Source organism: Streptomyces sp. RFCAC02 (assembly GCF_004193175.1).
GTDB lineage: Bacteria > Actinomycetota > Actinomycetes > Streptomycetales > Streptomycetaceae > Streptomyces.
The window spans coordinates 3,247,089-3,362,431 of the sequence record NZ_SAUH01000001.1 but is presented as its reverse complement, the minus strand read 5'-3'; the positions used below and the strand labels follow the sequence as shown (position 1 = coordinate 3,362,431).

Sequence of the window (115,343 nt, the reverse complement as noted above, 5' to 3'; positions counted from 1 at the left end):
GAGCGAGCCGTCGACTCCTCGTGGGGCGAGCGTCAGCGGTGCGTCCTCCCGCCACAGCACCACCTCGGTCTCCCGCGCGTCGAGAGGCACGAGAGCGCGGCCCGGGGTGAACTCCCCGAAGGCGTCGCGGAGCGGGACGGCCTCGTGGGTGAGGACCCCGTCGCGGTCCAGCCGGGCCAATGCGCCCTCGGGGCCGATGGCCAGGTGTCCGCCGTCGCCCAGCGACGTGAAGTGGACGTCCTGGACGCGCTCGCGCCCGATGAGGAGATCGGGCCGCCGGGTCGCGTCGGCGTGCACGTACACGGTCCGGCCGACGAGCAGAGTGCCCTGCCGGATTTCCTGCAGGTGGCCCCGGAACGTGCCGTCGGCGTAGTGGATGTCTGTTCGCGCACCGCCCTGCCGGGTGATCGTGAAGAGGTGGCCCATCCGTTCGACCGGGACGTCGAGGCGTGTGCCGCTCGCGGAGGAGTACAGCGCGTAGGGGTGGCCCTCGCGCACCGGTACGGCGACGAACTCGTCGCCGTCACGGCCGGGCAGGGGGATGACCTCATGGGTGATCGCCCCGGTGTGGTCCGTGATGACCGGCCTGGTGCCGGGCGTGCCGCCGACCAGGAACCCGCCGTCACCGAGAGCCCGCACGTCAGGGGAGCCCTGCGTGCTGCCCTGTCCGTCGACCAGGCGCGGACCGTCAGGCCCCGTCAGGTCCAGACGCCTGCCGTGCATCGGCCCGGCGAGGGTCCCCGGGAGGTCGGCGAGGTGGGCACCCCGGCGGTCCAACCGCATGACGCGGTCGCCGAACGCGGCGGTGAACACGACCGAGTCCCGCGTGCCGAGGACCTGGCCGGTCACCAGCCTGCCGCCCGGCCCGGACACCGCCGCGGTGCCGCCACGGGTCGTCGGGACGTGCAGTGTGACACCCAACGGCCTGCCGTCCGAGCCGATCAGGGGGAGCGGGTCGTGCGTGCGGACACCGGATCCGTCCACGATGACCGGCCGCCCGCCGTCCGACCCGATCAGGAAGCCGTTGCCGCCGATCCGGGTGACGGGGGTGGGCGCATCATCGCCGTGCAGGAGGACCGGCGGGTCGTCCCTCGAAATGACGAGGGTGGCGTTGTCGCCGTTGTCCAGCCGCACGGTCACCTGGCGGCCCCCGAACGCGCCCGTCGCGCTGTAGGTGTCCACGGTGGTTCCCCGCCACACCTCGATGGTGCCGCCGTCCGTCCGCACGTCCAGGTCCAGGATGCGCCCGGTTTCGTCGGACAGCGCCGGCCTGCCCGTGCCGGGGTGCGTGGTGAGGAACTCGCCGGTCGGGGCGCCGTCCATGCCGCGCAGCGGGACGGCCCCGTCGGGGCGCGGCGAGTCCTGCCGCACCGGCCAGCCGTCGATGTCGTACACGGCCTGCCGCCCTCCGGCGCGCCCGTCTCCTACGGCAGCGACCGTGATCAGGCCACGTTCGCTGTCGTAGGACACGGGCGCGCCGGAGGGCGCGGCGGCGGTGTCCGGGGTGTGGAGCATGACGTCCGACCGGCCGTCGACCGGGAGGAGCACGATGTCCCCGGTCGCCTCGCCGTCGGCGCCGCGCAGAAGAATCTCGTCGTGGGTGTGGACGCCCCGGTCGTCCAGCACGAGCGGGCGGTATCCCGGCAGGTCGACCACAGTGCCGACGCCGTCCAGCGGCCGGGTGGACGCCCCGGCGGGCGGTGGGCCGCCGGGGCTCAGCAGGCCGGGTGGACCGCCCGCGTCCGGCAGCACGAGGAAGGTTTCGTCCACGCGTGGCACGGCGTACGCCCGGCCCTGCCGCGCGCCGTCGGGACCGTGCAGCGTGCCGGCGCCGTCCCGCGTCAGGAAGAACGAGCCGTCCTGCTGGAAATGGACCCGGTCGCGCAGCAGGTGTCCGCCGTCCCGGAAGGCGACGCCCGTGGCGGAGCCGTCCAGCGGGCGGATGACGAACGTGCCGGTCGGCGCGCCGTCCTCGCCGGAGACGCGCGTGACGGTGTGGCTGTACAGGCCGTCGGCGCCGACGACGGCGGGCGGCCGGTCCGGCACGTGGACGAGGGTTCCGTGGCCGCCCTCCAGCACCGTCGCGGCGTCGGGCACCTCCTCGCCGTGCTCGTCGACGACGCGCGGCACGGCGCCCTCGTTCGGTCCGGTCAGACGGAACCTGCCGAGCGGGTCGGTGCCGTAGACGCTGGCCGCGCCGAGTTCCACGCCGCTGCGCACGTCGTAGAGGCTGACCGTGTCCCGCACCTGGACGGCGACGATGCCGCCGTCGAGGAACAGCACCTGCCGGGTGACGATCTCCCGGTCCCGGTACGCGAACGCGCCGTCCGGTGTCCGCACCACGGTGAGTTCGGGCTCACCGGGCTGTCCGCCCAGCGGGATGGGCCGCTGCCCGTCCACGATCTCGTGCACCGGGAACGCCAGCAGGGGCGGCGTCGCTGTGCCGTCCGACGCGGACGATCCGGGGCTCGGCGGCTCGTCCGCGAACCGGCCCGTCTCCCGGGGGGTGCTCGGCGCCTCCGGAGATCCGGGGGCGCCCGGCACCGAGTCCACGAACCGGCCGGTCCCCACGGTGTAGCGGACGACCGTGCCGTCCGGTTCGTGCACGGTGAGGTGCCCGTCGTCCCCCTGACGCACCTCGGTGCCCGGGGACGTGGGGTCGTGCGCGGTGCGGGGCAGCGGGTGGAGCCGGCCGGCCTCGTCGGAGAGGGCGAACAGGTCCGGGTGCCCGTCCCGGCCCCACAGGAGCGTGACCCGGAACTCCAGCGTGCCGTCCCCGTCGACGAGGAAGCGCCCGGAGCCGGTGGTGACGAGGAACCGGCCGTCGGCCAGCGGGGCAGCGGAGGAGCCGGGGACCGGCCGGCCGTCCGGGTCCGTGACGCGGAGCGGTCCCGAGGCGTCGCCCCGGATGCCGTGGCCGGCGAGCGGGCCTTCCTCGATGCGCACCGACGTGGTCAGCGCGGTGCCGTCGGGACGGAAGCGGAGGATGCCGCCGCCCCGTTCGAGCGTGAGGGCGCCGTCCGCGCCACGCACCCCGGTGCCGAGCAGCGCGTCGTCCCGGAAGGCGAGCACATCGCCCGCCCCGTCCGTCGGCACCGCGGCGAACATCCGCGACGGGCTGCCGGGACTCGCGGTGAGCGGGACGACGTTCCGGTAGGCGAGGGTGGACCAGCTCTCGTCGTCGACCAGGACCCGTCCCCCGGGCACCGTGACGAGGAAATGACCTCCGCCGACCGGCGTGACCGACGTGGCGGTCCGTTCGGTGTCGAGCCGCCGTATGCCGGGCGTCCCGCCGGGGGGCAGCCGCAGCTCGTACCCGGCGAGGGTGCCGCTGTTCGGGCGGATCATGGGCGTGCTCTCCCGGCCGCCCATGGTGAAGGTGTAGGTGCCGGCCTCGTCCTCGATCCGGAACACGTTGTCGCGTACGACGACCGACGGGACCGTCTCCGGCACCCCGTCACGGGCGGCGGGCAGCCTCCGCGGCGTACCGCCGCCCAGCGGCACGGCGATGAACTCGACGATGTTGCCGTTGGTGCTCACCAGCGGCATGACGTCGTGGGTGCGCTCACCGGAGGCGTCCACCACGGCCGGCCACCTGTCGGGGACGTGGACCTCGTAGTGGCCGCCCGGGAGGTTGCGCACCCAGTGGCCCGGGACATCGCCGCCGGTGGCGGTGGTGATCTCGGAGCGTCCCCCGTTCGAGACGGCCAGCCGGTGACCGTCCATGGCGTCGGCCGCCGACCCCCTGCCGGTGCCCACCAGCGTGCCTGTGCCGTCGTACACGAAGTAGCGGCCCGCGGTGAACTCCCCGCGGATACGGCTCCCGTCGAAGTCCGTCACGGCATAGCCGCTGCGCTGTCGGCCGGCGTCCGTGTAGATGCGGGTGGGGCCGCGGCCTCCGGCCGGCAGGGCGGCGAAGCTCCCGTTCGGAATTCCCTGGTTGTCGCGGAGCGTGAGCGGACGGTGCGTGGTGCCGTCGGGGCGGACCAGCAGCCGGTCCGCCCTTGTGCCGACGAGGAAGCCGTCGTCCTGGTGCAGGGCCACCACCCTGAGGCCGAGCCGGTCCCCCGTGGCCGTGACGGCGTACGGCCTGCCCCCCGCCGGGTCCACGATCCGGTGGCCGTCGAGCCCGCCGCCGTGCACGGTGACGAGATCGCCCAGGTGACGGTCGTCCGCGAAGAACGCGGCGCCGCCCCGGCCGTTGTCCACCCGGAGCGTCGCGCCGTCGAACCATGCCCGGTCCCCGAGCGCACGGTCGGCTTCCGCACCCACCGGGGTGGCGACGAGGTGGCCCTCGGTGGGGGCGCCGTCCGGCCGCACCGTGTGGGTGAGGACGCCGTCGCCGTCCACGATGCCCCGGCCCGCGGACGTCCGGACGAGGAACATGTCGGGGCCGAGCGGGCTCACCAGGTCGTCCGGCCGCGCCCCGCCCGGCCGGACGATGGCCGGTGTCGCGCCGGCCGGGATCTCCAGGCGGGCGCCGCCCAGCAGATCGTGCAGCGGGCCGCTCGCCGGTGCCCGGACGTCCGTGCGCAGGGCTCCACCGGGCTCGTACACGCTGTGGCCCGTGTCGTGCCGCACCTGGATGAGGCCGCCGTCGGTGGCCTCGACGGCGCCGGTCCTGATGCCGCCCGGTGTCACCAGGGCGCCGGGGCCGCTGCCCCGCACCGGGACCATGGCGATGGTGCCGTCGGCGGCGCCGTTCCGGGTGAGCGGCACCCCGAGGTGGGTGATCACGCCCCGGCCGTCCACCACGGCCCCCGCCGTACCGGAGATCCGGACCAGGAACGTTCCGTCGCCGATCGCCTCGGCGGTGCCGGTCTCCCTGCCCCTGCCGCGGGTGTACGTGACGGTGGGGGTCGGCCGTTCCTGCCCGTCGAAGGTGATGCGGACCCGCACCGGGGACTCGCCCAGGGTCTGGGTGTTCCCGTGGTGGATCTGCCGTCCGGCCATGTCGTACTTGACGAATCTCCCCCCTCCGGGGGTGACGCTGAGGGTGCCGTCGTCGTTGAAGCGGAACAGCCGGAGTGGCAGCGGGGTCCCGTCGGTGCGGACGAGGAGGAGGCCGGGATTGTCGCCGGACGGCATGACGGCGAGTGTGCCGGTGGCCCGCCCCGCGTCGTCGAGCAGCGGCAGGACGTCCCCGGCCGGGATGCCCTGCCCGTCGACGAGCACCGGCCGGAGGTCCGGGGCCTGGACCAGCAGGTGCCCGCCCGTCAGCTCGTGGACGGTCGAGCCGAGGACCGTGTGCCCGTCCCCGTCCACCAGATCGGGCACACGACGACCGCCGGAGGAGTCCAGGCGATGGCCGTGCATCGCACCCTCGACACGGCCAGGACCGGAATGGACCAGCCTGCCGTCCTGGTACACGTCGAGGACACCGTCGCGCTCCACAAGCACCCGGCGGCCCCCGAAGGACACCATGGGCCGATCGGGCAGGGCGTACAGCACATCGTCACCCTGGAACAGCCGCCACCCGTCGGGCGTCCGCACGAGGTTCCGGCCGTCCGGCGCGCCCGCGGCGTTCGCGAGCCGTACGACGTCGATCTTCCGCCCCGAGATGTCGTACGCCGTCCGCTGCACGCCTTCGACCAGGAAGCCGACATCTTCCAGTTCACGGACACGGAGATCCGCCCGTACCCGGCCCCGGTCGTCGACGACATGGAGCAGGGTGCCGTCCGCGGAGCGCTGGATGGTGGACGCCGACCCCCGGGGAGTGATGTCGGTCCGCAGCAGGGCGCCCTGACCGTCGTACACGCGAGTGGCACCCCAGGTCGCGTCGGGCATCACCTTGATGCCCCCGTCCCCGCGGACCGCATGCCCCGGCAGCGGCGTGCCGTCCGCCGCGACCAGCCGGCCCACACCGGCGTTCGTCTGCCAGACGGCGACCTCGCCGTTGGGGCGGCCCCAGGCGTCCGTCAGCGTGGTGACACGCGGGCCGTCCGCATGGGTCGCCGCTGTGTCGAGGCGCTGGAAGTCACGGGTGTACAGGGCCGGGGCGCTCCGCCCGTCGGCGGGGAGTGCGAGGCGGTGGCCGCTCTCGCCCGGCGCCGGGTGGACGGTGTGGGTGTGCGCCCCCTGGGGATCGACCAGTACCGCGCCCCGGCCCGGTGCCTCGACGGCGAAGCCGGTGTCGCCCAGGTCGTGGACCCTGCTCTCCCGCACCTCCAGGGCGTCCCGGGTGCCGATCACCAGGGGCCGGCGGCCGGGGACATGGACCGCGAGCGCGTCGTCGCCGAGCGGGGCGGTCGGCACTCGCCGCCCGTCGCCGTCGGTGACGAACGGACGCCCACCGGCCGGGGAGACGAGCGTGTGCCCGTCAAGACCCGGCACACCCCGCATGCGGGCGACAGGGGCGCTGCGGCTCGTGAACGCCTCACCGACCCCGTCACGCGAGACGACGAACGACCCGTCCGGCGCCCACGCCACCACCGGACCGTCACCCGACGCCGGAACGAACGCCTGCGCCCCACGGGGACCGTCCGTGAAGTGCCGCCCCAGGAACGTCCCCTCACGCCCCCACACCCACAACCGGCCGTCCAACAACACCGTGATCACCGACTCGGTGACCCGCACCTCCGCCGCCGCGTCATGCACACCGTTCCGGAAGAGGAACGCCCCCTGGTCCGTGACCGTCACACGGATCCCCGTCTCACCGCCCTGCGGACCCCGCAGCACGACCGACTCGCCCGGCACGATCCCCGTCACCGGAGCCACCATGAACGACTGCGACCCCGCCTCGGTGCCATCCGAGGGGGTCGTGGGCCGGCCCTCCGTCCCCGGCCGGGGCACGGTCAGGCCGCTGATCCCACCGTCCGCCGGATCGAGGACGGCCCCGTCCCATCCGTGGAGCACCGCGTCGTCGCCGGTGCCCACACGGATGAGACCGTTCTCCACCATCACAGGAGTGGGCAGCGGGACACCTTCCCGGGTCGTGAGGTACCCGGGTCCGTCGCCGTTCACCGGAACGAACGCCACGCTCCGGTCGGCCTGATCCACCGCGTCGAGGAGTCCGACGGCCGTGTGGGTCCGCAGGCCGTCGGTGTTCACGGCCAGGCCCCGCCCGTCGTGGAATATGACTCCGACGTGCCCGTCCGGGAGAACCGTGGGAACGAGGCCGTGCAAGTGGTCGCCCGGCGCGTTGATGAACAGTTCCCAGCCGTTGTGGAAGACGTACAGCGTGTCTCCCGTTTCCAGCGGCACAGCGTGGCCGACCGGAGTGCCCGACATCTCATGGACGCGCCGGGCATTTTCCGGTCCGACGGAGAACACGTCGTCGCCGTCACGCCATACCGCGCGGAGAGGCCGGCCGCCGTCGCCCGGGAAGAACAGGGCTCGCCCGTTCCCGTGCAGCGGGGCGATGACGAACCCGTCCGTATCACGCCCGTCGTCGTCCCGCAGCCGGATCACGTCGTGGGTGTGGTTCCTGTCGGCGTCGGCCACCATCGGCCGGTGTCCGGGCGCCGTGACCAGATAGCCGTGTTCGCCGAGCCGCCTCACCCGCGAACCGACCACCTCCGCGTCATCGTCGCCGACCAGGCGCGGATGATCCGGGTCACCGAGGTCGAGACGGTTCCCGACCATCGCACCGTCAAGACGCCCGGGACCCGACTCGAGGAGCCGGCCCGCGCCGTCGAACACCTCGAAACCATCCGCCCCCTGCACCAGAGCCCGCGTGTTCCCCAGCAGCCCGATGACCCGGTCCGGCAGAGCGGTCAGCCCGGTGGTCCCCTCGAAGACCGTCGGAGTACCCGGCTGACCGGGTCCTGGAAGGAAGAGGTAACGGTCGGTGGGCCGACCCGCGTCATCCAGAAGCCGGGTGAACACGTCGCCGGGACCATCGCCCCACGACCAGCGCCATGTGCCGGAGCGGTCGCGTGCGACGAAGCGGTCACCGAGGTCGACCGCGTCGCTTGCCCCGTCCCACTGGTCAGGCGCGCGTGAGAGATCGCTCGGCGAGGCGTCGACCTGCCCGATCGGGTTCGGGAGGCGTTCGAGGTCGCGGCCGAGCAGCACCGGCGCACCGCCGCCCACCGGCGTCAGACGCAGGAAACCAGGGCCATCGGTCACAACCGTCACGTCATAGGAATGGACACCTTCCGCGTTGATGACGACCGGCTCACGGCCCGGCGCATACACCACGGAACCCAGCGGACCCAGGCCCACGGCGAACGAGCCCTCGACCTGCTGCCACCGTCCGTTCTCCATCCGCACGACGTAGGCGAGATCCCCGTCACCGGAACGGAACAGCCACGTCTCACCGCCGGGCAGCGGATGCAGCGAACCCATCGACTCCAGATCCACGGTCAGCAGACCGTCGAACCGCTGCCACCGCCCGTCCACCACATGCACCGCATTCGCGGCCGCATCGCCACCGGGAACCAGAAGCCGCGCCTCATTCCCCGGCAACACGTCAAGAACACCCAACGCGCTGCCGGCCCTGTCCACCAGTACGTCCCGGCCGTCCACTGTCACGGTGTGCGATCCGTCCGACATCCGCCGGACGTCCGACGACACCAGCTCCCCGGTCGTCTCCCGCACCAGCAGCGCATCACCCCCACCCACCGGCGAGATGATCACCGTCCGCGACAAAGCCTCCGTGCCCTCGACAGCCTGCGCGGTATGCGTCACCCCACCCCGGCCATCCATCACCACACCACGGCCACTCGGCAGCGTGACCAACGTCCCGGCATCACCCTCCCACCGCCAGACGAACGTGCCCCCGCCCACCGGCGCCACCACCGACGGCACACCATCGGACGGGAACCGCACATCCGACACCCACGAGCCGGTACCGCCACGCCGCGCGAAGAACGACACGACATCCCCGTCCCGGACCGTCACCAGCGACTCGGAGACCCACACCTCATCCCCGAACGGCTCCCCATTCCGCGACGCCACCACGCCCTGATCCGTCGTCACCACAGTGATGCGCTCACCACTGCGACCCGACAGCAGAACACTCTCGCCCGGCGACACCCCCGTCACCGGAGCCACCGTGAGACTGTCCGAACCGGGGCCGGCGGGCGACAGGTCCCGCGGCGGTACCGCGTGAGCGGTGTCCAGGCCGTTCAGCAGGTCGAGCACCTGGTCACGGTGCTCATCGCTGAGGAGGCGGAACTCCTCGTTCCGCGGCCAGTTGGCACCGGGGAGGACGGGGAGGGCGGGGGTCGCGCTCTCGAAGGAGCCCGTCACCCCGTCGAACCGCTCGTACGCCCCATCGGGACCGTGCAGCACCAGGTCGCCGCCCGGCAGCCGCCGCACCGTGGTGCCGAACACGGGGACACCGTCGGTACCCACCGGCAGCGGGTACGGCCTGCCGTCGGTGGACATGATCACCAGTACGTGGGGGCGCCCTCCCTCACGTCCTGTCAGCTGCAGCAGGCGGTCGACCATCGTGGGGTCGAGACTGACGACCGTGGTGGCGTCGATGTCGACGAAGAAGTGCTGCCCGTCGATGGTGACGCGGGTCCAGCCGTGACCGAGACTCTGCGCCGAGGAGTTGGGGATCCCGATGCCCGCCCCGTCCGTCACCCGGGACGGCAGCCTCGGCCCGTCCACCCGCACGACAACAGCCGCCGGACCGAGGATGTCGTCGCTCACCGTCAAGGTGCTGCCCGCGAACTGGCCGCTGTCGGCACGGAAGCGGTGGCTTCCCGCGCCCCACGTCAGCGTCACGACATCGATGCCATCGCTGCCGCGCGCCCTGCTCACCTCGACGGGCACGTAGGCACCGTCCACGGCCAGCCACGGCCGGGCCGTGCCGCCCTCCAGGGGGAGGAAGGCGTACGTCCCCGTGGGCCGGCCGAACTGGCCCTGGAGAGGCACCGCGTCCCACAGGTACTCCCAGGTGCCTGTGTCCACGACAGCACGCCCATGGCGGGTCTTCACGAGGTGGAGGTCGTCCCACAGCGGTGTGCCGATGACGGTGTCGCCCCCGTCACGGGGCACGGCACGCGGCGGCCGGCCTGGCGTGAGCAGGAGATCGTATCCGCGCAGCGATCCTCCGGCCGGGCGCACCACACTGCCGAGCATCTCCCCGGACAGGGAGAAGGTGTCGGTCCGGTTGCCGCTGACGACCGTGAAGCCGTCGGGGGTCAGCTCGACGACGGTCGCAGCCCTCGCCGTCCTGCGTCCTGTGTCGAAGACCAGCGTCGGCCCGTCCCCGGACACGGGGACAGCGATCTCAAGGATGGGTTCGCCGTTCATATCGTCCAACAGCGCGAAGTCGTGCGTGACCTTACCCGTGGACGACATGCCGACGGGGCTGCGGCCGGACAACACGGCGAGGAAAAGATCGCCGCCCTTCCACTCGACATCCGAGCCGCGTACCTCACGCCCGGAAAGGAGGTGGGTGAGGAGGGGGCGCGGGCCGGACAGGTCGAGCGCGTACCCGTGACTCGCGTCGAGGAAGCCGTGGAAACCTTCGTGGTCCAGGGTCCGGCCCGCACCGTCGATGACGGTGACCTGGCCATCGATGTCCTGTGTGATCACATTGCCCTTGAAGCGGGCCATGCCTTCGCCCAGCAGTTCGCCCCCTTCCCCGTACAGCGGCGCGGGCCCCCGGCCGCTCAGCGGGACGGCGTAGAAGCCACCGGTGCGGACACCGTTTTCTTCGACCGTGTGGACGGGCCGGTGGGTGTGCGTGCCCCGGTTGCTGAGGATCACCTCGCCATCGGAAGTGCCGACGAGATAGCGGCCGTCCTCCAGCGTGAGCACAGGGACGGCGGTGATCCGCTCCCCGTCCGGGGTGGCCACATAGGGATGGTCCCGGCCGTCGAGCGGCACCACCAGGCGGTTGCCGTCGAACCGACTGCCGCTGATCGTGTGCACGGCGCCGACGAACGTCCCGCCATGGGTGAAGAACTTCGCGCTGCCGAAGCCATCCTCCATTCTGATGTCCGCGCCGTCGAGCCAGATCCGGTCGGCGGCGGTTCCGTCACCGCCCTCTCCATGAGGCGTCGCGATGAGCCGGTCCGTACCGGTGGCTCCGGGGCCGGTGTACGGCTGGACGTCATGGAGGTAGGTACCCGAGCTGCTGACGATGCCGCGCCCGGCGGAGGATTCGACGAGGACGAGGTCGTCGTCCAGCCCTGTCACGCGGCCGCCCGAGGCGCCCCCGACGACGGAGTGCGGGGTGTCGGCCCGGTGGGAGAAGTGCAGCGCATCGCCCTGGAGCAGTGCCGCCAGCGGGCCGTCCGTCGGCCGGAACTCCGAGTACTCGGGGACGTACCTGCCGTTGCCGTCGCGCCCGTAGAGCACAGCGCGCTCATCCGTGCCCACGCGGATGAGACCGTTCCCGGCCCGGACCGGGTCGGGCAGCGGCCCGGCGTCCCAGTGCACGAAGTGTCCTGGGCCTTCGCCACTCACGGGGCGGAACACCAGGTGCCCGTCGGTCCAACCGGGTCGGCTGACCCATCCGGTGGACATGTGGGTCTGCGCGCCCTGGCCGTTCACCACGCTGCCGTTGCCACTGACGTGGACGATGGCGAAGTGGCCGTCCGGCAGGTTCCACGCCCTGACTTCGCCCGGCGTGGTGCCCGGAGCATGCACGACCGGCTGCCGCCCGTCGTCGAAGACGTGCAGCCAGCGTCCCGGTCCGAGGGGCACACCACGACCCGCCCGCGTGCCCGTCGTGTCGAACACGATCCGCTGCCCGTCGCCCGCCTCGACGAAGAACGCGCCACGGCCGGCCGGCCCCACGGTCCGGGTGACGATCTCGCCGCCCGCGAAGAGGAAGTCGTCGCCGGGCAGCAGGGAGACGATGAAGAACTGTCCCGTGTCTCGCCCGTCCTCACCGCGCAGGGGGATCACGTCGTGCGTGTGGACGCCACTGCCGTTCACCACCACCGGCCGGTGATCGGGCGAGGTGACCAGGTAACGCTCCGCGCCGACCTGTGTCACCGGGGCGTCGAGCACCCGCTCGCCGCCGTCCGTCGTGACCAGATGCGGGTCGCTCGGGTCACTGAGTTCCAGACGGCGTCCGCGCATCACCTCGTCGAGAGCGCCTGGGCCGGAGTCGATGAGGCGGCCGGTGCCGTCGAAGACCTCGTAGCCGCCGTCCCGCGCCACGAGGAGGCGGGTGTTCCCCAGTGTCGCCGTGACGCGGTCCAGCTCGGCGGTGAAGCCGGTGGCTCCCCGGGTGTAGACCGTGGGGAAGTCCTCGCTGCCGAGCTCCGGGACCTGGAGGTACCGGTCGGTGAACGCGCCCGTACGGTCCTGGAGGCGCACGAACAGGTCGCTCCGCTGCTGCGCCGTCGTCGAGTCGTACACCGTGTAGGCGCCGTCGCCATGGTCCTGCACCCGGTGCTCGTCGTTGAGACGGTAGTGGCCCGGACGCGTCGCCGGGGGATCGGCGGGCAGGGTGCCCGGGACGGTCTCCCTCGACGCCGGAAGGATGTGCAGGTCCCGGTCGAGCAGCACCGGCGCGCCACCACCGACGGGGACCAAGCGCAGCCGGCCGGTGCCGTCGTCCAGTGCGGTCGCGTTGTGGGTGTGGACGCCGTCCGTGTCGATGACCACCGGGTCGCGGCCCGGCCCCCGCACCAGCGCACCCAGCGCACCCAGCGGTTGGACATCACCCCACGCGCTGCCGGCCCGGTCCACCAGCGTGGCGACCCCGTCCACCATCACCACATGCGAACCGTCCGCCAGCCGCGCGACATCCGAGGACACCAGCTCCCCGGACGCCTCCCGCACCAGCAGCGCATCACCCCCGCCCACCGGCCGGACGATCACCGTCCGCGACAGCGCCCCCGTACCCTCCACAGCCAGCGCGGTGTGCGTCACCACACCCGCGCCGCCCACCACCACGCCCCGGCCACTCGGCAACACCACCAACGTGCCGGCGTCACCGTCCCACCGCGAAACGAACGTGCCCCCGCCCACCGGCGCCACAACAGACGGCACACCATCGGACGACAACCGCACATCCGACACCCACGACCCAGTACCACCGTGCCGCCCGAAGAACGACACCACATCCCCGACCCGAACCGTCACCAACGGCTCGGAAACCCACACCTCATCCCCGAACGACTCACCCCCACGCTGCGCAACCACACCCCCGCCCGCCACCACCACAGTGATGTGCTCACCACCACGACCAACAAGCCCCACCGACTCACCCGGCACAATCCCCGTCACCGGAGCCGCCATGAACGACTGCGACCCCACAGGCGACGCGGACGACGGAACGGGTGCGGAAGTACCTTCCGGCTCGGCTCCCCGCGCGGCCACCAGGCCCCGGTCCGCCGGGCTCAGCGCACGGATCTCGTCCGGCCGCAACGCACCCATCGCCGGGACGTCCCCACCACCCGGCAGCAACTCACCCGTCGCCCCGTCGAACCGCTCCACCGAACCATCAGCACCCCGCAGCCCGATCGTCTCATCGGGCAGCCACCGCACCACGCTGTCCGTCACGACCGAGCCGTCCATACCGCGCGGCAGCGGATACACCCCACCGTCCAGCGACGGCACCACCAACAGATCCGGACGCTCCTCACGACCGGTCAGCACCACCACCGGCCGCGACACGACGCCATCCGCGTCAACCAGGAAACGCCGCCCACCAGCCGTCACCAGGAGCTGATCCGACCCCACCCACCGGAACGACCAATCAGCACCCTCCGCCCACCGCAGCGCCGCACCCGCCAGCGGCCCGGACGCCGGCACCACCTCCCACGACACCAGCGCACCCGACGACACATCGAACTCGAACGACGAACGACCCCACGAGAACGACACCACACCGCCGCCCACCACCACATCGCTCACCGGCGCGCCATCACCACGGAAGACCAGCGGCTCACCCCCACCGACCGGTGGTACGAGGTAGAAGCCGCTCTCCTCCCCATCCGCACCCCGCAGCACCGCCGAGCCGTGCACATGGACGCCCATGTCGTCCACGACACCGGCTCTGCCCCCGGCCCGTACCAGGAAGACGTCATCCGCCAGCTCCACGACCTCCGAGCCCGGAACCTCGGCACCGGCGCGGTCCACCACCCGCGGAAGAGCACCGTCGAGCGGCGCGAAGAACCGGAAGCCGTCGCCCAGCTCCGCCAGCCGACCCCCGTCGAAAGCGTGGGCGGTCCCGAGCAGGCGGTAACCGGCGCCGTAGAGGAGGCCTCCGGTGCCGAAGGCCGCGTCCACGGGCGAGGCGAGGAAGCCATGCCGCGGATCGCTCCCCGGGCCACCGGACAGCGTGACGTGGTGGGTGAAGGCACCCGCGGCGTCGACCATGCCGTGCCGGCCGTCCACCGACACCAGGAACCCGCGGCTCAGTATCCGCACCCGGTGGTCCCGCACCGTGTCGGCGAAATCGTCTACTTCCGGTCGGAGTCTGTGCGGAGAGAAGGTCAGTACGACGTCGGGGCCGAGCAGTTCGGCCAGCGGACCTCCGTCGGGGACGACCTGCGAGAACTGCCACTCGCCGTCCGACCGGAACACCTGCACCCCGAAGGGCTGCCGCAGGGTGAACACTCCGTCGTCCCGCGTCACCGGGACGTCACTGCGGATTCCGTTCTCATACAGCACCGGCGCGCCGTCGACGCCCTCCCTCGGCGTCGTGACGAACCTGACGGGCGGCGCGCCGAAGCCGCCGACGCGGTGATCGTTGCCCAGGCGGACGACGTCGCGGCTCGCCCGCCCCGAGGCGTCCAGGAAGAACTGGTAGTCCCCCCGTTCGAATACGTGGCCATCTCCCCCGAGTCGGTGCGTGGTCACCTCCCGCGCCGTTTCGAACTGTCCGTTCGCCCCGGCGCGCAGCGGTTCCGCCGTTCCTCGATGGCTGATCCTCACCGTGATGTCGTCGAACGGACCCGTGCCGCGGTGGAACCGGTCGAGCAGGTCGCCACGGACCGTGTAGACGGCCTGGGGCCGGCGGTCCGCGCTGTATATCGCCAGCGTGCGCCTGTCGGTCCCGGCGCTGACGGTCTCGCGGGTGACGCCCTGGCCGGGGCGGAAGACCTCCGGCGCTCCCTCCCCCGACATGTTCTGGATCAGCAGCGCGCCGGTGGGCCGCCCCGCCCGGTCCCGGAGCCGCACGATATCGACATTGGCCCAGTTCCCCGCCCCGTCCAGGACACCAGGAGCGGCACCCTCCTGCTCCACCAGATGACGACCCGGCCCCAGCCCCGTCACGGTGGACCCCGGAACCTCGACACCATCCCGGACCAGCACCGGAACCCCATCGACGAACCCGATCCCACCCTCCGGCCGAGGACCCGTGAGCAGACCGGAACGACTGCCGACCTGAAGACCGTTCGGGTCGTGGAACGACACCAGCGGGCCCGATCCCGTGGAGATCTCCACGGCGATCCGCCGTCCGCCGAAGAGGTGGGCCACCGCGCCGGGCAGACGTCGGCCGCCCTGGTAGACCGCCGGGCCGCCGTCACGCCCGGGCACGCCGATGACCAGGAGGTCCGTGTGCCTCATGGCACTGTCCCGGAGCGCCAGCATGGGCAGGGGCGCGCCCTCGCTGGTGACGGCGGTCCTGACGCGGTCACCCGCCAGCAGCACCCGTCCGTCGCCCAGGTCGGTCCGGGTCATGCCGGGCAGTGGGCCGCCGCCGTTCTCCAACTGGAGGGCGCCCTGCGGTGTCCGGACGACGTAGAGGGCGCCGTGTCCTGGAACGGCGCGTCCGGTGCCGATCCAGCCGCCCTGGGCGTCATGGACATGAACGGGAGCGCTGGGGCCGAAGTGCCCCTGCCGAACGAAGATCCGCTCGGCTCCAGTGATCACGGCCTGCGCGCTGACGACATCGGTCATGCGGTTGTTGAGCAGCACCGACAAGCCGGATCGCCCGTGCGCAGGCACCGCCACCCCTTGCCCCGGCTCGCCGTCCGCGCCGCGCAACCGCACGATGGTGTGAGTGTGGTTCCCCAGGTCCCTCACGACGAACTGCCCGTCCGGGTGGTCACCACGTTCCCCAACGTAGGGACGTAGTGAGTCGTCCCCACCTCGTTGCCGTCCGCGTCGACCACGTGCAACCTTGCGGCGCCATCGGACGGCACCCGCAGGAACCTGCCCGCCAGCGGCCCTTCCTCGATCGGCTGGTCCCGGTACCTGTGGCTGCCCTGCGTCGGACCGGCAGTGCCCTCCGGTACGGACTCGGGTCCCTCCTCTCGTGCCGGTGGTGCACCCGGCGAATCGGGCAGTCCGGACACCTCCGGCGACGCGGGTGCGGCGGGTGTCTCCGTCGCCGTCCTCGTCACCGGCGTACCGTCGGCGCGCACCGTGAACGGCTCCACGCCCGGCACAGCCACAAGGAACTCGTCAGGCGCCCCGAGTTCGCCGTCGAGCAGCCGCACCGCGTCGGGCAGGGCTATGCCCTGCGGGTCCGTCACGAAGGGGTGACCGTGCACCGGCAGCACAAGCACCGTGCCCTCGGGCGCACCGGCCACCGGCCGCATGCGTGCGAGGAGTTCGCCCTGGCTCGTGAACGCTTCGCCAAGTCCGTCACGCGAGACGACGAACGACCCGTCCGGCGCCCACGCCACCACCGGACCGTCACCCGGCGCCGGAACGAACGTCTGCGCCCCACCGGGACCACCCATCGTGTGCCGGCCGAGGAACGTCCCCTCACGCCCCCACACCCACAACCGGCCATCCAACAACACCGTGATCACCGACTCGGTGACCCGCACCACCGCGGCATCCACCCGGTCATTCCCACGGAAGAACGTGGCGCCCTCATCCGTGACCTCGACCCGCAACCCCAGGTCCCCACCGCCCGGACCACGCAACCCCACCGACTCGCCCGGCACGATCCCCGTCACCGGGTACCCCCAGAACGACTGCGACCCCACAGGCGACGCGGACGACGGAACGGGTGCGGAAGTATCTTCCGGCTCGGCTCCCCGCGCGGCCACCAGGCCCCGGTCCGCCGGGCTCAGCGCACGGATCTCGTCCGGCCGCAACGCACCCATCGCCGGGACGTCCCCACCACCCGGCAACAACTCACCCGTCGCCCCGTCGAACCGCTCCACCATGCCATCAGCACTACGCAGCAGGAACGTCCCGTCCGGCGACCACCGCACCACACTGTCCACCAGCACCGCGCCATCCATACCGCGCGGCAACGGATACACCCCACCCCCCGACCCCGGCGACACCACCACATCAGGACGACCCTCACCACGCCCCGACAACACCACCACCGGCCGCGACAACACACCATCGACATCGACCAGGAAACGCCGCCCACCAGCCGTCACCAGGAGCTGATCCGACCCCACCCACCGGAACGACCAATCAGCACCCTCCGCCCACCGCAACGGCGCACCCGCCAGCGGCCCGGACGCCGGCACCACCTCCCACGACACCAGCGCACCCGACGACACATCGAACTCGAACGACGAACGACCCCACGAGAACGACACCACACCGCCGCCCACCACCACATCGCTCACCGGCGCGCCATCACCACGGAAGACCAGCGGCTCACCCCCACCCACCGGAATCGCGAACCGGAACCCGCTCTCCTCCTTGTCCCCGCTGCCCGTCCTGTCCGCGCGCACCAGCGGTTTCCACTCGTGCGAGTGGACACCTATGTCGTCCACGACACCCGTCTTGCCCCCGGCCCGTACCAGGAAGACGTCATCCGCCAGCTCCACGACCTCCGAGCCCGGAACCTCGGCACCGAACCGGTCCACCACCCGCGGAAGAGCACCGTCGAGCGGCGCGAAGAACCGGAAGCCGTCGCCCAGCTCCGCCAGCCGACCCCCGTCGAAATCAGTGACGCCCCCGAGCAGGCGGCCATGGGGGCCGTAAAGGAGCTGCACGGCGTCGGCTGCCGTGTCCACGGGCGTGGCGAGGAAGCCGTGCGCCTCCGGATCGCTCCCCGGACCGCCGGACGGCCTCACGTGATGAGTAAGGACGCCGTCGCCGTCGACCATGCCGTGCCGGCCGTCCACCGACACCAGGAAGTGGCCACCGGCCAGGTCCCGCACCGTGGTGCCCGTCAGCTCTACGCCGTCGGAACCGGCGACATACGGCCTGGACTCCCCCGCGCGGAAGGTGAGAACGGCGTCGTCGCCCAGCAGATCGGCCAGCGGCCCACCATTCGGGACGATCGTCGACGACCGCCACACGCCGTTCGGCCCGAACGCCTGGTGCCCGAACGACTGCTGCAGCGTGAACCCTTCGTCGTCCCGCGTCACCGGGACGTCGCCGCGGATTCCGTCCTCGTACAGCACCGGCGCGCCGTCGACGCCCTCCCGCGGCACCGAGACGAACCTGACACCCGGCACCTCGGCACCGCCGACGGGTGTCCCGTCGATGTCGACGCGGTGGTCGTTGCCCAGGCGGACGACGTCGCGGCTCTCCCGCCCCGAGGTGTCCAGGAAGAACCGGTCGTCGCCCCGCTCGAAGACGAGACCGTCGTCACCGAGTGGGTGAACGTCGACGCGGCCCCGTCCGGCGGGCAGGCTCAGATCGAGAGAGGCGTCGAGCCGCACGACCGGACCCGAGTTCCGTGAGAACTCCACCATGACGTCATCGAACGGACCCGTACCGCGGTGAAGGTGCTCACGCCACCTGCCACCGAGCGTGTACAGCGTCTGGGACAGGCCGTCCTCGCTGATCACCGCCAGGAGACGCGGGTCGGTCACGCCGGTGACGGTCTCGCGGGTGACGCCCTGGCCGGGGCGGAAGACCTCCGGCGCTCCCTCCCCCGACATGTTCTGGATCAGCAGCGCGCCGGTGGGCTGCCCCGCCCGGTCCCGGAGCCGCACGATATCGACATTGGTCCAGTTCCCCGCCCCGTCCAGGACACCAGGAGCGGCACCCTCCTGCTCCACCAGATGACGACCCGGCCCCAGCCCCGTCACGGTGGACCCCGGAACCTCGACACCATCCCGGACCAGCACCGGAACCCCATCGACGAACCCGATCCCGCCCTCCGGCCGAGGACCCGTGAGCAGACCGGAACGACTGCCGACGGAGCGACCGCTGTGGTGGTCGTAGACGGACACCGCGGCGCTGTCCCGGAAGCGGATCTCGACGGCGATCCGCCGTCCGCCGAAGGTCTCGGCCACCGTGCTGGACAGGAGCCGGCCGTTCCGGTAGGCCGCCGCGCCGCCTTCGCTCTCCGGCGCCCTGACGATCATGAGGTCCGTGGGATTCCCGCTACTGCCGACGACGTTCAGCACAGGCAGGCGGGCGCCCTCGCTGTTGACCACCAGTTCGTTGCCGCGTCCCCGCAACAAGAACCGCTCGTCGCCCAGGTCGGTCGTGGTGATGCCGGGAAGCGGTCCGTCGCCGTTCTCGAGTCGGGGGATCCCCTGCGGTGGCCGGACGACATGGAAGTCGCCGACTCCGTACACCGAGTACCCGGTGCCGACCCAGCCGCCCTGGGCGTCATGGACATGAACGAGAGCGCCGGGGCCGTTCCCCTGCCGCACGAAGATCCGCTCCGTGTGTACGGCCACGGCCTGCGAGCTGATGACCGTGGTCATACGGCCGTCGAGCAGCAAGGAACTGCCGAACTGCCCCTGTGGAGGCACAGCCACCGCTTGGCCCGTCGGTCTGCCGTCAGGACCGCGCAGTTGCAGGATGTCGTGCGTGCGGTGGGCCTGGTAGCCACGGATGTGTGCTCCGTCGGGGCCGAGCACCACGGTCCCGTACACGTCGAGCTGCCAGGCGTCGACATCGTCCAGCTTGCTGCCGTGCGCGTCGACGACGCTCGGGCGTATGCCGCGATCGTGCGGGACGCGCAGGACGTTGCCCGCGAGCGGCCCTTGCTCGATCGGCCAGTCGTCGTGCCCGGGTCCGCCCTGCGTCGGGCCGGCGGTGTTCTCCGGTACGGACTCCGGGCCTCCCTCACGGGACAGCGGGGGTGCGGGCACCCCGAGCAGCCCGCTTTCCACCGTCACCGTCTGCGAACGGCCGCCGTGCGCGGAACGCAGCAGCCACCCACCGTCCGGCAACGGTTCGACGCCGCCCCGCACGCTGCCGGCCCGGTCCACCAGCGTGGCGACCCCGTCCACCATCACCACATGCGAACCGTCCGCGAGCCGCGCGACATCCGAGGACACCAGTTCCCCGGACGCCTCCCGCACCAGCAGCGCATCACCACCGCCCACCGGCCGGACGATCACCGTCCGCGACAGATCCCCCGTACCCTCCACAGCCAGCGCCGTGTGCGTCACCACACCCGCGCCGCCCACCACCACGCCCCGGCCACTCGGCAACACCACCAACGTGCCGGCGTCACCGTCCCACCGCGAGACGAACGTGCCCCCGCCCACCGGCGCCACCACCGACGGCACACCATCGGACGGGAACCGCACATCCGACACCCACGACCCAGTACCACCGTGCCGCCCGAAGAACGACACCACATCCCCGACCCGAACCGTCACCACCGACTCGGAAACCCACACCTCATCCCCGAACGACTCACCCCCACGCTGCGCAACCACACCCCCGCCCGTCGCCACCACAGTGATGTGCTCACCACCACGACCAGCAAGCCCCACCGACTCACCCGGCACGATCCCCGTCACCGGAGCCGCCATGAACGACTGCGACCCCACAGACGACGCGGAACCCGCCCGGACATCCAGCCCCGACATCCCTCGCGCCAGGTACAGATCACGATCCGCCGCGGTCAGCCCGTCGATCTCGCCCGGCCGCAACGCACCCATCGCCGGGACGTCCCCACCACCCGGCAGCAACTCACCCGTCGCCCCGTCGAACCGCTCCACCGAACCATCAGCACCCCGCAGCAGGAACGCCCCGTCCGGCGACCACCGCACCACACTGTCCACCAGCACCGCGCCATCCATACCGCGCGGCAACGGATACACCCCACCCCCCGACCCCGGCGACACCAGCAGACCAGGACGACCCTCACGACCGGTCAGCACCACCACCGGCCGCGACAACACACCATCGACACCTAGCAGAACGTGCCCGGACTCCACCGGAACCAACAGATCGTCCGAGCCCACCCACCGCAACGCCGAGCCGTCACCACTCCCCCACCGCAGCGCCGCACCCGCCAACGGCCCCAGCGCAGGCGACGCCGACCACGACACCAACTCGCCACTCAACGCCCGGAACTCGAACGACGAACGACCCCACGTGAACGACACCACGCCGTCGCCCACATACAGGTCCTCCACGACCGCGCCATCACCACGGAAGACCAGCGGCTCACCCCCTGCCACCGGAATCGCGAATCGGAACCCGCTCTCCTCCCCGCCCACACCGCGCAGCAGGTCCATCAGACCGTGCGAATGGACGCCCAGCCTGTTCACCACACCCGACACGTCCCCGACACGCACCAGGAAGACGCCGTCCGCCAGCTCCACGACCTCCGCGTCCGGAACCTCGGCACCGGCGCGGTCCACCACCTGCGGGCGAGCACCGTCGAACCGCGCCATGAACAGGGAACCGTCACCCAGCTCCGCCAGCGGACCTCCGGTGAACGGATAGGTGATCCCGAGGTGGCGGCGATGGGGGCCGAAGAGGAGGAACGGGAAGTCGGGTGCGGTGTCCACGGGCGTGGCGAGGAAGCCGTGCGCCTCCGGATCGCTCCCCGGGCCGCCGGACGGCCTCACGTGATGAGTGAGGACGCCGTCGCCGTTGACCATGCCGTGCCGGCCGTCCACCGACACCAGGAACCCGCGGCCCACGGGCCACACATCGGCATCGTCCAACGGATCGCCGTCGGGATCGGCGACATACGGCCTGGACTCCCCCCCGCGGAAGGTGAGAATGGCGTCCTCGCCCAGTAGATCGGCCAGCGGTCCCCCGTCGGGGACGACCGTCGACGACATCCACATGCCATCGTTCGGCCGGAAAGTCTGGCGCCAGGAGGACAGCTGCAGCGTGAACCCTTCGCTGCCCCGCGTCACCGGGACGTCGCTGCGGATTCCGTTCTCGTACAGCACCGGCGCGTCATCGACGCCTCCTCCCCTGGGCTCCGTGACGAACCTGACACCCGGTACCTCGGCGCCGCCGACGGGCCGCCCGTCGAGGTCGAAGCGGTGGTCGTTGCCCAGGCGGATGACGTCGCGGCTCTCCCGCCCCGAGGTGTCCAGGAAGAACCGGCGGTTGCCCCGCTCGAAGACGAAACCGTCGTCACCGAGTCGATGGATCAGGACGTCGCCTCGCGCAGGTCTTCCGCTGGGGAGGACCACACCGTCGGGCCGTACGGGCAGCACGGTCGGGTGCCCGTGAGGACCGAATTCCACCGTGATGTCGTCGAACGACCCGCTGCCACGCTGCTGCAGGCGAAGCCACCCGCCCTGCGGCGCGTAAAAGGCCAGGGACAGGCGGTCCTCGCTGGCGACCACGAGGACATTCGGGGTGTTCGCGCTGGTGACGGTCTCGCGGGTGACGCCCTGGCCGGGGCGGAAGACCTCCGGTTGCCCCTCCCCCGACATGGTGTGGATCAGCAGCGCGCCGGTGGGCTGCCCCGCCCGGTCCCGGAGCCGCACGATATCGACATTGGTCCAGTTCCCCGCCCCGTCCAGGACACCAGGAGCGGCACCCTCCTGCTCCACCAGATGGCGACCCGGCCCCAGCTCCGTCACGGTGGACCCCGGAACCTCGACACCATCCCGGACCAGCACCGGAACCCCATCGACGAACCCGATCCCGCCCTCCGGCCGAGGACCCGTGAGCAGACCGGAACGACTGCCGACGATGACGCCGCGGCGGTCGATGGAGATCGTGTGGACGTCCTCCGGGGTACCGCCTTGCAGGATGAACCGCCGTCCGCCGAACGTCTCGGCCACCGGACCGGACGCGCGCAGGCCGTCCACGTAGAGCGCCGGCCCTCCCAAGTCCCTCGGTGCCATGACGGCCGTGAAGACCCTGCTGTCCCCCTCCGGCATGGGAAGGCGCATCGATACGAGAGGGACGCCCCCGCCGGTGACGACCAACTCGATGTCGTCCCCCGCCAGCAGGAACCGTCCGTCGCCCAGGTCGGTCCTGCGGGTACCGGGCAGCGGTCCGTTGCCGTTCTCCAGCCGGGGCACGCCCTGCGGTGACCGGACGACGAGAAGGTTGCTGCGCCCGGGCACCGGGTACCCGGTGCCGACCCGGCCGCCCTGAGCGTCATGGACATGGAAGGGAGCACCGGTGCCGCTCTCCCGCCGTACGAGGATCCGCTGCGCCGAATGGAACACGCTGTCGGTCCTGACGATCCGGGTCATGCTGCCGTCGAGCAGATAAGCGGCGCGGTCATGCCCGGGCAGGGGAACGGCCACGGCCCGGTCGGTCGGTGTGCCGTCCGCGTCGCGCAGCCGCACGACGCTGTGGGTGTGTTCACCTTGCGGGCCGCGGATGAACCTTCCCTCGGGACCGTCCACCACGGTCTCGTCCCGACCCGACCTCAGCGGCCACTCCCGCGTCGGAGCGGCGGCATTCCCCGGTGCGGGTTCCGACCCCTCCCCGCGGGACAGCGGCGCCCCCGGCGTCTCGGGCGACGCGGGTGCCGACGTGCCGTCGGCGGCACCGTTCCGGGTGACAGGCACCCCGAGCTGAACGATCTGGCCCCGGCCGTCCACCACGGCCCCCGCCGTGCCGGGGACGCGGACGGCGAAGGCGTCGTCGCCGAACGGCTCGGCGTTGTGGCCGCGCCAGCCCTCCCGAGTCCTGAACTCGACGTAAGGCATGGTTCGTTCAGGATCGAAGGTGATGCGGACCCGCACCGGGGGCTCGCCCAGGGACAGGTCGGTTCCGTGGCGGATCGGGCGCCCGGCCATGTCGTACGTGGTGAACGCCCCTCCGTCCGATCGCACGGTGACGGAGCCGTCGTTGCCCAGGGCCGGCCGACCGCTCAGCGGGGTGCCGTCGGTGCTGACGAGCAAGGGACGACCACCGCCCGGCGCGACGAACAGTGTGCTGGTGGCCCGCCCCGCGTCGTCGAGCAGCGGCAGGACGTCCCCGGTCGGGATGCCCTGCCCGTCGACGAGCACCGGCCGGAGGTCCGGGGCCTGGACCAGCAGGTGCCCGCCCGTCAGCTCGTGGACGGTCGAGCCGAGGACCGTGTGCCCGTCCCCGTCCACCAGATCGGGCACACGACGACCGCCGGAGGAGTCCAGACGATGGCCGTGCATCGCACCCTCGACACGGCCAGGACCGGAATGGACCAGCCTGTCGACCTGGTACACGTCGAGGACACCGTCGCGCTCCACAAGCACCCGGCGGCCCCCGAAGGACACCATGGGCCGATCGGGCAGGGCGTACAGCACATCGTCACCCTGGAACAGCCGTGGCGGGGCGTCCTGGGCCAGGAGGAGGTACTGCCCGTCCGGAGCGCCCGTCGCGTCCCTGAACCGCCGGACCTCCGACGCCTCGCCCGACGCGTCGACAGCCCTCACGCTGTTCCGCCGCTCGACCAGGAAGCCGGCCCCCGCGAGTTCGCGGACGGTGTAGACGCTCTGCTCCCGGCCCGCGGAGTCGACGCGTGGCAGGGTGCCGTCCGTGAAGTGCTGGATGGCGTACTCCCACCCGCGAGGGCGGATGTCCGTCCGGTACAGCACTCCCTGGCTGTCGTACCGGCGGACGACGCCGTAATACCCCTCGGGCTGCACCGAGATGCCGTTGGCGTCGCGGACCGCGAACCCGGGCAGCGACGTCCCGTCCGCGGCGACCGGCCGGCCGTTCTGACTGCCGGCCGGCCAGACGATGAACTCCGCCGGCGGGCGACCGCGTTCGGCCGTCAGCCCGGTGACACGGACACCGTCCGCGCTGTTCGCCGGGACGTCCAGGCGCTGGAAGTCGGCGGTGTACCAGGCGGGGGCGCTCCGCCGGTCGACGGGGACGGCGTAGAAGTGCCCGGCGCCCTCGTCGACGGGCACGGCGATGTGGGTGTGCGTCCCCTGGGGACCGATCAGTACCGCGCCCCGGCCCGGTGCCTCGACGGCGAAGCCGGTGTCGCCCAGGTCGTGGACCCGCGGTGCCGGTATGCCCGGGGTGTCGTCAGTGACGAGGGCGACGGGACGGCCGCCCGTGACCGGAACCACCAGCACGTCGTCGCCGACCGGGACGGTCGGCACCCGCCGCCCCTCGCCGTCGGTGACGAACGGACGCCCACCGGCCGGGGAGACGAGCGTGTATCCGTCAAGACCCGGCACACCCCGCATGCGGGCGACGAGTTCGCCGCGGCTCGTGAACGCCTCGCCCAGTCCGTCACGCGAGACGACGAACGACCCGTCCGGCGCCCACGCCACCACCGGACCGTCACCCGGCGCCGGAACGAACGTCTGAGCCCCACCGGGACCACCCGTGACATGCCGGCCGAGGAACGTCCCCTCACGCCCCCACACCCACAACCGGCCGTCCAGCAGCACCGTGATCACCGACTCGGTGACCCGCACCTCCGCCGCCGCGTCATGCACACCGTTCCGGAATAGGAACGCCCCCTGGTCCGTGACCGTCACACGGATCCCCGTCTCACCGCCCTGCGGACCCCGCAGCACGACCGACTCACCCGGCACGATCCCCGTCACCGGAGCCGCCATGAACGACTGCGACCCCACAGGCGACGCGGAACCCGCCCGGACATCCAGCCCCGACATCCCTCGCGCCAGGTACAGATCACGATCCGCCGCGGTCAGCCCGTCGATCTCGCCCGGCCGCAACGCACCCATCGCCGGGACGTCCCCACCACCCGGCAGCAACTCACCCGTCGCCCCGTCGAACCGCTCCACCGAACCATCAGCACCCCGCAGCAGGAACGCCCCGTCCGGCGACCACCGCACCACACTGTCCACCAGCACCGCGCCATCCATACCGCGCGGCAACGGATACACCCCACCCCCCGACCCCGGCGACACCAGCAGACCAGGACGACCCTCACCACGCCCCGACAACACCACCACGGGGCGGGCCATGGCCGACTCCGCGTCGACGAGGAACCGCCGCCCGCCGGACCCCACCAACACCTGATCAGGACCCACCCAGTCGGCCGGCGACGACGCGCCGCTCCCCCAGCGCAGCTCCACCCCGGCGAGAGGACCGAACGGCGACACCGCCGACCACGACGTCAGCACACCAGTCGACGCATCGAACTCGAACGACGCCCGACCCCACCTGAACGACACGACACCGCCGTCCACCCCCGAGCCGTCCACCACCGCGCCATCACCACGGAAGACCAGCGGCTCGCCCCCTGCCACCGGAGACGCGAGATAGAAGCCGTTCTCCGTCCGGCCGTCCGGGCGCAGCAGCGGCGTCACCTCGTGCGAACGGATGTCGATGCCGTTCACGAGATTCATCTCGCCCCCGGACCGGTCCAGGAAGACATCGGGGGCCAGCTCGACGCGTTGGGGTTCCGGATCGGTGTCGTTGTCCCGGATCACGAACCGGTAGGTGGTGTCGTCCGGCGGGTCCGGGGTCGTGGGCCGGTCCTCCGCTTCCGGTCGGGGCGCGGTCAGGCCGCTGTTCCCGCCGTCCGCCGGATCGAGGACGGCCCCGTCCCGCCCGTAGAGCACCACGTCGTCGCCGTCGCCCACACGGACGAGGCCGTTCTCCGCCACGACAGGAGCGGGCAGCGGAGCACCTTCCCGGGTCCTCAGGTACCCGGGACCGTCACCGTTCACCGGAACGAACGCCACGCCCCGGTCGGCCTCATCCACCGCGTCGAGGAGGACGGCCGTGTGGGTCTGCACGCCGTCGGCGTTGACAGCAATGCCGCGCCCGCCGGGAAGGAGGACTCCGACGCTCCCGTCCGGAAGGATCCGGATGTGGATGTCGAACAAGATGCTGTTCGGCGTGTTGATGAACGGTGCCCGGCCGTTGTGGAAGACGTACAGCGTGTCTCCCGTTGCCAGCGGCACAGCGTGGCCGACCGGAGTGCCCGACGCGTCGTGGACACGCGGAACATCGCCCAGTTCGGCTGAGAACCCATCGGGACCGGCCGGCCGAACAGTGCGGAAAAGCCGACTGCCGTCGTCCGTGAAGAGGACCGCGTTCCCGTTTCCGCGCAGCGGTGCGATGACGAACCTGTCCGTCTCCCGCCCGTTCTCGTCCCGCAGCCGGATCAGGTCGTGGGTGTGGTTCCCGTCGGCGTCCGCCACCATCGGCCGGTGCCCGGGCGCCGTGACCAGATAGCCATGATCACCGAGCGGCCTCACCCGCGAACCGGCCACCTCCCCACCACCGTCACCGACCAGGCGCGGACGGACCGGGTCATCGAGATCGAGACGATTCCCGGACATCGCACCGTCGAGAGACCCCGGCCCGGACTCGATCAACCGGCCCGCGCCGTCGAACACCTCGAAACCATCCGCCCCCTGCACCAGACCCCGCGTATTCCCCAGCACCGCGATGACCCGGTCCGGTGCGGCGGTCAGCCCGGTCGTGGTGCCCTCGAAGACCGTGGGACCACCTGCCGAGTCGGACCCAGGGAAGAAGAGGTAGCGGTCGGTGGGCCGACCCGCGTCGTCCAGGAGACGGGTGAACACGTCGCCGAGAAGTTCTCCGCCGGGCTCCAGGCGCCATGTACCAGTGCTGTCGCGTTGGACGACAACATCGTCGCCGATTTCCGTATCCAGTTCGTCGAACTGCTCCGAAGGGACACGTGACGGTTCGCTCGGCAGGGCGTCGGCCTGCGGGATCGGGTTCGGGAGGCGTTCGAGGTCGCGGCCGAGCAGCACCGGCGCACCACCGTCCACCGGCGTCAGACGCAGGAACCCCGGACCATCGATCACCACGCTCACGTCATAGGAATGGACGCCCCCCGCGCTCAGGACGACCGGCTCACGGCCCGGCACATGCGCCACAGACCCCAGCGGACCCAGACCCGTGACGAACGAACCCTCGACCCGCTGCCACCGCCCGTCCTCCATCCGCACGACGTAGGCAAGATCCCCCTCACCGGAACGGAACAGCGACGCCTCACCCCCCGGCAGCGCATGCACAGTGCCCAGCGACTCCAGATCCACACTCAGCGGACCACCGAACCGCTCCCACCGCCCGTCCACCACATGCACCGCATACGCAGCCGCATCACCACCAGGAACCAGAAGCCACGCATCATTCCCCGGCAACGGCTGAAGAACACCCAACACACTGCCGTCCGAACCGACCAGCCTGTCGACCCCGCCAACGGTCACCACATGCGAACCGTCCGCCAGCCGCGCGACATCCGAGGACACCAGCTCCCCGGACGCCTCCCGCACCAGCAGCGCATCACCCCCGCCCACCGGCCGGACGATCACCGTCCGCGACAGCGCCCCCGTACCCTCCACAGCCAGCGCCGTGTGCGTCACCACACCCGCGCCGCCCACCACCACGCCCCGGCCACTCGGCAGCGTGACCAGCGTCCCGGCGTCCCCGTCCCACCGCGAAACGAACGTGCCCCCGCCCACCGGCGCCACCACCGACGGCACACCATCGGACGGGAACCGCACATCCGACACCCACGACCCAGTACCACCGTGCCGCCCGAAGAACGACACCACATCCCCGACCCGAACCGTCACCACCGACTCGGAAACCCACACCTCATCCCCGAACGAATCCCCCCCACGCTGCGCAACCACACCCCCATCCGCCACCACCACAGTGATGTGCTCACCACCACGACCAACAAGCCCCACCGACTCGCCCGGCACAATCCCCGTCACCGGAGCCGCCATGAGCGACTGCGACCCCACAGGCGACGCGGAACCCGCCCGGACATCCAGCCCCGACATCCCTCGCGCCAGGTACAGATCACGATCCGCCGCGGTCAGCCCGTCGATCTCGCCCGGCCGCAACGCACCCATCGCCGGGACGTCCCCACCACCCGGCAGCAACTCACCCGTCGCCCCGTCGAACCGCTCCACCGAACCATCAGCACCCCGCAGCAGGAACGCCCCGTCCGGCGACCACCGCACCACACTGTCCACCAGCACCGCGCCATCCATACCGCGCGGCAACGGATACACCCCACCGTCCCGCGAAGGCACCACCAACAGATCCGGACGCTCCTCACGACCGGTCAGCACCACCACCGGCCGCGACAACACACCATCGACATCGACCAGGAAACGCCGCCCACCAGCCGTCACCAGGAGCTGATCCGACCCCACCCACCGGAACGACCAATCAGCACCCTCCGCCCACCGCAGCGCCGCACCCGCCAGCGGCCCGGACGCCGGCACCACCGACCACGACACCAACGCACCCGACGACACATCGAACTCGAACGACGAACGACCCCACGAGAACGACACCACACCGCCGTCCACCACCACATCGCTCACCGGCGCGCCATCACCACGGAAGACCAGCGGCTCACCCCCACCCACCGGAGCCACGCGGAAGAAACCGCTCTCCTCCCCGTTCTCACCGCCCCGACGAGCATTGAGCAACGCCCCCGGGCGCTGCTCGGTGATCGTGCCCGTGGCATCGATCACGCCACGCCGACTGCCCACCGTCAGCAGGAAGTTGCCGTCGGGCAGTTCCAGCGTGCTGGAGTCGAGCACCGGGCTGCCGCCCGGTCGCATGACCTCCGGGGTGCTGTCTCCCGCGCGGAAGACCAGTACAGCGTTGTCGCCGAGCAGCTCGGCCAGCGGGCCGCCGTTCGGGACGAGCGTGGACGACTGCCAGGCACCGTCCGGCCGGAACGTCTGGTAGCCGGTGGCGAACGGTTCCCCGGCTGCGGCGCCGCGCTCCGGTGTCCGGCGCCCGAAGGTCGTCGGCACGGTGAAGAAGCCGTTGTCCAGCGTCACGGGCGCCTCGCTGCGGACACCGTCCTCGTAGAGCGTCAGCCCGCCCGGGGCACCCTCTCTCGGCCGCGTGACGAACCGGTCGCGCGCGATGACGGTGCCGCCATCGGCCCCCGGGCGGACGACAGCACGGTCGTCGCCGGCCAGGCGCACGATGCCGCGGCTCTCCCGGCCCGAGCGGTCCAGGAAGAACAGGTCGCCGTCCCACTCGAAGGCCCAGCCGTCGCCACCGAGCGGGTGGGCGGTGACCCCGGGCGAGGTGATGGCCTGCCCGGCGTTCGGCCCGTGCAGGGGGAAGGTCACGTTGATCCCGCCACGCATCGCGCTGCTCCAGAAGTGCTCGAGCAGGTCGCCCCGGATCGAGTGGACGTCTATCGTCCAGCCGTCCGCGCTGCGGACCATCAGATGGCTCGGGTCGGTGCCGCGGGCGACGGTCTCCCGGGTGATGCCCTGGCCCGGGCGGTAGACCTCCATCTGTCCCGAGCCCGAGAGGTCGTGGATCAGCATGGCGCCGGTGCGTCGGCCCGCCGTGTCGCGCAGCGGCACGATGTCGACGTTGCGCCACCCACCCTGGGCGTCCAGGATGCCGGGCGCGGCGCCGGGCTCCCGGATCAGGTCGCGGCCCGGCCCCAGCGCCGTCACCCTGGACTCCGGAACCGGTGCGCCGTCCCGGACCAGCACCCGGTTCCCATCGATGGTCATGATGGTGCCCACGGGCCGCGGACCGGTGGGCGCGGACTGCTGGACGCCCACGGTGCGGCCGTCCCCTTCGTGGAACGTGGTCCTCGGGCTGTCCGGCGAAAGGTTCTCCAGCCCCTCCGGCCGAGGGAGATCCGTGGGGCCGGCCGCTTGGGCCAATGGCTCCGGAGCTGTGTCGTCAAGGGAACGGCCCGTGAAGTCGTACTGCAGGAACGGACCCGTGCCGTGCGGTTCGAGACGGACGCCCCAGGGAACCACGGTCGTGGTGAACGGCAGACGCTGCCCGTCCGCCCCGAAAGCGGGGTACTCCCCGTTCCTGCTCAGGACGTAGGCGTCCGCGCCGTCCACATTCCCGAACCTGACCGCGTCGTCCACGATCTCCGCGTCGGCGTTCACCACGGCCGGGGGGGCGTCCTGCGCCCGCACGAGGTACTGGTCGCCCATGCCGTCCAGCTCCACCACCCGCGAGCCGAGCACTTCGTCGGTGGTCCCCGCCCGCACCAGCCGCGGGTTGCCCGGGACACTCAGGTCCAATGCGTTGCCGCGCAGCGCGGCGTCCGCCGGCCTGGGATCCGTGCTCAACAGGTCGCCGCGAGCGCCGTGGACCCGGACCCCGTCCGCGCCCGAGAGCACATACGCGGCACCGTCGAAGACCGGCCTGCCGGTCATCGACTGCGGGACGCCGTCGAGATCCCGGACCACTCCCGCCTCGAGGTCCAGGATGTGCCCCGTGAACCGGCCGGTGCTGTTCAGGAGGGGCACGAAAGCGTCGTCCAGGGGGTCGCCCCCCGCCGAGACGACCACCGGGCGCAGGCCCTCCGCCGTCAGCAGGTAGGTGTCCTCGGCGATGGCGACCGCCGACGGATCGACGAGCGGCCGCTCCGCCGTGCCCGTCAACCGGGGGACACCACCGTCGCCGGGGACGAACAGTTCGGCCCCCACGAAGTCATGATCGCCCCACACCTGGACGGGGACGGCCAACTCCTCGCCGGTGTACCGGTCGATGACCACCGGATCCGAGTCGCCGTTCGGCCACAGCACCAGGGCACGGTCGCCCAGGTCTGCATCCGTTGCAGCCCTGCCCACCGCACGCCCCGTGTCCGGATCGACAACGACGAAGACGTCACCGTCGCCGGCTCCCGCACCCAGATCGAGACGGAGCAGGACCATGCCGTCGGGCACACCGTCCGTCTCGGGGGTGGTGGGCACCACGTTCCCGGATTCCCGCTCGATGACCAGGTTCTCACCGTCGCTGTCCCTCGGGTGGACGACGAGGACGCCGCCGCCGAACTCGTCGACCGTGGCGTTCCGCACCCCACTGTTGTCGAGCAGCAGCCCCTCCCCCGGACCGTACTCCGGGACGAGCGCGAGCGTGCCGTTGCCGTGCTCGGCATGCACCCGCAGCCAGACCCGGTCCACGCCGTCACCGAGATCCGGCACGGGAGGCCGACCGGACACCCGAAGACCGTCCACGCCCACGAAATGAGGCGCCTCCCCACCACCGGGCGACACCACCCACCGATACCCGGTCAGGCCGGGCACGGGGTGGGTGCTGCCCTGCGTCGGGCCGGCGGTGTTCTCCGGTACGGACTCCGGGCCTCCCTCACGGGACAGCGGGGGTGCGGGCACCCCGAGCAGCCCGCTTTCCACCGTCACCGTCTGCGAACGGCCGCCGTGCGCGGAACGCAGCAGCCACCCACCGTCCGGCAACGGTTCGACATCACCCCGCACGCTGCCAGCCCGGTCCACCAGCGTGGCGACCCCGTCCACCATCACCACATGCGAACCATCCGCCAGCCGCGCGACATCCGACGACACCAGTTCCCCGGACGCCTCCCGCACCAGCAGCGCATCACCACCGCCCACCGGCCGGACGATCACCGTCCGCGACAGATCCCCCGTACCCTCCACAGCCAGCGCCGTATGCGTCACCACACCCCCACCGCCCACCACCACGCCCCGGCCACTCGGCAACACCACCAACGTGCCGGCGTCACCGTCCCACCGCGAGACGAACGTGCCCCCACCCACCGGCGCCACCACCGACGGCACACCATCGGACGGCAACCGCACATCCGACACCCACGACCCAGTACCACCGTGCCGCCCGAAGAACGACACCACATCCCCGACCCGAACCGTCACCACCGACTCGGAAACCCACACCTCATCCCCGAACGACTCACCCCCACGCTGCGCAACCACACCCCCATCCGCCACCACCACAGTGATGTGCTCACCACCACGACCAGCAAGCCCCACCGACTCACCCGGCACGATCCCCGTCACCGGAGCCGCCATGAACGACTGCGACCCCGATCCCCCGGTCGACCGGCGCAGCGGAGCGGCGAAGAGGTCGTCCTCGGAATCCGAGTCGGACGGCCGGTCGGCCGTCTGCCCGGATTCCTCGACGCGGACGGGGGTGCCGGACTCCGCGGCCTCGAAGGCGCCCGTCTCCCCGTCGAACCGCTCGATCGCCCCGTCGCCACCGCGCAGCCCCAGAGCGCCGTCCAGCAGCCGCTCCAGCGTCGTGCCGGTGACCGGGACGCCGTCCGTGCCCACCGGCACCGAGTTCAGCGTGCCGTCGCCGCGCGTCAGCGCCAGGACGTCGGGACGTCCGGGCGCACGCCCCGTCAGCAGCGTCGCACGCTCGACCGTCGTGCCGGCGACACCGTTGTCGGCGACGACGCTGACGAGGAAGCGCTGCTCGCCGATGATGACGAGGGTGCGGCCGGGGCCGAGGATCTGCGCCGAGGCGTTCGGAATCCCGTTGCCCGCCCCGTCCGTCACACGGGGCGGCAGCAGCGGCCCGTCCACCCGCACGACAACCGCCGCCGGACCGAGGAGGTCGTCGCTCACCGTCAGCGTGCTGCCCTGGAAACGGCCGCTGCCGGCGCGGAATTGATAGCTCCCCCCGTCCCACGTCAGCGTCACGACCTCGACACCGCCGGCGCCGCGCGTCGTGCTCGCCGTGACATCCACGATCGTGCCGTTCAGATACAGCGCGGCCCCGCTCCGACTTCCCTCGGCGGGGAGGAACGCGTACACACCCGTGGGTTCGGTGAACTGGCCCCGGAGCGGCGTCGCGTCCCACGGGTAGGAGCGCGCGAAGCTCTCCAGAACAGCGCGCCCACCAGGAGTCTCCACGAGGTACAACTCGCGCGTGCCCCCAAGCGGCGTGACGGGAAGCTCCTCGCCCCCGGCACCGTGCACCGGCACCACACGCGGCGCCTGGCCGCGGGTGAACCAGACGTCGTACCCGTGCAGCAGCCCCCCGCTCGGGCGCACGCCGGCACCGGTGCTGTTACCGATCAGGTCGTACGTGCTGATCCGGTCGCCATCGATGACCGTGATGCCGGCGGGCGACAGCTCGACGCTCTCGCCCGTCCGCCGCAGGTCCGTGGGACGGAAGGCCAGTATCGGGCCTTCACCGCCCACGGGCACGGCGATCAACCGCTCGATGGTGTCGTGCCGGATGAGCAGCACCATGTCGTGCGTGATCTCGCTCTCGGCGGTGGCGAGAACGGGCCTGAACCGGGGGGCGGTGACGAGATACAGACCGTCGCCCACCGGTTCGGCCTGCGACCCCCGCACCTCATCGCCGGTTTCGCGGACCACGAGTCTCGGGCGATCCGGGACGGTGGTGTCGATGACGCGATCCACCGTGACGGCGTTCGGGCCGACGCGAGGACCGTTGCCGGTCAGATACCGTCCCGTCCCATCGACGTAGGTGGTGCCGAAGCGGGTGTTCCGCGTGATGAGGTTGCCGTTGAACCGGACCATGGCGGTGCCGTCCACCAGCGCGCCAGTCGTCCTGTACTCCGGCGCGGATCCCCGGCCGCTCAGCGGGACGGCGTAGAAGTGGCCGGTCGGGGTGCCGTCGAAGACCTCGTGGACGGGCCGGTGGGTGTACGTGCCCGAGGCGTCGAGGACCATCCCGTCGTGACCGCGGGTGACGAGATAGCCGCCACCTTCCAGCCGGATCGGGGGAGTGCCGGTGATCGGCTCCCCGTCCGGCGTCATCAGGTACGGGTCGCCCCGGTCCAGTCCGGGATCCACCAGGCGGTTGCCGTCGAGCGGGCCGCCATTGATGGTGTGCACGACCCCGGCGGGACCGGTCCCGGGCTCGCCGGCGACGAGCCGGCCGGCGAAGTCGATCTCCAGAGTCGCACCGGTGAAGCGATGTTCGAGACGGAAGCCCTGGGGAAGCGCCGTCAGGTAGAACGGGAGAAGCTGCCCGTCCGCCCCGTAGGCGCGCGCCACGTCATCGAAGCCCCACGCGAGGTAGATCTCCCCGCCCGCGCCGTCGTCCGCCCTGAACGCGACGCCGGAGAGCACTCCCGTGTCGTCGACCACGATCGGCGACGCGTCCGGCGCCCGGACAAGGAACAGGCCTCCGCGCGTGCCCTCCAGTTCGCGCACCACGAAGTCGTCCACCGCTGTGTCCGACCGGATGAGCCGGGGATTGCCCGCGACAGGGAGTTCCAGGCCACCGACATCGTCCGTGAAGGGGACGGCCGGCCGGGGACCGTCACTCAGCAGAACCCCCCGGCCGTCGTGAACCCGGACGGCGTCGTCCCCCACGACCACGAACATGGACCCGTCGAAGGCCGCATAGCCGCCGATCGGCAGGGTCTCACCCTCGATGTCGTGCACCCGGTACTGGTCGATGTCCAGATACCGGCCCGTGAACCGGCCGGTCTCGTCAAGGAGCGGCAGGAATCCATCACTCACCCCGTGCCGGTCGACGATCACCGGAAGACGGTCCGCGGCCTCCAACAGGTAGTGCGTGCCCTCGATGGTGGTGACGGACGGGTTGACCAACGTGTCGTCGCCATGGGGCAGCAGCGTGGGGCGCCCGCCGTCGCCCGGGATGTGCAGCGTGAAGCCGGCGAAGTCGTGCCCGCCCCGGAGTGCGACAGAGGCGTCACCCACCGGACCGTCACCGGCAGCGCTTTCCTGCGACTCGTCGGCAGACCTCCACCCGGCATCATCCGCCTCGTCGAGGCCACGGATGAAGTCGGTGTCCACCTCACCGAAGAGGTTGCCCCCACCCTGCGGGGCGGCTGTACCACCCGGGAACATGCCCCTCAGGTCGACAGTGGTCCCGTCCGGCAGTGTGAAGCTCGGGCCGCTCACCTCCTCGGTGCCCGGCTCGGGACTCGGGGAACGGCTCTCCCCCACCGCGTGCGGCGTGGACGCACCACTGCCCGCACCCGCCGCCGGTCCGGCGGCAGACTGAACGTCCTCGGTCCGGACGACCGGCGCGGGCGCGGTGCCGTCGCCGGCCAGGGGACGACCGGCGAAGTCGAACTCCAGGGCCGTACCGGCACCACGCGGACTGAGACGGACCCCCTGGGGGAGCACCGACAGATCGAACGGCAGAAGCTGCCCGTCCGCCCCGTAGGCGCGCTCCACGTCGTCCACTCCCTGTACGAGGTAGATGTCCCCGCCCGCGCCGTCGTCCAGCCTGAACGCGACACCGGCGAAATCACCATCGCTGTCGACCACAGTCGGCCACGCGCCCCGAACCCGGACAAGGAACAGGTCCCCGCGCGTGCCCTCCAGCTCACGCACCACGGAGCCGTCCACCCCGGTGCCCGACCGGACGAGCCTCGGGTCGCCCGGGACACTGAGATCCAGACGCTCGACACCTCCGTCGAGGGAGACGGCCGGTCCGGGTCCGGCACTCAACGGCAGCCCCCGGCCATCGAGGACCTGGATGCCGTCGTCGCTCATGATCAGGAACCTGGACCGGTCGAAGGTGCCCATGCCGAACACCCCGCCCAGCGGCCCCCTGTCGACGTCCCACACCGTGTTGGTGGAGATGTGCAGATACCGGCCCGTGAACCGGCCGGTCTCATCCAGGAACGGCAGGTGTGCACCACCCACCCCCTCCGGGCCGACGATCACCGGAAGACGGTCCGCGGCCTCCAACAGGTAAGGACCGTCGGGCCGGAGAGCGGTGACCAGCGGATCGCGCAACGAACCGGAGCCCGATCCGCCGGTCAGCAGACTGGGCCGGCCGTCATCGCCCGGGATGTGCAGCGTGAAGCCGTCGAAACCAGGGGCGTCCCGCAGCTCGACATCGGTGTCACCCACCGGATCGTCACCGGCACGCCCCAGCTCCGGCTCGTCGTCCATCGCGCCGAGACCAGGGAAGAAGTCATCGTCCCCGCCGCCGGTGTAGTTGAGGTTCAGCCCGCCGAAGAGGTCCTCATCAGTCTGCGGGGAGGCTGTGCGCGGGAACATGCTCCCCAGATAGACAGGGGTACCGTCCGGCAGCGTGAAGCTCGGGCCGTCCACCTCCTCGGTGTCCGGCTCGGGGCTCGGGGAACGGCTCTCCGCCGCCGCGTGCGGCGTGGCCGTGCCACTGCCCGCACCGGCCACCGGGTCGAAGACGAGGCCGTCCTGGCCGTAGTACACCGCGTGTTCGGGGTCGCCCACACGAATGCCCGTTCCACCGTGGAAGACCAGGTCGTACGCGTCCGGGGCGACGACAACCCCGTCGCGGCCGACCGGCAGCACCTCGTCGGGAAGCCGACTGCCGTCGTCCGTGAAGAGGACCGCGTTCCCGTTCCCGCGCAGCGGTGCGATGACGAACCTGTCCGTCTCCCGCCCGTTCTCGTCCCGCAGCCGGATCAGGTCGTGGGTGTGGTTCCCGTCGGCGTCCGCCACCATCGGCCGGTGCCCGGGCGCCGTGACCAGATAGCCATGATCACCGAGCGGCCTCACCCGCGAACCGGCCACCTCCCCACCACCGTCACCGACCAGGCGCGGACGGACCGGGTCATCGAGATCGAGACGATTCCCGGACATCGCACCGTCGAGAGACCCCGGCCCGGACTCGATCAACCGGCCCGCGCCGTCGAACACCTCGAAACCATCCGCCCCCTGCACCAGACCCCGCGTATTCCGCAACGTCTGGGAGACCGCCACTGGTTCGGGAACCAGCATGTCGGTACCGGTGTAGATCGCCGAGGTGCTCGACCGCTCGGGTCCCGGCATCCAGAGGTAACGGTCGGTGCGCTGGCCCGTGTGGTTCCGGAGGGGGACGAACACGTCTCCCTCCTGCCTCCAGTCCGTCAGCATGTGCCACGTGCCGGAGTCGTCGCGTCCGAGGAAGCGGCCGTCGATCTGAAGCTCGCCCGACAGGCCGCGCGGTGTCGAGGTGGGCGGCGCGTCGGCCTGCGGGATCGGGTTCGGGAGGCGTTCGAGGTCGCGGCCGAGCAGCACCGGCGCACCACCGTCCACCGGCGTCAGACGCAGGAACCCCGGACCATCGATCACCACGCTCACGTCATAGGAATGGACGCCCCCCGCGCTCAGGACGACCGGCTCACGGCCCGGCACATGCGCCACAGACCCCAGCGGACCCAGACCCGTGACGAACGAACCCTCGACCCGCTGCCACCGCCCGTCCTCCATCCGCACGACGTAGGCAAGATCCCCCTCACCGGAACGGAACAGCGACGCCTCACCCCCCGGCAGCGCATGCACAGTGCCCAGCGACTCCAGATCCACCCTCAGCGGACCACCGAACCGCTCCCACCGCCCGTCCACCACATGCACCGCATACGCAGCCGCATCACCACCAGGAACCAGAAGCCACGCATCATTCCCCGGCAACGGCTGAAGAACACCCAACACACTGCCGTCCGAACCGACCAGCCTGTCGACCCCGCCAACGGTCACCACATGCGAACCATCCGCCAGCCGCGCGACATCCGACGACACCAGCTCCCCGGACACCTCCCGCACCAGCAGCGCATCACCACCACCCACCGGCCGGACGATCACCGTCCGCGACAGGTCACCGGTGTCGACCACGGCCAGCGCGGTATGCGTCACCACACCCCCGCCGCCCACCACCACGCCCCGGCCACTCGGCAGCGTGACCAGCGTCCCGGCGTCACCGTCCCACCGCGAAACGAACGTGCCCCCACCCACCGGCGCCACCACCGACGGCACACCATCGGACGGCAACCGCACATCCGACACCCACGACCCAGTACCACCACGCCGCCCGAAGAACGACACCACATCCCCGACCCGAACCGTCACCACCGACTCGGAAACCCACACCTCATCCCCGAACGACTCACCCCCACGCTGCGCAACCACACCCCCATCCGCCACCACCACAGTGATGTGCTCACCACCACGACCAACAAGCCCCACCGACTCACCCGGCTCCAGACCGGTGAACACCTGCACCGTGAACGACTGCGACCCCACAGACGACGCCGGGGCGGGTGTCTCGCGGCCCGCGTCGTCCACGTGCAGCTTCGTGCCGCCGGGCAGGTCGACGGTCACGCCGTCGTCCACCCTCGTCACGGGGATGTCGGTCCGCACGCCGTCGGCGTCCCATACCTGCGGGTCGCGGGCCACGGGCCGTACGAGGGTGAGGCCGCCCGGGACGGTCGCCAGCTCGGTCGAGGAGCCGAGCAGTCTGCCGTCCGCCTCGTGATAGGTGATCGTCGTGCCGTCGTGCACGACGACCTGACCGCGCGGAGAGATCCGCACGGTGTGGGGCACCCGGGCGCCGGTGGCCAGGTCGTACACCGCCGGGCTGCCCTGCCCGCTCCCCGGCACGGTCACGACGTGCCCGGTCCTGGCGCCGCTCGCGTCGAGCAGCGCGACCGCGGGGTGCGTGACCGCGCCGTCGTCGCTGAGCACCGCGCGCACGCCGGGGACGGTGACCAGCAGCCCGCCGCCCTCCAGCGGCACGACCGACGTGCCCGGCGCGGGACGGCCGCCCCGCCCGGGAACGGAGGGCGGCCAGCCGCCCTCGGGGACGATCACCCGGTGGCCCGCCAGCGGACCGTCGGACGGTGCGAACAGGCGGGTGACCAGCCTGCCGCCGTCCATGTAGGTGGACGCCACGGAGCCGTGCTGCACGACGAAGAGGCCGTCGCCGGCCATGACGGGGTCGTTTGTGAGCGCTCCGTTCCGGAACACGCCGACGGTCGTGCTGTCGGGCCGGACGAGGAACGCGTCGGTGGCCGTGCGGCCCCGGCCCAGGAGGGGGACGACGCCGTGCTCGACGATCTCGTCGCCGCGCACCAGCACGGGCGGCGTGCCGGGGGCGTTCTCGTCGAAGCGGAGGTGTGTGCCGTCGAACCCGGTGCCGCCGAGGGGGACATGGCGTTCGGCCGTGACCGGCAGATCGCCGCCGGCGGCCGGGGTGAACGTCAGGTGGCGGGTGACGCCTCCCTCCAGCGTCTCGGTGAGGCGGACGGAGTCCCCGTCGATGACGCCGGTGATCCCGTGGTCGGCCCCGGAGACGATCCGCACCCGCTCCGGGACGCCGCCGGCTCCGGTGCGGATCTCCAGCCGGACACCGTCGAGGCCCGGCACGTCGTAGGCGGTGACACCGGCCGGGAGGGGCGAGGGCCGTTCCCCCGGGGCGGGGACGTGCCCGCTGCCGGGCGTCGTCGGTGTCCCGGCCGTGTGCTGGGCAGCGGCCGGGGAGGGGGCCGGCGTTCCGCCCGTCTGCGGCGTGGCGAACGGGTCCACGTGCGACAGTCCGGCGGGGAAGGCACCGCGCTGCAGACCGGCGACGTCGAGGAAGTTCCAGAGGGCCAGGTCCGGGTTGATCCTCCACAGCGGGTGGTCGGCGCCGAGGACGGGGGGTGTGGTGTCGGGCGTGTCCGCGTGCTGGGTACCGCCCGTGGAAGCGGCCTGGGTCCCGCTGTGCTGCACGGCGGGGGGCGGGGGAGGGGCCATGCCCCCGGCCGGGGGCGGGGCACCGCGCGACACCCCGAGCGCGCCGAGGGCGTTCCAGGCGGCCAGGTCCGGGTTGAACGACCACAGCGGGTGGTCGGCTTCCAGTGCGGGGGGCGCCGGGGTGCGCAGGGCGTCCGCCTTGTGGGCCGGGGGCGTGCCCTCGCCCTCGGGCCGCAGGGGCGGGGGCGAGGTCTCGCCGGGCTGCACGGGTCCCAGCGGGTTCTTGGCCGGGGCGGTGACGGGGTTGAGTTCGTTGGCCCGCACGGCGTCCGTCAGGGACGTCTCGACCGCCGGGGGGCGCGGGAAGTTGCTGCCGATCGTGCCGATCTTCATCGGCTCGACTCCGGCGATGCGCAGGTTGATGTCGCCCCGGTAGCTGGTGGCGCCGGCCCAGTCGGGGACCGCGCCCGTGCCGCGACCGTGCTGGGCGACGTTGTTCCCCGACCCGACCGTCGACATGTCGACGCCGTGCGTGTAGCCCGGGCCGAGCGTGATGGCGAGGGCGGAGTCCCCGGTGTTGATCTCCATCCGGTTGGCGGACGTCGACGTGACGCTGAGGACGTCGCGGACACCGGTGTTCAGGTAGTCCCCGGTCCTGCTCGCGGGACTGACCGGCGGCGCGTGGTTGAGCAGCCCCTCCCGGACGGCCTCCCGGTACGTCGGCAGGTCCGCGGTCGACGCGCGGAACGCGCCGATGGCGTCGAGCGTGGCGGGCGCCTTGCCGAGGGCGACGCTGTTCTCGGAGAACAGCATCCGCAGCGTCGGCCCCTTCCCCAGATTGACGTCCAGGGCGACCGTGTCGGCGGCCACCTTGGCGGTCGGGATCTCGGGCAGCTTGGACAGGTGGACGGTCGAGATCTCGCCGAGGACCGGCATGCCGGCCACGGAGACGTCGAAGCTCCTGCCGCCCGACGTCACGATCTGGATCTCGTCGCCCGTCCTGACGACGGTGATCGGGGCGAACCCCTGCGCGTCGATCGTGGCGGTGACCTGCTGGCCGACGGCGGGCGACATGAATGAACCGCCGAGCTCCGCGTGGGAGCCCGAGGGCAGCACCGGCAACGCGACGGCGGTGGTCTGGCCGTTCCCGGCGGGCATGTGGGCGACGACCGTGGGCGACGGCACGGATTGCAGGGCGGCGTGGGCACCGAGGTTGCCGAGGTCGTCCGGGCTGAGGCGCGTCACGGCGGCGGCGAGGGAGGTGTCGGTGAAGCCGGCGCGGAACGGCAGGTCCGCGAACTGCACCTCGATGACCGGCACCTGGGACGGCGGCGTCGAGCCGAGGCCGGACGGCGTCAGCCCGTGTACCGCCGCCGAGGCGGCGCCGGTGCCGCCGTCCCCCGTCAGACCGGCCAGCACGAAAGCGGGGGGGCCGCCGACCATCTTCCGGAAGTGCGGCAGGAACAGGTGCCCGATGGAGCCGATCGCTTCCGGGGTCTTGTACGCGGCCGGCTGGTACCGGTTGAACCTGGACGCCTTCAGGCCCGATACGCCGTTGATCGTCTTGAAGGCGCGGATGTCGACCGGGACGCCTCGTTCGAAGATGGCGCCCGCGCGGAACTGGTTGAGCACGCCGCGGTTCCACACGCCCATCCGCAGGGCGCTCATCGCGCTCCTGAAGGAGGTGATGACGGCGATCTCCTGCACGTTCAGGGGCAGTACGAGGGCCAGCGGCCCCCAGCCCCTGAAGTGCTGACCCGCGTAGTGGGTCATCTGGCCGATGAAGCCCTTGGAGCCGCCCATGAGGTTCCAGGCACCTCTGAGTGCCCGGCCGATGGCCGCGGCCGGGACGTAGCCGAGCGTGAAGCCGGCGAGCCCCATGACGCCGCCGTCCGCCCATACCGCGCCGAGCGCACCCTTGCTGACGACTGCGGCGTTGACGCCCGTCTTCAAGACACCGGTGGCGAAGTTGACGGTGGAGACCCCTGCGCCGAGCGCGCCCCTGCCGATGTTCGTCATGAGCTGCGTGAAGGTGAGGGTCTTGAGGGCCTCCAGGCCGGACTTCGCACCCGCCGTGGCGGAGGCGATCGCGGACTTGATCGAGTTGGCGGCCCAGTTGCCGAGGCTCCTGATCGGGATGCCGCGGGTGGTCGGGATGAGCATGCCGAGGAGGGAGAGGATGAGCGTGCCGGCGTTGCCCCTGCCGTGGGCGAACTCGATGAGTTCGTGGACGAACATCACGGCGTTGGCCAGGAGACCGGCGATGGCGATCGGGCCGCCGAAGATGAGGCCGAGGCCCATGAGGGCGATCGACAGCCACATGAACGTCTTCCAGAACTCGGCGCACTCGTCGACCGGCGACGAGATGGCGAACGAGGCGTCCTCGAAAACCTTGGCCATCGTGTCGGCGGCGGCCCTCAGCGAGTCCGCGGCGGCCTCGGCCTTGGCCTTCTGCGTCTCGATCTCCGGGTCGTCCTCCTCGAGACCCTGGACGGCGGTGAGCGCCGCGTCGGCGTCGAGCTGCGCCTTCTCCACGGCGTCGACGTAGACCGAAAGTCCCTCGTGCACCGCCTCGTGGGCTTCGCGGAAAGTCTTGACGAAGTCGCGCAGCCGCTTGTCGATCGTCTCGCGCATCGCGTTGGCGGTCTCGCCCACGAACTGCGAACTGTCGTCGCTCAGCAGCTCGCCGAGGCGGTCGTCGATGTTCTGGGCGACGCGGAGGAGCTGCCACTGGGACGCCATGAGTTCCCGCAGCCGTTCGGGATCGCCGGGCGTGGGGTCACGGTCCAGGCCGAGAGGGTCCCAGTCCCCGTCACGCGACATCGCCGGGCACCTCCCTTCCTCGCTCCGGCATGATCCTCCGCCCATTCCACGCGCGGGAGGCACGGAAGGTTCAACCACCGCCGGATTGTTCGCGGAAGTTCCGGTGCGGCCGGTGAACCGTATCGGCCGGTGGCGCGTAGTAGAGGTGAGGGACCATGCGGAGGCAGCCGGACCGGGCGCGTCAGGGAGGCGTGGAGTGGCCGATAGCGAAGAGGCGATCACGACGGAGCGCTTCGCCGTCAACTACGATCTGCTGTTCGACCTCGCGAGCTTCATGCACGACTTGGCCGAGGACGCCAAGACGGGCGGCATGGACGGCGAGTGGGCGACCTTCGGCGACCTGGACGACGACGAGCACACCAGGATCTTCGGCGACGAGAATCTCGGCCACTGGTTCCGTTTCTTCTTCAACCGGTCCAAAGCCCGGGTCGAGGACGGCGTGAAGGGCCTGAACGACTTCGGGGATTCCTACGAGGGCCTGGCCCGGGTCATGTACGAGCAGGACGGCGCCATCGCCGCCACCATGCTGTCGACCCTGGCGAAGATGAAGATCGACCAGTGGGTCGGTGAGCAGCAGGCGTACGACGACTGGGTGACGAAGAACGACAACTGGAACGCCTACCTGGAGGACATCGGCGCCGCCGACTACATGGCGGCGCACCCCGACCAGGACATCGGCACGGTGTGCTCGGCGGAGGACGCGCCCGAGTGGTGCGGAGCGTACGAGCTGGATCTGCAGTCCGACATCGACAATCTCAACGGCATCAACGACCGGGTGCCGCCGCAGCCGGGTGAGGAACCCGAGAAGCCGGCCGACGCGCCACCGAACGAGCTGACGCTCACCGACGCCCTGGGCAATACGGTGACGACGACGGTCGAGTACGACGACGACTACAACATCATCGCGGAGCAGTCGGACTTCACGAGCCACACCGGCCAGACGTACACCACGACGACGGAGTACGACGGGCCGCCCTCGATCGTCGCGGAACAGGACGTCGCCGGCGAGAACAGCTCGAACGTCCCCGGCGCCGACAACACGTGGGACCAGCGCGACCACACTGTCACCAACACGTCGGCCGACGGCACCGTGACCGTCGACGAGTACGTGATCAACGACTCCGACTCCGAGAACCCCGGCGCGGGCACGTGGACCAGCACGGTCACGAGCACGAACGACGACGGCGAGGAGGAGGTCGAGGTCACCGAGTACACCCGGGACGGACCCGACGCGGAGTGGGTCGAGGTCGGCGACTCCGACGACGACGGCGAAGACGACGAGCCGCACAACTACAGCAACGACAAGCTCTGAACCCGGCATCACAACCACCACGCAAGGAGGCGCGTAGTTCATGCCCGAAGACGTAACCCAGCAGGTACTCGCGGACGACGGCCAGCAGGTGCTCCGGCCCGGCAGCGGATCGCGCGGCGTGAACATCGAGGTCATCGCCTCGGAGGTCGAAGACGCGGCACAGGTGATGAGGAACAGTGCCACGGACGTGCTCTCGCCCTGCGTCGACACGTGCAACATGAAGGTCCAGGGGACGCTGGGCACGGATCTGCAGCTGCCGGAGACCGAGGCCGTTCTGAGGGACACGTTCACCAAGTTCAGCGCCAGCCTGACGGAGCTCGTCGACGCGGTCCACGATTACGCGAACCAGTTCGTCATGATCAAGGACAACCTGTTGCAGCTCGACCACGAGTACGCGCAGGCGATGCTCAACCCGGGCCAGTAATACCCCGCCTCCCCCGCGACGGATCCACCAGGAGAGTTCATGCCGGACGAAACTCAAAAACTCACGCCCTGGAGCGGTGACGGCTCGTCGGGCAACATCCGCCTCAACTACGAGGGGATAGCCGACTGCTGCACCGTTCTGGTCTCGCAGTCCGAGATGATGATTCCCGAGATCTACCGGCTTGTGGCGAAGGTCGACATGCTGCTCGACAATGGCCTGTACCTCGAACAGGCCTCGCCCGCGCTGAAGACGGTGTATGAACAGTTCAGCATGTCGCTGCACTCGGCGGCCGCGAACCTGCAGAGCTACGCCAACACCTTCGAGAACGTCAAGCACGCCTTCGAGTTCAACGACCTGGCGTCGGCGCAGGCCGCTCTGGAGGGCCTCGACGGTGAGGGCGGCTACGATCTCGGGCCGGACCCGGAGTACCAGCCGGTCGAGGGGGAGACTCCGCTGTACTCACCGCCCGGCGGCACCATCGGCTCCGACGTGACGTGGAACGAGAACCACGACAGGGTGATCGACATCAAGTGACCCCAGTGCCCCCGACGGGGCATGGACGGCGCCCCTGCCCATGGCCGGCGGGGGCGCCGCCGTTCAGGGGCGCGGGCCGTCGCGGTCCAGTGCCCGTGCGACGGTCCGGGCGATGTGGAGCAGCGAACCGGCCCACGCGGCGAGCGCGCCCGCCGCGATGCCGAGGACCAGCAGGGCGGCCGTCACCGTCCGCCGTCCGGCACCACGTCACGGACGGCGGCGCGCAGCACGTCCACGGCGTCGGCGACGACGGCGCGGGCCGCGTCCCGTTGCAGATCACCGGCCGTGCGCCCGGCGGCGATCGCGACGGCCGGCCACATCCGCTCGACGACGGGCTGAAGGTCGGCCAGGTGGTCGTCACCCAGCTCGGCGAGCCGCCGCACGAGGCTGTCGGGGACGGCGTCCGGCCAGTAGCGCAGTTCTCCCGCGCCGCCGGATGGCTGGACGGTGAACGGCATGAGCCGCTGCCCGACCAGGCACGGACGGCAGGCGTGGAACCCGTGCCCGGGACCGGCCGCCGCCTCACGCACCGCGACGACGGTCAGCGGTCCCTCCGCCGTCTCGCAGTACATGCACCGCGTGGACAACCGGTAGCCGACGACCCGCAGTTCGTCCACGGCGGCGGTCACGGCGTGCGCCGCGCCGGCCCGTACGGCACGGAAGAGCCGTGTCACGACCGCACCGAGCGCGATGCCGGGCGCCACGTCCGCGAGCCGCTCGACCAGTTCGTCCGGCACGGCGCGCGGCCACTGGTGCGGCTCACCCCAGCTCGTCGCCGGGTGGTGGAGCACGGGAATGAGGCGCCCGCGGACCAGACAGCCACGACACGCGTACTGCGACCACGCGGCGGCGGACTCGGCCGGGATGAGGGAGATGGCGGTCATCCCGTCACCGGTGACACCGCACGAACAGCACCGACGCTGCGCGCTCACGCGTCCTCACCCGCACCATCAGGACACTCCTCACGCACCGCACTCCACCCGGCCCCGGGCACGAACGGCCCCTCCAACCCGGTGATGACGGTGATCCGAGGATTCTCCTCCCGCACCGGCGCGGGCTCGGGAGCGGGTAGCTGAAACGGCTCGAACATACGAAGTCTCCAAGTGAGTGCCGCAGACTACGGAGGAGCCATATCCGGACCCTCTCCGCTGGTCCTTCAGTGAGCAGATGCTGCCCCTCCGAAGACGGCGGAAGTGACCCACAGAGGGTCAGTCGCCTATCAGACGGCTGCGCACCACTCGGCATACTTGGAGAGGCTTTCAGCATTCGTTCTGCGCAGCCGTCGGAGCGTCCCGATGTCCTCACGGACCCAGCGGTGCTCCCGCGTGTGCTGTGGAGCGATTTGACGGGCCTCCTCAAGCGACCTGAAGGCACTGTCTGGTCGGCCTGCCCATAGCTGAGCGCGCGCCAACTCGATGTAGAACGAGGACCGGCGCTCCGCAGTCAACTCGCGGGAGGGTGCCCACTCGCGGCCGATGTCCAGCGCGCGCTTTAGGTGCACGCCGCCGAGGGCGACCGACAGGGACACCTCGTGGATCCGTACAGAGTCCGGCCCAAACGCAGTGCCGTCGTAAACGCTCTCGGGAACACGCGCGGCAAGTTTGAACGCTTGATCCATGTGCTGGGTCGCCGCATCACTGTCACCCGCCCGACCTGCGATGACTGCAGCGCGCATGTGCAACGCTCCACGGGCAGCGGCAGCTCTCGCATCGCCAGGTGACGGTGAGGCATCGATCGCTCGTTCCAATGAGCGAAGGCCAGCGGCATGCGCCCGACTCGCGAAGTACACCTCCGTCCGCACGTATGCCACCGTGCTGGCCGTGACCGGATCATGGGTCTGGGGAGCCACCCAGCGCATCAGGTCCACCAGCCGAGCGGACATATCCATGGCCCCGTACTTGTATGCAGCAGCATCGACCGCTCGACTCGCGCCCACAAGCAACTGAGCTACTTCCGCTCGGTCACGTGCGGGAACCACAGCAAGCGCCCTGAGCAGTTCCGCCAGCAGGTCGGGGCCGCTCCGCATGATCCGCACGTATTGCGCTGCGAGCCTCTGCTGAACTGCTTCCGCGACAGCATCCCGAAGAACGCACAGTTCACGTACCGGGCCATCATCGGGATCGTCGTAGGCAGCAAGGAGGCCCCGCAGGTGGGGCATCGCCTCCTGTATGCGCCCTGCCGCTCGGTCCCGGTCTCGGTGCAAACGCTCGACGTTGACGCCGAGCGCATCGGCAATGGCCTCCAGCACGGCATCGGAGGCTCCTCGGGCGCCTCGCTCGATCTTCTGCAATGTGCCGGCGCCGAGCCCAGCGGCTTCGGCTAGCTGCTTCTGCGTCAGACGTGAGATCCGCCGGTAGTAGGCGATGCGTCGGCCGACTTCCGACGCGGAGTGCGCGGGCATACTGTCTCCCGTTCGGTGCGAATACTCCGAACAGTACCGAGGCGATCACATGCTGGAGTTCCCTTTCGTTAGGCAGTCAGATCCTGTAGTTCGTGCAAGCTGCCGATGGACCAGTCGGCCGTGGAGCGTACTTCCGGATCGCCCGCCCACAGGTGTCCCCATGGCCCCCGCCGGATGTGTGCGGTCCGGAGCCCGGCGGCGTGAGCCGGGAAGACGTCGTTCGCCGGGTGATCGCCCACGTAGACGATCTCCTCGGGCCGCGCCATGGCCAGCTCGGTCACCCGGGTGAAGAACTCCGGCGACGGCTTGGCGACGCCCCACTCGTCCGACACCGCAAGGGCGTCCACCGGCAGAGCCAGGCCGCGAAGCAACGCACCAGCCCGTGCCGTCTGGTTGCCCGCCAGGACGACCCGCAATCCCCGCTCCCTCAGCGCGGTGAGGGCGGGGCGCACGTCCTCGTACAGGTCGGTCTCGTCCAGGAACTCACCACGACCGGCCGCTTCGCGCGCGGCGTACTCGGCCGCCGGATCGACCCCCGGCCGCAGCATGCGGATGGCGTCGGCGTTGTCCCGCCCCTGGGCCACCACCGCACCGACCAGGGCGGACAGGGTATGCCTCGGCACGCCGAACCAATCGGCCCACGAAGCCCAGTACCGGTCGTCCCGGGTCACCGTCTCGCCGATGTCCAGCGCGACGCACTTGATCACCATGCACCTCCCTGCTCCGGGTCATCCGCCCCCATAGTGACCCGCTGCCGCAGCACTGGCGGCATGCTCCCGTTCGTCCGACACGACGACAGAACCGCAAAAACGGGACGGGGTCCCCACCCGGCGCTACGGCATCGGAGATCTGGGCGGCCGGTGGGGGTGTCGGCAGGTACACCCCCCAGTCGGGGTGGCACGGCCAGTGTCCGGCGCCGCGGTGGACGCGATGCTTAAGACACCTGATCGAGAACATCCCCACCAGGAGCCCCACATGATGCGCCGTCGCCTCACCGCCGCCGTCCTCCTCGCCGCCGCCGTCGTCGGTGCCACCGTTCCGGCCGCCGCCGCGCACGGCGGGCGCGGGGACCACCGTACGGACGAGGTGCAGGAGGCGCTGGACGTCCTGGTCGACGAGGACGGCGTGCCGGGCGCGCTCGCGTACGACGGGTCGCGCACATGGACCGCCGGCACGTCGGAGCTGGGCAGCGACCGGCCGATGCCCGGGGCCGACGGCCAGGTGCGGATCGCGAGCAACAGCAAGTCGTTCACGTCGGTCGCCGTCATGCGGCTGGTCGTGGAGGGGAAGCTGAGCCTCGCCGACACCGCCGCCCGGTACGTGCCGCAGCTCGCCGGTTCCACCATCACCGTGCGGCAGCTCCTGATGCAGACCAGCGGCCTGCCGGAGTACGTGAACCTCATGGACTGGACCGCCACCGGCACCGCGCCGGAGGAGCACCTGGCGCTGGCCCTGTCGCAGGAGCCGCTGTTCGAGCCGGGCACGGACTGGGCGTACTCCAACACCAACTACCTCGTCCTCGGCATGATCATCGACCGGGTGACCGGTGAGGACTTCCGCACCTACATCGAGGACACCATCCTGAACCCGCTCGACCTGGACGACACCTACTGGCCCGAGGCCGGCGAACTGGAGCTGCGCGGCCCCCACGCGCGGAACTACGGCATCAGCCCCGCCGACCCCGAGGCGGGCGTCACCGACATCACCGAGCTGCCCGGCTACGAGTTCGGCGCGTCCGGCGGCCTGGTCTCCACCCCGGAGGACCTCAACACGTTCTGGGACGCGCTGTTCGAGGGTGAGCTGCTGCCGCGCGGCGCCGTCCTGCTGATGACGCACGACACGACCGCGGTCGGCGAGGCCGAGATGTACCCCGAGGGCACCCGCTACGGCTACGGCCTCACCGGCTACGAGCTGAGCTGCGGCGGCACGTACTGGGGGCACGGCGGTGACCTGCCGGGCGACTCCGTTGCCGGCGGCCGGGCGTCGTCCGGGCGCGGGACCGTCACCGTCTACACGACGACCCTGGCGGCCGACGCGACGACCCGCGGCGACCTGATGACCGCCGTGGACACAGCGCTGTGCTCCCGCGACAGGTGACCCTCCCCCGCGTGCGCCGCCGCCCCGGTACCCCTCGGTACCGGGGCCTCCGGCGTCCGGTCAGGCCAGGGCCGGGCGGCGGCGCGTCAGGGGCAGGAGCCCGGCCAGGATGAGGACCGCGCCGGCCGGCAGCAGGTCCAGGTTCGCCCCGATGGCCGTGAAGCCGGCGAACACCAGCACCGGCGTCCACCAGGGGACCAGCCCCTTCCGGGACAGCAGGATGAAGAGTACGAGCAGCCCGAACTGGAACAGCGGCGGGCAGAGCGCGTAGAGCGGATCCGGCAGCGCGGCGGCGTCGTCCAGCGCGGGGAACAGGTCCCCGAGCGTCACCCAGAGGAACCCGCAGAGGCCGACGAGCGTCGCGCCCATCGCCTCGGCGGCCAGCGTCGAGCGGGCCGGTCCCGACCGCAGCGCCGCCCGTGCCCGCACCGCGACCACCCCGAACAGGCAGAGCGCGACGAAGAACAGCGCGTGCCCGATGTTCCACGCGAGGCCGGGGCCGTGGTCCCCGTCCAGCCCGTCCACGTACCTGAGCCCGCCGTACGCCAGCAGCAGCGCCGACGCCACGACAGCCGGCACGGACATGCCCCGGTGGTGGAGCCTCTGTGTGATCCGCATGTGTCAAGACTCGCCGCGCGGACGGCGGGGATCATCGGGGACGGCCCCCGGCACGCCCCTGAACGACCCCCGGCCCGACCCCGACCGTCCACCCCGAGACCGCGCCCCCCATCGGTCAGGAATCGAGAAGCACGCCCGCCGGGCCGTCCCTAGCCTTGTCGTCATGGACCTCACGATTCACACGACCGTTCTCCCGCACGACGACCCGGACGAGTCCCTCGCCTTCTACCGCGACGTGCTCGGCTTCGAGGTCAGGAACGACGTCGGCCAGGGCCGGATGCGCTGGATCACGGTCGGCCCCGCCGGGCAGCCCGGCACGTCGATCCTCCTCGCGCCGCCCGCCGTGGACCCGGGCATCACCGAGGACGAGCGCCGCACCATCGCCGAGATGATGGCCAAGGGCACCTACGGGTGGATCCTCCTCGCCACCGCCGACCTCGACGCCGTGTTCGAGAGGATCCAGGCGGGCGACACCGAGGTCGTCCAGGAGCCGACCCAGCAGCCGTACGGCGTCCGGGACTGCGCGTTCCGCGACCCGGCGGGCAACCTCGTCCGCATCCAGGAAGTCCGCTGAACCGCCCGCCGGTACGCATGACTGGAGGAGTCCCGCCATGTGCCTTCCCGGCTGGGGACGCGCACGCGCCGAGGCGCGGCGCCTGAGCGACTTCGCGCGGCTGCGCCGCGTCCGCGACCGGATCGACCGCGAGTACGCCCGGCCGCTGGACGTCGAGGCGCTGGCCCGCGGCGCGGACCTGCCGGCCCGGCACCTCGGTCACGCGTTCCGCGCCGCCTACGGGTCGTCGCCGTACGCGTACCTGATGGCCCGCCGCGTCGAGCGCGCGACCGTCCTGCTCGACCGCTGCGGCCTCGGGGTCGCCGAGGTCCGCTCCGCCGTCGGGTGCCCGGCGCCCGGCGTCTTCGATCCCCGTTTCACCGACCTGGTGGGCGTGCCGCCCGCCGCCTACCGGCCTGCCGCGGCCGGTCAGGAATAGAGAAGCCCCGCCACGGGACCCCCGCGTACGTCGGGGGAACGGCGTCCCGGCCACCGCACCACAGGAGGAAGCACCATGAGCAGCACCGAGTCGTCCGCCGAGAAGTACGACGGTTTCACCGCCGAGGAGCGGGAGGCGATGAAGGACCGCGCGAAGGAGCTGAAGAGCACCCGCGGCCGTTCCCGCAAGGCGAAGGCCGACACGGAGAGCGAGGTGCTGGCGAAGATCGCCGAGATGCCGGACGGGGACCGCGCCCTCGCCGAGCGCGTCCACGCGATCATCAGGGCCGCCGCCCCCGGGCTGACGCCGAAGCTCTGGTACGGGATGCCGGCGTACGCCAGGGACGGCAAGGTCGTCTGCCACTTCCAGAACGCGGGGAAGTTCAAGACGCGGTACGCCACCCTCGGCTTCAGCGACCAGGCGGCGCTGGACGACGGCGCCATGTGGCCGGTCGCGTTCGCGCTGAAGGAGGAGCTGACCGCCGCCGACGAGGACCGCATCTCCGCCCTCGTCAAGCAGGCCGTGAGCTGACGCCGGGTACCCCGGCGCGTCGCACGGACGGGTGTATTCCCGCCACGGCGGGACCCCTTCCCGCACCGCCCCGCTAGCGTGACCCCCAGCCATCCCGAGGAGGAACCCGATGAGTGCCGAGCCCCTGCGTACCATCACCGGGGACGGGCGTGAGATCACGCTTCCCGCCACGATCCGGGGCATCCGGGAGGCGCTTCCCCCGGAGCGGCGGGACGAGTTCACCGAGGCCGTCGAAACCGCCGGGGTCCACGACATCCACGCCGTGATGCGTTCCTGGATCATGGAGCTCCTGGAGGCGGAGGACCCCGGCCTGCGACAGGACCTCGATGCTCTCGCCCGTCAGGAGCACGACCGACAGGCCGGGGCCGCATGACCTACCGCATCGCGTACGACCCTGTCGCGGAGAAGCAACTCGCGGCGGTTCCCCAGCGGCGTCGCTCCGCGTTCGAGAGGACACTCGGCCGCACGGTCGCCCGGGATCCGTACGGCCATGGCTCATCCCAGGTCCACGGTGACCGCGATCGCCGGGACGCCACTGTCGAGGGCATCATCATCCGCTACTACGTCAGCGGATCCGTCCTCACGATCACCATCGTCCGCCTCCTCGCGGTCTGAGGAGCCGTGGTGCCGACCCGGCCGGGTCGGCACCACGGCTTTCTACTGCAGGACCGCCAGCGGGACCTGGACGGCCAGGGCGCGGCCCGTGCCGTCGCCGGTCCAGCCGCGGCCCGGGATCGTCAGCGGGCGCAGGTGCTGGGCGCCGATGCGCGCGCCGATCAGTTCGCCCTCGACGATGCTGCGGGGACCGAGCAGCACACCGCTGCGGCCCCGCCGCATCAGACCGTGCCAGCCCATCGTCGACAGGCCCTCGGCCGGCCCGGCCGCGAGGACTGCCTGGTTCCGCTCCTGTCCCGAGGTGATGACCCGCCGCAGCGCGCGGTCGGCCCCGCCGGACGCGAGCAGGTCGCAGTCGTCCACGACCACGACGACCGGCTTGCCCGCCATGTCCTCCAGCGCCTTCTCGATCTGGTCGGCCGTCGGGTCGCCGCCGAAGACCCGCGCCAGGCCGTGCTGGGCGAGCTGCCGCAGGGGCGAGTCGCGCGGCGTGAGGACGAGCAGCGACGTGCCGCCCATCAGCAGCGACACGCACATCCCGGCCAGTGCCGTGGAGCGTCCCGAGCGCGGCGGTCCGACGACCAGGTAGGTCGGCGACGCGTGCGCGAAGTCGTGGAACATCGGGGCGATGTCGTCGCCGCCGAGGCCGACCAGCGCGCGCAGGGGACGCTTCTCCCCGTCGGGCAGGCCGTCCATGACGTCCTGGAAGGCGACGGCGCCGGGGAGGACGCCGACGGGGAACGGCCGCCGCGCGTCGTCGATCGCGGCGTCCCTGGCCCTGGCCTCCCGCCCGATGGCCCGCAGCGCGTCGGCCTGGTCGCCGTTCTTCGACGACTCCGGCACCGGGAGCTGCAGGATCTGCGTCTCGATGCCGCCCGGCGCGAACCAGCCGCGGCCGGCGGGGAGGTTGTCCGGCACGTTCTTGCGGTCGACGCCGACGACGGCGAAGTCCATGCGGTCGGACTGGCGCAGGAGGAGCCGCTGGTCGTTGTGCTGGCCGGCGCGGGTGCCCAGCAGCATGCGCTCCGAGGTGGCGACGACGTGGACACCGGCGGTGGCGCCCTCGCGCAGCAGGCGGAACAGTTCCTCGTTGAGGCGGCCGCCGTCGTACTTCTCGATCGTGTCGTACAGCGCGTCCCAGCCGTCGATCAGGACGAGCAGGTGCGCGGGGCGTTCGCCGCGCGGCAGCTTCAGACGCAGCTCGGTCAGGGAGTTGACGTCGTGCTCGGCGATCAGCGCCTGCCTGCGGTTCAGGTCGGCGATGAGGCGGCGGATGAGCCGGTCGATGCGCTCCGGGTCGTGCCGGGAGACGACGGCGCCGCAGTGCGGCAGCTCCTCGACGACGGACAGGCCGCCGCCCGCGGCGTCCAGGCCGTAGATGTGGACCTGCTCGGTCGTGAGGTACATGCCGACGGAGCCGGCGAGCGTCCGCAGCGTCTGCGTACGGCCCGACCGGGGCGCGCCGATGATGTAGAGGTGGCCGAAGTTGTTCAGGTTCACGTTGCCCGGGATCTGGGCCTGCCTGCTGGGCAGGTCGTAGTAGGCGAACGGGATCTCCCGCAGCCGCGCGCCGCCCGGCTTGGAGCCCTCGGGGGCGGGGGCATCGTCAGGTGCGACGGCATCGGCGGCAGCCAGGGCCGGGGCTGCGGCGTGAAGTCCGGCAGGGCGTCCGCCGCCGCGCGCAGGGCCTCCACGAGGACGCTGAGGTCGGTCGGCGGGTCCTGGGCGACCGTGGGCTCCGCGTCGTCGTCGGCCTCCGCTCCGTCGTCGTGGACGGGCAGGTTCGCGGGCCGGCCGAGGGTCTGCCACTCCAGTTCCGCGCGGCGTATGACGCGCGGCGCCAGGGTCTTCACGGCTTCCGTGTCGTCGCTCTCGGGGAGGGCCCGCTCGGCGCCGACGTAGGCGGTCTGGAACGGTATGGGCGGCCCGTCGCCGCGCCGGATGAGGGCGCGGCCCGGTGTGGCGGGCGAGATGCCGGCGGCGGCCGGCGTGTTGATGACGTCCTGGCTCTCGGTGGAGTCGGTGACGCGCAGCGCGATGCGCAGGTTGGTGTTGGCGCGGATGTCGTTGCTGACCGATCCGGCGGGGCGCTGCGTGGCCAGGATGAGGTGCAGGCCGAGTGAACGTCCGCGCTGGGCGAGGCTGATGAGGCCCGGGACGAACGCGGGGAGTTCCCGCACGAGGGTGGCGAACTCGTCGATGACGAGGATCAGGCGCGGCAGCGGCGGGAGTTCGGGGTCGCGGGAGCGTTTGGCGCGGTACTCGCGGTGGTCCTTGACGCCGACCTCGGCGAGCACCTCCTCGCGGCGGCGCAGTTCGGCGTTGAGTGACGCCAGGGCGCGCTGCACGAGGTGGCCGTCGAGGTCGGTGATCATGCCGAGCGTGTGCGGGAGTTCCTGGCACTCGCTGAACGCGCTGCCGCCCTTGTAGTCGACGAGGACGAACGTCAGCTCGTCCGGCCGGTTCATGACGGCGAGGGACGCGATCAGGGTCTGGAGGAGCTCCGACTTGCCGGAGCCCGTGGTGCCGGCGATGAGGCCGTGCGGGCCGTGCTGGGTGAGGTCGAGGACGGTGTTGCCCTCGAAGCCCGAGCCGATGATGAACGCGGTGGAGGCCGGATGCTTCTGCCAGCGGGCGATCAGCGCCCGCGGGTCCGGCGGCTCCTGGCCGAGCAGCGGGAGCAGCCTGACCTCGGACGGCATGCCGGCGTCGCCCTCGACGGTGACGTCGCGGATCGGCGTGAGCGCGCGGGCGACCTCCTCGCACCAGGCCGGGTCCACCAGGTCGGTGCGGATGTCCGTGACGGTGCGGACGTGGGAGCTGCGCAGCGACAGCCGGTTGCCGTCGGCGGTGAGGACGGCGGTGCACTCCTCGGGCAGCGAGTGCTCGCGCTCGTCGAGGCACAGGCTGAAGATGCGGACGGAAGGACCCTGTGTGAGGACGGGCACGACGCCCGGCACTTCCCGCAGGCGCCAGGCGCCGTCGAGGACGACGAGGATGTCGGCCATGCCGCCCATCGCGGCGCGGCCGTCCCGGGACTGTGCCGCCTCGGTCCGCGCCTGGATCTCGGCGTACAGCTCGCTGACGCGCTGGGCGGTGGTCTCGGAGTCGTTGCCGATGGCGACGACCGACGCGCCGGGGCGGCCGGACCGCAGGTGCGGCAGCCAGCGGACCCACGCCCAGTCGTCGGCGTGCTTCTCGTCGGTGAGGACGACGATCCGCAGGTCGCGGGGGCTCTGGAGGACGGCGGACTGGATGACGTGCCAGCGGGCCAGGGCGCGGGCCGAGCCGGGCGTGCCGGTGATGCCGACGACGCCCATCTGCGGCATGTCCACGCTGAGGGGCACGTCGGCGAGCCGCCAGTGGACGGAGCGGTGGTTGCTGTCCCGCACACCGTCGTTGATGCTCTTCAGGGACGCGCGGGCGATGGTGCCGACGCGGAGGGTCAGGTAGTCCGCGTGGTGGCGGCGGCGTTCCCACAGCTGGTGGCCGGGGCCGAGGGCGGTGAGGCGGACGGCGGCGGGGTCGGGCGACGCCTCGTTGCGCTGGAGGCGCTCCTCGACGGTGGCGCGGCGCATCTCCAGTTCGAGCGCGGAGCGGCGCAGCCGGAAACGGCGGACCGCTTCCTCGTGCTGCTTGCGGTTGGCGCGGCGGCCGGTGAGCCAGTTGCCGACCGCCATGATCGGGGTGAAGAAGATCAGGACGAAGAAGTAGAGCGACCGGATCAGCACCATCATGGTGAGGCCCATGATCAGGGGCGACATCATGAGCATGAACGGGAACGGCCTGCGGCTCGGCGGGTTGGGCGGCCCGGGCAGGTTGATGTTCTCGGCGTCGAGGTGCGGGGTGATCCGGGGCGGCCGGCTGTACTCGACGGTGAGGCCGTCGGCGGACAGCTTGACGGCGGCGTCGGGCACGTACGGCGGGCACAGGCGCAGGAGGTGGTCGCCGAGCGCCAGGTCGGCGTACAGCGGCCAGTCCTCCGACCCGTCGGTGGGCGGCAGCAGTTCGCCGGGCCGCGGCAGCGGCGGGAGGGCGGGCGCGCCGTCGGGTCCCGGCGGGGCGGGCTCTGCGCTGTGGCCGCCGGGGCCGCCGTCCTCCTTCCCGGCCGGCTCCTCGTCGGTCAGGGGGGTGCCGGTCTCCGGGTCGACGGGCGGCGGCGGGGTGAGGCTGCGCAGGCCGCACCGTTCGGGGTCGGCGCCCCGGGGGAGGCGGAGGCTCGCGCTGCCGTCGGCGTGCACGGTGACCCAGGTGCCGCTGGTGGGCACGCCCTCGTCGTCCCACTCGGCGGCGGGGTCCGTGCCCGTGTCGGGCAGGCGTATGACGCAGCCGCGGTCGGTGCCCACCTCGTAGGTGCCGGGGCCGAGGCGCCACAACCCGCCGGCGCCGGGTCCTGACACATGGCGCAGCTCCAGCAGGACGGGGTCGTGCGGGGACGGGCGCCAGCCGTCGACGCCGGGCGCGTCGTGCACGGGCGCGTCGAGGCCGAGCAGCGCGCCGTCGCGGACGCCGCCGGTGCCGAGCGGTTCGTCGGACTCCAGCAGGCGGTCGCCGAGGTAGAGCCGCGTGCCGTCGAGTGCCGCGGCGAGTTCGCCCGCCGTGGTGTCTCCTGGCAGGTCGAGCAGGTGGTCCGCGCGGCGGCCCTGCGCGTCCGCGGTGGTGATCGTGAGCTTCACAGGCGGTCCAACCGGGGGTCGGTGGGGTCAGGGACGGGGGGTGGGGGAGGTGCGGGGGGACGGCGCGGCGGGGGTTCCGGCGGGCTTGCGGGTACGCCGGCGGCGGGCGGCGGACCCGGCCTTCCGTTCCTCCTCGCGGGCTTCTTCGCCGTACTCCTCGGGCGCGGCCTCGCGTGCGGGCGCTTCCTCGCGCTCCTCCTCGTACGCGTCGTCGCGCTCGGCGGCCGGGGGGCGGGTGCCGGCGCCGGCCGGGGCGGCCCAGGTCTCCTCGGCGTCCTCACCGGCGAGGGCGACGGCCTCCTCGTCCTCGTCCAGCTCGGCGAACGCGCGCTCCGGGCGCACCGTCACGCCGCCGGTGGGCGGGGCGGGCGGCAGGACGGGCGGCAGGTCCGGCAGGACGCGGGCGATGGCGCGGGCCAGCGCGTTGCCGCCGAGGACGAGCGGGGTGCCGAGGAGGGTGATCGTGCCGTGCCGGTCGGTCAGGAGGCTGCGGCGGTGGCCGCGTCCGGTGCCGCGCAGGAGGATCCGGGGTCCCGGCGACACGTCGGGGGATTCGGCCAGTTCCGGCGGCAGCGGGTCCGGCAGCTCGGTCGTGACGAGGACGGGCGCGATGCCGAGGACGTGCGGCAGGTCGCGGGCGGTGCGGTAGGCGGTGCGGATGGGCGTCCCGGCGTACGCCCGGTGGACGTTCTCGGCGACGACGACCTGGCCGTCCGGCAGGCGGGCGTCGAGCTGCGCGGCGACGGCCTGGTGCAGCGCGGCGGCGGCGCGGCGCTCGCCCTCGACGGTGAGGAGGGCCGGGCCGGTCGCGACGTCGAGGAACGCGCAGCACCCGCCGCTCTCGCCGACCGCGACGAGGACGGGGTACGGCAGGTCGGGGACGGGCACGACGGGCGGCAGGTCCTGACGGGCGATGGTCCAGTGGTCGGGGCCGTCGTCGGGGTCGTGCCACCACGGGCCGTCGGCGGGCTCGGGCACGTCGCGGCCGGCGAGCAGCACGGTGGCGGTCTCGTCGTCGACGAGGACGGCGTACGGCGTGGCGCCGACGGAGGCGGCGGCGTGCCGGGCGGCGGCGACGGCCCGTTCGGCGTCACGCCAGGTGGCGGGCGTGCGCAGGCCCCGGACCAGCAGCGTCAGCGCCTTGCGGTGGCGCGACCAGGCGCGGAACGGGGCGGCGAACGCGGCGCCGGTGACGGCGAACTCCCGCTTCACGCGCCGCGTCGCCGCGGCCCAGCCGCCCTGGCGCATGGCGAGCCAGCGGATGATCAGGAACACGATCAGCAGGGCGGCCAGCACACCGGCCACCCGGAAGATGGTGTCCCGGTGCTGCGATATGAACTCGAAGGGGTCCGTGTTCCTCATGCCGCTCGGATCTCCCGCCGCAGGGCTGACAGGGCATAGTGCACGCGCGACTTGACCGTACCTTGCGGTATGCCGAGGTCGCGCGCGGCCTCCGCGCCGGAACGGCCGTGGAGGTGGATGTGGACGAGTACGGCGCGGTGTTCGGGGGTGAGGCGGGCCAACGCGGCGGTGACCAGCATGCGGTCGGCGACACGGTCGGCCATCTCGGTGCCGTCGGCGGGCTGTTTGAGCAGCGGGGACGGCACCATGCCGGCGGGCAGGGCGCGGTCGCGGCGGTGGGCGTCGATGGCGAGGTTGCGGGCCACGGTGTGGAGCCACGCGGCGAGGCGCTCGTCGTCCCCGTCGCCCGCCCGTCGTGAGTCGGCGAGCCACGCCCTGAGCATCGTCTCCTGCACGATGTCCTCCGCGCGGTGGGAGTCACCCGCCGTCAGGCGGAGGACGTAGCGGAGGAGACGGTCGCGATACCGCTCGGCCGCCGGGAGTCCGGCGGGGCGGCGTATCGGGATGTCGGGGGAAGTCGCTTGGGTGGCGGTGGTCATTGATGTGCTCCAACGAACCCTCTGTGCGCATACGCGGGACTGCGGAGAGCGGCGACCTGACGGTGTTCCACGTACGGGTACGGATTTCCGACTATCCGGGCGCGCGGAACGGAAGAAGCTCAAGGAAAGCTCTGAAACCTGTGGTGCCCGGCCGGTCTGCGGGCCGCCGGCGGAGGCGGCTGTGCGGACGGACGGACGAAGGCAGGCGACATGGACGTGGCTCCGACGTGGTGCGAGGGGACGCGCACCAGGCTAGGGCCGTTGGTCCTGGTTGAAAGTCTCACTTTCATTGCGGACGCGATCGAGAAGCGACGGAACGGTCGTTTCCGGAATTGACACCTCCGGCAACGAGTGTGACGTTGACCACAACGAACCCGATCGGTCCCGCGCCGTATTCCGACCGTTCACCGTTCGCACGCGCTGTGTACCGTGACCCGGTGCCCCTGATACCCCGCGCACTGGCGGCCTGGCGGCGCCGTACCGCGCACCGCGCCGTCCACGCGGCGCTGCGCTTCGCACGCGACGCGGGCGCGGTGACGGCCGAGCACACGGCCGGACTGCGGTTCGGGGCGATCGGCCCCGGCACGCGGCTGGCGTTCCCCCAGGGCACGGTCTTCGGCGAGCCGTGGATCCGCCTGGGCGCGCACTGCGTCATCGGCGAGCACGTCACGCTCACCGCGGGCCTGGTGCCCGGCCTCGACCTCGGCCCCGACCCGGTCCTGCGGATCGGCGACGGCGTCGTGATCGGGCGCGGCGGCCACGTGGTCGCGGACCGGGCCGTCACGATCGGCGACGACTGCTGGATCGGGCCGTACGTCTACATCACGTCCACGAACCACAGTTACGACGACCCGCACCGGCCCGTCGGCGTGCAGTGGCCGCGCATGGCTCCGGTGACGATCGGCGCGGGGAGCTGGATCGGGACGGGCGCGGTGATCCTGCCCGGCAGCGCGGTCGGCCGGAACGCGGTGGTCGCGGCCGGCGCGGTGGTGCGGGGCGAGGTGCCGGACCACGCGGTCGCCGCGGGCGTACCGGCACGCGTCGTGCGCCGCTGGACCCCGGACGGCGGCTGGGAACCGCCCCTGCGCACACCGCCCCCGACCCCTCCGGCGTCCGACGGCGCCCGTCATCTCCGGGGCGGGTGACTCCCGTCGTCCGGGTACAGGCGGGCGATCAGCTCCTCGGCGCTCGCCGCGATCCCGGCCCAGCCCGCCGGCCCCAGGTACAGCACACGCGGCGTCTCCGCGGACCCGCGGTAGTCCAGCACGACGGGCCTGTCAGGACCCAGGTCGCCGATCACGACCGACCGCGCCGGGTCGAACCCGGGGTCGCCGTGCTGCGGGCCGCCGAACTCCCCGGCGGCGGACAGCCGCTGCCAGGACGCGTTCTCGGCGAGCAGCTTCGCCTCGTCGTAGAAGAGCGGCGATTCCGCGTCGTCGTGGAAGACGGCCCGGTACACCGGGTCGTCCGCGCGCGGCGCGACCCACGACCCGGCACGGACACGGGCCACCAGAGCAGGGGGGAGCGGCAGCCCGCCGACGACGATTCCGGGACTCCGCTCCGGCATGGTCACTCCCGTATCACCGGGAGGCCCGTGATGGCCTCCAGCGTCTCGATGATCGCCTCACGGTGTTCCACCGGCGCGGCCGGGTCCCCGAAGTGCCGCCAGTTGACGCTCACGGAGTGCCAGCCCACTCTCAGTCCTCCCTCGGCGCGGATGGCGGTGAAGGCCACCGTCTCCACCGACCATTCGAACACCCTCGCGTTGACCTGCCCGTGCCCGCCGTTCCGTCTGACGAGAGCGCCGGGCTCACTGCTGAGCCAGGCTTCCAACTGGCGTGTGACCGGGTGGTACAGACCGTTGAAGCCGTCACCGAACGCGCGGGCGGTGATGGAGGCGAGGTTCTGCTCGACCGTCTGCGACGTCGAGATGATGCCGTTGCCGCACGGGGTGAGACCCAGCGGATCGCACCACACCTGCGGATTGTGCGGATACGTGTAGGGGTTCGGCTGCGGGGCCAGGCCGAGCGGATCGGGCGTCACGTAGCGGCCCGTGGCCGGGTCGTAATGCCGCTGGTGGTTGTAGTACCACCCGGTCTCCTCGTCGGCGTACTGGCCCGGGAAGCGCAGGGGCGTGCCGCCCCCCGCCGCGGCGGCGCCCCACAGGGACGTGCCGCCCCGCCACGCCGTCGAGCCGTCCTCCGCGATCAGTTCGGTGGGCATGCCCACCAGGTCGGTGACGATGGCGTAGAACCGGCGATCGATGCCGTCGTCCGCGCGTTCGGTCTGGGCGACCGGGTGCAGCCCGTCGTGGTCCCAGGTGACGGTGGTCCCGTCGTCCTCGCCGCCCGATGCGGTCTGTTCGACGAGAACGGCGTCGAGCCAGGTGAAGTCGGTCCGGGCGACGGGGGTCCCGTCCGCGCCGAGGCGCTCCTTCGCGACGCGCCGGCCGAACGGGTCGTACAGGTAGCGCCACGCGGTTCCGTCCGGTGTGACGACCCCGGTGAGGCGGTCCTCCTCGTCCCAGGTGTAGTGCCACACGTCCGGCTCGCGCGACAGCCGCTTCACCGCGCGCATGACGGTGCGCCCCGCGGCGTCGTACGTGTATTGGACGCCGCCGGCACGTGTCAGGAGCGTCCCCCGGTACTCCCGTACGCCGGTGGCGGGCGTCTCGGCGGCACCGGCGGACCAGTGCGCGGCGGTCTGGTTCCCCGCCGCGTCGTAGTCGTACCGCTCGTCGCCCCGCGCCCCCGCCACCGTCAGGACACGGCCGGCGGGGTCGAGGCGGAAGCTCGTCGTGCCCGCGGGGTCGGTGACCGCGGTGGGGTGGCCGTCCGCACGGTAGGCCCAGCGGTGGTGCGCGGCGTCCCCCGGCATCCCGGCGCGGGACAGCCGCCGGCCCACGAGCCGGCCGGCGGCGTCCCACTCCTGCTCGCCCCGCAGGAAGCCGCCGACGTCGCGGGTCACCTCGCGGCCCAGCGCGTCCCGCCCGAACGTCAGCTCCCGCCCGTCCGAGCTGAGCCGGACCGGGTTGCCGGCACCGTCGTAGTCCCATGTGCTGGTGTGTCCGCGGGGAGTCGTCCGGGAGACGGGCTGTCCCGCCGGGTCGTACGTCACGCTGACCGTCCGGCCGTTGACCGTCTCGCCGATGAGCCGGCCCAGCGCGTCGTAGGAGCGGCGCAGGTCCACACCGGGCGCCACGGCGTGGACGGTCCGTCCGGCCGCGTCGCGGGCGTAGGTGGTGGTACGGCCGTCGGGCAGGACACGGGCTGTCAGGCCGCCGACGGCGTCGTAGCGGTAGCGGACGGTCTGCCCGGCGGCGTTCGTGCGGGCGACGACCTGCCCGGCCGCGTCGTGTTCGAAGCGGGTGACCCTGCCGTCGAAGTCCGATTCGGCGATGACGCGTCCCGCCGCGTCGTGCCGGTAGTCCCACGTACGGCCCGCCGGGTCGGTGATGCGCGTGATGCGCAGCTCGGTGTCACGCTCCACCGTGCAGCGGGCGCCGTCCGGCCCCTCGTGGGCGACGGGGAGGTCGAAGGCGCCGTACAGCGAGCGCGTGACGCCGCCCGCCGCGTCGGTGTGGGAGAGGCAGTTGCCCTCGCCGTCCCACTCCCAGCGGCGCTCGCCGCCCGACGGGTCCACCTCCCGCAGCGGCTTGCCCTCGACCGTCCAGGAGAGGATCCGCGTCCCGCCCAGCGGGTCGTGGTGCTCGGTGACCCGGCCGAAGGCGTCCCGCACGAAGCGCGTGGCCGCGCCGAGCGGATCCGTGACGGCCACCGGGAGTCCGGCGGCGTCACAGGTGACGAGCAGCGTGCGGCCCAGCGGGTCGGTGACGGACGCGGGGCCGCCTCCGGGGTGGTGGGTGAACCGCGTGCGGTTGCCGGCCGGGTCCACGAGAGCCGTGCGGTTGCCCGCGGCGTCGTACTCCTGCGACCAGGTCGTCCCGTCGGCCTCGACGGTCTCGGTGGGGAGGTCGAGCGCGTTGTGGCGGAAACGTATCTCCGCACCGTCGGGGCGGGTCAGGACGGTGACGTTGCCCCGCTCGTCGTACGCATGGCGTGTCGTGCGGCCGAGCGGGTCGGTGACGGTCTGGAGGCGGTCGTAGCGGTCCCACTCGCGGGTGGTGGTGTTGCCGAGGGGATCGGTCTCGGCGATGAGCTGGTAGGAGTCGTTGAACTGGTAGACCGTGTCGTGGCCCAGGGAGTCCGTGACGACGGTCCGGTGGTTCTCCGTGTCGTACGCGTACCGGTACTCCAGGACGCGGTCGGTGCCGGTGTTGAACACGCAGCGGCCCTCGGCGTCGTACTCGTACGCGTACCAGTAGCCGTTCCGGTCCTCCCACCGCACGAGCCGGGACCGGTCGTCGTAGGTGAGTCGCAGCGGGAGACCGGAGGAGTTGCGGACGGCGGACAGGGATCCGGCGTCGTCGAACTCGTACGCGGTGATCAGGGGTTCGTCCGGGGCGCTGAGGAGACGCAGCGCGGTGACACTCCCCCGCGTGGTCACCACGCCGACGCGGTACCCGCCGGAGTGTTCGATGGCGGAGGGGCAGCCGGCCTCGTCGTAGCGGAACCGCAGGTGGTTGCCGTTCCGGTCGGTGACGACGGTGAGCGGAAGCTCCGCGCCCGGACGGCCGGGAGTGGGGGCGAACTGCAGTGTGCGCCCCGAGGCGCCGCACCGGACCGTCAGGGGTGATCCCGGTCCGCCGTCCCAGGACAGGCCCCACCGCGGCCCCTCGACGGGCATGACGGGTTCTCCGTCCGGCGTCGGGCGCGGGTACACCAGGACCATGCCGTCCGCCGTGAACAGCCGGGCGCCGTGCTCGTCCAGGACGAGACGCTGGTCGAGCGTGGATGCCCAGGAGGTGCCGAACGAGCGGCCGTACCGGTAGCCGGATATGTGGTGGCGTTCGACGACCAGGGGCAGGACACCCGGAAGGTCCAGGTCGACGGCGGACATGAGCAGCTCGCCGGTGGCCGCGTCGACCGGGTCGCCGCAGACGGTGCGGCCGTTCATGGGGATGCCGCGGCCCCGGGTGCGGCGGCCGAGGCCGAGGGCGCCCTGGCGGAGGCCGCGCATGCCGGTGCGGGCGGCGGCGAGGCCGCCCTTCAGGCCCCGGGCGAGGCCGCCGAGGGTGGTGAGGCCCTTCATCCCGGGGATGCAGTCCAGGCCGGCGAACGCCACATCGAGGAGACCCGCCCTGCCCTGGCCGTATTTGATCAATGTGTCGGCGAGGACGACGAGGGCGGCGGCGAGGACCACCCAGGTGAGCGGGCCGCCGATGATCATCACGACGATCCCCAGGACCGCGACGACCACCTTGCAGACGTCGACGATGGTGTCCCAGTTCTCCGTCACCCAGTGGATCGCGTCTTCCCACCACTTGCGGTTCTGGATACCGGCGTCGGACGCCTCGTCGATGTCACGGGCCGCGTTCCGTGCCGCCTCCTCCCGCATCTCCCGCGCCTGCTCCGCCAACTGGCGGGCGGCATCGAGACGGCCCTGCGCGTCGTCCACCCGCCCCTGAGCAGACTCCTGCGCCTGCTGCGCCGCCTGCCGATCACGCGTCGCAGCACGCACCTCGGCATCGTCCGGCGGCTCCGCACCCTCCCCCTCACGCTCCAAACGGTCCGCCTCATCCCCCGCACGCGACACCCAATCCTGCGCATCACCCAAAGCGCTCTGCGCCGCCGTCAGATCGGCCTGCGCGGCGATCGCACGCTCCAGCGCACGATCCGCATCCCCCTGCGCCGTCTCCAGCTTCGGCCAATACGTCTGCAACGCCTGCGCACACAGGTCGTACGAGTCCTGCAGCTTGGTCAGATTCTCCGGAACACCGTCGAACTCGTCCCGGAACGCATCAGCCGACAACCCCGACCAGTCCTGCACCGCACGATCCCCGGCAAGCCCCCGGATCTTCCCCAGCGCCTCACCGACACCGTCGGCAAACGTCTGCAAATCATCCGCAAGCGTCCGGACCTCGTCCGGATTCCCGGGGGTCGGATCCGACTCCATCCCGACCGGACTCCAGTCAGAAGCACGCCCCACGAGGAAACTCCCTGTCCGTCCATGGCCGGGACTCCGCGCCGGATCCGGAGACTTGACCGCGTCCGCGCGGTGGGGATCGCCGTGCCGGGCCGAAGGAGTGGGCGGCCATCGGTGTGACGCATGAGATTACAGGCACAACGGTCCGCCCACGCACGCGGCTGTTTGCTTGCGGAACCGGCCGTGTCAGGCGCGGTTCTCCCGGTAGTCCGCGAGCCAGGCGGTGAAGTCGTCCCGGGAGTGCAGCGGACCGCCCCGCTCGTCCCGCAGACCGGCCCCGGCCAGCCGGTCCAGCGCCGTCCACACGGAGCCGTCGTGCAGCTCGGGCGCGTCCCCCGCCATCCGCCGCAGCGCCCAGTCCTCCACGGCACTCGGATCGACGCTCCCGGCGACGAGGCCGGCCAGCCGTTCCCCGATCTCCTCCCGCAGCCCCGGCGTGTCCGGCAGCCGGTACGCACCGTCCATGACCCGCCGAGCGGTAGGGAACGCCTCCAGCGCACTCTCCACGGCACGCCCGGCGGAGTCCTCTTCCCTCACCGCATCACCTCAGCCTGTACGGCGTACCGGAAGACCTCACCACGGCGCGTGCGGTTCCCGTCCTCGCGGGGGGTCGGCCGTGCGGCTGCGGCAGGATGGACGGGTGGGACACAGGGATGAGCACGCCATGCCCGCCGACGACACGGCGACCGACAGCACCGGGACGACCGGTGCCGTGCCGCCCGCGCCCGGCACCGTACGGCCCGGGGGGCGTACGGCGCGCGTCCGTGACGCCGTGCTGCGGGCCGCCGGCGACCTCCTGTCCGAGGCGGGGTTCGCCGGCCTCGACCTCGCCGAGGTCGCGCGGCGCGCGGGCGTCGGCAAGACCACCGTGTACCGCCGCTGGGGAACCCCGGAGGGCCTGGTCGCCGACCTGCTCGTGGACATGGCCGAGCAGTCCCAGCCGCGCGCCGACACCGGCTCGGTCGCGGACGACCTGCGCGCCAACGCGCGCCTCGTCGTGGAGACCCTGACCGACGACCGGCAGGGACGGCTGTTCCGCGCGCTGGTGGCGGCCGCCCTGTGCGACGCGCAGGCGGAACGGGCGCTGCGCCGGTTCTACGCCGTGCGGATCGACGTGTGGGCCGGCTGCGTGACCGACGCGGTGGCCAGGGGCGAACTCCCCGCCGGCACCGACCCGCGCCGCGTCATCACCGCCGTCTCCGCTCCCCTGTACTACGCCTTCCTCGTCTCGGGCGACCCGCTGGACACGGCTGCGGCCGACCGCGCGGCGGCCGCGGCCCTGGCCGCCGCACACGCCGGCACCCTGACGGCCGGCCCGGCCTGAGGCGAGGTCGGCACCGCGCTCCCGGTACTCCGCGAGCCGGTCACGCGGTCAGTCTGCGGACCACGGCGACGACGGCGGTCCGGCGCGCGTCCGGACCGGCGTCCGCCACGTCGGGGGCGAGCAGGCGGCCGAGCTGCGGCATCGTGTGCCACGCGGCCACGAGCGCGATGACCGCGTGCAGGAGCGGCCCGGGCTCCACGGCCGCCGGAAGCGTACCGGTGCGCTGCGCCCCGGCCAGGGCCGCGACCTTGTCGGCGTAGTGCGCCGTCCTGGCGTCCTCGGCGGCCATCCGGTCCCGGTCGCGGTACTGGAGTCCCTCCCAGGCGAGGAGGCGGGCGAAGTGCGGGTGGGCCTCGTGGTAGTCGAAGACGCGGCCCGCGTACGCGCCGAGGTCGGCCGCCTCCCGCTCGGTCAGCGGCACGGCGGCGGCGATCTTCCGCAGCTCGGAGTCGAGAACGGCGTCGAACAGCCCCTCCTTGCTGCCGAAGTACTGGTAGATCCGCTCCTTGTTGATCCCGGCGGCCGACGCGATCCGGGCGACACGGGCGCCCTCGAAACCGTGCGCCGAGAACTCGCCGACCGCGGCGTCGAGCAGGAGGCGCCGTGTCCGTGCCGTGTCCCAGACCATGCCGCGACCCTACCCGGCACCCCGTCGGCACCTGGCGATCCCAACCGCACGGTTGGAGTTTCGGGCGCGACGTGGCAGACTCCAACCATCCAGTTGGAAACGCGGTACGCCGCGCCGCCACCCAAGGGAGAGCCATGTCCACGCCCGCCGCCGCACCGTCCGCGCACCGCCGCGCCCTGATCACCTGGCTGGCCGTCTACCCGACGATCACCCTCACCCTCGGCGCGCTCGGCCCGTCGACCGCCGGCCTGCCCCTGCCGGTCCGGACGCTGATCCTGACCGCGATCGTCGTCCCGCTCGCCGCGTACGTCCTGATACCGGCACTGATGCGCGCGAACGCCGCACTGGCGGGGCGAGCGCCGTCCGCACGACGCGCCCGCCCATGACGACCGACTATCGGCACAGCAGTTCCATTAACTCGGGAGACACGCTACAGTCCCCACGTAACGGAACCACAGAACCGTTAACCCGAGAGGATGCTGTGCCATGTCCACGCTCGAAGCACCCCGCGCGCACACCGCGCCCCCGACCGCCGCCCCGGCACCGCAACGGCTGACCGGCCGTCTCAAGGCGGTGCTCGCCGTCCTGCTGGTCGCCCAGTTCACGCTGGCCGTCGACTTCTCCATCCTGAACGTCGCCCTCCCCGCGATCGGCGACGGCCTCGGCTTCTCCCTCGCGAACCTCCAGTGGATCGCCACCGCGTTCGCGCTCCCGGCGGCCGGCTTCACCCTGTTCCTCGGCCGCATCGGCGACATGATCGGCCGCAAGCGCGTCTTCCTCGGCAGCATCGCCCTGCTCGGCGCGGCCTCCCTCGCCGGCGGCCTGGCCACCGGCCCCGGCGTCCTCATCGCCGCCCGCGTCGCGCAGGGCCTCGCCACCGCCGCCGCGACCCCCGCCGGCCTGTCGCTGCTGACCACCTCCTTCCCCGAGGGGCCGCTGCGGCAGAAGGCGCTCGGCCTCAACGGCGCGCTGATGTCCGCCGGGTTCACGGCGGGCGCGGTGTTCGGCGGCGTCATCACGGACCTGCTCTCCTGGCGCTGGGCGTTCCTCGTGAACGTGCCCGTCGCCCTCGCCGTCCTCGTCGTCGCCCCGGCCGTCATCCAGGAGTCACGGCCGGCGGTCCGCCCGAAGCTCGACCTGCCGGGCGCCCTGACCGTGACGCTCGGCCTCCTCGGACTCGTGTACGGCCTCACCCGGGCCGGCGAGCACGGCTGGACCGACGCCCACGCCCTGGCCGGCCTGGCCGCCGGTGCCGCGCTGCTCGCCGCGTTCCTCGTGGTCGAACGGCGGGCCGGCGAGCCGCTGGTCCCGCCGCGCGTCCTGCGCAGGCGGACCGTGGCCTGGGGGAACGTCCTCGGTCTGATCGCCTTCGTGACCGAGACGTCCCTCGTCTACCTGCTCACGCTCCACCTGCAGAAGACCCTCGGCTTCACACCGCTCGAAGCGGGTGTCTCCTTCGGCGTCCTCGGACTCGGCACCGTCGCCGGCGGCCTGCTCGCGCCCCGCCTGATCGCCCGCACGTCCACCACGACCGCGCTGGTGGCGGGCGGGGTCGTCCAGACGGTGTTCACCGCCGCGCTGCTCATGCTCGGCACGGCCACCGGCCCGTCACTGGCCCTGATGCTCCCCGCCACGTTCTTCGGCGGCGTGGGCAACATGCTGGTCATCGTCGGTTTCATGATCACCGCGACCTCCGGGCTGCCCGACGCCGAACAGGGCCTGGCCACCGGCCTGGCCACGATGTCCCAGCAGGTCGGCATCACCCTGGGCACGCCCGTCATGTCGGCGGTCGTCACCGCCACCACCGGCGGGGCCGTCACCGCCGGCGCCGTCCTGGACGGGGTCACCGTCGCGATCGCCGTGAACGCGGCGCTCGTCCTCCTCGGTGTCGTCATCGCCGCCACGGCCCTCCGCACCCGCCGCCGGACCGCCGCCTGACGTCACCGTCCTGGCCGTCGGCGCGGGCATCCCGCGCCGACGGCCGCCGTCACAGCCAGCGCCAGCAGACGGTGTACCCGAGGTCGGGGAAGTCCGAGTTCTGCCAGGTGGTCCACCCGTCGTTGCCGCAGAAGCCCGGGTCGTCGTAGGTGCTGGTGCGGCCGGTGATGATGACGTTGGCGCTGCTGCAGTCGCTGTAGTGGAACGTGGCCGACTCCGCCGGGCCGCTCATGGACATGCAGTTGTCCACGGCGGCGGTGCCCGCGTCGTCGGGGTAGTTCATGGCGAGGCAGAGCCGGACGTCCAGTTCGGGCCAGGAGTCCACCGAGAAGTGACGGCCGTGGTGCCACGTCCAGTCGTCGCAGTCGTCCCAGTCGCTCTCGCCGTCGAATCGGGCGACGACGGTGAAGTTCCCGTCCTGGCAGTCCTGCACGTCCCAGACGGTCCCGTCGTCCTGCAGGCCGTAGACGCAGTCGCCCGGCTCGGCGTGGTACGCGGAGCCGTTGGCGTGCAGGTAGCTGAGGCACAGGGTGACGGCCTGGGCCGGGTAGTTCACGTACCAGTCGGCGTCCTCGGTGCCCTCGCAGTCGTCGTGGTCGGTGCTCCCCTCGATGACCGAGACCGCCTCGAACGCGCCGTCCTCGCAGTAGGAGGACTGCAGGTCGAAGTCGTCCATGGTGCCGTAGTTGACGAAGCAGTCGCCCTCGACCGCGTCCGCGATCGGGTCGGGCGTGGTCACCGTGTCGTCCGGCGCGGTCTCCTCGATCGGATCGACGCCCGGGTCGGTGTCGGTGCCGGCGGTCCCGCCGGCCGACGCCTCCGGGTCGAACGTCACCGAGGGGGTGGGGTCGGCGGTGTCCTCCGGGTCGTCGTCGCCGCCGGACGACAGCGTGATGCCGACCGCGATCAGCACGACGACCACGGCGACCGCGAGGACGGCGATCAGCCCCTGCTGCTTCGACGTGTTCCCCGCCGGCGGGGGCGGCGGCATGGGCGAGGGGTACGGCGGGGCGGGATACCCGTAGCCACCGGGTCCGGCCGGGGGCGGCACCGGGCCGCCGTACGGCGGGGGCACCGAACCCCCGGGCGGGGGCGGCGGCATCGACGGCGTGTCGACGGTCGTCGGGGTCGGGGCCGAGGGGGCGGGCGGCGCGGTGACGGTCCGCGCGTCCCCCCCGGGTATGCGCCGGCCGATCTCCGCCCGGTCCGCCTCCGTGAGCCGGTGCACGGCCGGCGGCCACGGCCGCGTCACCCCCGGCAGCGGGCCGACCAGCTCCAGGATGCGCGCCGGGGCCGGCCGCCGCGCCGGGTCCTTGGCCAGGCACGGCTCGATGACGGCGCGCAGCCGGGGCGGGAGCGCGCTCAGGTCGGGCTCGACATGCACCACGTTGTAGAGGGTCTGGGGTATGCCGGGGCCGTCGAACGGGTTCCGCCCGGTGAACGCCGCCAGCAGCGTGGTGCCGACGGAGAAGACGTCGCTCGCCGCGGTCAGCTGCTGCCCCGCCGCCTGCTCGGGCGACATGTACGCGGGTGCGCCGATGACCGACCCGGAGCGGGTCACGGCCGTCTCCATCGTGTACGCGCGGGTCCCCGACGCGTCCTCGACCGCGCGGACGATGCCGAAGTCGATCACCTTCGGACCGTCGTCGGCCAGCAGGACGTTCGACGGCGACAGGTCGCGGTGCACGAGCCCGGCACCGTGGATGTCGCGCAGCGCCGCGGCGAGGCCGGCGGCCAGCCGCAGCACGGCGTCCTCCGGCAGCGTCCCGGCCTCGTCCAGGGCGCGCCGCAGCGAGGGGCCGTACACGAAGGCGGAGGCCAGCCACGGAACGGCGGCCCCGGCGTCGTCGTCGACGACCGGCGCGGTGTGCGGGCTGACGACGCGCCGGGACGCGGCGACCTCGCGCCGGAACCGGCGCCTGAACTCCTCGTCGCCCGCGAGGTGTTCGTGCACCCGCTTGATGGCGACGAGATTCCCGTGCTGGCCCGCGGCCAGCAGGACGCGGCCCATGCCGCCCTCGCCCAGCACGGCGATCGGCCGATAGGGGCCGAGACTGCGCGGATCGGTGGTACCGAGTTCATCCATGTAAGGGAGCCCTCCCCCGGGGGCACGGCGAAACGACGACTTCTGGAGACGTCCTCTAGAAGTATCCTCTGGAATACCCTTGCGTACGTCAACGAAGGCTGTCAGCCCCCTGTCGGGATCCGGTGATGACCTGTGACGGAACAGTCGACGACGCCGGCGAAACAGCGGCGCGGACGGGACACCGTCGAACGCCTGCTGCGCGCGGCGTTCGAGGTCTACCGCGACGCGGGCCCCGGCGGCTTCACGATGACCGCCGTCACCGAGGTGTCGGGGGTGAGCGTCGGCAGCCTGTACCACCACTTCGGCAGCTTCGACGGCCTCGCGGCCACGCTCTACATCCGCTGCAAGGACGACCTCATGCGCGCCCTCGTGGACGCCGCGCGCCCCACCCGTTCCGCGCGCGACGCCGTGCGGGCGGTCGTCGGCGGCTATCTGCGCTGGTCGGCGTCCCACCCGACCGAGGCGCTCGTCATCCACGCCTCGCCGTACGCGGGTTACCTGCGGCCGCACGCCGAACGGGTCGAGGCCGGCCGGACGCCCCTCGTCGCGGAACTGCTCGACCTGTTCGCCCCGCACATCGCCGCGGGCCGGCTCCGCCCGCTGCCGCCGGCGGTCGCCGAGATGCTGATCATGGGTCCGGTCGTGTTCGCCGTGACGCGCTGGCTGGCCGGCACCCCCGGCTTCGACCTGGACGAGGCCGCCAGGGAACTCCCCGACAGCGTCTGGCTGTCCCTGCGCGGCACCGGCTAGGGTCCGCCCTCACCCCGGCGCCACGGTGAAGCAGCTCCGCTCGCCGTCCCGCACCAGGCACGCCTCCACCCGGTCGAGCAGGTCGGCGGACACGGCCGCCATCGGCGTCGAGACGGACGCCATCGCGTCGAACTCGTCCGCCACCACGGCCCGTTGCGCCTCGGCGTCCGGCACGGCGATCTCCACACGGTCGCCGGCCGCGCCCCGGTCGACGCGCGCCCACACCGTCCCGCACAGCTCGGAGTGCCGCACTTTCACGACCGTTCCGTGGAGGCGCTGTTCGCCGAGGGTGACGGGGGGTTGCGCCGCCGTGGAGCACTCCAGTTCCTCGGGGTCCCGGCCCGTGCAGGCGTCACCCCGGCAGCCCGCCGGCACGACGACCGCCCCGGCGTGTTCCGGCCCGTCGTCCCCGCCGGTCCGGGTCAGGACGAGCAGCGTCCCGGCGGCGATGAGCGACAGGCAGGCGAGGCCCACGGCGTACGCGCGCGGGACGCGCGGCCGGGCGGGCGGCGCCGCGTCCCGCGCCACGGCGGGCCGCGCCTGCCGCGCGTCCCGGCCGCTCCACGCGGACTCGGCCAGTTCCCACAGCGCGAGGGGCCGCTGTGGCGGCGCCCCGGCGAGCGCGCACAGCTCCTCCACCGCCTGCCGGGGCGGCACCGTGCGCCCGTTCAGGTACCGCTCCCACGACGACTTGCTGTACGGGGTCCTGGCCGCGAGCGCGGCCATGCTCAGCCCGGTGGCCGCGCGCAGTTCGCGCAGGGTCGCCGCGAGCCGTACGCACTCGGCCGGCGGCCCCCCGGCGCCCCGGTCGTTCACGTGCGCAGGGCCTTCCACGTGTCGGGGCCGATCATGCCGTCGACCGCGATGCCCGCCTCGTCCTGGAGCCGCCGCACGGCGCGCTCGGTGTTGCTGCCGAAGGAGCCGTCCACGACACCGGGCGAGACGCCGTGGTGTTCCAGCAGGCACTGGGCCTCGACCACGGACCAGCGCGACGCGTCCCGCTGGAGGAACTCGGTGTGGGTGCCGCTGTAGCCCGCGTACAGCAGTCCGTCCTCGTCGTCCCGTTCGACGTCGCACTCGTACGTGGTGCCCGCCGCGTAGGCGAACATGCCGAGTTCGGGGTGGACGGGTCCCGTGTACGGCTTCTCGTCGGCGACCTGCGCGGCGCCGTGCTCCCAGGGCGCGACGAGCATCAGGACGGCCAGGGTCACGAGGGCCGTGGCGACGTTGGAGAGCAGGATGGCGGTCCACGGCACGGCGGGACGCGGCGGCGCGGGGGCCTCGTCCGCCGGCTCCTCCACCGGCTCGTGCCCGGCGGCGAGTTCCCGCAGCACGAGGAGGGGGGCGGCGTCCGCGTCGCAGACGCGCGCGAGCGCCTCGACGGCACCGTCGGGCGGCAGTGCCCTGCCGTTGAGATAGCGGTCCCACGACGATCTGCCGTATCCCGTCCTCGCCGCGAGGGCCGCGATGCTCAGTCCGCTGCGGTCCTTGTGCTCGCGCAGGCGCACGACGAGCCGCGCGAGTGCCGGGTCGAGCGTCGCCGGCAGGTCCTTCCACCTGGACATGTCCCCCCTTGCGTCCGGTCGACGCCAGCATGCCAGAGCGGCGCCGGAAGGAGCGAGCCTCGCGCGGCCGTCCCGGCGTCCCGCCGAACGCCCTTCGGGGAAGGTATCGCCGCAGGTCGGGGCCGTCCCGTCCCGTGATCGCCCCACATCGCCCGGGTCCCTGGCGCAGCGGGCGCCGGTGGCCGCACGCTCATCGGGTCAGCACGACGAACGGAGACCGCATGTCCCTGTCCACCACCGTCCGCGCCCGTGCCGCCGGCCTCACGGGCGCCGCCGTCATCGCCGCCGCCCTTCTCGGCGTCGCCGCGCCGCAGGCGTACGCGGCCAAGTCGGACTGCCCGGCCGGCGCGCTGTGCGCCTACCAGCAGACGAACTTCGGCGGGACGCCCGGCCGGGTGTACGAGAACAACACGGACCTCACGTCGTCCCCCTCGTTCTCCGCGCCCAAGTCGGTCTACAACCACGGCAACTCGTGCGACGTCACGATTTACACCGGCAGGAACTACTCCGGCTACTCGATGACGATCGACCGCGGGGACGCCTACACGCTCAGCACCGACTCCGTCTTCCGCACCTACGGCATCGCCTCGAACAGGTGGGTGAACTGCGTATGACCGGGACCGCCTGACGCAGGAGGGGAGCCGGGGAGCGGCGGCGACGGGGGCCGCCGCTCCCCGGCCGTCGTTTGCCGTATCGGCAATCCCATTCGCCATTCCCGCACCTCGTACCGCACGGTGGCTGCATGACTGACACGAAGAGTTCCGCCCCATCGGACGTCCTGGTGATCGGCGGCGGCCCGGCCGGGCTGTCGGCGGCGCTGACCCTCGTGCGCGCCCGGCGCTCCGTCACCGTGCTCGACTCCGGCGAGCCGCGCAACGCGCCCGCCGACGCGGCGCACGGACTGCTGTCGCGCGACGGCGTCCCGCCGCTGGAACTGCTGCGCGCCGGCCGCGACGAGGTCACCGGCTACGGCGGGCGCGTCGTGGACGGCCGCGCCGTGTCGGCACGCCGCGCCGACGGCGGGTTCGCCGTCACGACCGACGCCGGCCGCGTCCTCCGCGCCCGGCGCCTGCTGGTGACGACGGGCCTGACCGACGAGCTGCCGGACGTGCCGGGGCTGCGGGAACGGTGGGGGCGCGACGTGCTGCACTGCCCGTACTGCCACGGCTGGGAGGTGCGCGACACGGCGATCGGCGTCCTCGGCGGCACGCCGCGGTCCGTGCACCAGGCGCTGCTGTTCCGGCAGTGGTCGCCGCGGGTGACCCTGTTCCTGCACACCGGGGACGATCCGGCGCCGGAGCAGTGGGAACGCCTGGCGGCGCGCGGCGTCCAGGTCGTGGACGGCAAGGTCACGGGCCTCGATGTGACGGACGACCGGCTGACGGCCGTCCGGCTGGCATCGGGCCACCGCGTCCCGGTGACGGCCCTGGCGGTCGCGCCGCGGTCCGTGGCACGCGGCGACCTCCTCACCGGCCTCGGCGTGACCCCGGCCGAACACCCCATGGGCACCTCGGTGCCGGCGGACGCCGACGGCCGGACCGCCGCCCCCGGGGTGTGGGCGGCGGGCAACGTCACGGACCCGCGCGCCACCCTCCCCGTGGCCCAGGCGGCCGGCGTGCGCGCGGCGATGTCGGTCAACGCCGACCTGGTCGAGGCGGACACCGACGCCGCGGTGGCGCGTGCCGGGACGGACGTCTTCGGCGCCGCGAACGAGGCCGAGGTGTCCGCGCGCGTCCTCGGCGCACGCCGCCACGGCCTCACGGCACCGCGGTGACCGGCGGCGCGGCACCCGGCAGGCGGATCGTGAACTCCGACCCGCGCCCCGGCGTGCTGCTCGCCGCGACCCGGCCGCCGTGCGCCTCCACCAGGTGCCTGGTGATGGCGAGACCGAGGCCGCTGCCACCGGTGGCGCGGCTGCGGGACGGGTCCGCCCGGTAGAAGCGGTCGAAGACGTGCGGCAGGTGCTCCGGCGCGATGCCGCACCCGGTGTCGGTCACGGTGAGGACCACCTCGTCGCCGTCGGGGCGCAGCGCGACCTCCACGAGTCCGCCGTCGGCGGTGTGGGTGACGGCGTTGGCCACGAGGTTCCCGAGCGCCTGCCGGAGCCGGGCCGGGTCGGCGTACACCGTCACCGGCTCGTCGGGCGCGGTCACCCGGATCCGTACGCCGGACGCCTCGGCGCGCGCCCGGTGCGCGGCCGCCGCCTGCCCGGCCAGGTCGGCCGCGTCGCGTTCCTCGGGGTGCACGCGCAGCATCCCCGCGTCGGCCAGGGCGAGGTCCTGCAGGTCGCCGACGAGCCGTTCCAGCAGGACGGACTCCTCCATCAGGGACGCGATCAGCTCGCCGTCCAGCGGCAGCACGCCGTCCTCGACGGCCTCCAGGAGGCTGCGGACGTTGGTCAGCGGGGTGCGCAGCTCGTGCGCGATGTCGCTGACCAGGGCCTTGCGCTGCCGGTCGCCGGTCTCGATCGACGCGGCCATGGCGTTGAACGCGTCGGCCAGCCGGGTCACCTCGTCGTTGCCGCGCACCGGCACGCGGGCCGAGCGGTCGCCGGCCCCCATCCGCTGCGCCGCGCCGGTCAGCGCGAGGATCGGCCGCACCACGCGCCGTACGGCGAGCACGGTGACGAGGGTCGCGGCCAGCAGGACGCCGGCGGCGGTGACGGCCGTGCGCCACCAGCCCTCGGCCGAGAACGGCGCGAACCGGTCGCTGGTGCCGAGGTACAGCTCCGCCGGCGGCGCGACGTACGGCCGGGTCGCCTCCGTCAGCGCGGCGTCCTCGCACACCATGAAGGCGGCGGAGCGGTCGGCGCCGTCCGCCGGCCGGACCAGGCGCAGACCGGAGTCGGACGTGCCGACCTCGTAGGCGAGGCCCCGCTCGTCGAGGCACGCGGTGGCCAGCTCCATGGCCCGCGCGTTCACCTCCTCCGCGACGACGCCCGGCTCGTACAGACCGTCCGGCAGGCACGCGTCGGCCGCCGACTCGGACGATTCGACGTCACCGGGGGCCGAGAACCGCTGGCTGCGGGCACCGTGCGGCCAGACCCCGGCCGTCGCGGTGTCGACGACGACGGCGTCGAGCCCGAGGTCCGCCAGGCAGGAGACCGCCCGGTCGGCCAGCGCCTGCCGGTCCTGCCGTTCCGTGTCGGTCAGCCGCCAGCCGTTGTAGGCGATCATCACCTGTCCCGATCCCGCCCCGGCCGGCACCCGGGTGCCGCCGGTGTCCCCGGCGCCGGTGAGCAGGTCGGGCGGGTCGGCGGCGTCGATGCGGGCCGAGGGCGTGGACGGCCGCCCGGAGCCGCTCTGTCCGAGGAGTTCGGCGGAGTCGGCGATGGTCGTGCCGTCGGACGCGGTCAGCTCGATCCGCCGTCCGGTGCGCAGCCCGAGGTCGGCGACGAGCGCCTCGACGCCGTCCCAGTCGCGGTGCTCCTCGGCGTAGTCGAGCAGGGCGTCGTGGATGATGCTGTCGGTCTCCAGCAGCGAGGCGCTGCTCTCGATCTCCTCGCGCAGCCGGGCGCCCGTGCCGTAGGTGGCGAGCAGCGCGGTGGCGACGACCGACAGGCAGGCCACGGCGAGCGACACGCCGAGCAGCCGCAGGCGCAGGCTACGACGCATCCGCCCGCCCCTCGTCGGCCAGTTTGTAGCCGACGCCGTAGACCGTCAGCAGGTAGCGGGGCCGGGTCGGGACCGGTTCGATCTTGCGCCGCAGGTTCATCACGTGGACGTCGATGGTGCGGCCGGTCGGGTCCCGGCCGAAGCCGGAGACGTGCTCAAGCAGCAGTTGCCGGGTGAACGCACGGCCCGGCGAGGCCGCCATGCACGCCAGGATGTTGAACTCGCCCGGCGTGGTCACGATCGCGGTGCCCGCCACCCGCACCTCGTGGCGCGCCGTGTCGATGACGAGGTCACCGGCCCGGTACACCTCGGGCGCGGCGGCCGGGCGGCTCGCGCGGCGCAGCACCGTACGCACGCGGGCGACGAGCTCCCGCGGGCTGTACGGCTTGGTCAGGTAGTCGTCGGCGCCCACGGCCAGCCCCACCAGCAGGTCGTCCTCACTGGCGCGGGCGGTGAGCATGATGATCGGGATCTCGGTCCCGCCGGACGGCCCCGACCGCAGCACGCGGCACACGTCGAGACCGTCGACGCGCGGCAGCATGAGGTCGAGCACGAGCAGGTCGGGACGGCAGCGTTCGGCCTCCTCGATGGCGGCGCGGCCGTCGTGCACGACGGCGGTCACGTGTCCCTCGCGCTCCAGGAAACGGCGGACGAGATCCGCGTTCTTGCGGTCGTCCTCGGCGATGAGGATGCGTGCGGGCATGGCAGAAGTCTCGGCCCGTCCGCATAAGAACCGCCTAAGAAATGGGCCTCTGACCGGGATCTAACAGGTTCCTGACAGACCATCGGCATCGTCCACGGCGTCAGTTGATCCATCCACGGCTCAGGGAGAACGACCGTGCGACACCTGCGACTGGCCCTGCCGGCACTCGTGCTGGCACTGGGGCTGACCGCCTGCGGGGGCGGCGACGACGACGGGGGCGACGACTCCGCCGCCGCCGCCGGCGAGGGGAACACTCAGCAACAGGCGATCCTCGACTGGTACGCCTGCATGCGGGACAACGGCGTCGATATGCCCGACCCCGATCCGGGGGAGATGATGATCCAGCTCCCGGAGGGCAGCCGGGGGGATCCCGAGGTGCAGGCCGCCGTCCAGGCGTGCCAGGACACCCTGCCGAACGGCGGCCCCGGTGGCGGCGGCGGCCGGACCCTGACCGAGGAGCAGATCGCCTCGCTGCAGGCGTTCACGGAGTGCATGCGGGAGAACGGCATCGACATGCCCGACCCCGACTCCACCGGTCGCCTCGGCATACCGGAGGGCGCCGACCCGCAGGGGACGGAGTTCCAGACGGCGATGGCGGAGTGCCAGCCGCTGGCGGCCGGCGCGCCCATGCTGTTCGGCGGCGGCCCCGGGAGCGGCCAGTGAGCACCACGTCCCCGGCGGACGCCCGGAGCCTGCCCGAGGGCGCCTCCGAAACCGACACCACCGACGACGCGCAGCCCGTACGGCGCCGCCGCCTCCGTACGGCCGGACTGGCCCTCGGCGTCCTGGTGCTGACCGCGGCCGGCACGGGCGCCGGCTACTGGCTCTCCGGTGACGACGCGGGCGCCGCGCCGAACGACACCGCGGGACCCGCCGCCACCGCCGAGGTGACCCGCGAGACCCTGGCCGCCACCGAGAGCTTCGACGGCGTCCTCGGCCACGGCGCGCCCCACACCGTGGCCGCTGCGGCGGCGGGCACCCTGACCGGGATCGCCGGCGCCGACACCGCGGTGGAGCGCGGGACCGAGCTGTTCCGCGTCGACGAGCAGCCGGTCACCGCGCTGCTGGGCGCGCTGCCCATGTTCCGGGACCTGCGGGTCGGCGACATCGGCACGGACGTCGAGCAGTTGGAGGACAACCTGTCCCGCCTCGGCTACGACGGCTTCACCGTGGACGACGAGTTCACCACGACGACGGAGGACGCCGTCCGCGCCTGGCAGGAGGACATCGGCGCCGAGGAAACGGGCTTCGTGTCCGCGTCGTCGGTCGTCTTCCTGCCGTCCGACACCCGTGTCGACTCCCTCCACGCGGACGTCGGCGACCGCCTCACCCCGGGGGCGTCCGTGCTGGACGTGACGGGCTCCGGGCAGACCGTCTCCCTCGACGTCGCCCTGGCGGACCGTGAACTCCTCGCGGTCGACACCGAGGTCGCCGTCGAACTGCCGGACGGCACGACCGTCCCCGGCACCGTGACCGCGTCCGACATCGTGACGTCCGCGGCCGGGCCGGACGGAAGCGGCGGCGAGACCGTCGCCGAGACGGAGGTCGAGCTGTCCGAGGCCGTCGACGAGGCGCTGCTCGGCATGCCCCTTGACGTCATCGTCCGGACGGACGAGCGCACGGACGTGCTGGCCGTCCCGGTCGGCGCGCTGCTCGCCCTGTCGGACGGCGGCTACGGCCTCGAAGTGGTCGCGGCCGACGGCACGTCCGAGGTGGTCGAGGTCGAGACCGGGCTGTTCGCCGACGGCAAGGTCGAGGTCTCCGGCGGCGGCGTCGCCGAGGGCACGGTCGTGGGGATGGCGGGCCGGTGAGCGACCCGCACGAGACCCCGGCCGCCGAAGCCGGCCACGGGCGGCCCGTCGTCGACATCCGCGACGTCCGGCGCGTCTACCCCGGCCACCCGCCGGTGCGCGCGCTGGACGGCGTGGACCTGCGCATCGACTCCGGCGAGATGGTCGGCATCGTCGGCCCCTCGGGATCGGGCAAGTCCACCATGCTGAACGTGCTGGGCACGCTCGACCGGGCGGACTCCGGGACCGTCAGGATCGACGGCCACGACGTCGGCGAGCTGTCCGACCGGCAGCTCTCCGCGCTGCGGGCACGCCGCATCGGGTTCGTCTTCCAGCAGTTCTTCCTCACGCCGGGCCTGACGGCGGTGGACAACGTGGCCGACGGCCTGCTGTACACCGGCGCGTCGAAGGCGCTCCGCCGCCGCCTGGCGGGCGAGAGCCTGGCGCGCGTCGGCCTCGCCGAGCGGACGCACCACCGGCCGCACGAACTGTCCGGCGGCCAGCGGCAGCGCGTCGCGGTGGCCAGGGCACTGGTCGGCAAACCGTCGCTGCTGCTGGCGGACGAGCCGACCGGCGCGCTGGACTCGGCCTCGGGCATGGCCGTCCTGGAGCTGCTGCACGAGCTGCACCGCGCGGGCACCACCATCGTGGTCATCACCCACGACCACGGCGTCGCGGCCCAGTTGCCCCGGCAGATCCACATCAGGGACGGGCGGATCGAGTCCGACGAACGCACCGGGGGCGCGCGCCCCGTCGAGGCGGTGCCGTCATGAGCGCCGCGCTGCCCGACCCCTCGCGGCTGCGGCCCCGCGACACGGTGCGGGTCGCCGCCTCAGGTCTGCGGACCCGTCCGCTGCGGGTCGTGCTGTCCGCGCTCGGGATCGCGGTGGGCATCGCCGCCATGGTCGCCGTCGTCGGCATCTCGGCCAGCAGCCGGGCCGAGGTGGACGAGCGGCTCCGGGCGCTCGGCACCAACCTGCTGACCGTCACCCCCGGCTCGTCCATGACCGGCGGCAACGCGGAACTCCCGGGCGAGAGCGTCGACATGGTGGACCGCCTCGACCAGGTGACGTCGGTGTCCGCCGTCGGGACCCTCGCGGACACCGCCGTCTACCGCAACGACGGCATCGACGAGGCCGAGACCAACTCCCTCGCGGTCAGCGCCGCCCGCACCGACCTGCTCGACACGGTCGGCGGTACGGTCGCGGCCGGCCGCTGGCTCGACGACGCGGTGGGCTCGTACCCGGCCGTGGTGCTGGGCGCGGACGCGGCCGACCTGCTCGGCATCTCGCCGGAGCGGGCCGACGGCAGCGTGAGCGTCTGGCTCGGCGGCGAGTGGTTCACGGTCGTCGGCATCCTCGACCCGGTGGCGCTCGCGCCCGAGCTGGACTCCGCCGCGCTGATCGGCTGGCAGGCCGCCGAGGACCTGGCGGGCGACTCCGTCCCGCCGTCCGTCCTGTACGAGCGGTCCGACGAGTCCGCCGTCGAGGAGGTCTCCGAGCTGCTGCCGGCCACGGTCAACCCGGAGGTGCCCTCCGAGGTCCTCGTCTCGCGCCCCTCGGACGCGCTGGCGGCCCAGGAGGCGGCCGACGAGACCCTCACCACGCTGCTGCTCGCGCTCGGCGGGGTGTCCCTGCTGGTCGGCGGCATCGGCGTGGCCAACACGATGGTCATCGCGGTGCTCGAACGCCGCTCCGAGATCGGTCTGCGCCGCGCCCTGGGCGCCACCCGCGCGCACATCCGCCGCCAGTTCCTCGGCGAGTCGGTGCTGCTGGCGGGCCTCGGCGGAATCGGCGGCGCGGTCATCGGCGGCGGCGTGACGATGGCCTTCGCGACGAGCCGCGACTGGCCCTTCGCACTCCCCCTGTGGGTGCTGCTGGGCGCGGCGGGAGCGACGGTGTTCGTCGGCGCACTGGCCGGCGCCTACCCGGCGGCCCGGGCAGCCCGCATGCCACCGACCGCGGCACTGTCCACGGCGTGACGAACCCCACCCCTGCCGCCCGCCCGGCCACCACCGGGCGGGCGGCAGGGACCTCTCACACCGAAACCAGCCCTGCGCCGGCCCCCCGACTGATGTTCCCCCTGCACTCTCCTCCCGCATCCCCGACGTGCTCGCGCGAAGGACTGGGATGATGACGTGGAGAACCACGTGGGCAAAGCATCCAAGGAACGGAGGGGACGGATGGCGTACTCGACCCGTATGGCCGCGGCCCTCTCAGGGGCGACAGTCGGGCAGCTCCGCACGTGGCGCCGGGACCGTGGCCATGGGCCGATCCTGTGCCCGGAACTCTCCGCGAGGCCCGTCCTGTACTCCTTCCGCGACGTGCTGGCGCTGCGGGCGTTCGCACGCCTTCGCCAGAACGTGTCGCTCCAGATGATCCGCAAGGCGCTCGCCCACCTGAAGAAGTCAGGAGAGGTCGAGCATCTGTCCAGCTACTCCCTGGTGGCCGACGGCGACTCGATCGTGCTGGTGGGCCGGGACGACCACGCCACCGACCTGGTGAGGCGCCCCGGTCAGCGAGTGGTCGCCACGATGGCGGACATCCTTCAGCCGTTCGCCCCCCGTGCGGGCGTCGTCGTCCCGCACCTCCTGATGCCCAGTCCGCACGTCAGCGTCGACCCCGGGACGCAGGGCGGGCAGCCGGTCATCGTCGGCACACGGGTCCCGTTCGATGCCGTCGCCGAACTGATCGAGGGCGGCGTCCCACCCGAGAAAATCAGTGACTACTACCCCGGCGTCACCGCGGACGCCGCCCGCGACGCGGCCGCGTTCGCCCTCTACGTGGACAGCTACGACACGGGACCACGCGCTGCCTGATGCGGATCCCGCCCGCCCGCAGCCCGTTGCCCCGGGCTCCCGGCGCGGTGGCCCCCCGTTCACGTGACGATGCAGGTCAGGGCCGCCCAGAGCAGGGGCGAGTGCTCGATCCGGCCGTCCGCGCGCCAGCGGTCGAGCTGTTCGCGCTGCCACCGGCCGAGCCGCCGGACGGGGTCGCGGTGCTCGTGCGCGGCATCGACGGCGACGACCGCCTCCGTCAACGGGCGTACGGACGCCGGCAGTCCGGCCAGCCGGTGGTACGCGAAACTGGTCGGCAGCACCCAGCGGGCCGCGGTGACCAGTTCGGCACCGTTGTGGAGCATCGCCGTCGCCAGGCCGAACGACTCGGCGAACCGCAGATCGCCACCGCTCTCGCAGCCGATCAGGGCGACGAGCGGCGGCGCGGGCCAGATCCGGGCACCCGGCTCCCCGTCGGCGCGCAGGGGGAGCGTCCCGAGCAGCAGGTCCTTGGCCGCCAGCGGCCGATGCGTACGCACCGTCCCGGCCAGGCCGTCCGTCCCCGGACCGCAGCACAGGTGGAGCGCGCCGTCCTCGCTCTGCCCGCCCTCGACGGGCGCTCCGCTCACATGCCCCACGTACATCAGCCGGCGCGGCCGTTTCCTGAGCACGCCGCCCAGCCAGTCCCGGTCGAGGTCGGTGCGGCGGAACGCGTCGGCGGGGGCGGTGACGGGCGGCACGACGGCGCCCGCGTCGAGACGGCCGCCGACCCACGTCAGCAGGTCCGGGTCGGCGCCGGGCGGCCCGAGGACCGAGCCGAGCGGTGAGTCCGCCCGGAACCCGGGGATCCGGGGGTCGAGCACGAGGACGACCGCCCCGGTGTCCGTACGCGCGGCGGTCTCCCGCCGCCCCGGCGGCACGGAGACCGGCGCGGTGGTCACGACATCGGCCAGATCGATGAGCCGTACGTCGTCGTCGCCGTCGCCTGCGCCGTCGTCACCGCCGACGGCCAGCAGTTCCCACGGCACCTGGGCGACTCTCGGCGACGGCTGGATCCGCACCAGCGGGCGCCCGGCGCGCGCCGCGACCTGACGTATCTGCGCCGTCAGCTCCCGCGGCCACAGCGCCTCGGCCAGCAGCCGGGCGAGCCGGCGTTCGGCCTTGTGGTCCGCCATCGCCCCCGACGTGAACGCCCGCCGCATGCCCTCCTCCCCCACACCCTCGCCCGGCAGCGCGGCGGCCAGCGCGCGGACGGCCCGGTCCACTTCGCCGTCAGGCCCCCGGCCGGTGCCGAACCCGCGCGCCCCGCCGGCCCACGTCCAGGTCATGAACAGGTCGCCCGCGTCGGCCAGCCGGACCTGGACCACCGGTCGGTCCGTCAGATCGCCGGTCGCCCAGAACGGCACCTCGGCGTCGCCCACGATCCGCCGGCGGTAGCGGGCCTCGGCCGCCGCGATGTACTCCTGCAGCGCGACGCGGCCGGAGTCCGGCGCCATCCGGACCTTCGGCGGCGGCGCGACCCGCAGGCCGGCGGCCGCGGCGGCCCCCGCGGCCGCGCCCCCGAGCGTCACCGGTGCTCCGTCCCGCTCGGTCGCGGGGTACGTCTTCCTTGCCGCGTCCGGGAAGACGGGCGGGCCCGCCGCCGGTGCGGGACCGAGCGCCGGTGTCGCGCCGGCGGACCGGTGCTCCACCAGTTCGAAGAGGAGTCCCTGGTCCTGCCGGCGCACGGCGAGGCGGAACACGAGCCGCATCGCGTCGTCCGCGAAGTGCAGCCACTGACTGCGCGCGTGGGCGGTGGCGAAGTCGTACCGCGCCGCTTCGACGGCGAGCGCGGCGGGCAGCGCGAGGGCGAGCGCGGTGCTGACCGACTCCGCCGTACGGTCGCCGTGGTCCACGCGGTCGAGGCTGTCCTCGATGATCCTCGCGATCATCAGATCGGCCTGTGCGCACCGTTCGGACATCCCGCGCGCCTCGTACACGTCGCGGGCCTCCTGGGCCAGCCGCTGGGTCCCGGCGACGTCGCCCCGCTCGTAGGCGTGCTGGGCGGCCATCAGCATGGTGTCGGCCGCGGCGATCTGCGCGCCGAGCCGCTCGAACCGGGCGAGGCTCGCCCCCAGCAGGCCGTCCGCGCCGGCGGCGTCACCGCGCAGGCCGGCGAGGAAGCCGCGGGCCTGTTCGCAGACGGCCAGGTCGCCGGAGCGCCGCTGTTCCTCGAAGAACGCGGACGCCTCGGCGAACAGCCGCTCCGCGACGTCGAGGTCCCCCCTGCGCATCGCGCAGTACGCGCGGTGCGCGGCCATCGCCCGCCGCTCACCGGTGTCCCCCACCGCCAGAAAGCCGTCCTCCGCGCGGACGATGAAGTCCTCGGCGAGGTCGAACCGCCCGGTCGACGCGCAGATCAGGCCGAGGACGGTCAGCAGCCGCGCGACGACGCCTCCCGCGGTCGCCGGCGTGGCGGCCAGCAGGGCCGACGCCTGTTCCTCGGCCGCTCCCCACTCGCCCTTCTCGATCAGCAGATTGACCCGGTTCAGGCCGAGTTCGGCGGTGCGCAGGCCCTCGGGGTCGTGGAACTCCGCGAGCCTGCCGGCCGCCTCGTCGAGACTGGCCAGCGCTTCGTCGAGGCGCCCGGTCGCGCGCATCACGTCGGCCCTGGCGAACAGCGTCTTCAACAGGACCTCCAGCCACAGTTGGCGGCCGCGCGGCCCCATGGGCACCGGGGCGACGCCGTCGAGCAGGCCGAGGGAGCGTTCGACGGCGTCCTCGGCCGCGGGCAGGTCCGTGACGGTGAGCCGGACGCTCGCGAGGTCGGACAGCAGGTGCGCCCGCAGGAACCGCACGTCGGGCGACTCCTCCATGGTCCCCGCCAGGCCGAGCAGTTCGTCGTAGACGGCGCACGCGGCCAGCGGATCGGCGGCCGACTGGTGCCGCTCGGCCAGGGCGAACCCGCCGTCGAACGGCTCCCCGTACAGCCGCTGCTCTTCCGTCATCGTCAGTAGTCCTCGTCCGGGGCGGCGGCGATCTCGGCGAGGAAGGAACCCCGCGCGCCGTACGCCGCGTCGGCCAGCCGCCGCCGGGCCAGGGCGCGCACCGCGTCACGGCCGGCCCGGCCGTCGGTCCCGGGCTCCGGGTCGAACCCGGGCAGCAGCACGCCCACCTCGATACGCGGCGGCGCGACCGTCTCCGGCAGGTCGAGGTCCGCCCGGCCCGCCCACACGTCGTCCCGTCCGGCGAGCGGCACACGGTACGGGCGGCCGTTCACGCGGACCTCCGCGACGAGCGGCACGCGGGCGGCGCGCCCCGCGTCGTACGCGACGGCCTCGACGTCGATCACCCGCCGCGCCCCGAGCGCGGCTGCGGTCCAGGACACCGCGTCCTCGGAGGCGTCGACGAGGCCGGGCGGATAGCGCCGCCAGTCGTTGACGCCCGTGCCCCGGGCGATCACCCGGGCGCCAGGACCGGTCCGGCCGCCCGCCGCGAGGGCGTAGCCACCGCCCCTCGCGAACAGCGCGCCGGGGTCGGCCGGCGCCACGGCCGTACGGTCCGCGTCCAGGGACGTCCTGAGCCGCCGCAGCTCCGGCCCGTCGAGACCGGCACAGTCCGCCGCGCCGTCGATCAGCCTCAGCACGCCTCCCAGGCGGTCCGCCACGTCCGACGGCCGGGGCGCGCCGCGCCACCACCGGATCAGCGGGTCGAGCCCGGCCCGGTGCTCATCGATCAGCTCGGCCGCGCGGTCGTCGGGCTGATCGCCGAGGTCGTCGAACACCTGCTGGCACCGGTGAGTGAGCGCCGCCAGTTCGAGGCCGAGCAGGTCCGGGTCGAGCGCCGGTGTCCCGTCCAGGTGCGACGCGGGCCACCACCGGCCCGCCCAGTGCGCGAGGGCGAGCCGGGCGGCGGCGCCCGTGAGCGCGGTCGTGTCCGCCGGCACGCGTACGCCCGTCCGTTCCCCCGCCGCGCAGGCGTGCACGGCGGCGGCGACACGCTCGCCGTACACCGCCCACAGCCACTGCTGCGCCCGCCGCTCGTCGTACACGTCGGCCACCGGCGGGGCCGGGTCCCCGACGACCGGCCGGCTCAGCACGCCGCCGGCGACGTCGAGCACGGCCACGGCGGCATCGGGGCAGGCGGCGAGCGCCGCACCGCCGTCCGAGACGCGGATCGCGCCGTCCTCGCCCCGGGCGACGAGGAGATCGCCGCCGTCCGCCATCACGCGCTCCTCCGCTCCACCGCTTCCGCCGCGGGCTCCGCCAGCGCGCGCAGCGCCGCCCGGACGCGCGCGCGGTGGTCCATCATCACGGAGCGCGCGACGCCGTCGAGCACCGCCCAGGCCGACGCGCTGTCGGGGAGCGGTTCGCCGCGGACGTCCCACCCGTGCAGCCGTACCCACAGCCGCCGCATGTAGGCGGCCCAGGGGGCGCGGAGGTCCCGGGCGAGGGCGTCCAGGACCCCGCCGTCCGGGTCGGGGCGCGGCGAGACGGTCATCCGGCGGGCGCGGAGCGCCGAAGCCTCCCGGCGCCACCGGGCGTTGACGGCCCGGTGCGCCGCCGTCCGTCCCCGCTCGGGCTCCCCGCCGCCGAGGGGATCGAGGCCGGCCGCGAGCCGGGCGCCGACGACCACGGCGACCCGCAGACTCTCGTCGTGCAGGCCGAGCGGGGCGCAACTGCGGCCGGTCTCCCGCGCGACGAGGTTCGGGACCGACGGAAGTTCGTCGCGCCGGGCCGACGACTGCAGCACGCTGAAGAGCCGTTCGAAGAGCGTGCGGTCGAGCGGCGCCGGAAGGGTGGCCGTCGAGGCGCCCCGGCCGACCCCGGGGCGCGGCGGCACCGGCCGGGCGGTCAGCCCCAGATGGGCCGGCAGCCCGCCGCCCCAGACGTCGCCCGGGTCCGTCCACAGCGCCCGGCCGAACCGGCTCCCGAGCGCTTCCCGCACCATGGCCGCGTACGCCGGGGAGTCCGACCCGCCGCGGGCTTCCAGGACTTCGTCCGCCGCCGAGGCGGCGGCAGCCGCGTCGGCGGGCGGCGCGCTCCCCCGACTGTCCCACGCGGCGGCCAGTTCCGCCTCGATCCGGGCACGCCGGCCGACGTCGGCCAGGTGCTCCTTCAACGCCGCCACCGTGCGTCCGCCGGCCGCGTCCACGACCTCCTCGACGACCGCCTTCGCCACCGCCTCGGCACCGTCCGCCGGCGCGCCGTGCTCGGTGGCCAGTTCGAAGCAGCGCTGGAAGTAGAGGTCCTGGGGGTTGCCCGCCACGATGCCGAGCGCCCGGCGGACCTTCTTGAGCAGGACGAACCACCGCGCCGTCGCTTCGAGCCGGCCGCCGGACTCCCGTATCAGCGCGTCGAGGCGCGCGGCCTGTTCCGGTCCGAGGAAGTCCTCGGCGAGTTCGGGGTGCAGCGCGGGCCTGACGATCAGCGGCAGCACGATCAGCTTGACCGTACGGGTCAACGGCGCGCCGCCCGGACCGCTCAGCGCCGCCACGCCCGCACCGAGCCCGCGCCAGGCGCCGTCGATGACCATGGCACGCGGTCGGCTCGAAGGCGGCATGGAAGGAGAGTACGCCGGGGACGGGCGCCCGAACCTGGGATCGGTAGATGTTCCGGCCCGCCTACGGTCAAGTGACCGCACCGCGCGTCACAAGGAGGGGAACCCCATGGGAATCTTCGGGAAGCGCCGCAGGACCCGCGAGGAGCGGGCCGCCGAGATCGCCGGGCAGGTGGCCAGTGGCAAGGGCTTCTACGGCCGCGCCACCCGCGCGTTCCTCAAGCCCGAGGAGTACGCCAGGGTGCAGCAGACGATCGGCGCCCACGACTCCGTCCTCGCCGTCCAGCACCTGCTGGCCTCGGGAGCGCCCACGATGCCCGCCACCGTCGTCTCGATCGGCGACACCGGGCAGATGGTGAACTTCGACCCGATCGTCGACCTGGTCCTCCAGCCGCCCGGCGGCGCGGAGCGGATCAGCCTGCGGACCATCGTCCCGAAGCTGCGGATCCCCCGCACCGGCGACGAGGTGCTGCTGGTCGCCGACCCGGCCCGCCCGGGCAACTACCTGTACGCCGGGGACGGCGTCGCATCGTGACGACCCCACCGTACGAGGTGCCGGTCACCGACACCGTCCTGCTCTCCTTCGACGGCCGGGTGCTGGAGGTGTTCGGCTACTCCGACACCCACCGGATCCACATCCGGCAGCAGCCCCGGCTCGTCTTCGGGAACGGCCGGCGGCCCAGGATGGCGATCGTCACCGGCACGGGGACGCGCCACTCGTTCCCCTACGACCCGCACCGGCTCGACGGCCTGCGCGCCCTGGCGGACCGGCTGGCACAGGCCCGCTACGCGGAACCGGAGCCCTGAGTGCCGGCCGGCGACGGCCCCACGCCGGAACAGGTGCCCGGCATCGGCCGGTTCGGAGCCGTGGTCGGGCCGGTAATGCCGGTGCTCCCCTCCTGCTCGGCGGCGTGCTGTGCACCCTTCTGTGCACGCCGCTGGGCCCCGTCATCCGGATCGGCACCGCCGTCGAGCTGGAGAAGAACCGGCGGCTCGACACCGCCGGGGTCGCGGCGCTACGGATCAGCGGTCCCGGATTCCCTGCGCGTCGGCGTCCGGCTCAGGGCCGTGGTCGCCCCGGCCCGGAACCTGTTCCGTATCGAGTGGAGGCAGGAACCCCGATGACCGGTCACGAGGCACTGCAACTGTGGTGGGTGCTGCCCGCGGGCTTCGCACTGCTCGGCCACGGACTCTCCCTGGCCGGGCTGACCAGGGCACAGCGGGCGGTCTGGGTGACGGCGCGGATCGTGGAGGTGGGCCGGCCGGCCCACGGCGCGTCCAAGAGGCCCGGGATACCGGTGACGGTCGCGTTCCGGGACCCCGCGACCGGCCGGGAGTTCGTCCTCCCCAACGACGGCCGACACGGCGACTCGGTTGAAGAGGCATGGGTGGGGCGGGAGTTCGAGGTGCGCTACCCGCCGGGGCAGCCGCACCGGTTCCGTATCGTCCTCGACACCATGGGCGAGAAGAACGGCCGCCTCGCCCCGAACTGCGCGATCGTCCTTCTGCTCATCGGCCTGGTGATCCACGCGACCGTCCTCTGGGGCTACCCCTGGGCACTGCTCGGCTTCGGCGCACTGCTCACCGCACTGGCAGCGGCCAGCCCCGACATACGCCAGGCACGCGCCCGCGACACCCTGCTGGCCACGGCCATCGCCGTCCCGGGACACGTCGTGGCCGTGACACGGGACATCTACACGGACGGAGAGGGCGACGAAATCATCAACCACGCACCCGTCGTCACCTTCACAACACTCGACGGCACAGACATCACCGTCCTGTCACGCAACGGAATCCCCAACCCGGGCAAGTCACTGAACCGCGAGCTGACAATCCACTACGCCCCCACAGACCCAGCCATCTACACCCCCGACCCAAAAGCCGACCGCCGCGACAGGGAAAGAGCAATCGGCTGGATCATCATCCTGCTCCTCCTCGGCACAGCATCCACAACAACAGGCGCAGCACTGCTCCTATGACCCTCAGGACACGACGCCCCAGACCCACGCATGACGAGGACTGACGGCACCGATGACGGAAAGGCTCAACGTCCGAACCTTCCCCCAGGGTTTCAGCGTTTCGCTCCCCGTAACCAGCGAAGGCTTCAGCGCAACGTTCTACGGGCAAAGGGCACGGCATGGGTGATCGGATCGACGAGTGGGCGAAACAGTTGGCGGAAGCCGAGCTCAGCGGCCCGCTGCCCCGGCGGTGGGCGCATACCCGAGGGGTGGCCGAACGCGCGGTTGAAGTGCGTCAGGTTCTCGGCATCGAGGCCAGTCTGCTGATCGCTGCCGCCACGCTTCACGATGTCGGGTACGCACCGCGGCTGGCCGTGACAGGGTTCCATCCACTGGACGGGGCACGGTTCCTCCGCGACGAGCATGGCGCCGACGAGCGGCTCGTGCGGCTGGTGGCCAACCACTCGTTCGCGCTTCTGGAAGCCGAGGAGCGAGGGCTGCGGGAGGTGCTGGCACGCGAGTTCCCCTTGCTGGAGGAGCCGCTGCTGGTGGACGCGCTCGTGTACTGCGACATGACGACCACGCCCGATGGGGCCGGACCACCGCTGAGGAGCGTGTCGCGGAGATCCGTGGTCGTTACGGGGATGACAGCGCGGTCGGGCGGTTCATCCGTCGGGCGGTGCCGGAGATCTTCGCCGCCGTCAGGCGGGTGGAGGCCGTCCTGACGGCTCAGCCGAGGTAGGGATAGGTACCGGCGAGGTAGTCCCCGATCTGCTGGCGCATGCTCGGGTGGATGTCGTACTCGTCCAGGTCGTCCGGCTGAACGAAGCGGACTCCGTCTGCCTCGTCGTTGATCGTGGGGGCGCCACCGACGGGGCGGCCGATGTAGGTGTTCTCGTATTGCTGCCGAATCTCGCCGTCGGTATACGCCACGATGTGGTGCGGGTTGGTATAGACGCCTAGGAAGCCGATGACCTCGGCGATGATCCCGGTCTCCTCCAGGCACTCGCGCACCGCGCACTCGGCCGCGGTCTCGCCGATGTCCTGGGCTCCGCCCGGGAGCGCCCACTGACCGGTGTCGCGACGGCGCTGGAGGAGTATCGCGCCGGTCCCGTCGACGACGAGCAGGTTGCTGGCCGGGATGAGAGTGTTCGCCTTCGGGGCGGTGGGATCGTTGTAGTACTCAGTCCTGCCCACGGTCGGCGGTCCTTTCCTGGTCGGGTGTCCATGGCCGTGCGGCATCCCAGACGGCGTCGAAGCTCCGAGCGTAGTTGTCGAACCACCCCGTGCCGTCCGCCCTCTTGAGGTGGAGGACGGGGTTGGCGCTGGCCGGTTGTCCCCAGATGTGAGGGTTGACGAGCAGGTCGTCGTCGTAACGGAACATGGACGCGTAGAGAGTGGCGTCGTGGAGCCGCACGGCACACCCTGCCTCGTCCAGCAGCGGGCGGTAGTACGTCAATGAGGCACGGATCTTGGCGGCGAGAGTGTCGCCGATCCCCTCCTCGCGGCCCCGGACCGCGACTGCCTGCCCGTCCGGGTCGCCGAAGCACAGACGCACCCGCACTCCCTCGGCGGCACGTTCGGAGAGCATCTTGCTGACGTGGGGGTTGGACTGGGCGAAGAAGGTACCGGAGAAGACGAGGACGCCGATCTCGTGCCGAGCCTCTCGCAGCAGCGCGAGCCAGGCGTCCCGGGGCACGCTGGCCCGGTTCTGGTAGGTGCCGACCAGTTCGGTGCCCAACCCGTTCCCCGGCCGGCCGGTGCGCGTGGACGGGTTGGGCCACAGGAAGGTCTCCTCCACGCGCAGGTGCCGCGCGACGCGGAAGCGGTGCCGGGCATGGGGAATCCGCCCGCCGAGCCACCGGCTCACCGTTTTGGGATCTACCTCGCAGATCTCGGCAAGGGAGTCGGGCGAGACGCCGCGTTGGCCGAGCACGGTGCGCAGTCGGTCGTTCACAGCGCCTATCGAATCGGTGCACCGTGTGATCGCGCAAGGACGTTTTGGGACGCGGTCACTCAAGCGGAACTCCGCGGACTGCCTACTCTTGCGGCATGGACCTGTTCGTCCTGTGGGACATCGACCACACCCTCATCGAGAACGCCGGGGTGAGCAAGGACATCTACGCCGCTGCCTTCACTGCCCTCTCTGGACGCGAACCCTCGGAGCCGGCGCGCACCGAGGGGCGTACGGATCGACTGATCATGCGCGACATGTTCGTCCGCGAAGGATTCCCCGTACCTGACTGGCACGTGATCGAGACCGCGCTCGCCCAGGCCGGGGAGGCGCGCCTGGATGAGCTGCGCAGGCGCGGGACTGCCCTGCCCGGCGTCCAGGAGGCGCTGAAGGCAGCTTCCGCGCAGAGCGGTTGGGTCTCCTCCGTCCTCACCGGCAACATCGCCGCCAACGCGCTCGTGAAGCTTTCCGCCTTCGGCCTCCACTCCCTGCTCGATCTGCCGGTGGGCGCCTACGGATCGGACACCGAACTCCGTCCTCATCTGGTCGCTGTCGCCCGCGAGCGCGTGCGGCGGCTTCGTGGTGCTCCTGCTGACGTCCCCACCGTGCTCGTCGGGGACACCCCTCGTGATGTGGAAGCGGCTCTCAGCACGGGCTCCCGGATCCTCGCCGTCGCATCCGGCATCCACACTCCGGAGGAACTGACCGCCGCCGGCGCAGCGGAAGTCCTGCCCGACTTGGCGGACACGAAGCGTCTCCTCGGCATCCTGGAGTCCTTCGCACGACACTGGCAACGTCCCAGGACGTCCTCGAACCGTCCTTGAACGCGGTGCCGAGGTCCCCGCGCAGAAGGCCACTATCAGGCTCCCGACAAGCAGTCAGCCGAAGGAGCCGATGTGATCGGGGAAATCACCGGGATCCGGAAGATCCGCATGCTCTACCTGCAGCTGCTCTACCGCTGCAACTTCACGTGCCTGCACTGCTTCCACGGCGAGCGGCTCCAGCACGCCGACGCATTCACCGCCGAGGAGGCCAGAAGCCTTCTCACCCTGATGCGGAACGAATACGGCACGGAGGCCGTGACCCTGCTCGGCGGGGAGCCGTTCGTCCACCGGGACCTGGCGCAGGTCGTCCGCCACGCGAAGGAGGAGCTGGGCCAGCGCGTCGAGATCTGCACCAACGGGTACCGAATCGAGCGCCGCCTGACCGAGATCGCTCCGCACCTGGACCTGCTCAGGGTCTCACTGGAGGGCATCGGATCGACCAACGATGGCATCCGCAGGCAGGGCAGTTACCAGAGCGCCCTGGACTCGCTCGGTCTGGCGCGGGACCTCGGTGTTCCGACGGGCGTGACCATGACCGTCACCTCGCGGAACATCGATGAGATCCTTCCCCTCGCCGGCGTCCTGTCGCAGTACGGGGTTCAGCAGCTCAAGCTCCATCACCTGCGAGTGGTCGGCAACGCCGCCGATCACCCCGAGTTGCTGGTCACCAGCCTTTCCGCGTACGGCCGACTCCGCGAAGAGCTCGCGTTGGCTGATCTGCCCTTGGAGGTGATCGTCGACGAGGACCTCTCCGAGCACGGCGCCCCGCAGGCGTGCGTGCCGTCCGCCGGTCCTCGCGGGATCGACCGCATCGAGGCCGACCCGCGCGGTGCGCTGACCATGTCCTGCAAGGCGGTGGGCAAGGACTCGCACGCCTTCTGGTACGAGAAGGCCGAAGGACGCATCGTCCACAAGCCCTCGTCCGCCGACGAGCTCACGCTCGCGGTGCCGGACGTGGTGTACACCCGTGCGTGATCACCCGCGCTTCGAGAGCCTGGAGGGGCTGCGCGGCACCGGCAAGTCCACCCTGGCGCCCATGCTCGCCGCTGCCCGAGGAGCCACCCTCGTCGCCACCGTCCCTTCCTTCTACCAGCCGCTCAGACACGCGGTGGACGAGCGGACGAACGTGGAGGCACGCATGTGCCTCTACCTGTCCGCTCTGTTCAGCGCGACCGAAGAGATCCAGCACCATCTCGACGCCGGAAACCCGGTCGTTGTCGAGAGCTACTTCGCCCGATGCCTCGCCAACCACCGAGCGCTGGGCGCCCGATTCGATGTCACTGTGCCGGACTGGCTGCCGACGCCCACCATCTACCACCTCGTTTGCGCCGACGACGAACGACAGGTCCGACTGGCTGGACGCGACAAGCCAGAAACGCGGTGGGACCTATTGATCGAAACCGTCACAGACCAGGTGACCGACGCCTACGCCTCATACCCGATGCATCGCATCGACACGACAGGGCGCGATCCGGGAGAGGTCCTCCGCATGATCATGGACGCCGAGATGCAAGGAGCGCACCCCCGTGCGGACACGAAGCCTGTGGGAGCACACCCTCACCTTCTTCCCCCAGTTTCTCGCGACGCTGCGGGAACGCATCACTCCTGACGCTACCGTCACAGTTGTCGGTGCGAGCGACGGCAAGTTCGTCCTGCCCCTCGCCGCTGCCGGCTATCACGTCATCGCTGTCGAACGCGACGCGGTGGCCCTCCACGGTGGCAGTGTCCGCCTGCCGGGTGACAGCCAGGCCCACGCGCAGGGTCTGATCGATCGGCTGCGACTCGAAGGACTCCACAACCGCGTACAGGTCGTGGAGGACGACTTCCTCACCTGCGAGCCCTCGCGCTTGGAGTGTGAGGCGATATGGACGAGCTGCTCGTGGCACTACAGTGCCAACCACCACCGCCCGCTCGCCGAGTTCGTCGACCGCATGCAGCGTCTCGTCCGACCCGGTGGTGTATTCGGTGCGGAATTTATGCTGCCCGTCGAGGGACGCCATCTGACGATCGAGCACTACACCTCCCCGGAACGCCTGCGCCAGTACTTCCTCGGTGACTGGGAAGTCCTGCTCACGCTGCGCACGAACGAGTTCTCCGAGCGACCGCACGTCGGCCAGCTGCACCATCACACCCACCGCATGGGCCTGCTCATGGCAACCCGAATGTCCCCCTTCGCCGAACACATCCAAGAGGAGAACGCATGAAGCACGAGTACGAAGCGAAGTTCCTGGCCATCGATGTCGCCGCGCTCCGGGCCAGGCTGACTGCGCTCGGTGCCGTGCAGGCCTTCCCCCGCACCCTTCTCACCCGCAAGATCTTCGAGAACGACGCTCTGCGTACAGGCGCGTGGGTCCGCCTGCGCGACGAGGGATCCCGCTCGACCCTCACCCTCAAGCAGGTGACCGATCCCACCACGATCGACGGCACGACCGAGATCGAGACCGAGATCACCGACCTGCACGCCATGGCCGACATCCTTCGCCACATCGGCCTCACCGAGGTCCGCTACCAGGAGAACTACCGCGAGGAGTGGACCCTCGGCGAGGTGGCCTTCGACTTCGACACCTGGCCCGACCTCCCCACCTTTCTGGAGATCGAAGGCCCCGACGAGGCATCCGTCCGGCAGGCGACCGCTGCTCTGGGCCTCGACTACGCCGAAGCCCGCTTCGGCAGCGTCGACGAGATCTACAAGAGCGAGGCCGGACGCGACATCCTCACCGAATCCACCCTCCTGTTCCCTCACTCCAGGAAGCAGGAGAGCCCTGTCTCGTCGACCCCGACCGGTGTCTGAGACCGTAGCGGCCTTAGGCCGCTCATACAGAAAGCCCCGGATCAGACATCACCTGATCCGGGGCTTCCGAAGTGAGCCGCCTAAGGGAATCGAACCCTTGACCTACGCATTACGAGTGCGTCGCTCTGGCCGACTGAGCTAAGGCGGCGTGGCGCTGTGTCCCCTGGGGGGATCAGCGCAAGCCAGTCTACACAGGTTTCGGAGGTGCACCTGAACGGCGGCGGCGGAGCAGGTCGTCGGTCGTCTCGCGCAGCGTGCGTATGCGCTTCGACCACCGCCGGCAGTCCTCGCACGTCGCCAGGTGCGTCTCCAGTTCCTGGTCGCTGACCTCCCGGGGAGAGCGGTCTCCCTCGGCTCGCACTGATATCGCAGCGCGGTAGCGGATACACGGCATGCGGACCATAATCCCAGGGTCAGGAGCAGGTCGTGCCGTCCTCCGGAGTGATGCCCTGCAGGAAGTACGCGTTGACCGCGTCGTCGATGCAGGAGCTGTTGCCTCCGTACGCCGTGTGGCCGTCGCCGTCGAAGGTGAGCAGCACGGCGGACTCGAGCTGCTCGGCCAGGCCCTCGGCCCACGCGTACGGTGTCGCCGGGTCGCGGAGTGTCCCGACGACCACGATGTCGGCCGCGCCGGAGGCGGGGATGGTGACCGGCTCGCCGCTCGGTTCGACGGGCCAGGCGGCGCACATCAGGGTGGCCCAGGCGAAGTCGCGGCCGAACGTCGGGGACGACTCCTCGTACGCCGCGAGGGCGCCGTCGACCTCGTCGGGGCTGTCGTTGCCCGCCGGGCTGTCCAGGCAGCTGATGGCGGGGAAGGCGTACGTCGTCGTCCCGTAGGTGCCGTCGGTCTCGCGCTCGTTGTAGTCGTCGGCGAGGGCCAGGAGGCCGGAGCCGTCGTGCTCCTCGATCGCCATGGTGAGGGCCGTGCGCAGGTCGGGCCAGTAGGCCGTGGTGTAGAGCGCGTCGGAGACGCCCGTGGTCGCGAGCGACTCGGTCAGCGGCCGGTCCGGGTCGCCGCTCGGGAGCGGTTCGGCGTCGACGCGGGCGAAGAAGTCCAGCAGGGCGTCGGACGCGGCGTCGGCGCCCTCCGTGCCGAGCGGGCAGTCGCTGTACGTCGCGCAGTCCTCGGCGAAGGAGCGGAAAGCCGTCTCGAAGCCGCCGGCCTGTTCGCGGTCCGTGTCGATCGTGGGCAGCCTCGGGTCGATCGCACCGTCCAGGACGAGGCGCCCCACGCGCTGCGGGAACAGCCCGGCGTACACCGCGCCGAGCTTGGTGCCGTACGAGTACCCGAGGTAGGTGAGCTTCTCGTCGCCGAGGACGGCGCGCAGGACGTCCATGTCGCGGGCGGACTCGATGGTGGAGATGTGCTCCAGCAGCTCGCCCGTCTGCTCCGCGCACGACGCGGCGAAGTCCTGCATGCCGGCGAACAGGTCCTCCGCCTCCGCGTCCGAGTCGGGCGTGCGGTCGAGCATCGTGTACGCGTCCATCGGGTCGCCGGACTGGCAGGTGACGGGCTCGCTGCCGCCCGTGCCGCGCGGGTCGACGCCGACGATGTCGTAGCGGGAGGTCACTTCCGAGGGGAACAGGTAGTCGGCCGCGCCCTGCACGAAGTCGGCGGCGGAGGCCCCGGGGCCGCCGGGGTTCAGGAGCAGGGAGCCCATGCGGTCGCTGTCCGGACCGGTGGCCTTGGCGCGGGTGACGTGCAGCTCGATGTCGTCGGCGGAGTCCACGGCCTCGTAGTCCAGCGGGACGGTGAGGGTCGCGCACTCGAACCAGCCACCGCAGTTGCTCCAGCTCAGCTCCTGCTCGTAGTACGGGAGGAGGTCGTCGGGGATCTCCTCGGGCAGCGGCTCCAGCACCGGGGCGTCGGGGACGGCCCGGCTGTCCGAGCCGTCGTCGCTCGGTGTGCGGTCGTCGCCGCGCTCGTCCGGGCGGTCGTTCGACGAGCATCCGGCCAGCAGCAGCGCCGTGGCCGCGCAGAGGGCGAGGACGGCGTGGCGTGGTTTGCGCATGAATCCCCCGTTCGTGAACTGTGCGCCGACAGCACGAGCCTAGCCTTCGGCGCTCCCCCGGAGGGCCATCGTCATGCTTTCCACCGCCAGGAGCGGCGCGACGTTGCGGTCGAGGGCCTGCCGGCAGCCGAGGATGGCCTCCATGCGCCGCAGGGTCGCCTCCGGCGGTGAGGCGGCGGCGATCCGTTCGACGGCGGCGGCCGTCTCGCCGCCCGCGAGACCCGCGTCGGAGCCGAACTGCCGCGCCAGGACGTCCCGGTAGAACGCCATGAGGTCGGTCAGCGCGAGGTCGAGCGCGTCGCGCTGGGTGCGGGTCGCCCGGCGCTTCTGCCGGTCCTCCAGGTCCTTCATGACGCCGGCCGTGCCGCGCGGGAGGCGTTTGCCCTCGGTGGCGCCGAGGGCGGCTCGCAGCTCGTCGGTCTCCTTGCCGTCGCGCTCCTCCGCGAGCTGCTTGGCGTCCTCGGAGGCGGCGTCGACGAGCTCCTGCGCGGCGCGCAGGCAGCCGCCGATGTCGCCCACACGCTCGGGGATGCGCAGGACGGCCAGCCGGCGGGCGCGCGCCCGCTCGTCGGTGGCGAGCCGACGGGCGCGCTCGACGTGGCCCTGGGTGGCCCGGGCGGCGGCGTGGGCGACGTCGGGCTCGATGCCGTCCCGCCGCATCAGGACGTCGGCGACGGCCGCGACCGGCGGGGTCCGCAGCGACAGGTGGCGGCAGCGGGAACGGATCGTCGGCAGCACGTCCTCGATGGACGGCGCGCACAGGAGCCACACGGTCCTGGGCGCGGGCTCCTCCACGGCTTTGAGCAGGACGTTCCCGGCGCCCTCGGTGAGCCGGTCCGCGTCCTCCAGGACGATGGCCTGCCACCGGCCGCCCGACGGGGAGAGCTGGGCGCGGCGCACCAGGTCGCGGGTCTCCTTGACGCCGATGGTGAGCAGGTCCGTGCTGACGACCTCGACGTCGGCGTGCGTGCCGATGAGGGCGGTGTGGCAGCCGTCGCAGAAGCCGCACCCGGGCTGCCCGCCGAGCGCGCGGTCGGGGCTGACGCACTGGAGGGCGGCGGCGAAGGCGCGGGCCGCCGTCGCCCGCCCGGCTCCGGGCGGGCCGGTGAAGAGCCACGCGTGGGTCATGGCGGAGCCGGTGAGCCGCGGCTCCTCGCCGCGCTCGGCGGCGGTGACATGGGCGTCGGCGTCCCGGGCCGCGGCGCCGAGCTGTGCCGCCACCCGGTCCTGGCCGACCAGGTCGTCCCAGACCGTCATCGTCGTCGTCCTCCGTCCCGGCGGGCGTCACCGTCCGCCACGGGTCCCATTCTGCGCCAGGCCACTGACACCGCCCCGGCCGCGGGCGGGCGGGAGGGGCCGCGCGCCCCGGCGTCATCCGAACGAGTGACACACGGAGGCCGCCGGCCGCCGCCCCGGGCGGGGCGGTGGCCGGCGGCCGGTCGGCCTGTGGCAGGGGTCAGCGGCGCCCGCGGCCGCCGTCCGCGTCGTCGTCGCGCCGCCCGAGCAGTTCGTCCGCCAGGGTCGGCACGTCGTCCATCGGGGTCTCCTCGGCCCACTGCGGACGGCGCCGCGCCGGAGCGCCGCCCTCATCCACGCGCGGCATCTGCCGGGTCTGCTCGGCGTCGGCGCCGGGCTGGGGCAGCACGGCGGTGTCCTCGTCGTCGGCGCGGCCGGCGCCGGCGTCGTGGACCTGCGGGAGCTGCTGCGTCCGTTCGGTGTCGGACGGGCGCGGCAGCGTCTGGGTGTCCTCGTCGTCGGCCGCGGCACGGCGGGCCGCCTCGGCACGCAGCAGGGCCTCCTCGGCCTTCCGCTGCTTCTCGCGCCGGCGCTCCTCCGCCTCGGCGCGCAGCCGGGCCTCCTCCTCGGCCTCGCGGCGGCGGCGTTCCTCCTCCGCGCGGCGCAGCCGCTCCTCCGCCTCACGACGGCGGCGCTCCTCCTCGGCGCGGCGGCGTTCCTCCTCGGCGCGGAGCCTCGCCTCCTCGGCGCGGCGGGCCTCCTCGGCGAGCCGGCGCTCCTCCTCCTCGCGGCGGCGGCGCTCCTCCTCGGCGGCGCGGATGCGGGCCAGCTCCTCCTGGCGCTCCCGCTCCCGGCGGGCCTCCTCCTCGGCGCGCTGGCGCTCCTCCTCGGCCCGGCGGCGCGCTTCCTCCTCCGCGCGCCTGCGGGCTTCCTCGCGCGCCCTGATCTCGGCCTCCGACAGCGGAAGCATCTGGTCGAGGCGGTGCCGCGCGGCCGTCGTGACGGACTCCGGGTCCTGGCCGGCGTCGACGACGAGGTAGCGCGCCGGGTCGGCCGCGGCCAGCGCCAGGAAGCCGGCGCGCACCCGCTGGTGGAACTCGTTCGGCTCGGACTCCAGCCGGTCGGGTGCCTCGGTGAAGCGCTCCCGCGCGGTCTCGGGCGACACGTCGAGGAGCACGGTGAGGTGCGGCACCAGGCCGCCGGTCGCCCAGCGCGAGATGCGGGCGACCTCGACGGGGGACAGATCGCGTCCGGCGCCCTGGTAGGCGACGGACGAGTCGACGTACCGGTCGCTGATGACGACGGCGCCGCGTTCCAGGGCCTGCCGGACGACGGTGTCGACGTGCTCGGCGCGGTCGGCGGCGTAGAGCAGGGTCTCGGCGCGGGGCGAGAGGCCGCCGGACGAGACGTCGAGGAGGATGGCGCGCAGCCGCTGCCCGATGGGCGTGGCGCCCGGCTCCCTGGTGACGACGACCTCGTGGCCCTTGGCGCGGATCCATTCGGCGAGCGCCTCGGTCTGGGTGGTCTTGCCCGCGCCGTCGCCGCCCTCGACGGCGATGAAGAAGCCGGTGGCCGCGGGCGCCGTCACCGGATCGGCGCCGCCCATCGGCGCGCGGACGGCGTCGGCCACGTCGCGCCGCAGGGACCTGCCGCGCCGGTCGTCGATGCGGCCGAGGACGACGGCCGCCACGGGGAGCAGCAGCACGCCGACGATCATCAGGGTGTACGCGGCGCCGCCGTGGTCGATGGTGAAGCGGCCGCGCTCGACGCGGTGCGGCCCGATCAGGGCCGCGGCCAGCGGCGCGGCGACGGCGCACACCGCGACGACGACGCGGACGACGGCGTGCAGGTGCTGGGTGAGCCGGGGGCGGCGGAACTCCTCGGTCTCCTGGTCGAGCAGGACGTGCCCGGTGTGGGCCGCCATGCCGGCGACGAGGCCGGTGGCCGCGGCCGTGAACAGGACGGTCGCCGGGTCGGCGATCAGGCCGATGCCGAAGAGCCCGGCGCCGGTCAGCGCGAGGGCCAGGGCGAACATGCGGCGCCGCGACAGCGCGGGCAGGGTCAGGGGCGCGAGCCGGACGCCCAGCGCGACGCCGCCCGTCAGGCCGAGCACGAGCAGGCCGAAGGCGACCGGGCCCCCGCCCAGGTCGGCGACGCGGAGGACCCCGAGGCCGACGGCCGCGGCGATGGCGCCCGCGACGCTCGCGCAGCCGAGGACGAGCAGGCCGACGGCGCCCGTGCGGCCCTTCTCCGGGGTCGTGCCGGCGGAGGGCCTGCGCAGCCCCTCCAGCGGGGACACGGGACGGCGCGACGCGGTGTCGGGCAGCCGCAGGGCGGCGAGGACGGAGATGGCGGCCGCGAAGAAGCCGGCCGCCACGTACGACGCGAGCGCCGCCTGGTGCGTCTCGAACCAGTCGAGGCCGGTCGCCAGCAGGTTGCTCACGAGGGCGGTGGCCACCAGCGTGCCGGCGGCGGCGGGCAGGGCCAGGAACCCGCCGCGCAGCCACAGGCGCCGCAGCGCGTCGTGGTGGTCGGGCAGCGGCCGGACGGCGGCGCCCTCGGGCGGCGGGGGCGGCAGCAGCGCGGGGGCGACGCCGTCCCGCGCGACGGTCCACAGCCGTTCGGCGAGGCCGGCGACGAACGCGGTGATCAGCAGGTAGACGTACGCGCTGTCGGGGGTCCAGTCGATCCACAGCGGCGCGACGATGAGGAGCGCGGCGCGCACGCCGTCGGCGCCGATCATCGTCCAGCGGCGGTCGAGCGGCCCCGCGGGGGCGAGGAGCGCGGACAGCGGGCCGAGCAGCAGGACGCCCGCCAGCGCGGTCGCGACGAGGCGCACGGCCAGGACACCGGTGACGGCCAGGGCGACACCCCGGTACTCGCCGCCGAAGAGCGGATCCCCGCCGTCGGCCGGCAGGTGGAGGGCCGCCTGCACGGAGAGCAGGACGAGGACGAGCACGGCGAGCGCGTCGCCGATGCCGCCGGTGAACTGCGCCTCCCACAACCGCCGCAGGGCGGGGACCTGCAGCAGCGCCCGCCTCGCACGCTCGCGGGAGTCCGCGGCGAGCGCGTCGTCCGTGGCGCCGCAGGTGGGGTCAACCTCTGGTTGCTCTGCTCGCGTCATTCGGCCAGCGTAACCGTCCGCGCCGACAAGGGTGGCATGTCCCCGAACATGTGCGCGGGGAATCGCGGTGGGTCGGCGCGCCCGTCACCCCGCCTCGGTGCCGGACGCCCCGTCATGTGCGGCCGTGCCCCGCGCTCCCGTGCTCGCCGCGGGTGCGCCGTCGCCGTCGGCGGTCTTCTTCGCGGTGCTCCTGGTGGCCGCGGTCTTCTTCGTCGCGGTCTTCTTGGCGGTGGTCTTCTTCGCGGCGGCCTTCTTCGCCGGTGTCTTCTTGGCGGCCGTCTTCGCCGTGGTGGTCTTCTTGGCCGGCGCCTTCCGCGCGGTCTTCTTCACCGGCCCCTTGGCCCGCTTCTCGGCGAGGAGTTCGTAACCGCGTTCGGGGGTGAGGGTCTGCGGATCGTCGTCACGCCGCAGGGTCGCGTTCGTCTCCCCGTCGGTCACATACGGTCCGAACCGGCCGTCCTTGACCACGACCGGACGCCCCGTCACCGGGTCATCGCCCAGCTCCTTCAGCGGCGGCCGGGCAGCGGCACGCCCGCGCTGCTTGGGCTGGGCGTAGATCGCGAGGGCCTCCTTCAGCGTGATGCCGAAGATCTGCTCCTCGGTCTGGAGCGACCGGGAGTCCGTGCCCTTCTTGAGGTACGGGCCGTACCGGCCGTTCTGCGCGGTGATGACCTCACCCGAGTCGGGGTCGGCGCCCACCACGCGCGGGAGGGACAGCAGCTGCAGCGCGTCCTCCAGGGTGACGCGGTCGAGCGCCATCGACTTGAACAGCGACGCCGTCCTCGGCTTGACCGCGTTCTTGCCGGTCTTGGGCGTGCCCTCGGGCAGGACCTCCGTGACGTACGGCCCGTACCGCCCGTCCCGTGCCACGATCGGGTGCCCCGTGGCGGGGTCGGTGCCGAGTTCGAAGTCACCGCTGGGCTTGGCCAGCAGTTCCTTCGCCAGGTCGACGGTCAGCTCGTCCGGCGGCAGATCCTCGGGCACGTCGGCCCGCTTGCCCGGCTCGCCGGACTCCGGGTCCTCCGGCGGCGCCTCGACGTAGGGGCCGTACCGGCCGACGCGCAGCACGATGCCCTCGCCGACCGGGAACGACGAGATCTCCCGCGCGTCGATGGCGCCGAGGTCCTCGACCAGTTCCTTCAGGCCGCCGAGGTGGTCGCCGTCGCCGTTGCCCGCGTCCGCCGCACCGCCGGGGGTGACGGCGGCACCGGCGGCGCCGTTCTCGCCGAAGTAGAAGCGGCGCAGCCACGGCACGGCCTCCGCGTCGCCGGTGGCGATGCGGTCGAGGTCGTCCTCCATCCGCGCGGTGAAGTCGTAGTCGACGAGCCGCCCGAAGTGGCGTTCCAGCAGGTTGACGACGGCGAAGGAGAGGAAGGAGGGGACCAGCGCCGTCCCCTTCTTGAAGACGTAGTGCCGGTCGAGGATCGTGCCGAGGATCGCGGCGTAGGTGGAGGGGCGGCCGATCTCCCGCTCCTCCAGCTCCTTCACGAGGGTGGCCTCGGTGTAGCGGGCCGGCGGCTTGGTCGCGTGGCCGTCCGCCTCGACGGAGCGCGCGGTGAGCCGGTCGCCCTCGGTGACCTGCGGGAGGCGGCGCTCCCGGTCGTCGGAGTCGGCGCCGGGGTCGTCGGTGCTCTCGACGTACGCCTTGAGGAAGCCGTGGAACGTGATGACCTTGCCGGTGGCGCTGAACTCGCAGTCGCGCCCGTCCGTGGCGGTCCCGCCGACGCGGACGGCGACGGACTGCCCGACCGCGTCCTTCATCTGCGAGGCGACGGTCCGCTTCCAGATCAGCTCGTACAGGCGGTACTGGTCGCCGGTGAGCCCCGTCTCGGCCGGGGTTCTGAAGCGGTCGCCGGAGGGCCGGATCGCCTCGTGGGCCTCCTGGGCGTTCTTCACCTTGCTGGAGTAGACGCGCGGCCGGTCCGGCAGGTAGTCGGCGCCGTAGAGCTGCTCGACCTGGGCGCGGGCGGCGGCGACGGCGGTGTCCGACAGCGTCGTCGAGTCGGTCCGCATATAGGTGATGAAGCCGTTCTCGTAGAGCCGCTGCGCCACCTGCATGGTGGCCTTCGCGCCCATGCCGAGCTTCCTGGACCCCTCCTGCTGGAGCGTGGTCGTGCGGAAGGGCGCGTAGGGCGAACGGCGGTACGGCTTGGACTCCACGGAGCGGACGCTGAACGACGCGTCCTCCAGCGCCGCCGCGAGCGCCCGCGCGCTCTCCTCGCTCAGTGCCTCGACCTGCCCGGGGTTGCGCAGTTGTCCGTCCGGGCCGAAGTCGCGGCCCTGCGCGACGCGGCGGCCGGCGACCGAGGTGAGGCGGGCATCGAACGTTCCCTCGCCGGGGACGGTGGCGAACGTGCCGGTGAGGTCCCAGTACTCCGCCGAGCTGAACGCGATCCGCTCCCGCTCCCGCTCGACCACGAGCCGGGTCGCGACCGACTGCACGCGGCCGGCGGAGAGCCGGGGCATGACCTTCTTCCACAGAACCGGCGAGACCTCGTAGCCGTAGAGGCGGTCGAGGATGCGGCGGGTCTCCTGGGCCTCGACGAGGAGCTGGTTCAGCTCGCGGGGGTTGTCCACGGCCTGGCGGATCGCGTCGCGGGTGATCTCGTGGAAGACCATCCGGCGCACCGGCACCTTCGGCTTCAGGACTTCCCGCAGGTGCCAGGCGATGGCCTCGCCCTCGCGGTCCTCGTCCGTCGCGAGGTACAGCTCGTCCGAGTCGGCCAGCAGCTCCTTCAGCTTCCTGACCTGGTCCTTCTTGTCGCTGTTGACGACGTACAGCGGCTCGAAGTCCTCGTCGACGTTGACCCCGAGGCGGGCCCAGGGCTCGCCCTTGTACTTGGCCGGCACCTCGGCGGCACCGCTGGGCAGGTCACGGATGTGCCCGACGCTGGCCTCCACGACATAGCCGGGGCCGAGGTAGCCCTTGATCGTCTTCGCCTTCGCGGGCGACTCGACGATGACAAGTCGGCGTCCGCCGTTCGCGGTCTCGCTGGTCGGGGACAACGTTCTGCTCTTCTCTCCAGCCTCGGGGGCATCTGTGGACAGTGCGGAGTGTGACGGTACCTCCCGGCTGCGCGCCACATGGGAAAACTCCGCAACGCATCTCGAACGGTAACCCGAGATCCGTCATTCCCGCCGCCCGGCCGCACCCGGAAACTTGTCCGTGCACAGTCACAGAGAGTGCGGGCGGGCGGCGGGCCGGGGCGTCACCCTCACCGCTGCGGCACCAGAAAGCCCTGCTCGACCAGCGGACGCAGCCACCGCGGCGCCTGGTCGCGCAGCGTGTCCTCGCGCTCGCCGAGCAGCTCCGCGATGGCGTCCAGAATGACGCCGGCCGGGAGGGTCCCGTCGCACCCGCCGGCGAAGCCCGCGCCGACGGTGTCCATGGCCGCTGCCCGCATCATGCCGTGCGCCTGGCGCAGGACGACGTGCTCGGGGTCCTCGGCGCCGGGCTGGCCGAGCTGCTCCTGGACGACGCCGTCGGCCAGGGCGTACCGGGCGCGCAGGAGGGCGGCGTCGTCGGCGTCGCGCAGGAAGCCGTGGCGCTCGAAGTGGGCGACGATCGTGTCACCGAGCGGCTGTTCGACGGAGTGCGGCCACTCCTCGACCGTACGGACGGGGCGGGCCGCGCCGGTGCGGCGCAGCGTGATCCAGCCGAGTCCGACGGCCCGGGTGCGGCGCGCGGCGAACTCGTCGAGCCACGCCCCGTACGCGGCCTCGTACGCCGCCGGGTCGCCCAGGTGCGCGCCCGCGTCGCGCAGCCACAGTTCGGTGTACTCGGTGACGTCCTGGACCTCGCGCTGCACCACCCAGGCGTCGCAGCCGTCCGGGAGCCAGGAGGTGACGCGGTCGCGCCAGTCCTCGTCGCCGGTGTGGCTCCAGTTGGCGAGGAGCTGGCACCAGCCGCCGTCGGCGAGGTGGTCGGCGGCGCGGGCGACGAGGGTGCGGCTCAGCTCGTCGCCGCCGAGTCCGCCCTCGCGGTAGGTGAGCCCGCCGCCGGGAGCGGCGGGCGCGATGACGAACGGCGGGTTGGACACGATCAGGTCGTATCCGGGTTCGTCGCGGACCGGTTCGAAGAGGGAGCCTTCCCGCAGGTCGGCCGCCGGCGCGCCGGACAGGGCGAGGGTGAGGGCGGTGATGCGGAGGGCGCGGGGGTTGAGGTCGGTGGCGGTGGTCCGTCGCGCGTGGCGGGAGGCGTGCAGGGCCTGGACGCCGCAGCCGGTGCCGAGGTCGAGCACACGGTCGGCGGCCGTGCGGACGGTGAGCTGCGCGAGCGTGGTGGACGCGCCGCCGACGCCGAGCACCACGTCCTTCGCGCGGCCCCCGGCCCCGGCCGCGCGGCCGACGGCGCAGCCGGCGTCCGAGACGATCCACCAGTTCTCGCCGCCGTCGCCTGCGTAGGGGCGTACGTCCACCGTGGCGCGTACGGCGTCCGCGCCGTCGTGGGTCAGCCAGCCGTCGGCCAGGGCTCCTTCGAGGGGCAGCGCGGCCCGTGCGGCGGCCTCCGGAACATGACGCTGGAGGAGGAAGAGCCGCACGAGCGTGGCCGCGGCGCCGCCGTCGCGCTCGGTGGCACGGAGGGCCGGCACCGTCTCGCCCCGGGCGAGGGCGGCGTAGGCGGGCGCGCCGAGGAGGTCGAGCAGGCCGTCCGGCGTGAAACCGGCTGCGAGGAACGCCTCGCGCAGCGGGTCGGTCGCGGGGCCGGGGACGGGGAGGCCGGGGGTGCCAGGGATACTCACGCCCCCATTCTGGCCACCGGGTGGATCCCCGGCGGGCGGGGCGTCGCGTCAGCCGTTGTCCGAGTCCTCGCCGTCCTCGCCGTCCCCGCCCGCGTCCTCCTGGCCGGCTTCCTCGTCGCCGGCGCCGTCCGCGTCCTCGGTCGCCCCGGCGTCGGGGCTCGCGTCCTCGCTGCTCCCGTCGGACGGGGTGACGCGGCGGCAGTCCTCCTGGCGGCCCATGGCCTCGCCGAGGTCGCCCGTGCCCAGTTCGGGGAGGACCTGGTCGCTGGACTCGCCGAGCTGCTGCGACTGCTCGCCCGCGTCGAAAAGCCCCTGGACGAACGCCGTGGTGTCCGACGGGTCGAGCCCGTCCACCGTCTCCTTCATCTCGCGGTAGGTCCCGGCGGTGTCGCGCAGGGCGGAGACCGCGGCGTCGCTGCGTTCCGTGCCGTCGTCGACGGGCGGCTCGCCGGCCCCCTCCACCGCGTCCGCGAGCGCGTCGTAGGCGTCGGCGAGCTGCCCGTAGTAGGCGGAGTTCAGCTCCTGCACTTCCTCGGGGGACCGGTCCTGCTCCATGTCGAGGTACTCGGCGTTCTCCTCGCCGGCGCTCTGGAGGTCCTCCAGCGGGGCGACCAGCCGGCCGCAGAAGTCCTTGGCCCAGGCGTCGAGCTTCTCCTGGCTGTCGTCGCCGCAGCCGGACAGCGTGAGGGTCAGTCCGGCGCAGCATGCCAGTGCCGCCGCGAGCTTGGTGTTCACCGTTCCTCGTCCTCTCCTGCGTACGTCCAGCCGCTCGGGCGTGAACTTACACGCAGGAGGTCCCTCGTCCGAGTGACGGCGGAGATCGGGATCCGGCGGTGCAGCCATTTGCAGCAGCCTCCGGACGCCCCGCACGCCCGCCGAACCACCAGGTGGGGAAGGGCAGCACGGCATGGCGGCGCTTCCCGGCGCGCCGTCGGCCGGGCGTCGCGCCGCGCCGGCCGGGGGTGGCACAACTCACGCCTCGTCACCCGGCCGGGCGACGGGTCGGCGCCGGGCGTCAGACGATCGACGCCGTGGCGACGGGCCAGCTCATCCGGATGCGGCCGCCCCGGGCGTCCGAGACGACCTCGACGTCGTCCACCAGGCCGCTGATGACGGCGAGCCCCAGCTCATCGGTGTCCTCGGCGGCCTCGACGGCCGACTGGTCACGGGGGGCGGGGACCGAGCTGGGCGCGTCGTCGCCGACCTCGATGGTGAACGACTTCTCCGCCTCGGTCAGCGCGACCCGGACGGGCGAGGTCAGGTTGTGGACGGCGTGCAGACCCACCGCGCGACTGCACGCCTCACCGACCGCGAGCCGCAGCTCATCGAGTACGGACTCGTCCACACCGGCGCGCCGCGCGACCGCCGCGGCGACCAGCCGGGCGGTGCGCACGTGCTCCGGGGACGCGCTGAAGCGGAGTTCGACGGTGGCCATGCCATCCCCCTTGATCGTGCGGACGCGCCGCCCCGGCGGCGGCGCTCCGCGGCGGTTCATCTGATGATCGCAGTCGAACGCCTAATCGGTGGCGGCGATGGCCTCGTCCACGGACTCGTGGATCGGGAAGACCTTCGTCAGACCGGTGATCCGGAAGATCTTGAGAATGCGCTCCTGGTTGCAGACGAGCCGCAGGGAACCCTCCTGGGCACGGACCCGCTTGAGCCCGCCGACCAGAACGCCGAGACCGGTGGAGTCCAGGAAGTCGACCCGTTCCATGTCCACCACCAGGTGGTGGTTCCCGTCGTTCACCAGCTCCACGAGCTGTTCGCGCAGCTTGGGCGCGGTGTATACGTCGATCTCGCCGCCTACCTCGACGACCGTGCGGTCGCCAACGGTTCGGGTCGAAAGGGACAGGTCCACGGATGATCCTCCAGCACCTTGCTATCGAGCGGTCGCCCCCCATGGATCGGCAGCCGCCAGGGCATTCAACCACTTACCTGCTGCCCGGGACGACGACTTGCAGCCATTGTCCGTCGGACCAGTGACAGACTCGAAGCCGATGTCCCACGAAGCCGACGCCCCCGACCGCCTGTCGCCACGGGCTGTGCTCGAACGCCTGGACGCCCGGCAGGACCGGGCGGCGCGCCTCACCCACGCCGAGCACGTTCCCGCCCGGGCGGGTCGTCATGCCGCCTGGCCGGGGGGAGATCACGGGGCGCGCGGGGCGGACGGGAACGCGCGGATACGGCCGGAGGTGATCGCCGCGGCGCGCGCCGCGGGTGTCGACCGTCCGTGGGAGCACCAGGCCCGGGCGATGGCCCACGCGCTGGACGGCGAGTCCGTCGTCGTGGCCACGGGCACCGCGTCGGGCAAGTCCCTCACGTACCAGTTGCCCGTGCTCAGCGCGCTCCTCGACGGCGACGGCGGCCCCGGCCGGCGGGGCGCGACCGCGCTCTACCTGGCCCCGACGAAGGCCCTCGCCGCCGACCAGCTCCGGGCGGTGCGCGCCCTCGCCGCGCCGCTCGGCACCGCGATCCGCCCCGCCGTGCACGACGGCGACACCCCGCCCGAGGCCAGGGCCTGGGCGCGCGACCACGCGAACCTGCTGCTCACCAACCCCGACATGCTGCACAGGGGGCTCCTGCCCGGCCACCGCCGGTGGGCCGCGTTCTTCCGGGCGCTGCGCTACGTCGTGGTGGACGAGTGCCACGTCTACCGGGGCGTCTTCGGGTCGCACGTGGCACAGGTCCTGCGCCGTCTGCGCCGGGTCTGCGCGCACTACGGCGCCGAGCCGGTCTTCCTCCTCGCCTCGGCGACGACGGCCGAGCCGGCCGTCTCGGCGGCCCGGCTCACCGGCGTGCCGGTGACCGAGGTGACGGAGGACACATCGCCGCGCGGCGAGCTGGTCTTCGCCCTGTGGGAGCCGCCGCTCACCGAGGCGCGCGGGGAGCGCGGCGCCCCCGTCCGGCGGACCGCGACCGCCGAGACGGCCGAACTGCTCACCGCGCTGACGGCCCAGGGCGTGCGCACGGTGGCGTTCGTCCGCTCGCGGCGCGGCGCCGAGCTGGTCTCCCTGATCGCGCGGGAGCGCCTGTCCGAGACCGGCCGTGCGCCGGCCGGCAGCGTGGCCGCCTACCGGGGCGGCTACCTCCCCGAGGAGCGCCGCGCCCTCGAACGCGCCCTGCACGACGGCGAACTCGTCGGGCTCGCCGCCACGTCCGCCCTGGAGCTGGGCGTGGACATCGCGGGCCTCGACGCCGTCCTGCTGGCCGGCTATCCCGGCACCAGGGCCTCGCTGTGGCAGCAGGCGGGGCGGGCGGGGCGCCGCGGGCAGGGCGCGCTGGCGGTCCTCGTGGCCCGTGACGACCCGCTGGACACCTATCTGGTGCACCACCCCGACGCGCTCTTCCGCCGGCCGGTGGAGACGACCGTCCTCGACCCGGGCAACCCGTACGTCCTCGCACCGCACCTGTGTGCCGCCGCGGCCGAGCTGCCGCTGTGCGCAGCGGACTTCGACGCCACCGCCGGCCTGTTCGATCCGGCCGCCGCCGGGCTGCCGGACAAGCTGGCCGACCGCGGCATGCTCCGCCGCAGGGGCGCGCAATGGTTCTGGACGCGCCGGGAGCGGCCCGCCGACCTGGTCGACATCCGCGGGACGGGCGGCGACCCGGTGCGGATCGTGGAGGCGGGTACGGGGGCGCTCCTCGGCACCGTGGACGCCGCTGCGGCGCACGGCACGGTCCACGACGGGGCCGTCCACCTGCACCAGGGGCGCAGCTATGTCGTGCGGGAGCTGGACCTCGACGCGTCGGTCGCCCTGGTGGACGAGGCCGCGCCGCCGTGGTCCACGTCGGCCCGCGAGGTGACCGAGCTGTCCGTGCTCACCACCGACACCGAGGTGCCCTGGGGCGAGGCCCGGCTGTGCCACGGCTCGGTCGAGGTCACCCACCAGGTGGTGTCCTACCTGCGCCGCAGGCTGGTGAGCGGCGAGGTCCTCGGGGAGACACGGCTCGATCTCCCGCCCCGGACGCTGCGCACGCGTGCGGTGTGGTGGACGATGACCGACGACCGGCTCGACGCCGCCGGCGTCACCCCGGAGATCCTGCCCGGCGCGCTGCACGCCGCCGAGCACGCGGCGATCGGGATGCTGCCGCTGTTCGCGACATGCGACCGGTGGGACATCGGCGGGGTCTCGACCGCCCTGCACCCGGACACCCTCCTGCCGACGGTCTTCGTGCACGACGGCCATCCGGGGGGTGCCGGCTTCGCCGAGCGGGCGTTCCACACCGCCGCGGAGTGGCTGACCGCGACGCGGGACGCGATCGCCGCCTGCGAGTGCGACGCGGGCTGCCCGTCCTGCGTCCAGTCGCCCAAATGCGGCAACGGCAATGATCCTCTTCACAAGCCCGGTGCCGTCCGCCTCCTCACGGAACTGCTGCGCGGCGCCCCGGGCACCCGCACGGGGTGACCCGTCGCTGCCGACACGCCCCACGCGCGGGTGACCGAGGCCGCCTCCCCCGGCCGCCCCCGAGCCCGCCGAACAGACGCGGCAGCCCCGGGCGCCCGCGCACGGGTCCTGCGTCTCGGGGCACCCGGCGGACGCAGCCGCGTGGGAGCGGGGCCGGAAGCTACTGGCACGAACTGCCCAGCCGCTGCCCGGACGTCGCTCGCACGGGCGGACAGGACCGACGCCCCTGGGCGCGCCCAGCATCGCGACACGGGAACGGGGTCCCCAGGTGCCCGCACGAGGCGCCCCGGCAACATCCGCACGCCCCTCGCACGGGTGACCCCGCTCCGGACAGACCGCCCCCGGAACCCTGCCGGGAGGAGACGCCCGAGGGGTGCCGCCCACGCGGCCCTCGCACGAGGGTCCGAGACCGCCTCCGCCGGCCGCCCCCGAGCGGGGTGTCCGAGCGGCTCCCGGCTGCCCGGGTCGCCCGGTCGACGGGGCCACACCGTCCTCGGCCCCGCCCGCAGTCCCGGCGCCAGCGGAGTGGCCGGGGAGCCCAGCCCGCGAGCCGTGCCGATGCGTGCCGCCGAGCGCCCTCCACGTGGGGGCACGCGGCGCCCGCCCCGCACTGCGGACAGCCGGACGGGAGCCGGACCGGTCATCGCTCCCCGCGCGGTGTCCGGCACCGTCGGTCCCGGCCGCGCCGGACGGTCCGGCGGGGTCCGGCGCGGCCGGGCCGGCCCGGGCACGGGCGCTGGTGCGCCACGGCCCGGCCGCCGCCTCGGCGGTGAGGTCGGCGATCTCTCCCGCCACGTGACAGCGGATCAGCCAGGCACCCTGGGCCTCCGCGACCTGCTGTGCGAGAGCGCAGGCGCGCTCGGCGCCGGTCAGAGCCGCGTCGGCGGCGGCGAGTGCCGCGAGATCGGCGGCCCCGGCCGCCCGCTGACGGGCGGCCGTGACCTGTCCGAGGGCGAGCACGACACCGAACACCAGGCACAGCAGCGTCCCGCAGGCCAGGGCGAGGACGGTCGCCGAGCCCCGGTCGTCCGGCTGCCGGTCATCCCGCTTCGGCACGGGCCACCGCCTCCCCCGTGACCTCCAGGTCCAGAACGCCGGGACCCGGCGCGCCCGCCGCGACGCGCACCCGGTAGAGCCCGCCGTCCAGCGACACCGTGATCCGGGCGCTCCCGGGAGCGACGGAACGCGCGGCCGCGGTCACATCGGCCCGGGACTCCCCGCGCGCCGCGGCCCGGGCACCGGCACGGGCCGCGTCGCCGCACTGGAGCTGGGTGAGCACCGCCCCGAGCCCCCACAGCAGCGCGCCGAGCAGGAGGACGAGCGCAGGGGCGACGATCGCCGTCTCGGCCGTGACATAGCCGCGGTCAGAGCTGCGCGTCGAGCGCCCGCTCGACCAGTCCCAGCAGCGCATCGCTCACCGCCCCCGAGGTGACGACCTGGTAGAGGACGGTGGCCAGTGCGGCGGCCGCGATCGTCCCGACGGCGTACTCCGCCGTGCTCATACCGGCGTCCCGTGCCTGCCTGAAGCGGGTGGGCAGAGGAGGCAGCGATGAGCGGGAGCGGAGGAGACGCGGCCGGGCGAGTCCCCGGGTGGTGGGACGGGTCTTCACGGAAGGACGGATGGTCACAGCAACTCCTTTGTCAGCCCGATGACGACGGGCACCACACCGATGAGCAGAAAAGCGGGAAGGAAGCAGAGGCCCAGCGGGCCGGTCACCAGCACGGCCGCCCGCCGGGCGGCGGCCTGGGCCGCGCGGCCGCGCCGCTCCCGGCCCGCGGCCGCCTCGGCCGTGACGGTCTCGGCGACCGGCACGCCGCCGGTGTCCGCGGTCTCCAGGCGCCGGGCCAGCCCGGCGGCACCGCGCAACCGGCTGAACCGCCGCCACACGGCGGCCGGATCGCCGCCGAGCCGGAGCTCGGCGCACGCGGTCCGCAGCCGGTCGCCGACCGGCCCGTCGAGCGGCCCGTCGAGGGCCGCGCCGACCGCCCCGGCCGCGGTGCCGGGGGCCGCGCCCGCCGCGAGGCAGGCGGCCAGGAGTCCGGTGGCCAGCGGCAGCGCCGGATCGGGCCGTTCCCGGTCCCGGCGCAGCCGGTCGACGACGCCCCGCAGGAGCGGGGGCCTGCGCTCGCCGTCCAGCGCCCCGACGCGTACGCGGAGCCGGTGGCCGCGGAGCGCGCGGACGGCCGTGCCCGCGAGGGCGGACACCGAGACGGTGAGGACGGCGGCCGCCACGACGGTCGCGGCGGCCTGTGCCGCATGCCCGGTCACGACGCCACCCGTTCCGCGCGGCGGACGATGGCCGCGACCCAGGCGATCCCGGCCCACTCCAGAGCCGCGCCGGCCAGCAGGCAGCCGAGACCGAGCGGGGTGTGGAGCAGGATCTCCAGGGGCCGCACGCCGAGGGCCGCGCCGAGCAGGATCCCGAGGACGGGCAGTACGGCGAGCATGAACGCCGTCGCGCGCGGGCCGGCGAGCTGCGCCCTGAGCTCCTCGCGCTGCGCCTGTTCAGCGCGCAGCGTCTCGGCGACCTTTTCGAGGCCGCCGGCGAGCGACGCGCCGCCGTCGACCGCAACCTGCCAGCAGGCGACGACCCCGCGCAGCCCCTCGGCACCCGGCCGCTCGGCGGCACGGCGGAGCGCCTCCGGGATGTCGCCGCCGTAGTGGGCGGCGGCCCGGACGGCCTCGGCCTCGTCCGCCAGCCCGTCGGACGCCGCCGTGATCAGGGCGCGGGCGGGCGGGTGCCCCGCCCTGACCTCGCCCGCCAGGGACGCGCAGAAGGTGACGACACCCTTGCGCCGCAGGTCGGCAGCACGCCGGTCCGCGCGCCGCCGCCGGAGGCGGACGGCGAGCGGCACGAGCGCGGCGCCCATGGGCAGGGGCAGGACCGATCGGCCCCACAGCGCGAGCAGCATGCCCGCCGCCACGCAGCCGAGCGCGAGCCGCCGTTCGCGGGCATCGAGACCGCCTGGCGGTGACCGGCGCGCCCACCGGCGTCGCCACAGGCCGGTGCCCCGGGTGCGCCACCCGTACGGCGGGCCGCTCACCGGGCCGAGCAGCAGTGCCCGGCGGGACGGCGGCCCGTCGGCGAGCAGCCAGGCGCCCGCGCCGACGCACAGGGCGGCCGTGAGGTGGGGGAGCTGTGCGGTCAGGGCGGTCACAGCGCCTCACCCGCCCGTGCGCACAGTTCGGCGAGCCGTGCCCAGCCCGCCTCGCGGACGAACCCGTCCACGCCCCAGCGCGCAGCGGGCACCGTCCCGACGAGCCCGTCCGCGTCCTGCTGGAACACATGGATCTCGGCGATCCTGCGCCGCCCCGAGGTCCGGTCCCTGGCCAGGTGGATGACCACGGAGAGGGCGGCGGCGACCTGGCTGTGCAGTGCGGCCCGGGGCAGTCCCGCGGTGCTGCCGAGCGCTTCGAGGCGCGCCGGCACGTCGGCCGCGGCGTTGGCGTGCAGGGTGCCGCAGCCGCCGTGCCCCGTGTTGAGGGCGCTGAGCAGGTCGAGCACCTCCGGGCCTCGGCACTCGCCGACCACCAGGCGGTCCGGGCGCATGCGCAGCGCCTGCCGCACGAGGTCGCGCAGGGCGATCCGGCCGGCTCCCTCCTGATTGGCCGGCCGGGTCTCCAGACGGACGACGTGGGGGTGGGCGGGCCGCAGTTCGGCGGAGTCCTCGACCAGGACGATGCGTTCGTCCGGCCCGGCGAGGCCGAGGAGACCGGCGAGCAGGGTGCTCTTGCCGGACCCGGTGCCGCCGGTCACGAGGAACGACAGCCGGGCCGCGACGAGGGTCCGCAGCAGGGACGCGCCGCCGGGCGGCACGGTGCCCGCCGCCGTCAGCTCGTCCAGTGAGAAGGCCCTGGGCCGCACGACGCGCAGTGACAGGCACGGCGGGCCGACGACGACGGGCGGCAGCACCGCGTGCATGCGGGTGCCGTCGGGCAGCCGGATGTCGGCCCAGGGCCTCGCGTCGTCGAGACGGCGGCCGGCCGCGGCCGCGAGCCGCTGCGCGAGCCGCCGGATCTCGGCGGCGTCCGGGAAGCGGACGCCGGTCCGCTCCAGGCCGTGGCCCCGGTCGACCCATACCTCGTCGGGTCCGTTGACCAGGACGTCCGTCACCTCCGGCTCGGCGAGCAGGGATTGGAGGGGGCCTGCGCCGACCAGCTCGGAGCGCAGGGCGCGGACGACGGACAGGACGGCGCTGTCGCCGAGCAGCCTGCCCTGCGCCCTGAGCGCCGCGGCGACACGGCCGGGCGTCGGGTCGTCGCCCGCTGCGGCGAGGCGCAGCCGGACGCCGTCGAGCAGGTCCCGCAGTTCGGCGGCGTCGAGGGAACCGACGCCAGGGTTCGGGGTGACGGCGTTCACGCGGCCACCTCCGCGGCGACCGTGCTGCGGTTCAGCAGGGCGGTGCAGAAGCGGGCGAGGACGCCGCGGGTGTGACGGCCCGGTGGATCGCCCCGTTCCGCCGCGGCGGCGAGCCCGGGCTCGTCGGGCAGCTCCCCGGCGAGCGGGAGATCGAGCAGCCGGCTCAGCTCCTCGCCCGTGAGGCCGTGGCCGGCGCCCGGGCGGGCCACGA

The 115,343-nt window shown here is 72.8% G+C and carries 69 protein-coding genes, 1 tRNA gene and 2 pseudogenes (2 of these 72 cut by a window edge); 31 read left to right on the top strand and 41 right to left on the bottom strand.

The genetic code is table 11. The annotated features are described in order from the left end of the window. Positions 1–15,768: the beginning of a hypothetical protein gene (locus tag EMA09_RS15540; RefSeq protein ID WP_129841626.1), read on the bottom strand. 20,517 nt of this gene lie to the left of the window's left edge; only the first 15,768 of its 36,285 coding nucleotides appear in the window; the start codon lies at positions 15,766–15,768; its stop codon lies beyond the left edge, outside the window. Positions 15,769–15,890: 122 nt separating this feature from the next. Continuing rightward, positions 15,891–42,866: a hypothetical protein gene (locus EMA09_RS15535; protein WP_129841625.1), complete on the bottom strand. Its 26,976-nt coding sequence runs from the start codon at positions 42,864–42,866 to the stop codon at positions 15,891–15,893. A gap of 196 nt (positions 42,867–43,062) precedes the next feature. Here EMA09_RS15535 and EMA09_RS15530 point away from each other — a divergent pair, with 196 nt between their 5' ends. From EMA09_RS15530 to EMA09_RS15520, 3 genes are read left to right on the top strand one after another with little or no spacing between them, the layout of a single operon-like run. After that, complete coding sequence (locus tag EMA09_RS15530; protein ID WP_129841624.1) at positions 43,063–44,178, top strand: hypothetical protein; 1,116 nt, start codon at positions 43,063–43,065, stop codon at positions 44,176–44,178. 40 nt (positions 44,179–44,218) lie between these two features. Further along, positions 44,219–44,602 carry a hypothetical protein gene (locus tag EMA09_RS15525; protein WP_129841623.1) on the top strand — a complete coding sequence of 128 codons (384 nt, stop codon included), beginning with the start codon at positions 44,219–44,221 and terminating at the stop codon, positions 44,600–44,602. Between the two features lie 39 nt (positions 44,603–44,641). Next, entirely contained in the window at positions 44,642–45,136 is a 495-nt protein-coding gene (locus tag EMA09_RS15520; RefSeq protein WP_129841622.1) for a hypothetical protein, read from the top strand. 63 nt (positions 45,137–45,199) lie between these two features. Here the strand turns inward: EMA09_RS15520 and EMA09_RS29290 are convergent, their stop codons facing one another. The 4 genes from EMA09_RS29290 to EMA09_RS15505 form a co-directional block, all read right to left on the bottom strand. Continuing rightward, positions 45,200–45,322: a hypothetical protein gene (locus EMA09_RS29290; RefSeq protein WP_276324184.1), complete on the bottom strand. Its 123-nt coding sequence runs from the start codon at positions 45,320–45,322 to the stop codon at positions 45,200–45,202. Next, positions 45,319–46,020: a hypothetical protein gene (locus EMA09_RS15515; RefSeq protein WP_129841621.1), complete on the bottom strand. Its 702-nt coding sequence runs from the start codon at positions 46,018–46,020 to the stop codon at positions 45,319–45,321. The genes EMA09_RS29290 and EMA09_RS15515 overlap by 4 nt, the downstream gene beginning before the upstream one ends. 335 nt (positions 46,021–46,355) lie before the next feature. Beyond that, a complete protein-coding gene (locus tag EMA09_RS15510) occupies positions 46,356–47,537 on the bottom strand; it encodes a helix-turn-helix transcriptional regulator (RefSeq protein WP_129841620.1) in 1,182 nt (393 codons plus the stop codon). A 68-nt stretch (positions 47,538–47,605) separates the two neighbouring features. Then, positions 47,606–48,247 carry an HAD family hydrolase gene (locus EMA09_RS15505; RefSeq protein WP_129841619.1) on the bottom strand — a complete coding sequence of 214 codons (642 nt, stop codon included), beginning with the start codon at positions 48,245–48,247 and terminating at the stop codon, positions 47,606–47,608. A gap of 265 nt (positions 48,248–48,512) precedes the next feature. Between EMA09_RS15505 and EMA09_RS15500 the strand changes: the two genes are divergently transcribed. Next, positions 48,513–49,634, top strand: coding sequence for a serine hydrolase domain-containing protein (locus EMA09_RS15500; protein ID WP_129841618.1), 1,122 nt, complete (start codon positions 48,513–48,515; stop codon positions 49,632–49,634). A gap of 60 nt (positions 49,635–49,694) precedes the next feature. On the opposite strand, the gene EMA09_RS15495 is transcribed toward EMA09_RS15500, so the two are convergent. Next, complete coding sequence (locus EMA09_RS15495) at positions 49,695–50,252, bottom strand: hypothetical protein (protein ID WP_240796415.1); 558 nt, start codon at positions 50,250–50,252, stop codon at positions 49,695–49,697. 163 nt (positions 50,253–50,415) lie between these two features. Here EMA09_RS15495 and EMA09_RS15490 point away from each other — a divergent pair, with 163 nt between their 5' ends. The 5 genes from EMA09_RS15490 (at position 50,416) to EMA09_RS15470 (ending at position 52,390) form a co-directional block, all read left to right on the top strand. Further along, positions 50,416–50,826: a VOC family protein gene (locus tag EMA09_RS15490; protein ID WP_129841617.1), complete on the top strand. Its 411-nt coding sequence runs from the start codon at positions 50,416–50,418 to the stop codon at positions 50,824–50,826. Between the two features lie 37 nt (positions 50,827–50,863). Beyond that, positions 50,864–51,244, top strand: coding sequence for an AraC family transcriptional regulator (locus tag EMA09_RS15485; RefSeq protein WP_129841616.1), 381 nt, complete (start codon positions 50,864–50,866; stop codon positions 51,242–51,244). 75 nt (positions 51,245–51,319) lie between these two features. Then, positions 51,320–51,775, top strand: coding sequence for a DUF1801 domain-containing protein (locus EMA09_RS15480; RefSeq protein WP_129841615.1), 456 nt, complete (start codon positions 51,320–51,322; stop codon positions 51,773–51,775). Between the two features lie 109 nt (positions 51,776–51,884). Continuing rightward, positions 51,885–52,148, top strand: a complete 264-nt coding sequence (locus EMA09_RS15475; RefSeq protein WP_129841614.1) for a hypothetical protein — start codon at positions 51,885–51,887, stop codon at positions 52,146–52,148. Next, on the top strand, positions 52,145–52,390 hold the full coding sequence (locus EMA09_RS15470) for a hypothetical protein (RefSeq protein ID WP_129841613.1): 246 nt from the start codon (positions 52,145–52,147) through the stop codon (positions 52,388–52,390). The genes EMA09_RS15475 and EMA09_RS15470 overlap by 4 nt, the downstream gene beginning before the upstream one ends. A gap of 42 nt (positions 52,391–52,432) precedes the next feature. Here EMA09_RS15470 and EMA09_RS29000 read toward each other — a convergent pair whose 3' ends face one another. From EMA09_RS29000 to EMA09_RS15455, 4 genes are read right to left on the bottom strand one after another with little or no spacing between them, the layout of a single operon-like run. Further along, the gene (locus tag EMA09_RS29000) at positions 52,433–53,890 is read right to left on the bottom strand and encodes an FtsK/SpoIIIE domain-containing protein (RefSeq protein WP_240796414.1); all 1,458 of its coding nucleotides are present in this window, start codon (positions 53,888–53,890) and stop codon (positions 52,433–52,435) included. After that, positions 53,887–57,066: an FtsK/SpoIIIE domain-containing protein gene (locus tag EMA09_RS15465; protein WP_240796413.1), complete on the bottom strand. Its 3,180-nt coding sequence runs from the start codon at positions 57,064–57,066 to the stop codon at positions 53,887–53,889. Before EMA09_RS15465 ends, EMA09_RS29000 begins: the two co-directional genes overlap by 4 nt. Before the next feature lie 27 nt (positions 57,067–57,093). Then, positions 57,094–58,428 carry a hypothetical protein gene (locus tag EMA09_RS15460; protein ID WP_129841612.1) on the bottom strand — a complete coding sequence of 445 codons (1,335 nt, stop codon included), beginning with the start codon at positions 58,426–58,428 and terminating at the stop codon, positions 57,094–57,096. After that, entirely contained in the window at positions 58,425–58,967 is a 543-nt protein-coding gene (locus EMA09_RS15455; RefSeq protein ID WP_129841611.1) for a sigma-70 family RNA polymerase sigma factor, read from the bottom strand. Before EMA09_RS15455 ends, EMA09_RS15460 begins: the two co-directional genes overlap by 4 nt. Positions 58,968–59,404: 437 nt before the next feature. On the opposite strand from EMA09_RS15455, the gene EMA09_RS15450 reads away from it, so the two are divergent. After that, complete coding sequence (locus EMA09_RS15450) at positions 59,405–60,112, top strand: acyltransferase (protein ID WP_240796412.1); 708 nt, start codon at positions 59,405–59,407, stop codon at positions 60,110–60,112. On the opposite strand, the gene EMA09_RS15445 is transcribed toward EMA09_RS15450, so the two are convergent. The 3 genes from EMA09_RS15445 to EMA09_RS15435 form a co-directional block, all read right to left on the bottom strand. After that, on the bottom strand, positions 60,094–60,534 hold the full coding sequence (locus EMA09_RS15445) for a hypothetical protein (RefSeq protein WP_129841609.1): 441 nt from the start codon (positions 60,532–60,534) through the stop codon (positions 60,094–60,096). The genes EMA09_RS15450 and EMA09_RS15445 overlap by 19 nt on opposite strands. Positions 60,535–60,536: 2 nt before the next feature. Then, positions 60,537–64,982, bottom strand: a complete 4,446-nt coding sequence (locus EMA09_RS15440) for a DUF6531 domain-containing protein (RefSeq protein WP_346655832.1) — start codon at positions 64,980–64,982, stop codon at positions 60,537–60,539. A 216-nt stretch (positions 64,983–65,198) separates the two neighbouring features. Beyond that, positions 65,199–65,549 (bottom strand): hypothetical protein, encoded by a 351-nt coding sequence (locus EMA09_RS15435; RefSeq protein ID WP_129841607.1) that lies wholly within the window; start codon positions 65,547–65,549, stop codon positions 65,199–65,201. A gap of 127 nt (positions 65,550–65,676) precedes the next feature. Between EMA09_RS15435 and EMA09_RS15430 the strand changes: the two genes are divergently transcribed. Continuing rightward, positions 65,677–66,336 (top strand): TetR/AcrR family transcriptional regulator, encoded by a 660-nt coding sequence (locus tag EMA09_RS15430; RefSeq protein ID WP_129844057.1) that lies wholly within the window; start codon positions 65,677–65,679, stop codon positions 66,334–66,336. 40 nt (positions 66,337–66,376) lie between these two features. On the opposite strand, the gene EMA09_RS15425 is transcribed toward EMA09_RS15430, so the two are convergent. Further along, on the bottom strand, positions 66,377–66,964 hold the full coding sequence (locus EMA09_RS15425; RefSeq protein WP_129841606.1) for a TetR family transcriptional regulator: 588 nt from the start codon (positions 66,962–66,964) through the stop codon (positions 66,377–66,379). Between the two features lie 134 nt (positions 66,965–67,098). On the opposite strand from EMA09_RS15425, the gene EMA09_RS15420 reads away from it, so the two are divergent. Then, a complete protein-coding gene (locus EMA09_RS15420) occupies positions 67,099–67,350 on the top strand; it encodes a hypothetical protein (protein ID WP_129841605.1) in 252 nt (83 codons plus the stop codon). A 100-nt stretch (positions 67,351–67,450) separates the two neighbouring features. Next, positions 67,451–68,902, top strand: a complete 1,452-nt coding sequence (locus EMA09_RS15415; protein WP_129841604.1) for an MFS transporter — start codon at positions 67,451–67,453, stop codon at positions 68,900–68,902. 49 nt (positions 68,903–68,951) lie between these two features. On the opposite strand, the gene EMA09_RS28640 is transcribed toward EMA09_RS15415, so the two are convergent. Next, positions 68,952–70,988 carry a serine/threonine-protein kinase gene (locus EMA09_RS28640; RefSeq protein ID WP_206305952.1) on the bottom strand — a complete coding sequence of 679 codons (2,037 nt, stop codon included), beginning with the start codon at positions 70,986–70,988 and terminating at the stop codon, positions 68,952–68,954. Positions 70,989–71,120: 132 nt separating this feature from the next. On the opposite strand from EMA09_RS28640, the gene EMA09_RS15405 reads away from it, so the two are divergent. Then, positions 71,121–71,738, top strand: a complete 618-nt coding sequence (locus EMA09_RS15405; RefSeq protein WP_129841603.1) for a TetR/AcrR family transcriptional regulator — start codon at positions 71,121–71,123, stop codon at positions 71,736–71,738. A 9-nt stretch (positions 71,739–71,747) separates the two neighbouring features. On the opposite strand, the gene EMA09_RS28390 is transcribed toward EMA09_RS15405, so the two are convergent. Together EMA09_RS28390 and EMA09_RS15395 are read right to left on the bottom strand one after the other, a co-directional pair. After that, entirely contained in the window at positions 71,748–72,554 is an 807-nt protein-coding gene (locus EMA09_RS28390; RefSeq protein ID WP_168220735.1) for an XRE family transcriptional regulator, read from the bottom strand. After that, positions 72,551–73,303: a helix-turn-helix domain-containing protein gene (locus EMA09_RS15395; protein WP_129841602.1), complete on the bottom strand. Its 753-nt coding sequence runs from the start codon at positions 73,301–73,303 to the stop codon at positions 72,551–72,553. Before EMA09_RS15395 ends, EMA09_RS28390 begins: the two co-directional genes overlap by 4 nt. A 221-nt stretch (positions 73,304–73,524) precedes the next feature. Here EMA09_RS15395 and EMA09_RS15390 point away from each other — a divergent pair, with 221 nt between their 5' ends. Both EMA09_RS15390 and EMA09_RS15385 read left to right on the top strand, forming a co-directional pair. Further along, the gene (locus EMA09_RS15390) at positions 73,525–73,917 is read left to right on the top strand and encodes a peptidase inhibitor family I36 protein (protein ID WP_168220734.1); all 393 of its coding nucleotides are present in this window, start codon (positions 73,525–73,527) and stop codon (positions 73,915–73,917) included. 128 nt (positions 73,918–74,045) lie between these two features. Next, positions 74,046–75,077 (top strand): NAD(P)/FAD-dependent oxidoreductase, encoded by a 1,032-nt coding sequence (locus tag EMA09_RS15385; RefSeq protein ID WP_129841600.1) that lies wholly within the window; start codon positions 74,046–74,048, stop codon positions 75,075–75,077. On the opposite strand, the gene EMA09_RS15380 is transcribed toward EMA09_RS15385, so the two are convergent. Both EMA09_RS15380 and EMA09_RS15375 read right to left on the bottom strand, forming a co-directional pair. Then, positions 75,061–76,917 (bottom strand): HAMP domain-containing sensor histidine kinase, encoded by a 1,857-nt coding sequence (locus EMA09_RS15380; protein ID WP_129841599.1) that lies wholly within the window; start codon positions 76,915–76,917, stop codon positions 75,061–75,063. The genes EMA09_RS15385 and EMA09_RS15380 overlap by 17 nt on opposite strands. Then, entirely contained in the window at positions 76,907–77,620 is a 714-nt protein-coding gene (locus tag EMA09_RS15375) for a response regulator transcription factor (protein ID WP_129841598.1), read from the bottom strand. Before EMA09_RS15375 ends, EMA09_RS15380 begins: the two co-directional genes overlap by 11 nt. 135 nt (positions 77,621–77,755) lie before the next feature. Here EMA09_RS15375 and EMA09_RS15370 point away from each other — a divergent pair, with 135 nt between their 5' ends. The 5 genes from EMA09_RS15370 to EMA09_RS15350 all read left to right on the top strand — a co-directional run bounded on the left by EMA09_RS15370 (position 77,756) and on the right by EMA09_RS15350 (position 82,228). Beyond that, positions 77,756–78,283, top strand: coding sequence for a hypothetical protein (locus EMA09_RS15370; protein ID WP_129841597.1), 528 nt, complete (start codon positions 77,756–77,758; stop codon positions 78,281–78,283). Next, complete coding sequence (locus EMA09_RS15365; RefSeq protein WP_240796411.1) at positions 78,280–79,431, top strand: peptidoglycan-binding protein; 1,152 nt, start codon at positions 78,280–78,282, stop codon at positions 79,429–79,431. Before EMA09_RS15370 ends, EMA09_RS15365 begins: the two co-directional genes overlap by 4 nt. After that, positions 79,428–80,183 (top strand): ABC transporter ATP-binding protein, encoded by a 756-nt coding sequence (locus EMA09_RS15360; RefSeq protein WP_129841596.1) that lies wholly within the window; start codon positions 79,428–79,430, stop codon positions 80,181–80,183. The genes EMA09_RS15365 and EMA09_RS15360 overlap by 4 nt, the downstream gene beginning before the upstream one ends. Continuing rightward, on the top strand, positions 80,180–81,391 hold the full coding sequence (locus tag EMA09_RS15355) for an ABC transporter permease (RefSeq protein ID WP_129841595.1): 1,212 nt from the start codon (positions 80,180–80,182) through the stop codon (positions 81,389–81,391). Before EMA09_RS15360 ends, EMA09_RS15355 begins: the two co-directional genes overlap by 4 nt. A 201-nt stretch (positions 81,392–81,592) precedes the next feature. Beyond that, entirely contained in the window at positions 81,593–82,228 is a 636-nt protein-coding gene (locus EMA09_RS15350) for a DUF433 domain-containing protein (protein WP_168220733.1), read from the top strand. 59 nt (positions 82,229–82,287) lie between these two features. Here EMA09_RS15350 and EMA09_RS28635 read toward each other — a convergent pair whose 3' ends face one another. Genes EMA09_RS28635 through EMA09_RS15335 form a run of 3 tightly spaced genes read right to left on the bottom strand, consistent with a single transcriptional unit; the run spans position 82,288 to position 87,727 of the window. After that, positions 82,288–85,173, bottom strand: a complete 2,886-nt coding sequence (locus EMA09_RS28635; protein WP_129841594.1) for a hypothetical protein — start codon at positions 85,171–85,173, stop codon at positions 82,288–82,290. Between the two features lie 2 nt (positions 85,174–85,175). Next, positions 85,176–86,390 (bottom strand): hypothetical protein, encoded by a 1,215-nt coding sequence (locus tag EMA09_RS15340; protein WP_129841593.1) that lies wholly within the window; start codon positions 86,388–86,390, stop codon positions 85,176–85,178. Then, complete coding sequence (locus tag EMA09_RS15335) at positions 86,390–87,727, bottom strand: hypothetical protein (RefSeq protein WP_240796410.1); 1,338 nt, start codon at positions 87,725–87,727, stop codon at positions 86,390–86,392. Before EMA09_RS15335 ends, EMA09_RS15340 begins: the two co-directional genes overlap by 1 nt. Positions 87,728–87,833: 106 nt before the next feature. On the opposite strand from EMA09_RS15335, the gene EMA09_RS15330 reads away from it, so the two are divergent. The 4 genes and pseudogenes from EMA09_RS15330 (at position 87,834) to EMA09_RS15315 (ending at position 90,424) form a co-directional block, all read left to right on the top strand. Continuing rightward, positions 87,834–88,259, top strand: a complete 426-nt coding sequence (locus EMA09_RS15330) for a hypothetical protein (RefSeq protein ID WP_129841592.1) — start codon at positions 87,834–87,836, stop codon at positions 88,257–88,259. After that, positions 88,256–88,531: a hypothetical protein gene (locus tag EMA09_RS15325; protein WP_129841591.1), complete on the top strand. Its 276-nt coding sequence runs from the start codon at positions 88,256–88,258 to the stop codon at positions 88,529–88,531. Before EMA09_RS15330 ends, EMA09_RS15325 begins: the two co-directional genes overlap by 4 nt. A gap of 314 nt (positions 88,532–88,845) precedes the next feature. Beyond that, the gene (locus tag EMA09_RS15320) at positions 88,846–89,703 is read left to right on the top strand and encodes a DUF3592 domain-containing protein (protein ID WP_129841590.1); all 858 of its coding nucleotides are present in this window, start codon (positions 88,846–88,848) and stop codon (positions 89,701–89,703) included. 158 nt (positions 89,704–89,861) lie between these two features. Further along, positions 89,862–90,424 (top strand): annotated as a pseudogene (locus tag EMA09_RS15315) (HD domain-containing protein). Here EMA09_RS15315 and EMA09_RS15310 read toward each other — a convergent pair. Further along, positions 90,412–90,879, bottom strand: coding sequence for an NUDIX domain-containing protein (locus EMA09_RS15310; protein WP_129841589.1), 468 nt, complete (start codon positions 90,877–90,879; stop codon positions 90,412–90,414). The pseudogene EMA09_RS15315 and the gene EMA09_RS15310 sit on opposite strands and share 13 nt — an antisense overlap. Further along, complete coding sequence (locus EMA09_RS15305) at positions 90,866–91,639, bottom strand: helix-turn-helix domain-containing protein (RefSeq protein WP_206305951.1); 774 nt, start codon at positions 91,637–91,639, stop codon at positions 90,866–90,868. The genes EMA09_RS15310 and EMA09_RS15305 overlap by 14 nt, the downstream gene beginning before the upstream one ends. Positions 91,640–91,734: 95 nt before the next feature. Here EMA09_RS15305 and EMA09_RS15300 point away from each other — a divergent pair, with 95 nt between their 5' ends. From EMA09_RS15300 to EMA09_RS15280, 5 genes are all read left to right on the top strand, one after another. Next, on the top strand, positions 91,735–92,460 hold the full coding sequence (locus EMA09_RS15300; RefSeq protein WP_129841588.1) for a haloacid dehalogenase-like hydrolase: 726 nt from the start codon (positions 91,735–91,737) through the stop codon (positions 92,458–92,460). A gap of 72 nt (positions 92,461–92,532) precedes the next feature. Continuing rightward, positions 92,533–93,435, top strand: a complete 903-nt coding sequence (locus EMA09_RS15295) for a radical SAM protein (protein WP_129841587.1) — start codon at positions 92,533–92,535, stop codon at positions 93,433–93,435. Then, on the top strand, positions 93,428–94,069 hold the full coding sequence (locus EMA09_RS15290) for an AAA family ATPase (protein ID WP_240796409.1): 642 nt from the start codon (positions 93,428–93,430) through the stop codon (positions 94,067–94,069). Before EMA09_RS15295 ends, EMA09_RS15290 begins: the two co-directional genes overlap by 8 nt. Beyond that, entirely contained in the window at positions 93,987–94,664 is a 678-nt protein-coding gene (locus EMA09_RS15285; RefSeq protein ID WP_129841586.1) for an SAM-dependent methyltransferase, read from the top strand. Before EMA09_RS15290 ends, EMA09_RS15285 begins: the two co-directional genes overlap by 83 nt. Then, complete coding sequence (locus EMA09_RS15280; RefSeq protein ID WP_129841585.1) at positions 94,661–95,251, top strand: class IV adenylate cyclase; 591 nt, start codon at positions 94,661–94,663, stop codon at positions 95,249–95,251. The genes EMA09_RS15285 and EMA09_RS15280 overlap by 4 nt, the downstream gene beginning before the upstream one ends. Before the next feature lie 74 nt (positions 95,252–95,325). On the opposite strand, the gene EMA09_RS15275 is transcribed toward EMA09_RS15280, so the two are convergent. From EMA09_RS15275 to EMA09_RS15235, 9 genes are all read right to left on the bottom strand, one after another. After that, positions 95,326–95,399, bottom strand: a tRNA-Thr gene (locus EMA09_RS15275). Positions 95,400–95,664: 265 nt separating this feature from the next. After that, complete coding sequence (locus EMA09_RS15270; RefSeq protein WP_129841584.1) at positions 95,665–97,263, bottom strand: alpha/beta hydrolase; 1,599 nt, start codon at positions 97,261–97,263, stop codon at positions 95,665–95,667. 39 nt (positions 97,264–97,302) lie between these two features. Further along, positions 97,303–98,520 (bottom strand): DNA polymerase III subunit delta', encoded by a 1,218-nt coding sequence (locus EMA09_RS15265; protein ID WP_129841583.1) that lies wholly within the window; start codon positions 98,518–98,520, stop codon positions 97,303–97,305. Positions 98,521–98,719: 199 nt separating this feature from the next. Beyond that, a complete protein-coding gene (gene tmk, locus EMA09_RS15260; protein ID WP_129841582.1) occupies positions 98,720–101,623 on the bottom strand; it encodes a dTMP kinase in 2,904 nt (967 codons plus the stop codon). A gap of 84 nt (positions 101,624–101,707) precedes the next feature. After that, a complete protein-coding gene (topA, locus tag EMA09_RS15255) occupies positions 101,708–104,629 on the bottom strand; it encodes a type I DNA topoisomerase (protein ID WP_129841581.1) in 2,922 nt (973 codons plus the stop codon). A gap of 209 nt (positions 104,630–104,838) precedes the next feature. After that, the gene (locus EMA09_RS15250) at positions 104,839–106,365 is read right to left on the bottom strand and encodes a methyltransferase (protein ID WP_129841580.1); all 1,527 of its coding nucleotides are present in this window, start codon (positions 106,363–106,365) and stop codon (positions 104,839–104,841) included. 48 nt (positions 106,366–106,413) lie between these two features. Then, a complete protein-coding gene (locus EMA09_RS15245) occupies positions 106,414–107,100 on the bottom strand; it encodes a small secreted protein (protein WP_129841579.1) in 687 nt (228 codons plus the stop codon). Positions 107,101–107,380: 280 nt separating this feature from the next. Beyond that, positions 107,381–107,800: an ATP-binding protein gene (locus EMA09_RS15240; protein ID WP_129844052.1), complete on the bottom strand. Its 420-nt coding sequence runs from the start codon at positions 107,798–107,800 to the stop codon at positions 107,381–107,383. 81 nt (positions 107,801–107,881) lie between these two features. Then, positions 107,882–108,223, bottom strand: a complete 342-nt coding sequence (locus EMA09_RS15235) for an STAS domain-containing protein (protein WP_052847650.1) — start codon at positions 108,221–108,223, stop codon at positions 107,882–107,884. Between the two features lie 139 nt (positions 108,224–108,362). On the opposite strand from EMA09_RS15235, the gene EMA09_RS15230 reads away from it, so the two are divergent. Continuing rightward, a complete protein-coding gene (locus tag EMA09_RS15230) occupies positions 108,363–110,771 on the top strand; it encodes a DEAD/DEAH box helicase (protein WP_129841578.1) in 2,409 nt (802 codons plus the stop codon). Between the two features lie 774 nt (positions 110,772–111,545). Here the strand turns inward: EMA09_RS15230 and EMA09_RS15225 are convergent. From EMA09_RS15225 to ssd, 7 genes and pseudogenes are all read right to left on the bottom strand, one after another. After that, positions 111,546–111,743 (bottom strand): annotated as a pseudogene (locus EMA09_RS15225) (Rv3654c family TadE-like protein); the annotation flags it as partial. A 67-nt stretch (positions 111,744–111,810) separates the two neighbouring features. Continuing rightward, entirely contained in the window at positions 111,811–112,182 is a 372-nt protein-coding gene (locus EMA09_RS15220; RefSeq protein ID WP_129841577.1) for a TadE family type IV pilus minor pilin, read from the bottom strand. Beyond that, positions 112,136–112,273: a DUF4244 domain-containing protein gene (locus EMA09_RS28995; protein WP_129841576.1), complete on the bottom strand. Its 138-nt coding sequence runs from the start codon at positions 112,271–112,273 to the stop codon at positions 112,136–112,138. The genes EMA09_RS15220 and EMA09_RS28995 overlap by 47 nt, the downstream gene beginning before the upstream one ends. Positions 112,274–112,395: 122 nt before the next feature. Then, positions 112,396–113,040: a type II secretion system F family protein gene (locus EMA09_RS15210; RefSeq protein ID WP_240796408.1), complete on the bottom strand. Its 645-nt coding sequence runs from the start codon at positions 113,038–113,040 to the stop codon at positions 112,396–112,398. Beyond that, positions 113,037–113,930, bottom strand: a complete 894-nt coding sequence (locus tag EMA09_RS15205; protein ID WP_129841574.1) for a type II secretion system F family protein — start codon at positions 113,928–113,930, stop codon at positions 113,037–113,039. Before EMA09_RS15205 ends, EMA09_RS15210 begins: the two co-directional genes overlap by 4 nt. Continuing rightward, on the bottom strand, positions 113,927–115,132 hold the full coding sequence (locus EMA09_RS15200; protein ID WP_129841573.1) for a TadA family conjugal transfer-associated ATPase: 1,206 nt from the start codon (positions 115,130–115,132) through the stop codon (positions 113,927–113,929). The genes EMA09_RS15205 and EMA09_RS15200 overlap by 4 nt, the downstream gene beginning before the upstream one ends. Then, a protein-coding gene (ssd, locus tag EMA09_RS15195; protein WP_129841572.1) for a septum site-determining protein Ssd crosses the window boundary here: on the bottom strand, positions 115,129–115,343 show its 3' portion. Its footprint extends 856 nt past the window's final position; 215 of the gene's 1,071 nt are visible here — the last part of the coding sequence; its start codon lies off the right edge, out of view — the gene reads right to left on this strand; it ends in the stop codon at positions 115,129–115,131. Before ssd ends, EMA09_RS15200 begins: the two co-directional genes overlap by 4 nt.

Excerpts from the sequence above, each read along its gene's own strand:
- EMA09_RS15390 (WP_168220734.1), top strand. The coding sequence starts at position 73,525 with ATGTCCCTGTCCACCACCGTCCGCGCCCGTGCCGCCGGCCTCACGGGC.
- EMA09_RS28635 (WP_129841594.1), bottom strand. The coding sequence starts at position 85,173 with ATGACGGAAGAGCAGCGGCTGTACGGGGAGCCGTTCGACGGCGGGTTC.
- EMA09_RS15220 (WP_129841577.1), bottom strand. The coding sequence starts at position 112,182 with ATGCGCTGCTGGGACTGGTCGAGCGGGCGCTCGACGCGCAGCTCTGAC.
- EMA09_RS15520 (WP_129841622.1), top strand. The coding sequence starts at position 44,642 with ATGCCGGACGAAACTCAAAAACTCACGCCCTGGAGCGGTGACGGCTCG.
- EMA09_RS15515 (WP_129841621.1), bottom strand. The coding sequence starts at position 46,020 with ATGACCGCCATCTCCCTCATCCCGGCCGAGTCCGCCGCCGCGTGGTCG.
- EMA09_RS15230 (WP_129841578.1), top strand. The coding sequence starts at position 108,363 with ATGTCCCACGAAGCCGACGCCCCCGACCGCCTGTCGCCACGGGCTGTG.
- EMA09_RS15320 (WP_129841590.1), top strand. The coding sequence starts at position 88,846 with ATGACCGGTCACGAGGCACTGCAACTGTGGTGGGTGCTGCCCGCGGGC.
- tmk (WP_129841582.1), bottom strand. The coding sequence starts at position 101,623 with ATGACGCGAGCAGAGCAACCAGAGGTTGACCCCACCTGCGGCGCCACG.
- EMA09_RS15280 (WP_129841585.1), top strand. The coding sequence starts at position 94,661 with ATGAAGCACGAGTACGAAGCGAAGTTCCTGGCCATCGATGTCGCCGCG.
- EMA09_RS15455 (WP_129841611.1), bottom strand. The coding sequence starts at position 58,967 with ATGACCACCGCCACCCAAGCGACTTCCCCCGACATCCCGATACGCCGC.
- EMA09_RS15340 (WP_129841593.1), bottom strand. The coding sequence starts at position 86,390 with ATGGCGGACGGCGGCGATCTCCTCGTCGCCCGGGGCGAGGACGGCGCG.
- EMA09_RS15505 (WP_129841619.1), bottom strand. The coding sequence starts at position 48,247 with ATGGTGATCAAGTGCGTCGCGCTGGACATCGGCGAGACGGTGACCCGG.
- EMA09_RS15375 (WP_129841598.1), bottom strand. The coding sequence starts at position 77,620 with ATGCCCGCACGCATCCTCATCGCCGAGGACGACCGCAAGAACGCGGAT.
- EMA09_RS15510 (WP_129841620.1), bottom strand. The coding sequence starts at position 47,537 with ATGCCCGCGCACTCCGCGTCGGAAGTCGGCCGACGCATCGCCTACTAC.
- EMA09_RS15535 (WP_129841625.1), bottom strand. The coding sequence starts at position 42,866 with ATGTCGCGTGACGGGGACTGGGACCCTCTCGGCCTGGACCGTGACCCC.
- EMA09_RS15485 (WP_129841616.1), top strand. The coding sequence starts at position 50,864 with ATGTGCCTTCCCGGCTGGGGACGCGCACGCGCCGAGGCGCGGCGCCTG.
- EMA09_RS15470 (WP_129841613.1), top strand. The coding sequence starts at position 52,145 with ATGACCTACCGCATCGCGTACGACCCTGTCGCGGAGAAGCAACTCGCG.
- EMA09_RS15490 (WP_129841617.1), top strand. The coding sequence starts at position 50,416 with ATGGACCTCACGATTCACACGACCGTTCTCCCGCACGACGACCCGGAC.
- EMA09_RS15395 (WP_129841602.1), bottom strand. The coding sequence starts at position 73,303 with ATGTCCAGGTGGAAGGACCTGCCGGCGACGCTCGACCCGGCACTCGCG.
- EMA09_RS15495 (WP_240796415.1), bottom strand. The coding sequence starts at position 50,252 with ATGCGGATCACACAGAGGCTCCACCACCGGGGCATGTCCGTGCCGGCT.
- EMA09_RS28640 (WP_206305952.1), bottom strand. The coding sequence starts at position 70,988 with ATGGATGAACTCGGTACCACCGATCCGCGCAGTCTCGGCCCCTATCGG.
- EMA09_RS15300 (WP_129841588.1), top strand. The coding sequence starts at position 91,735 with ATGGACCTGTTCGTCCTGTGGGACATCGACCACACCCTCATCGAGAAC.
- EMA09_RS15475 (WP_129841614.1), top strand. The coding sequence starts at position 51,885 with ATGAGTGCCGAGCCCCTGCGTACCATCACCGGGGACGGGCGTGAGATC.
- EMA09_RS15335 (WP_240796410.1), bottom strand. The coding sequence starts at position 87,727 with ATGCCGCCTTCGAGCCGACCGCGTGCCATGGTCATCGACGGCGCCTGG.
- EMA09_RS15480 (WP_129841615.1), top strand. The coding sequence starts at position 51,320 with ATGAGCAGCACCGAGTCGTCCGCCGAGAAGTACGACGGTTTCACCGCC.
- EMA09_RS15415 (WP_129841604.1), top strand. The coding sequence starts at position 67,451 with ATGTCCACGCTCGAAGCACCCCGCGCGCACACCGCGCCCCCGACCGCC.
- EMA09_RS15240 (WP_129844052.1), bottom strand. The coding sequence starts at position 107,800 with ATGGCCACCGTCGAACTCCGCTTCAGCGCGTCCCCGGAGCACGTGCGC.
- EMA09_RS15385 (WP_129841600.1), top strand. The coding sequence starts at position 74,046 with ATGACTGACACGAAGAGTTCCGCCCCATCGGACGTCCTGGTGATCGGC.
- EMA09_RS28995 (WP_129841576.1), bottom strand. The coding sequence starts at position 112,273 with ATGAGCACGGCGGAGTACGCCGTCGGGACGATCGCGGCCGCCGCACTG.
- EMA09_RS15380 (WP_129841599.1), bottom strand. The coding sequence starts at position 76,917 with ATGCGTCGTAGCCTGCGCCTGCGGCTGCTCGGCGTGTCGCTCGCCGTG.
- EMA09_RS15355 (WP_129841595.1), top strand. The coding sequence starts at position 80,180 with ATGAGCGCCGCGCTGCCCGACCCCTCGCGGCTGCGGCCCCGCGACACG.
- EMA09_RS15265 (WP_129841583.1), bottom strand. The coding sequence starts at position 98,520 with ATGACGGTCTGGGACGACCTGGTCGGCCAGGACCGGGTGGCGGCACAG.
- EMA09_RS15430 (WP_129844057.1), top strand. The coding sequence starts at position 65,677 with ATGCCCGCCGACGACACGGCGACCGACAGCACCGGGACGACCGGTGCC.
- EMA09_RS15425 (WP_129841606.1), bottom strand. The coding sequence starts at position 66,964 with ATGGTCTGGGACACGGCACGGACACGGCGCCTCCTGCTCGACGCCGCG.
- EMA09_RS15440 (WP_346655832.1), bottom strand. The coding sequence starts at position 64,982 with ATGGAGTCGGATCCGACCCCCGGGAATCCGGACGAGGTCCGGACGCTT.
- EMA09_RS15350 (WP_168220733.1), top strand. The coding sequence starts at position 81,593 with ATGGCGTACTCGACCCGTATGGCCGCGGCCCTCTCAGGGGCGACAGTC.
- EMA09_RS15445 (WP_129841609.1), bottom strand. The coding sequence starts at position 60,534 with ATGCCGGAGCGGAGTCCCGGAATCGTCGTCGGCGGGCTGCCGCTCCCC.
- EMA09_RS15330 (WP_129841592.1), top strand. The coding sequence starts at position 87,834 with ATGGGAATCTTCGGGAAGCGCCGCAGGACCCGCGAGGAGCGGGCCGCC.
- EMA09_RS15270 (WP_129841584.1), bottom strand. The coding sequence starts at position 97,263 with ATGCGCAAACCACGCCACGCCGTCCTCGCCCTCTGCGCGGCCACGGCG.
- EMA09_RS15460 (WP_129841612.1), bottom strand. The coding sequence starts at position 58,428 with ATGAGGAACACGGACCCCTTCGAGTTCATATCGCAGCACCGGGACACC.
- EMA09_RS15525 (WP_129841623.1), top strand. The coding sequence starts at position 44,219 with ATGCCCGAAGACGTAACCCAGCAGGTACTCGCGGACGACGGCCAGCAG.
- EMA09_RS15420 (WP_129841605.1), top strand. The coding sequence starts at position 67,099 with ATGTCCACGCCCGCCGCCGCACCGTCCGCGCACCGCCGCGCCCTGATC.
- EMA09_RS15500 (WP_129841618.1), top strand. The coding sequence starts at position 48,513 with ATGATGCGCCGTCGCCTCACCGCCGCCGTCCTCCTCGCCGCCGCCGTC.